The sequence below is a fragment of the Halobacillus salinarum genome, from assembly GCF_022919095.1.
GTDB lineage: Bacteria > Bacillota > Bacilli > Bacillales > Halobacillaceae > Halobacillus_B > Halobacillus_B salinarum.
This window is the reverse complement of sequence record NZ_CP095073.1, coordinates 2,937,522-3,052,864: the sequence shown is the minus strand read 5'-3', so window position 1 is coordinate 3,052,864 and position 115,343 is coordinate 2,937,522. Positions and strand designations below refer to the sequence as shown.

105 protein-coding genes, 8 pseudogenes and 1 riboswitch (2 of these 114 cut by a window edge) are annotated in these 115,343 nt (G+C 41.0%); of the genes and pseudogenes, 69 read left to right on the top strand and 44 right to left on the bottom strand.

All coding sequences use genetic code 11. From position 1 onward, the window contains the following. The 5 genes from MUN89_RS15665 to MUN89_RS15645 form a co-directional block, all read left to right on the top strand. Positions 1-2,890, top strand: the 3' portion of a protein-coding gene (locus MUN89_RS15665) for a phage tail spike protein (protein ID WP_244708707.1). The gene continues 359 nt to the left of window position 1, outside the view; only the last 2,890 of its 3,249 coding nucleotides appear in the window; the start codon falls outside the window, past its left edge; its stop codon occupies positions 2,888-2,890. A gap of 15 nt (positions 2,891-2,905) precedes the next feature. Beyond that, complete coding sequence (locus tag MUN89_RS15660; RefSeq protein ID WP_244708706.1) at positions 2,906-3,160, top strand: hypothetical protein; 255 nt, start codon at positions 2,906-2,908, stop codon at positions 3,158-3,160. Positions 3,161-3,321: 161 nt separating this feature from the next. Beyond that, complete coding sequence (locus MUN89_RS15655) at positions 3,322-3,618, top strand: hypothetical protein (protein ID WP_244708705.1); 297 nt, start codon at positions 3,322-3,324, stop codon at positions 3,616-3,618. 12 nt (positions 3,619-3,630) lie between these two features. Beyond that, positions 3,631-3,900, top strand: a complete 270-nt coding sequence (locus MUN89_RS15650) for a holin (protein WP_244708704.1) — start codon at positions 3,631-3,633, stop codon at positions 3,898-3,900. A gap of 1 nt (position 3,901) precedes the next feature. After that, complete coding sequence (locus MUN89_RS15645) at positions 3,902-5,143, top strand: peptidoglycan-binding protein (RefSeq protein ID WP_244708703.1); 1,242 nt, start codon at positions 3,902-3,904, stop codon at positions 5,141-5,143. A 138-nt stretch (positions 5,144-5,281) separates the two neighbouring features. Here the strand turns inward: MUN89_RS15645 and MUN89_RS15640 are convergent, their stop codons facing one another. After that, positions 5,282-5,482 carry a helix-turn-helix transcriptional regulator gene (locus tag MUN89_RS15640; RefSeq protein ID WP_244708702.1) on the bottom strand — a complete coding sequence of 67 codons (201 nt, stop codon included), beginning with the start codon at positions 5,480-5,482 and terminating at the stop codon, positions 5,282-5,284. Positions 5,483-5,846: 364 nt separating this feature from the next. On the opposite strand from MUN89_RS15640, the gene MUN89_RS15635 reads away from it, so the two are divergent. After that, entirely contained in the window at positions 5,847-6,962 is a 1,116-nt protein-coding gene (locus MUN89_RS15635) for a Ger(x)C family spore germination protein (RefSeq protein ID WP_244708701.1), read from the top strand. A gap of 141 nt (positions 6,963-7,103) precedes the next feature. Here MUN89_RS15635 and MUN89_RS15630 read toward each other — a convergent pair whose 3' ends face one another. Further along, positions 7,104-8,510 (bottom strand): flagellin N-terminal helical domain-containing protein, encoded by a 1,407-nt coding sequence (locus tag MUN89_RS15630; protein ID WP_244708700.1) that lies wholly within the window; start codon positions 8,508-8,510, stop codon positions 7,104-7,106. 70 nt (positions 8,511-8,580) lie between these two features. Continuing rightward, on the bottom strand, positions 8,581-8,763 hold the full coding sequence (locus MUN89_RS15625) for a carbon storage regulator (protein ID WP_244708699.1): 183 nt from the start codon (positions 8,761-8,763) through the stop codon (positions 8,581-8,583). Between the two features lie 201 nt (positions 8,764-8,964). Between MUN89_RS15625 and MUN89_RS15620 the strand changes: the two genes are divergently transcribed. Continuing rightward, entirely contained in the window at positions 8,965-9,939 is a 975-nt protein-coding gene (locus MUN89_RS15620) for a hypothetical protein (RefSeq protein ID WP_244708698.1), read from the top strand. A gap of 496 nt (positions 9,940-10,435) precedes the next feature. Beyond that, on the top strand, positions 10,436-11,236 hold the full coding sequence (locus tag MUN89_RS15615) for an SPOR domain-containing protein (protein WP_244708697.1): 801 nt from the start codon (positions 10,436-10,438) through the stop codon (positions 11,234-11,236). Positions 11,237-11,525: 289 nt separating this feature from the next. On the opposite strand, the gene MUN89_RS15610 is transcribed toward MUN89_RS15615, so the two are convergent. After that, entirely contained in the window at positions 11,526-12,269 is a 744-nt protein-coding gene (locus tag MUN89_RS15610) for an exosporium glycoprotein BclB-related protein (RefSeq protein ID WP_244708696.1), read from the bottom strand. Between the two features lie 162 nt (positions 12,270-12,431). Further along, positions 12,432-13,490, bottom strand: a complete 1,059-nt coding sequence (locus tag MUN89_RS15605) for a tetratricopeptide repeat-containing glycosyltransferase family 2 protein (protein ID WP_244708695.1) — start codon at positions 13,488-13,490, stop codon at positions 12,432-12,434. A gap of 311 nt (positions 13,491-13,801) precedes the next feature. On the opposite strand from MUN89_RS15605, the gene MUN89_RS15600 reads away from it, so the two are divergent. The 10 genes from MUN89_RS15600 to MUN89_RS15555 all read left to right on the top strand — a co-directional run bounded on the left by MUN89_RS15600 (position 13,802) and on the right by MUN89_RS15555 (position 21,041). Beyond that, positions 13,802-14,644, top strand: a complete 843-nt coding sequence (locus MUN89_RS15600) for an N-acetylmuramoyl-L-alanine amidase family protein (RefSeq protein ID WP_244708694.1) — start codon at positions 13,802-13,804, stop codon at positions 14,642-14,644. Positions 14,645-14,773: 129 nt separating this feature from the next. Further along, positions 14,774-14,929 (top strand): aspartyl-phosphate phosphatase Spo0E family protein, encoded by a 156-nt coding sequence (locus MUN89_RS15595; RefSeq protein ID WP_244708693.1) that lies wholly within the window; start codon positions 14,774-14,776, stop codon positions 14,927-14,929. Between the two features lie 807 nt (positions 14,930-15,736). Continuing rightward, positions 15,737-16,522 carry a flagellar motor stator protein MotA gene (motA, locus tag MUN89_RS15590; protein WP_244708692.1) on the top strand — a complete coding sequence of 262 codons (786 nt, stop codon included), beginning with the start codon at positions 15,737-15,739 and terminating at the stop codon, positions 16,520-16,522. Then, positions 16,522-17,277, top strand: coding sequence for a flagellar motor protein MotB (gene motB, locus MUN89_RS15585; protein WP_244708691.1), 756 nt, complete (start codon positions 16,522-16,524; stop codon positions 17,275-17,277). Before motA ends, motB begins: the two co-directional genes overlap by 1 nt. A gap of 279 nt (positions 17,278-17,556) precedes the next feature. After that, positions 17,557-17,826: a hypothetical protein gene (locus MUN89_RS15580; protein WP_244708690.1), complete on the top strand. Its 270-nt coding sequence runs from the start codon at positions 17,557-17,559 to the stop codon at positions 17,824-17,826. A gap of 157 nt (positions 17,827-17,983) precedes the next feature. Next, positions 17,984-18,334 (top strand): DUF2200 domain-containing protein, encoded by a 351-nt coding sequence (locus MUN89_RS15575; RefSeq protein WP_244708689.1) that lies wholly within the window; start codon positions 17,984-17,986, stop codon positions 18,332-18,334. A gap of 97 nt (positions 18,335-18,431) precedes the next feature. Continuing rightward, the gene (locus MUN89_RS15570) at positions 18,432-18,893 is read left to right on the top strand and encodes a GNAT family N-acetyltransferase (RefSeq protein ID WP_396266036.1); all 462 of its coding nucleotides are present in this window, start codon (positions 18,432-18,434) and stop codon (positions 18,891-18,893) included. Between the two features lie 153 nt (positions 18,894-19,046). Beyond that, complete coding sequence (locus MUN89_RS15565) at positions 19,047-19,358, top strand: hypothetical protein (protein ID WP_244708687.1); 312 nt, start codon at positions 19,047-19,049, stop codon at positions 19,356-19,358. A gap of 611 nt (positions 19,359-19,969) precedes the next feature. Then, on the top strand, positions 19,970-20,506 hold the full coding sequence (locus MUN89_RS15560; RefSeq protein ID WP_244708686.1) for a DinB family protein: 537 nt from the start codon (positions 19,970-19,972) through the stop codon (positions 20,504-20,506). A 79-nt stretch (positions 20,507-20,585) separates the two neighbouring features. Next, positions 20,586-21,041 (top strand): hypothetical protein, encoded by a 456-nt coding sequence (locus MUN89_RS15555; protein WP_244708685.1) that lies wholly within the window; start codon positions 20,586-20,588, stop codon positions 21,039-21,041. Positions 21,042-21,289: 248 nt separating this feature from the next. Here the strand turns inward: MUN89_RS15555 and MUN89_RS15550 are convergent, their stop codons facing one another. Then, entirely contained in the window at positions 21,290-22,012 is a 723-nt protein-coding gene (locus MUN89_RS15550) for a hypothetical protein (protein WP_244708684.1), read from the bottom strand. A 727-nt stretch (positions 22,013-22,739) separates the two neighbouring features. Here MUN89_RS15550 and MUN89_RS15545 point away from each other — a divergent pair. Together MUN89_RS15545 and MUN89_RS15540 are read left to right on the top strand one after the other, a co-directional pair. Then, entirely contained in the window at positions 22,740-23,006 is a 267-nt protein-coding gene (locus tag MUN89_RS15545) for a hypothetical protein (RefSeq protein ID WP_244708683.1), read from the top strand. Positions 23,007-23,477: 471 nt separating this feature from the next. Then, the gene (locus MUN89_RS15540; protein ID WP_244708682.1) at positions 23,478-24,293 is read left to right on the top strand and encodes a CsxC family protein; all 816 of its coding nucleotides are present in this window, start codon (positions 23,478-23,480) and stop codon (positions 24,291-24,293) included. A gap of 82 nt (positions 24,294-24,375) precedes the next feature. Here the strand turns inward: MUN89_RS15540 and MUN89_RS15535 are convergent, their stop codons facing one another. After that, positions 24,376-24,570: a sporulation histidine kinase inhibitor Sda gene (locus MUN89_RS15535; RefSeq protein WP_244708681.1), complete on the bottom strand. Its 195-nt coding sequence runs from the start codon at positions 24,568-24,570 to the stop codon at positions 24,376-24,378. Between the two features lie 303 nt (positions 24,571-24,873). On the opposite strand from MUN89_RS15535, the gene MUN89_RS15530 reads away from it, so the two are divergent. Further along, the gene (locus MUN89_RS15530; RefSeq protein ID WP_244708680.1) at positions 24,874-25,665 is read left to right on the top strand and encodes an SDR family oxidoreductase; all 792 of its coding nucleotides are present in this window, start codon (positions 24,874-24,876) and stop codon (positions 25,663-25,665) included. 52 nt (positions 25,666-25,717) lie between these two features. Here the strand turns inward: MUN89_RS15530 and MUN89_RS15525 are convergent, their stop codons facing one another. Next, a complete protein-coding gene (locus tag MUN89_RS15525) occupies positions 25,718-27,208 on the bottom strand; it encodes a succinyl-CoA:acetate CoA-transferase ScpC (protein ID WP_396266119.1) in 1,491 nt (496 codons plus the stop codon). 151 nt (positions 27,209-27,359) lie between these two features. Continuing rightward, on the bottom strand, positions 27,360-28,010 hold the full coding sequence (locus tag MUN89_RS15520; protein ID WP_244708678.1) for a LytTR family DNA-binding domain-containing protein: 651 nt from the start codon (positions 28,008-28,010) through the stop codon (positions 27,360-27,362). 147 nt (positions 28,011-28,157) lie between these two features. Here MUN89_RS15520 and MUN89_RS15515 point away from each other — a divergent pair, with 147 nt between their 5' ends. Beyond that, a complete protein-coding gene (locus MUN89_RS15515; protein WP_244708677.1) occupies positions 28,158-28,364 on the top strand; it encodes a hypothetical protein in 207 nt (68 codons plus the stop codon). Position 28,365: 1 nt separating this feature from the next. On the opposite strand, the gene MUN89_RS15510 is transcribed toward MUN89_RS15515, so the two are convergent. Continuing rightward, on the bottom strand, positions 28,366-28,518 hold the full coding sequence (locus MUN89_RS15510; protein WP_244708676.1) for an aspartyl-phosphate phosphatase Spo0E family protein: 153 nt from the start codon (positions 28,516-28,518) through the stop codon (positions 28,366-28,368). Between the two features lie 343 nt (positions 28,519-28,861). Here MUN89_RS15510 and MUN89_RS15505 point away from each other — a divergent pair, with 343 nt between their 5' ends. From MUN89_RS15505 to MUN89_RS22110, 7 genes are all read left to right on the top strand, one after another. Continuing rightward, a complete protein-coding gene (locus MUN89_RS15505) occupies positions 28,862-31,183 on the top strand; it encodes a cell wall-binding repeat-containing protein (RefSeq protein ID WP_244708675.1) in 2,322 nt (773 codons plus the stop codon). An 84-nt stretch (positions 31,184-31,267) separates the two neighbouring features. Next, positions 31,268-31,780, top strand: a complete 513-nt coding sequence (locus MUN89_RS15500) for a DUF3189 family protein (RefSeq protein WP_244708674.1) — start codon at positions 31,268-31,270, stop codon at positions 31,778-31,780. Between the two features lie 126 nt (positions 31,781-31,906). Beyond that, a complete protein-coding gene (locus MUN89_RS15495; RefSeq protein ID WP_244708673.1) occupies positions 31,907-32,335 on the top strand; it encodes a MerR family transcriptional regulator in 429 nt (142 codons plus the stop codon). A gap of 15 nt (positions 32,336-32,350) precedes the next feature. Next, positions 32,351-33,559: an MFS transporter gene (locus MUN89_RS15490; RefSeq protein WP_396266118.1), complete on the top strand. Its 1,209-nt coding sequence runs from the start codon at positions 32,351-32,353 to the stop codon at positions 33,557-33,559. Between the two features lie 31 nt (positions 33,560-33,590). After that, a complete protein-coding gene (locus MUN89_RS15485) occupies positions 33,591-34,055 on the top strand; it encodes a CBS domain-containing protein (RefSeq protein WP_244708671.1) in 465 nt (154 codons plus the stop codon). Positions 34,056-34,371: 316 nt separating this feature from the next. After that, the gene (locus tag MUN89_RS15480; protein WP_244708670.1) at positions 34,372-34,806 is read left to right on the top strand and encodes a hypothetical protein; all 435 of its coding nucleotides are present in this window, start codon (positions 34,372-34,374) and stop codon (positions 34,804-34,806) included. A gap of 152 nt (positions 34,807-34,958) precedes the next feature. Continuing rightward, positions 34,959-35,282 carry a TIGR04104 family putative zinc finger protein gene (locus MUN89_RS22110; RefSeq protein ID WP_396266034.1) on the top strand — a complete coding sequence of 108 codons (324 nt, stop codon included), beginning with the start codon at positions 34,959-34,961 and terminating at the stop codon, positions 35,280-35,282. Between the two features lie 196 nt (positions 35,283-35,478). On the opposite strand, the gene MUN89_RS15475 is transcribed toward MUN89_RS22110, so the two are convergent. The 9 genes and pseudogenes from MUN89_RS15475 to MUN89_RS15435 form a co-directional block, all read right to left on the bottom strand. Next, positions 35,479-36,588 (bottom strand): 5-methyltetrahydropteroyltriglutamate--homocysteine S-methyltransferase, encoded by a 1,110-nt coding sequence (locus tag MUN89_RS15475; RefSeq protein WP_244708669.1) that lies wholly within the window; start codon positions 36,586-36,588, stop codon positions 35,479-35,481. A gap of 69 nt (positions 36,589-36,657) precedes the next feature. Beyond that, positions 36,658-36,759: riboswitch (SAM riboswitch) on the bottom strand. 69 nt (positions 36,760-36,828) lie between these two features. After that, a complete protein-coding gene (locus tag MUN89_RS15470) occupies positions 36,829-37,623 on the bottom strand; it encodes a DeoR/GlpR family DNA-binding transcription regulator (protein ID WP_244708668.1) in 795 nt (264 codons plus the stop codon). 72 nt (positions 37,624-37,695) lie between these two features. Beyond that, a pseudogene (locus MUN89_RS15465) lies at positions 37,696-38,867 on the bottom strand (saccharopine dehydrogenase family protein). Further along, entirely contained in the window at positions 38,864-39,997 is a 1,134-nt protein-coding gene (locus MUN89_RS15460) for a 2-aminoethylphosphonate--pyruvate transaminase (RefSeq protein ID WP_244708667.1), read from the bottom strand. Before MUN89_RS15460 ends, MUN89_RS15465 begins: the two are co-directional and overlap by 4 nt. Then, positions 39,987-41,366 (bottom strand): (R)-1-hydroxy-2-aminoethylphosphonate ammonia-lyase, encoded by a 1,380-nt coding sequence (pbfA, locus tag MUN89_RS15455; RefSeq protein WP_244708666.1) that lies wholly within the window; start codon positions 41,364-41,366, stop codon positions 39,987-39,989. The genes MUN89_RS15460 and pbfA overlap by 11 nt, the downstream gene beginning before the upstream one ends. Next, positions 41,347-42,159 (bottom strand): phosphonoacetaldehyde hydrolase, encoded by an 813-nt coding sequence (gene phnX, locus MUN89_RS15450; protein ID WP_244708665.1) that lies wholly within the window; start codon positions 42,157-42,159, stop codon positions 41,347-41,349. Before phnX ends, pbfA begins: the two co-directional genes overlap by 20 nt. Positions 42,160-42,166: 7 nt before the next feature. After that, the gene (locus MUN89_RS15445; protein WP_244708664.1) at positions 42,167-43,942 is read right to left on the bottom strand and encodes a putative 2-aminoethylphosphonate ABC transporter permease subunit; all 1,776 of its coding nucleotides are present in this window, start codon (positions 43,940-43,942) and stop codon (positions 42,167-42,169) included. Positions 43,943-43,955: 13 nt separating this feature from the next. Beyond that, the gene (locus tag MUN89_RS15440) at positions 43,956-44,981 is read right to left on the bottom strand and encodes an ATP-binding cassette domain-containing protein (protein ID WP_244708663.1); all 1,026 of its coding nucleotides are present in this window, start codon (positions 44,979-44,981) and stop codon (positions 43,956-43,958) included. Positions 44,982-45,041: 60 nt separating this feature from the next. Continuing rightward, positions 45,042-46,073, bottom strand: coding sequence for a putative 2-aminoethylphosphonate ABC transporter substrate-binding protein (locus tag MUN89_RS15435; protein ID WP_244708662.1), 1,032 nt, complete (start codon positions 46,071-46,073; stop codon positions 45,042-45,044). Between the two features lie 342 nt (positions 46,074-46,415). Here MUN89_RS15435 and MUN89_RS15430 point away from each other — a divergent pair, with 342 nt between their 5' ends. After that, positions 46,416-46,589, top strand: a complete 174-nt coding sequence (locus tag MUN89_RS15430) for a hypothetical protein (RefSeq protein WP_244708661.1) — start codon at positions 46,416-46,418, stop codon at positions 46,587-46,589. Between the two features lie 34 nt (positions 46,590-46,623). Here MUN89_RS15430 and MUN89_RS15425 read toward each other — a convergent pair whose 3' ends face one another. Next, complete coding sequence (locus MUN89_RS15425) at positions 46,624-47,469, bottom strand: polysaccharide deacetylase family protein (RefSeq protein ID WP_244708660.1); 846 nt, start codon at positions 47,467-47,469, stop codon at positions 46,624-46,626. 111 nt (positions 47,470-47,580) lie between these two features. Here MUN89_RS15425 and MUN89_RS15420 point away from each other — a divergent pair, with 111 nt between their 5' ends. Further along, positions 47,581-48,123, top strand: a complete 543-nt coding sequence (locus tag MUN89_RS15420; RefSeq protein ID WP_244708659.1) for a hypothetical protein — start codon at positions 47,581-47,583, stop codon at positions 48,121-48,123. Between the two features lie 330 nt (positions 48,124-48,453). On the opposite strand, the gene MUN89_RS15415 is transcribed toward MUN89_RS15420, so the two are convergent. Further along, complete coding sequence (locus tag MUN89_RS15415; protein WP_244713857.1) at positions 48,454-48,588, bottom strand: YjcZ family sporulation protein; 135 nt, start codon at positions 48,586-48,588, stop codon at positions 48,454-48,456. 510 nt (positions 48,589-49,098) lie between these two features. On the opposite strand from MUN89_RS15415, the gene ilvE reads away from it, so the two are divergent. The 13 genes and pseudogenes from ilvE (at position 49,099) to MUN89_RS15350 (ending at position 64,109) form a co-directional block, all read left to right on the top strand. Beyond that, positions 49,099-50,004: a branched-chain-amino-acid transaminase gene (ilvE, locus tag MUN89_RS15410; protein WP_244708658.1), complete on the top strand. Its 906-nt coding sequence runs from the start codon at positions 49,099-49,101 to the stop codon at positions 50,002-50,004. 365 nt (positions 50,005-50,369) lie between these two features. Next, positions 50,370-52,085 (top strand): acetolactate synthase large subunit, encoded by a 1,716-nt coding sequence (gene ilvB, locus MUN89_RS15405; protein WP_244708657.1) that lies wholly within the window; start codon positions 50,370-50,372, stop codon positions 52,083-52,085. Beyond that, positions 52,082-52,603, top strand: a complete 522-nt coding sequence (gene ilvN / locus MUN89_RS15400) for an acetolactate synthase small subunit (RefSeq protein ID WP_244708656.1) — start codon at positions 52,082-52,084, stop codon at positions 52,601-52,603. The genes ilvB and ilvN overlap by 4 nt, the downstream gene beginning before the upstream one ends. Before the next feature lie 23 nt (positions 52,604-52,626). Next, entirely contained in the window at positions 52,627-53,658 is a 1,032-nt protein-coding gene (ilvC, locus tag MUN89_RS15395; RefSeq protein WP_244708655.1) for a ketol-acid reductoisomerase, read from the top strand. Further along, complete coding sequence (locus MUN89_RS15390; protein ID WP_244708654.1) at positions 53,645-55,183, top strand: 2-isopropylmalate synthase; 1,539 nt, start codon at positions 53,645-53,647, stop codon at positions 55,181-55,183. Before ilvC ends, MUN89_RS15390 begins: the two co-directional genes overlap by 14 nt. 20 nt (positions 55,184-55,203) lie before the next feature. Then, positions 55,204-56,310, top strand: coding sequence for a 3-isopropylmalate dehydrogenase (leuB, locus tag MUN89_RS15385; protein ID WP_244708653.1), 1,107 nt, complete (start codon positions 55,204-55,206; stop codon positions 56,308-56,310). A 28-nt stretch (positions 56,311-56,338) separates the two neighbouring features. Continuing rightward, positions 56,339-57,757: a 3-isopropylmalate dehydratase large subunit gene (gene leuC / locus MUN89_RS15380; protein WP_244708652.1), complete on the top strand. Its 1,419-nt coding sequence runs from the start codon at positions 56,339-56,341 to the stop codon at positions 57,755-57,757. A 4-nt stretch (positions 57,758-57,761) separates the two neighbouring features. Next, on the top strand, positions 57,762-58,340 hold the full coding sequence (gene leuD, locus MUN89_RS15375; RefSeq protein ID WP_244708651.1) for a 3-isopropylmalate dehydratase small subunit: 579 nt from the start codon (positions 57,762-57,764) through the stop codon (positions 58,338-58,340). A 50-nt stretch (positions 58,341-58,390) separates the two neighbouring features. Then, positions 58,391-59,350: a threonine ammonia-lyase gene (gene ilvA / locus MUN89_RS15370; RefSeq protein ID WP_244708650.1), complete on the top strand. Its 960-nt coding sequence runs from the start codon at positions 58,391-58,393 to the stop codon at positions 59,348-59,350. 240 nt (positions 59,351-59,590) lie between these two features. Continuing rightward, positions 59,591-60,586, top strand: coding sequence for an ABC transporter substrate-binding protein (locus MUN89_RS15365; protein WP_244708649.1), 996 nt, complete (start codon positions 59,591-59,593; stop codon positions 60,584-60,586). A gap of 16 nt (positions 60,587-60,602) precedes the next feature. Next, a pseudogene (locus tag MUN89_RS15360) lies at positions 60,603-62,629 on the top strand (iron ABC transporter permease). A 100-nt stretch (positions 62,630-62,729) separates the two neighbouring features. Then, positions 62,730-63,695 (top strand): diaminopimelate epimerase, encoded by a 966-nt coding sequence (dapF, locus tag MUN89_RS15355; protein ID WP_244708648.1) that lies wholly within the window; start codon positions 62,730-62,732, stop codon positions 63,693-63,695. 15 nt (positions 63,696-63,710) lie between these two features. Further along, a complete protein-coding gene (locus MUN89_RS15350; protein WP_244708647.1) occupies positions 63,711-64,109 on the top strand; it encodes a secondary thiamine-phosphate synthase enzyme YjbQ in 399 nt (132 codons plus the stop codon). Between the two features lie 38 nt (positions 64,110-64,147). Here MUN89_RS15350 and MUN89_RS15345 read toward each other — a convergent pair. Further along, a pseudogene (locus tag MUN89_RS15345) lies at positions 64,148-65,403 on the bottom strand (YeeE/YedE family protein). A 503-nt stretch (positions 65,404-65,906) separates the two neighbouring features. Between MUN89_RS15345 and MUN89_RS15340 the strand changes: the two are divergent. Further along, entirely contained in the window at positions 65,907-66,146 is a 240-nt protein-coding gene (locus tag MUN89_RS15340; protein WP_244708646.1) for a hypothetical protein, read from the top strand. 37 nt (positions 66,147-66,183) lie between these two features. Here MUN89_RS15340 and MUN89_RS15335 read toward each other — a convergent pair whose 3' ends face one another. Then, positions 66,184-66,720 carry a 3D domain-containing protein gene (locus MUN89_RS15335; RefSeq protein WP_244708645.1) on the bottom strand — a complete coding sequence of 179 codons (537 nt, stop codon included), beginning with the start codon at positions 66,718-66,720 and terminating at the stop codon, positions 66,184-66,186. Positions 66,721-67,333: 613 nt separating this feature from the next. Here MUN89_RS15335 and MUN89_RS15330 point away from each other — a divergent pair. Together MUN89_RS15330 and MUN89_RS15325 are read left to right on the top strand one after the other, a co-directional pair. Beyond that, positions 67,334-68,482, top strand: coding sequence for a zinc ribbon domain-containing protein (locus MUN89_RS15330; protein WP_244708644.1), 1,149 nt, complete (start codon positions 67,334-67,336; stop codon positions 68,480-68,482). A gap of 11 nt (positions 68,483-68,493) precedes the next feature. Beyond that, positions 68,494-69,627 (top strand): S1C family serine protease, encoded by a 1,134-nt coding sequence (locus tag MUN89_RS15325; protein WP_244708643.1) that lies wholly within the window; start codon positions 68,494-68,496, stop codon positions 69,625-69,627. A gap of 148 nt (positions 69,628-69,775) precedes the next feature. Here the strand turns inward: MUN89_RS15325 and MUN89_RS15320 are convergent, their stop codons facing one another. The 3 genes from MUN89_RS15320 to MUN89_RS15310 all read right to left on the bottom strand — a co-directional run bounded on the left by MUN89_RS15320 (position 69,776) and on the right by MUN89_RS15310 (position 73,304). Then, positions 69,776-70,063 carry a phospholipase gene (locus tag MUN89_RS15320; protein WP_244708642.1) on the bottom strand — a complete coding sequence of 96 codons (288 nt, stop codon included), beginning with the start codon at positions 70,061-70,063 and terminating at the stop codon, positions 69,776-69,778. 409 nt (positions 70,064-70,472) lie between these two features. Next, positions 70,473-71,783, bottom strand: coding sequence for a type I glutamate--ammonia ligase (glnA, locus tag MUN89_RS15315; RefSeq protein ID WP_244708641.1), 1,311 nt, complete (start codon positions 71,781-71,783; stop codon positions 70,473-70,475). 315 nt (positions 71,784-72,098) lie between these two features. Further along, the gene (locus MUN89_RS15310; protein ID WP_244708640.1) at positions 72,099-73,304 is read right to left on the bottom strand and encodes a cytochrome P450 family protein; all 1,206 of its coding nucleotides are present in this window, start codon (positions 73,302-73,304) and stop codon (positions 72,099-72,101) included. A gap of 266 nt (positions 73,305-73,570) precedes the next feature. On the opposite strand from MUN89_RS15310, the gene MUN89_RS15305 reads away from it, so the two are divergent. Then, the gene (locus MUN89_RS15305; protein ID WP_396266031.1) at positions 73,571-74,878 is read left to right on the top strand and encodes an Nramp family divalent metal transporter; all 1,308 of its coding nucleotides are present in this window, start codon (positions 73,571-73,573) and stop codon (positions 74,876-74,878) included. A gap of 124 nt (positions 74,879-75,002) precedes the next feature. Here the strand turns inward: MUN89_RS15305 and MUN89_RS15300 are convergent, their stop codons facing one another. Both MUN89_RS15300 and yfkAB read right to left on the bottom strand, forming a co-directional pair. Beyond that, a complete protein-coding gene (locus tag MUN89_RS15300; protein WP_244708639.1) occupies positions 75,003-75,572 on the bottom strand; it encodes a YgjP-like metallopeptidase domain-containing protein in 570 nt (189 codons plus the stop codon). A gap of 68 nt (positions 75,573-75,640) precedes the next feature. Beyond that, a complete protein-coding gene (gene yfkAB, locus MUN89_RS15295; RefSeq protein WP_244708638.1) occupies positions 75,641-76,759 on the bottom strand; it encodes a radical SAM/CxCxxxxC motif protein YfkAB in 1,119 nt (372 codons plus the stop codon). 208 nt (positions 76,760-76,967) lie between these two features. Here yfkAB and MUN89_RS15290 point away from each other — a divergent pair, with 208 nt between their 5' ends. The 6 genes from MUN89_RS15290 (at position 76,968) to MUN89_RS15265 (ending at position 83,204) form a co-directional block, all read left to right on the top strand. After that, positions 76,968-77,711, top strand: coding sequence for an alpha/beta hydrolase (locus MUN89_RS15290; protein ID WP_244708637.1), 744 nt, complete (start codon positions 76,968-76,970; stop codon positions 77,709-77,711). 136 nt (positions 77,712-77,847) lie between these two features. Next, the gene (gene nagE / locus MUN89_RS15285; protein ID WP_244708636.1) at positions 77,848-79,773 is read left to right on the top strand and encodes an N-acetylglucosamine-specific PTS transporter subunit IIBC; all 1,926 of its coding nucleotides are present in this window, start codon (positions 77,848-77,850) and stop codon (positions 79,771-79,773) included. 50 nt (positions 79,774-79,823) lie between these two features. Next, a complete protein-coding gene (gene nagA / locus MUN89_RS15280; protein WP_244708635.1) occupies positions 79,824-81,005 on the top strand; it encodes an N-acetylglucosamine-6-phosphate deacetylase in 1,182 nt (393 codons plus the stop codon). After that, a complete protein-coding gene (nagB, locus tag MUN89_RS15275) occupies positions 81,002-81,727 on the top strand; it encodes a glucosamine-6-phosphate deaminase (RefSeq protein WP_244708634.1) in 726 nt (241 codons plus the stop codon). The genes nagA and nagB overlap by 4 nt, the downstream gene beginning before the upstream one ends. 13 nt (positions 81,728-81,740) lie before the next feature. Continuing rightward, positions 81,741-82,466 (top strand): GntR family transcriptional regulator, encoded by a 726-nt coding sequence (locus MUN89_RS15270; RefSeq protein ID WP_244708633.1) that lies wholly within the window; start codon positions 81,741-81,743, stop codon positions 82,464-82,466. 12 nt (positions 82,467-82,478) lie between these two features. Continuing rightward, a complete protein-coding gene (locus MUN89_RS15265; RefSeq protein ID WP_244708632.1) occupies positions 82,479-83,204 on the top strand; it encodes an SIS domain-containing protein in 726 nt (241 codons plus the stop codon). Between the two features lie 45 nt (positions 83,205-83,249). Here MUN89_RS15265 and rpsN read toward each other — a convergent pair. Continuing rightward, positions 83,250-83,460 (bottom strand): annotated as a pseudogene (gene rpsN / locus MUN89_RS15260) (30S ribosomal protein S14). Positions 83,461-83,776: 316 nt separating this feature from the next. On the opposite strand from rpsN, the gene thiT reads away from it, so the two are divergent. The 7 genes from thiT to MUN89_RS15225 all read left to right on the top strand — a co-directional run bounded on the left by thiT (position 83,777) and on the right by MUN89_RS15225 (position 91,817). Beyond that, on the top strand, positions 83,777-84,415 hold the full coding sequence (gene thiT, locus MUN89_RS15255) for an energy-coupled thiamine transporter ThiT (protein ID WP_318036090.1): 639 nt from the start codon (positions 83,777-83,779) through the stop codon (positions 84,413-84,415). A 115-nt stretch (positions 84,416-84,530) separates the two neighbouring features. Further along, on the top strand, positions 84,531-85,412 hold the full coding sequence (locus MUN89_RS15250; RefSeq protein WP_244708631.1) for a DUF1028 domain-containing protein: 882 nt from the start codon (positions 84,531-84,533) through the stop codon (positions 85,410-85,412). Positions 85,413-85,552: 140 nt separating this feature from the next. Continuing rightward, on the top strand, positions 85,553-86,143 hold the full coding sequence (locus MUN89_RS15245) for a DUF2087 domain-containing protein (protein WP_244708630.1): 591 nt from the start codon (positions 85,553-85,555) through the stop codon (positions 86,141-86,143). Between the two features lie 66 nt (positions 86,144-86,209). Continuing rightward, complete coding sequence (locus MUN89_RS15240) at positions 86,210-87,394, top strand: MFS transporter (RefSeq protein ID WP_244708629.1); 1,185 nt, start codon at positions 86,210-86,212, stop codon at positions 87,392-87,394. Positions 87,395-87,571: 177 nt separating this feature from the next. Continuing rightward, complete coding sequence (gene fdhD / locus MUN89_RS15235) at positions 87,572-88,384, top strand: formate dehydrogenase accessory sulfurtransferase FdhD (protein ID WP_244713849.1); 813 nt, start codon at positions 87,572-87,574, stop codon at positions 88,382-88,384. A 14-nt stretch (positions 88,385-88,398) separates the two neighbouring features. After that, positions 88,399-91,344: a formate dehydrogenase subunit alpha gene (gene fdhF / locus MUN89_RS15230; protein ID WP_244708628.1), complete on the top strand. Its 2,946-nt coding sequence runs from the start codon at positions 88,399-88,401 to the stop codon at positions 91,342-91,344. Continuing rightward, positions 91,344-91,817, top strand: a complete 474-nt coding sequence (locus MUN89_RS15225; protein WP_244708627.1) for a helical membrane plugin domain-containing protein — start codon at positions 91,344-91,346, stop codon at positions 91,815-91,817. The genes fdhF and MUN89_RS15225 overlap by 1 nt, the downstream gene beginning before the upstream one ends. Before the next feature lie 100 nt (positions 91,818-91,917). Here MUN89_RS15225 and MUN89_RS15220 read toward each other — a convergent pair. The 10 genes and pseudogenes from MUN89_RS15220 to MUN89_RS15180 form a co-directional block, all read right to left on the bottom strand. Further along, positions 91,918-92,375, bottom strand: a pseudogene (locus tag MUN89_RS15220) (DUF456 domain-containing protein). A gap of 151 nt (positions 92,376-92,526) precedes the next feature. Then, a complete protein-coding gene (locus MUN89_RS15215) occupies positions 92,527-94,758 on the bottom strand; it encodes an MMPL family transporter (protein ID WP_244708626.1) in 2,232 nt (743 codons plus the stop codon). Positions 94,759-94,855: 97 nt separating this feature from the next. Next, positions 94,856-95,461, bottom strand: a complete 606-nt coding sequence (locus MUN89_RS15210; protein ID WP_244708625.1) for a TetR/AcrR family transcriptional regulator — start codon at positions 95,459-95,461, stop codon at positions 94,856-94,858. A 153-nt stretch (positions 95,462-95,614) separates the two neighbouring features. Next, positions 95,615-97,134, bottom strand: a pseudogene (locus MUN89_RS15205) (AbgT family transporter). Between the two features lie 122 nt (positions 97,135-97,256). Continuing rightward, positions 97,257-98,558, bottom strand: a complete 1,302-nt coding sequence (locus MUN89_RS15200) for a hypothetical protein (protein ID WP_244708624.1) — start codon at positions 98,556-98,558, stop codon at positions 97,257-97,259. Then, the gene (locus MUN89_RS15195) at positions 98,515-99,810 is read right to left on the bottom strand and encodes a M20 family metallo-hydrolase (protein WP_244708623.1); all 1,296 of its coding nucleotides are present in this window, start codon (positions 99,808-99,810) and stop codon (positions 98,515-98,517) included. Before MUN89_RS15195 ends, MUN89_RS15200 begins: the two co-directional genes overlap by 44 nt. After that, positions 99,807-99,974: a hypothetical protein gene (locus MUN89_RS22005; protein WP_318036089.1), complete on the bottom strand. Its 168-nt coding sequence runs from the start codon at positions 99,972-99,974 to the stop codon at positions 99,807-99,809. The genes MUN89_RS15195 and MUN89_RS22005 overlap by 4 nt, the downstream gene beginning before the upstream one ends. Further along, positions 99,974-101,101, bottom strand: coding sequence for an amidohydrolase (locus MUN89_RS15190; protein ID WP_318036088.1), 1,128 nt, complete (start codon positions 101,099-101,101; stop codon positions 99,974-99,976). Before MUN89_RS15190 ends, MUN89_RS22005 begins: the two co-directional genes overlap by 1 nt. Before the next feature lies 1 nt (position 101,102). Then, positions 101,103-102,302 (bottom strand): M20 metallopeptidase family protein, encoded by a 1,200-nt coding sequence (locus MUN89_RS15185; protein WP_244708622.1) that lies wholly within the window; start codon positions 102,300-102,302, stop codon positions 101,103-101,105. A gap of 213 nt (positions 102,303-102,515) precedes the next feature. Continuing rightward, positions 102,516-103,517, bottom strand: coding sequence for an aldo/keto reductase (locus MUN89_RS15180; protein ID WP_244708621.1), 1,002 nt, complete (start codon positions 103,515-103,517; stop codon positions 102,516-102,518). Positions 103,518-103,676: 159 nt separating this feature from the next. Between MUN89_RS15180 and MUN89_RS15175 the strand changes: the two genes are divergently transcribed. Continuing rightward, positions 103,677-104,897 carry a cation:proton antiporter gene (locus tag MUN89_RS15175; RefSeq protein WP_244713846.1) on the top strand — a complete coding sequence of 407 codons (1,221 nt, stop codon included), beginning with the start codon at positions 103,677-103,679 and terminating at the stop codon, positions 104,895-104,897. 51 nt (positions 104,898-104,948) lie between these two features. Here MUN89_RS15175 and MUN89_RS15170 read toward each other — a convergent pair whose 3' ends face one another. Together MUN89_RS15170 and nfsA are read right to left on the bottom strand one after the other, a co-directional pair. Beyond that, positions 104,949-105,683 carry an NAD-dependent protein deacylase gene (locus MUN89_RS15170; protein WP_244708620.1) on the bottom strand — a complete coding sequence of 245 codons (735 nt, stop codon included), beginning with the start codon at positions 105,681-105,683 and terminating at the stop codon, positions 104,949-104,951. Positions 105,684-105,740: 57 nt separating this feature from the next. Continuing rightward, on the bottom strand, positions 105,741-106,478 hold the full coding sequence (gene nfsA, locus MUN89_RS15165) for an oxygen-insensitive NADPH nitroreductase (protein ID WP_244708619.1): 738 nt from the start codon (positions 106,476-106,478) through the stop codon (positions 105,741-105,743). 226 nt (positions 106,479-106,704) lie between these two features. On the opposite strand from nfsA, the gene MUN89_RS15160 reads away from it, so the two are divergent. The 6 genes and pseudogenes from MUN89_RS15160 (at position 106,705) to MUN89_RS15130 (ending at position 111,855) form a co-directional block, all read left to right on the top strand. Continuing rightward, positions 106,705-107,055: a hypothetical protein gene (locus tag MUN89_RS15160; RefSeq protein ID WP_244708618.1), complete on the top strand. Its 351-nt coding sequence runs from the start codon at positions 106,705-106,707 to the stop codon at positions 107,053-107,055. Positions 107,056-107,539: 484 nt separating this feature from the next. Beyond that, positions 107,540-108,298 (top strand): annotated as a pseudogene (locus tag MUN89_RS21835) (ABC transporter ATP-binding protein). A gap of 150 nt (positions 108,299-108,448) precedes the next feature. Then, positions 108,449-109,483: a ribosome small subunit-dependent GTPase A gene (rsgA, locus tag MUN89_RS15145; protein ID WP_244708617.1), complete on the top strand. Its 1,035-nt coding sequence runs from the start codon at positions 108,449-108,451 to the stop codon at positions 109,481-109,483. A gap of 133 nt (positions 109,484-109,616) precedes the next feature. After that, the gene (locus MUN89_RS15140) at positions 109,617-110,186 is read left to right on the top strand and encodes a class I SAM-dependent methyltransferase (protein WP_244708616.1); all 570 of its coding nucleotides are present in this window, start codon (positions 109,617-109,619) and stop codon (positions 110,184-110,186) included. A 167-nt stretch (positions 110,187-110,353) separates the two neighbouring features. Next, on the top strand, positions 110,354-110,779 hold the full coding sequence (locus MUN89_RS15135; RefSeq protein ID WP_244708615.1) for a VOC family protein: 426 nt from the start codon (positions 110,354-110,356) through the stop codon (positions 110,777-110,779). A 149-nt stretch (positions 110,780-110,928) separates the two neighbouring features. Beyond that, positions 110,929-111,855, top strand: coding sequence for a manganese-dependent inorganic pyrophosphatase (locus MUN89_RS15130; RefSeq protein WP_244708614.1), 927 nt, complete (start codon positions 110,929-110,931; stop codon positions 111,853-111,855). Between the two features lie 265 nt (positions 111,856-112,120). Here the strand turns inward: MUN89_RS15130 and MUN89_RS15125 are convergent, their stop codons facing one another. After that, complete coding sequence (locus MUN89_RS15125; protein ID WP_244708613.1) at positions 112,121-112,714, bottom strand: GNAT family N-acetyltransferase; 594 nt, start codon at positions 112,712-112,714, stop codon at positions 112,121-112,123. A 131-nt stretch (positions 112,715-112,845) separates the two neighbouring features. Here MUN89_RS15125 and corA point away from each other — a divergent pair. Continuing rightward, a pseudogene (corA, locus tag MUN89_RS15120) lies at positions 112,846-113,795 on the top strand (magnesium/cobalt transporter CorA). A 454-nt stretch (positions 113,796-114,249) separates the two neighbouring features. On the opposite strand, the gene MUN89_RS15115 reads toward corA, so the two are convergent. Together MUN89_RS15115 and MUN89_RS15110 are read right to left on the bottom strand one after the other, a co-directional pair. Continuing rightward, a complete protein-coding gene (locus MUN89_RS15115) occupies positions 114,250-114,819 on the bottom strand; it encodes an FAD-dependent oxidoreductase (protein WP_244708612.1) in 570 nt (189 codons plus the stop codon). 213 nt (positions 114,820-115,032) lie between these two features. Continuing rightward, positions 115,033-115,343, bottom strand: the 3' portion of a protein-coding gene (locus MUN89_RS15110; protein WP_244708611.1) for a hypothetical protein. 22 nt of this gene lie beyond the right edge of the window; the window shows 311 of its 333 coding nt (coding positions 23-333); its start codon lies off the right edge, out of view; it ends in the stop codon at positions 115,033-115,035.

Genomic DNA, 115,343 nt, shown 5'->3' with positions numbered 1-115,343 from the left:
TTTGTCGGGCTCTGAATGGAAACGAGGCAGGATCGAATCAAAAGAAGTTGATGATATCGTCATAGACGATTTCACCAATCCTTATGATTTGCTTCTTACTATAGCTCGTATATTCGATTTAGAAATTCGTTTCCGAGTTGTTGTCAACGACCATAGAGTGATAGGGCGTTACGTCGATTTAGTGAAAAGGATAGGAGAATGGCGAGGAAAAGAAATCGAGTTAGGCAAGGATTTAATCGGAGTGCGGCAGATAGAAAAGGGAGCAGAAATTGTCACCGCCTTACTGGTGATCGGACCCGAACCGAGCGACGGAGGCGATCCGATCACTGTCGAAGTGAAAGACGAGGAGGCCCGCCAACGGTGGTCGCGTACAGGTGATCATCTTTGGGATATCCACCGTCCTGAAACGGATAAGGAAGAATTGACTGAATCACGATTAAGAACGATTGGCCGGACAGAGCTAAACAAACGAATCAATGCGGCTGTTCAATATGAAGTTGATCATGTGTCCGTTGAGGACTCCCTTCGCTATGTATTTGAGGAAGTCTTGCGTGGAGATACGATCCGAGTTAAAGACACCTCCTATCGTCCTGCTTTGTATTTAGAAGCCAGAGTCTTAACCATCAAGCGTGACTTGAATAAGCCGAAGAAAAAGCATTCGAAGCTGGGCGATTATATGAAATACTCCAGAGAAGACTTTCAAGGCGTTTTAAAATCCATCCAGAAAAAGCTTTTAGGCAAAATTGGACAAGAACAGCTTTATAACTATGCAGAGAAAAAACGAATGGAATCTCCAACTGAGCCCGAGGATACAGACGTGATATGGATCGATACTTCTGTCGAGCCCAATGTCATTAAAACCTTTAATGGATCCCGATGGGTAAGAGCTACACCGATTCATGCGGGCGAAGTGGAAGCCGAGAAGGAAACACATAAAGGCAGTTCGGCACCTAGTGACAAGACAAAATTATGGATCGATACGAGCCAGGAGCCAAACATCCTTAAGCGGTTCGATTTCTCGTTGGATCGATGGGTGAAAGCGACACCAACAGGGGCTGATGAGATTCGTTATGCGGATTTGTCTACCCTGGAGAGCCTAAAACCTGCTGCTATTGGTGCTGACGTCACAGGCGATAACACCTCGAAAGATACCTCCAATGTAGCAGGAACAGGAGCAAGTATCGTCCGAGATAACGCTCATGCGGGGAAGCAAGCAGACACCGATTTATCCAATAACTCTAACTTTGATCGAGAACAAGGGGTTATTTCTTATATCTCAGGAAAGATGTTGGATGATCTAGAACCGGCTTCCAAAGGAGCGGATGTGACAGGCGAAAACACCTCGAAGGATACTTCAAAAGTTGGAGGCACGAATGCATCCACTGTACGTGATAATGCGAGCGCTGGGAAAAAAGCGGACGATGATTTAAATAGCAACAGCAATATTGATCGAGAAAATCATGTGGTGAAATATCTGTCAGGAAAAAGCGTGGATGACCTGGAACCAGCTTCCAAAGGTGCTGACGTTACGGGAGAAAATACGGCAAGTGATGTTCAGACAGGTTCAGGAAAAGCGGTTAGGCAGCATGGTGCCGATGTGACAGGCAGTAATACTGCTAATGACACAAACTATGTTGGAGGTACCAGCGCAGGCACGATTAAAAATCAAGCAAGTCGTGGAAGCTCTGCGAAAAGTACTGTCGATAGCAATAAGAGCAAATGGGATCGAGCAGGCTATATTAATTCTGACGGAACGATGAATACAAGCCGGCTCAAAGGCGAGATCGATGTTGCGACGAATACCATTAGAGCTAGCTCACACTTTTACTGGGTAGGCGGTACGCTTGTTGCCATTAATCCAAGTAACACGAATAAGGTCGTGCAAATTTCCAGTGGCGGAATCGGCGTTTCCAATAATGGAGGACAAAGCTATGTGACATCAATTACAGGGGATGGAGTAGTGGCTGAGTCGATCATGGCCGGAGAGATTCGAGGGGTAAGCATCGTCGGTGGTAAGATCACCTCTGAAACTGAAATCGATGTCTCTACCAATCTGAATGTCGGAAGTAATATTTATATGAGTGAGTATCAACCGGAAGCGGCTGAAAAGTCGATATTCTTCCATAAAGATTCTAGCGGTGATTATGTTGGAAAAATCACTTCAACGTATGCTCCAAGCGCTGGGGTTCAAGAAATGAATATCTATGCGAATAACGTGTTAAGACTTTACGCGCCAACGGTAGGCATTGAAGGGGGAGACATTATCGGGTTCTCAAACGGTACGAGAATCGATACTGCAGGAGGCACACCGAGAATGCAAGCAGATTCCCAAAATTACTACCAAGTGGGAAATGGATACCAAAACATCTATATAAGTGGAGAGCAAGCATTCCACTTATATGTAGCGGAAGACGATAATTATCACCGAGTGATTGACGCAGGAAATCGTACAGCTCTCAAATTGCTTGCTGGTTCAAGTTCTAAGACACCACAAGTTCAATCTAGAAATGGTTATGATTCCGCCTACGGTGTCTTTACAGCTGACGATTTCGTTGTTGGTTCTAGTGAGAAGATCAAAGAAAATATCGAGCCCATGGGATCGGTTCTCCAAAAGCTTCTGCAGTTGGAAGTGTTGAAGTATGATTATAAGAACAGCCCTAGTAAAGGAAAGATTGGAATCAGTTATGAGCGGACAAAAGAAACGTTCCCCGAAGTCGTGAAAGAAGCTGAATCGGATGGGTCCTTCTTAGGAGGCATCAATCAATCGAACCTGATTAATAGCTTGGTTAAAGGCAGCCAGGAGTTTTATGGAGAATATACTGAGGAGATCCAATCCATTAAGGATAAACTTAATCAAGTTGCCGATAAAGTAGGATTAATCTTTTCATAAAGGAGATCTAGCGAAGTGAAAGAATTAAAATATAGTTTCGAACAAGTGCAGGCAATTATGTCAGGAAAGATAGGAGCATTAGAGCAAGAAAATGCGGTTCTCACAGCAACCAAGCAAGCGTTGATTGATTATTGCGAGGAATTAGAAGAAAAAGTGGAAGGACTGCGTACGGAGTTAGGAAATTATAAATCGCAGGAAGAACAAAAAGAAAATAAAAATAGAGAAGTCAGGAAAGAAAAGCATAAGTCGAAGACAACCAGCGCCAAGTAAGGCGTATTTTTTATGCCTTTAAGGAGGTGAAGATGTTCGTTGTTTCTACGATAAATCTTCATAAAAATAAGGTGCCGAAGCACCCGGCCACCTGAAAGGGGTAGCAAAACAGGCAGCTTCTATACGATACGATTTTTAAGTTACACGTTAGGGGGTCCAGGATGTCTGATGATAAGGAGAAGGTGGAAGAGGTGAAAGAGTTTATGAATCTTTTACTTGATGTGAAACTTTCGATTGCGGAACTAAAAGGCGATTTAAAGCAAGTGACTGATAATAAGAAGACCGTTGAAAATACCAAGAACACAGCTGACGAAGCGAACAATCGCTCCATTGAAAATGAGAAGGATATCCAAAATATTATCGATAATAACAGACGAATCATTTATGCGCTCATTACAGTAGGGGGCGCTTTTGTTTTGCAAATTGTGTACTTTCTACTGACATTTGGGATTTCTTAAGGAGGAATTTAGATGAAAGATGTGATCTTATTTGCCACTGTGTTAGCTCCCATCATTACGGCTTTAGTTGAAGTGGGGAAAAGGACGATTACTTTTCCTAAGAATTATGTCCCTTTATTTAGTTTGGTGATTGGCTTAGTCGTAGGAGCAGCTGCAACACCTTTTACAGACTTCGGATTAATCCTTCGCCTGTGGGCTGGTGGACTAGCGGGATTGTCAGCAACCGGTTTATTCGAATTAGCTTTAAACAAACGTGAGGGAATCACTAAGGAGGATCTTTAGAATGAGTCGTGTCCGTTTACAGGAGTTAAAGAACCGGTCTATTCGGGCTATGGGAAAAGTCCATAAAGCTGTGAAAGAAAAAATTCTAGATGTTCAGCGGCAAGCGTATGATGAAGGCATCCAAATGCAAATTTCCAGTGGCTTTCGTAGTTTTGAAGAGCAGGCCCAATTATATGGAAAGGGACGGCCAAGTTATAAGTGGCATGGCAAACATTATGGTAGTAGTGGAAAAATCGTGACAAATGCTGAGCCTGGAGAGAGTGTCCATAATTATGGGTTTGCCGTAGATTTCTTTTTAACCAGTTATGATGGTCAGGACAGCATTTGGAACGTGAATGATGACTGGATGCGTGTAGTGGAATTAGCCAAGCATAAAGGATTTACGTGGGGAGGCGACTGGACCTCATTCCCGGATCGTCCTCACCTGCAGCTTACGGGTTCATTAACGTGGAAGGATCTCCAGAAGGGAAAGCGACCATCAAAAAGTCTATTAGAAGTGGATGTACCTGTGCCTGATGATGGCATTCTTGAAGAAGGGGAAACCGGCTATCAGATTAAGAAACTACAACAAATGCTCATAAAACTTGGTTACGCTCTTCCTAAATACGGAGCAGACGGAGATTTTGGAGAAAAGACTTTAAATGCTTTGAAGGCTTTTCAGAAAGATCATCACCTTGAAGTCGATGGGGTGGCTGGGCCAAAAACGAGAGATGCTTTAGAGGAAGCACTCTCCTTAAAACCACCTAAACCGGAAGACAAAAATTATTGGTATATCTATACAGGACCATTCGAAAACCACCAAGACGCACAAGCAGCAATTAAGAAGATAAAGAAATACAAAGGTTGGATTCTAGATATCAACCATGAGAACAGAGTGATGACCGGTCACTTTATTGGAAAGAACGTGGTCGAGTTTTATGCTGAGTGGCTAAGAAATGAATTTGGTTGGACTGTTTACGTTAGTGATCATAAACCAGTAAAGGAGGAAGATGAAATGCCGGAAGTGGCTGTAGTTATTAATAGTGCTGCGGATTATGGGGTGGGAGAAATGTTAGCTAATCGTTTAGAAACAGGAGTGTACACTCGTTATGTTGCAAAGAAAGTACAAGTTGCTGACCATCTTTATGTGGTGGGTGGAGACAAAGAAGGTTTGAAAGCAGGTAAAATTACCCTTCTCTCTGGTAAAAGTCGACTTAAAACTGCATCAGAAGTTGACGATTATTTAGAGAAACATTATAATTAGCGAGCTGGACCACAACTTCCAGTAACTACCCAAAGAGCCCCCGTTCATTAGAGCGGGGGTTTTTCTCTCCTATTTTTGCAATTTCATTTAATCTAGCCTACATAAAAAATACTATTTTGCGAATTAACTTCACATGCTTTATTTCACTAATTTATAAAGCTCATCAACTTTGCACTCTAATAATGATGCTATGTAAAATAATGTTTCAATCCTTGGTTTTGTCCTTCCATTAACCCAATTATTCATTTGCTGGGGAGATACATTAAGTTCTTTTCCTAATTCAGTCTGACTTATTCCTCTGGTAAGCAATACTTGCTTAAAATTGCTCTTTATGTACATTATTTCCTTTCTATCCTCCTCAAGTCATGTAGGAATATTATACAATAAATTAATGTAAATTTTATGTAATGGTGGAAAAAAGTATTTACAAAATTTGAATGAATGGTACATTAGACTCAAGCCATCAGAATTAGATAGAGAACGTAAGACACAGAGACGCAGAGTTTTAAGGTATAGGATGGTGAGGAGGCTCTAGTTAACACTAGAGTCTTTTTGACGTATTTGTTTACTTAAGGATTACAAAAAGTATAATTTCCCCAATTTACATTAAAATAATCAGTAAGAACTGTAAGGACGTTTTTTATCTTCACAAAATATTCTTTAATTTTTTATTGATCATCGGGATAGTAAAGGAGTAGTTCTTTTGGAAAAAATTTTAACGATGATCTTATCTTTAATTTTTTTAACGGGATGTTGGGATCAAAGACAATATAAAGATATAAACCTTGTCTTGGCGAAGGCTATAGATATTGGCGAGAATGACAACTTGGTTGAGACTGTTACGGTTCAAAGTGTTCAAAGAGGGGGAGATGGCGGAATGCAAGAGTCTAGTCAATTGATTTCTTCTCCCGGTACTAATGTGTTAGCAGCTCGAGATGAAATTAATTATAAAATTTCACGTGAATTTGATCCTTCAAAGGTTCAGGTTATGCTCTTTGGAGATCAATTAGCAAAAAAGGGGATTGCTCTAATATTAGATGAATTTTATCGGAATCCTAGGAATAACTTACAATGCAAGTTGGCCATAGTTGAAGGTAAGGCTAGTGAAGCGCTAGGGTTAAAAGAAACCTTAGAGCCTAGAATTAATAAATACATTGATGATCTTTTGGAGTCTGCCATTAAATCAACACATGCAACTGATATGAATATGCAAATGGTAGCGAGAGATGCTTTATCACCAGGGGTGGATTTTGCAATCCCTTATCTTACGGTATTGTCGGAGTCACAATTAATTAAATATAAAGGATTGGCTCTCTTCCATGGTGATTCGTACACAGGAGTCAATTTAACACCTGACCAAGCTCAGCTAATATTGCTACTGAGTGGTAAGCGTGGAGATCATGCAAGTATTACCACAAAAATTAATGAGAATGAAAAAATACGATTATTAAATTACATTTCCATCAACGTAATGAAATCAAATCAAAAATTAAAGATAGAAAATGAAGGAACTAAAATTAAGGTGAAATTAAAATTGAATTTAACAGCCCGTGTGTTAGAGTATCCAAAAAATTCACTATTTAATTATAAAAAAATTGAGAAAGTAAATAGAAAGCTTTCGAATAATATTACAAAGGATGCTGAAGAGGTAATAAAAGTGGTTCAGGACGCAAACAGTGATGTTTTTGGAATAGGTAGCAGAATAAGAGCTTATTACCCTGAAATATGGGAGCAAATTAATTGGGATAAGGAATTTTCTCATATTGAAATTGTTCCAGAGGTAAAGGTGCACCTCGTTGAAACCGGAATTATTAAGTAAAACAACATTTCACACTCCTTTTGGTAAAATGGATAAAATTCATTTTATATGAAAGGAGGGAATAGAACTGAAAATCACTTTATTCTCAATAAGTTGCAAACAAAGAAAAGCCCGTCCCAAATTGGACGGGCTTTAAATTTATTAACGTAGTAATTGAAGGACACCTTGTGGCTGTTGGTTAGCTTTTGCAAGCATTGCTTGAGAAGCTTGGGCCAAAATTGATTCTTTTGTTTGGTTCATCATTTCTTTAGCCATATCTACGTCACGGATACGAGATTCCGCAGCAGTTAGGTTTTCAGAAGATGTTCCAAGGTTATTAATTGTATGCTCTAGGCGGTTTTGGAAAGCACCTAGTTTAGAACGTTCAGAAGAAACATTCTCGATAGCATCATTGATTTGTGTAATAGCACTTTCAGCACCAGCTTGAGTAGTAACATCAATAGCAGCAACACCTAAAGATGAGGTATCCATGTTGTTAATGTCCACTTGCATAGTTTGACCTTCATTTGAGCCAATGTGCATGTTTAAAGCGTTATTTTCAGTTGTAATAGTAGAAGTATTACCAGCTGTAGCAAGAGCAGTATCTACTGTCATATTGAACTCAAACCCACCAGCTTCAAAGTTGTTATCAGTGATTTTAAGACTTCCACTGTTAGTGTAATCTGTACCACTAGTTGAAGTAACACTAAAGTCATTAGCAGCGTAAGTAGCGTTTAAATTAAACTCCATTTTACCTTCGGTTATAGCGCCATTTCCACCCAAAGTAAATTTAGTTGCAGTTCCGTCTGGAGTAGTACCTGTAAGTGCTCCACCAGTAGCTGTGTCAAGTCCAGCAGCACTTGCTACTTCTACACCATCTTCATTTTTCAAAGAAACATCAAATTTTCCAGAGGTAGCTGTTGCTTTTACCTCTAATGTGTAATCGCCAAGTTCTAAACCAGAAATCGTAGTGTTGTCAGTGGTATCAATATCTCCGGCAGCATAACCAGTAGTATTTGTTTTTACGTCAGCCCCAACTGAAGCGGGGTTAGTACCAGTTACTGTGAAGGTATCGGATTTAATGCTAGAATCTGAAATTTTTACGCTTCCCAGGTTCAAGTTGTCCGTGCCAACTGTAGCTGTATTTCCTACACTACCGTTAAGTAATTTCTTAGTGTTAAATTCAGTGTCATTTGAGATACGATCAATTTCGTCTTTCAACTGACTGATTTCTTTTTGCATTTCTTTACGGTCAGCGTCTGTAGCAGTGTCGTTGGAAGATTGAACAGAAAGTTCACGCATACGTTGAAGGATGCTGTGAGTTTCGTTTAATGCACCTTCTGCTGTTTGGATAAGAGAAATTCCATCTTGAGAGTTACGTTGAGCTTGGTCAAGACCTCTAATTTGGCCACGCATTTTTTCTGAAATTGCAAGACCTGCAGCGTCGTCTCCTGCTCTGTTGATTCTCATACCTGAAGACAACTTCTCCATTGACTTAGACTGCGCGTTGTTCGCTTGCCCTAATTGACGATAAGTGTTTAAGGCTGCGATGTTGTGATTAATTCTCATTTCTAACTACCTCCGTGTGATTTGAATTTTAACAAGACACGTCCATTTGCCTTGCCATCTATAACAACTCTTATGTAGAGCTATTACCTTCTTTTAGTTCTCCTCTAATGATGTTAAATTCTTTTGGTGCCTCAATGGATAACCGAAGATGACTTCCACTTTTTGCTTTTACAATTTCGATCTCCATTTCATTGCCTTGCTGATCTTGTATAAATATTTTTTCCCCAAGCTTTCTTCCTAGAATAAGAGCCATGGTCTTTCATCCTCCCTGATGTGCTTATTTAGTTTATCGGCCACTTTCCATGGACCTTTAGTAAAAATAAAAAAATAATGAAAAAAACCAGGAAGTAAAAGAATTTTTTGAAAAATACCTAATAAGGAAAAAATATCCTGCTTGTGTAGTAAAATGTTTTTGGGTGTTATCTAATGTTTTTAGTAAAATAGGAGGATGTAAATGAAAAGACGGATATTTGGTATTTTATTTTTATTTATTCTGTGCGGGTGCAATACCCAAGCATATAATGAAGGGATGGAAGACTTCGAGAAATTATTAGAGGATCAAAAGTTTGATAAAGCCAATGTGAAATTAAGTGAAGTTCTAGAGATAAAGGAAACGAAAGAAGCAAAAGAAATACAAAATAATTTAGAGTCGTTACTATACGCAATAGAAACTGAAGAAGAAGGTGACCTAGAGTCAGCTAAACTGTTATATGGAGATATCACTAAGACAGCTAATGAAAATAATCTAAAAGAAATTTCTGTGATTAAACGATATTCAAGTCAACAACAAGAAAAAATCATTGATTGGATTATGGAAGAAAGTTCTGTCCAAAAAACAATAGAGGACGCCAATTCTTATGCTGAAGAAAATAAATATACAAAAGGGATAGATTTACTTACAAACTTAAGTAATGAGAAAACGGACCATCCTAACAAAAATTCCTTACATAAAAAAATCACCGAAGCATTAACAAGATTGGAAGACAGTAAAGAAGCTTACGATAAAGAGCAAAAAGCAAAAGAGCAGAAAGAAGCTGAGGAGCAGCGTTTAGCAGCGGAAGCAGAAGCTAAAAGAAAAGCTGAGCAAGAAGCCGCAAAAAAAGCTAAGGAGAAAGAAGAGCAAAAGCAAGCTGACGAAAAGACCAATGGAAGTGAAGGAAAGGAAACTTCAGAAAATAAAACGGATAGCACAAAGTCAACTAAATTAACGAAAGAGCAAGCAAAGGCGAATGTAGTAGCATACGCTCAAGTTCCTATTGAGAACCCTAATGTAGTTGTCGAATATGAACTTAATAATGAAAACGGTGATTGGGTGTACCATGTGTATGAGATTGTTATTGATAATCCCGAAACGAAAGAAGGTCATACCGCAACATGGGGATGGTATGCTGTAGATCCTAATACCGGTTATATCTATAATAATATGTAATCATAGAAGTATTTTATGGTTTTGCTCTCCAGGCTCGGAAAAATCTAAGTTCTGTTATAAGCTGAAATGTGGACCATTTGTGGACCAAATGGACCGAAATTATTAATTTTTAACTAAATTACATCATAAAGATGCTGAACGGAAGTTGGTTTGATAGGCTTTCTTAAGGGAAGTTCATATAAGGTCATAAACAGTCATTCACCTTGACAGGGTGGAGGTCGTTGGTTCGAGCCCAATCGGAATCATCCATACAAAGTGCCGGAATGGCGCGGTTTCTCATCCACGGAGAGGCCGCGTCATTTCTTTTATTTTAGGCATTTGTTGACGAATTATTGACGAAATCCAATAAACTCCTTTTCGTTGTAAAAAACTTCGTCCAATCTTCGCAGGGCAACATTTCTATATCACTTCCAGATTGAATAATATTAAAAATGTGTCCATGCATTCCTACCTTAATAGCATAGGATAGAGTATATGGTTTAAGGAGAGAATGAAATTGTTATACAAAGTTATTGCAGGTTCCTTTAGGAACCGGGATAATGCAGAGAAGCGTGTTCATTTTCTATCAAGTAAAGGAATAGATTCATTTATTGTCCCGACTACAATTTCGAGTACCCGCTATTATAGAGTGCAGGCAGGTGCTTTTTCATCCAAAGAGAATGCAGAGTTACAAGTGGATAAGCTGAAGCGGAATGGAATTAGTGGTGGATTTATTGTAGAAGAAGGCGAACAAGCTCCTACACCAGTGCCCCCAAAAGAAGGGATATCCATCGTAGGTAATACGTCGTTACTTGCGCATCAGCTTGACGAGTTTGCAAAAACAGTGAATCCTCAATCACCTGAACTTGGGGAATATTACATCTTTTACGGGAGAGTTTATGGTGTAAGGGCAGATATTGCTTTTGCCCAAGCGATCCATGAAACGAATTACTTTCGGTTTACAGGTCTTGTACATGAAGACCAAAATAATTTTGCTGGTATAGGTGCAACCGGTCCTGGCAGCTCCGGTGCAAGCTTTAGCAGTCCGGAATTGGGTGTGCATGCACATATTCAACATTTATATGCGTATGCCTCAAAAGCTTCCATTCCTAAAGGTTATAGTAAGGTGGATCCTCGCTTTGCCCTTGTCTCTAGAGGAAGTGCTTTACATTGGACGCAGCTGAATGGGAAGTGGGCAGTGCCGGGGGCCGATTATGGAGAGAAAATCCTCTCGGTTTATAAGCGGAATGTAACTCATGCGATAAGACAGATGAAAGATATAATTAAATCTCTGGAAAATGTTCTACACGATTTATAGGCCAGTATTGAATAAAAAGCAGGCGAAATTTTCGGACCTGCTTTTTTTTAATTAGAATGTATTGGCTTTACTAACAGTAACACATTGAACTTCCTTGATGAATCGTCTCATTTGAAAGTAGGGGAGTATTGTTGACCAAGCACGTCAATAACTATTGTTTCTTTCAATTTCTATCCTAGTCCGTTCATGTTAAGTTCCAATAATATAGAATATTAGAAGTTAAAGTGATCTTTTGCGATAAAAAAGCCGTCATTTTTAGACGGCCCATTATTTAAGAGGTGAATTAATTTTAATTAATTGAAACTCCTGCGCTGGCATAACCAAGAACAGTACCAGCTAAAACTTCTCCTTCAACCGTCGCAGAAAATACCATAAGCAGACGGTCTCCTTGAGCTACGTCCACGGAGAGCCCAGTGAGCGAACCACTTGCGATATCGCCAAGTGTTACTGGTGCGGTTAAATCTGGAGATAAAGTTACTAAAGTTTCTGGAATTGGATCAAAGATATTCGTAGACGGGTCAGGTGATCGGTATAACTGTGCTTGAATAGTTGTATCCCCAAGTAAGGTCACCGAAGCCGTGGCACTAAAAAATGCCTCCATAGATGCAATTACTCCATCTCGAGGGACTGAAAAAGCAAAGTTGAGGAGTGTGCCACCTGCACCTGTCAAATCAATTTGTCCACTTCCTAATAGTGTTACCCCTGTAACACTACTTCCGAATCCAACTAGGCTGGTCGTTCCTACAGTTCCATCTAATACAGTAGTCAAAGCCACTGGTAATCCTGAAGCGTAAGGGATAATAGACCCTGCTCCTGGTAAACCGGTTGGTCCCGTAGGTCCGGTTGGTCCAGTTGCTCCAGTAGCCCCGGTAGCCCCAGTTGCGCCAGTCGGTCCCGTAGGCCCTGTTGTACCGGTAGGAGTTACAGCTGAAATCCCGGGACCGCAGCAATTACTGGGTCTAAAATTAGCTCTGCTCCCGACAGCTTGAATATCAACCGGAACTTGGTTGATATTATATTTTTTCTTTTTCATCTATTCTTTCCTTTCTAAATTTCTTCTTAACAAGAGTAGTTTATTAAGAAGGGAAAGAAATAGTTTGGACTAAAATCATAGATATTAGGATATCTTGGCTTTTTTTGTCAATTAATTAAATGAACTACATAATTGTTGGAAAGCAGCAGATCTCTTTTCCTGCTAGTTCAAAAGAGTATTTAAATATTTTTCATTGTGCAGAATAGACAATTCGTTAGGGTTGTATTTTTTAGCCAAACTATTGTGATAATAGGCTTTTTTATGATCGTTAAGCAGGTCATAACAAACACATAACTGTAAATGGGGCAGCCAAGTATAACAGTTCGCATTGATGAAACCGCCTTTTTGCTTATCTCTTTCATAGTCTGATGCAGCGGCTTGTTTATACCAATAAATGGCTTGTTCAATTGCTCCTCTGTTTAGAAAGATATAACCCAGCCTGCAGCATTGCTCTGCACGGGGGATATCAATTTTAAAGGACTCAAGAATGTGGTCAATTGCTGATTCATAGTCATTTAAATGAATGTAGCAATCCGCAATTTTCCCATATGAAGCAATAACATCCTCTTCCCACCCTCTGTTCGTATCTAAAAATTTATTATAGTAATCAATTGCGGTAGATAAATTGTTGTGGTCATAACATTCATTTGCGTAATAATACATATCTCTTGGTGTAAATTCTTTCCCCTCTGATAGCATTTTTTCATAAATTTTAATATTTCTATTGCTTAGCCCTGACACCTCTTTACAATGCTTAATACGAATGTCGCTTGCTTTAATATTTCCTCCTACCTCCAAATATTCGTGTACGGCTCCATGCCACTTAAAATGATTGCTTCTCTTAACTACTCTGTTTCTTCTAACACTGTGCGAGACAGTGTTATTTTCATCAGCAGCTAATAAATAAGGCATGGATACAGCATCAATTTCGTCTTGTAGTTCATTTTTTAAGAGGGCGAATTTATCGTGGTCTTCTTCTAATAGGATATCGTCAGCATCAAGCCAGAATATATAGTCTTTAGAGGCTTTATTGAAAGAAAAATTACGGGCTTTTGAGAAGTCATCCACCCATATAAAATCAAATATTTTTGATGTGAATTTCTCAGCTGTTTCTTTAGTTTTATCCGTCGATCCTGTATCCACTATAATAATTTCATCCACTAAATGATGGATGGATTCAAGACATCGAGTAAGATTCTCCTCTTCATCTTTTACAATCATGCATACGCTTATAGTGGCCATCACAGTTCCCTCCTCAGGAAGATCTTACTTCAAATGTATGAACATGCTGCTAGTCCCTATACGTTGTTATAAAAACAGTACTGTAAATAACTTCTAAATTTGAAAACAACGAAACATAGGAGATCAAAATCCTGCCTAGTTCGGGATGTTATTTAAGTAAAATGAATTTATCTTTAATTCAGACCATTTTTAATGGGTCTAGTAAGAACACACACTCCTTTACTAACGGATAGCATTTAATAAAGAAGGAGATTAAATATCTTCTAAATAAAGAGAAAGAGGCGAATATCTTGCCTAAACTTATTGCTTTAGACGATGGGCATGGTAAAAATACTCCTGGCAAGAGAACCCCTTATATTCCTGAGATAGGTCGGTCAATTCAGGAGAATGAATTCAATAAGGAAGTTGTAAAGTACCTCAAAACAGAGCTGGAACGTTGCGGGTTTAATACATTATTGGTTGCCCCAACTGATGAGGATACTCCATTAAAGACAAGGACAAACTTAGCTAATAGCAGAAAAGCAGATGCATATATTGCTATCCATTACAACGCTTATGATGGTTCATTCAGTGGCTCAAATCCTAGTGGTATTGAAGTTTATGTGTATCCAGGTCATAAAAATAAGGAAGCAGGTAAGTTAGCAGCATCTGTAGCAAAATATTTAAGACGAGGAACCCCGCAAAATTTTAGAGGAATATTTGAAGAAGATTTTCATGTCCTTCGCGAGACGAATATGATAGCGATCTTAACTGAAAACGGCTTTATGGATAATAAATTGGAAGCACTTCTCATGATAGATAAAGATTTTCAAAAAGAAGTAGCTATTGAACACGCGAAAGGAATTTGTGATTATTTTGGAGTGGAATATGTCCCTGAGGAGGGAGAAGAATTGCTTAAAGCTGCGGTAGTGATTAATTCTTTCGTTGATTTCCCTGTGGCGGAAATTTTGGCAGATCGTATTGACTTGCCGATATACACCCGTGCAGTAGCTTCGAAAACCCAAGTAGCAAGTGAGTTGATTGTTGTAGGAGGAAATTCAGATGGGTTGAAAGCAGACAAGTACACTGTGCTGTCAGGCCCAGATCGATTTGAAACAGCTAACAAAGTGAAAATGTATATGGATCAACTCTAAATTTGGGTGAGGGGTCATACAACTTATGGCCCGTTTATTTTTTTTCCTTAATTTAAGTCATAAGTAAGTTTATCAAATCGAAACCAGGGAAGAGCTAACTGTTCACAATAGTAAATAGAAGGAGACGTTATGGTTAACAAATGTTCTCTCCATCGACAAATAGAGGATTTAAGGGAGAAAATGTACGAAGTTTATGAGACTTCAGCGGATTATGAGGACTTATTGAAAATTTCTCAAGAACTAGACCGTTTATTAAATGAATTAGAAAAGATGAAGAATAATTAATAACTAGACCTTACAGTATATTCCATGTGCTTCGAACGGTTGATGGATCGATAATTATTAGTTATACTGATAAAGCTTTGGGACTTGATCACTCTCCAGGCATTTATTTTACAAACGTGCAGGAGGATAATTATGTCTATTTATAAAGTAGGAGAGCATGTCCAGGATAGGTGCACCAACTGCTTTCATCATGAAGTAAAAATAGTAAGCATTGATTCAAAAGAATTCGAGGAAAGGGCCGCCTATGTTCTTTGGACACAATGTCTTGAATGTGGTCAAAAGGGAAATAAACTTTCTAACAAGTAATCGTTATTTCCACGATTGATTCGATCGTGGTATTTATATAATAAAAGCTGAATAAATGTTTGGTTTGCCATAGCTTATTACATTGGACTGCCCGTTAGAGCCCAATCAGAATCATCTATACAAAATGTTGAAATGACGCGGTTTCTCTCTTACATAGAGGCTGCGTCATTTCTTTTTTATTAGACAGTTATTAAAAAATTTTGTTCCTTGTACTAGTTGATTATCGGTCTTTTGAACATAGGTCTGAGGCTTATATTATCCTGGTAAAATTTAAATCATAAAGCCAGAAGCTTTCCGGCTTATTTTACGCGGCAGTCTTCCTTTATTAGAGAAGTAGCGGGGGGTGTGTCTTTATAAGGCTCGGGAAGAAGCTCCTTTGGAATTCCATTGACTCGTAGGTTGATAGTCCTTATTCAATGCAAAACCCTTTTAACATCAGCTGTTCGCACCGATATAACTACTGAATATCTAAATAAATAGAGAGAAAGTTGTGGTTTTTTTATGGATAAATCATCGATTATCGGTGTGATACTAGGGGTTATTGCTGTTTTTGCGGGGATGATATTGAAAGGAGTTAGTTTATCAGCACTCATTAATCCTGCAGCGATCTTGATCATTATTTTAGGAACTATCGCTGCAGTGACCATTGCATTTCCTGCTAGTGAATTGAAACGAATTCCTAAACTTTTTAGAATCCTGTTCACCGAAAATAAATCATATACGATCCAAGAGTTAATTCCTTTATTTTCTGAATGGGCATCCACAGCAAGGAGGGAAGGACTGCTTGCTTTAGAAAGGGAGTTAAATGAGACAGAAGATCCTTTTTTAAAAAATGGGATGAAAATGACGATTGACGGTATGGAGGCGGAATTTGTCCGTGATGTAATGCTAGAGGAAATTGAAGCGATGGAAGACCGTCATCAAGCTGGAGCTTCTATTTTTACTCAGGCCGGAACCTATGCGCCAACTTTAGGTGTATTAGGTGCTGTTGTAGGTCTTATAGCTGCTTTAAGCCACATGGATAATACAGATGAATTAGGAATTGCGATCTCTGCAGCTTTTGTAGCTACATTCTTAGGGATTTTTACAGGATACGTTCTTTGGCATCCCTTTGCAAATAAGTTAAGAAGAAAATCTCAATTAGAAGTAAAAGTAAAGGAAGTCATGATTGAAGGAGTTCTATCCATTCTTGAAGGTCAGTCGCCAAGAACCATTGAACAAAAATTATCAACCTATCTTACGGTTGTAGAGCGCAGCGAATTTTTAGATAAGGAAGAGGAGATTTAATGGCAAGGAAAAAGAAAAGAAAGTCCCGCCTCCATGAAGACAACCATACGGACGAATCCTGGTTAGTTCCTTATGCTGATATTTTAACACTGCTTCTCGCTTTATTTATCGTCTTATTTGCTTCAAGTACCATTGACAAAGAGAAATTCCAAGCTATTGCTAATTCTTTTAATAGTGTGCTTAATGGTGGAGAGTCGATCATTGAAAACAATAGTCTTAGTAAGACCACAAATGTAGAAGAAATCGTCCAGAAAGAACATGAAAGTCAAACCCAACAAGCAGCCGAGCATGAAAAGCTGGAAAAACTTCAGGAGACAATAAATGAATACATAACGGAAAATGAACTAACAGATTTGCTGCAGACGAAATTAACTAAAGATGGTTTATTAGTTACATTACAAGACAATGCTTTATTTGATTCTGGAAGTGCTCAAGTCCGATCAGAGGACAAGCATGTGGCGAGAGAATTATCCAAAATGCTTGTATTTAATCCTCCAAGGAAAATTGTAATCAGTGGTCATACGGATAATCAGCCTATAAAGAATGCTGCATTTGATAACAATTGGCATTTAAGTGTTATGCGATCTATTAACTTTATGAAGGTATTATTAGAAAATAAGGACCTTGATCCAAGTTATTTAAGTGCAAGAGGGTTAGGAGAGTTTGAACCAATTGCTTCCAATGAAACGAAAGAGGGAAGGGCCAAAAATAGAAGAGTCGAAGTATTAATTCTTCCCAATCTTAAAGAAGGCTGAGTTTATGGTTTCGTAGAAGTGGGCACGCTCTATTACTGCGAGTGCTCAGTGTGTTTACAGGTCTTTTCCTGCTTTGACAGCTTTTTTATTGTTCCTCAGGATTATTTTTTGATTTTATTTCATAAACGATGTTCACTTACTGACAGTGTATTAGAGATGAAATTTTGCAAATCTAAATTGAACATAGGGAACCGTATCTTAAATTTACGTTTGTTAAAAAGAATTTAGGGAATGAGTAAGGAGATCGTCGAACCAGGTCGAAAATAAGGAGGAAAATCAGTGGATGGAAAACTCCAGACGCTAGATCAGTTGTTGACCACGACATTTCTTCAAACACATACCAAGTGGATTGATTTTCAAGAGTTTAGAGAGGGCCTCCCCATTAAGTTAGAAAAATGCGATAAAGAACTGCAATTTATAAAAGATGCTGAACTGGACAATTATATACAAATGAATTGTGGCTTTTCTAATTGGAATCATTTTATTGCTTACTTAAAAGAGGAATATCAGGTGAGACAGCTGGGGCTGTCATTAAAAGATTATGATTAACACTCCTAAAAAGGAGTGTTTTTTTTGGTCATACGAGTGCCGGCAATGAACTAAGGCATCACTACACTTAACGGAAGCAGAAGTTTTATGAGTAAAGCCTAGAACAATGATATATTAGTAACAACTAATCAATTCACTATGAAAGGGATGTTGTCTCATGGCCAAACATAAGATCTATTCAATGAGTTTCGCAAGTGTCTATCCTCATTATGTTACGAAAGCTGAAAAAAAAGGCCGTACGAAAACAGAAGTCGATGAAATCATTCGTTGGTTGACCGGTTACAGCCAGAAAGAGTTGGAAGCGCAGCTGGAAAATCAGACAGCTTTTGAAAACTTTTTTGCAGAAGCACCTCTGTTGAATCCTTCACGAAACATGATCAAAGGTGTGGTCTGCGGTGTACGAGTGGAAAACATCGAAGAACCAACGATGAGGGAAATCCGCTATTTAGATAAGCTGATTGATGAGTTAGCAAAAGGCAAAACGATGGAGAAGATCTTGCGTGCCTGACCATTATTCGTTTTAGAATAAGAGGTTCAAAACTTCAAATTGTGCTTTGCTTTATAAAGCAATTACAATGAGGAATTGAGGGATTTTGATGAGAGTAGTGGAAACGGAAGATTATGAATTGATTGCGGTATTAAATAAGCCTGTCCATGATTTACATCATTCTTTATATCCGGATTTTTTTCAGGAATATAACCTGGAAGCTGTAAAGGAACTATTTAGAAAGCAAATGGATAAGGTAAATGCTGAATTTCTTATTTTGGAAGATGAGGAAGAAACGGTTGGTTTTGCTTGGGTTGAGACAAGAAAATATGACCGTTACCCTTACAAAAAATCTTTCCAATCATTATATATACATCAAATTAGTATTGATCAGGAAAAAAGGGGCAGGGGCTATGGAACGTACTTGTTAAACCACATTTATCAGTTGGCAGAAGATAAAGGGGTTAACGAAGTAGAATTGGATTATTGGGAAAAAAATAATCAAGCAGAGCAATTTTACAACAAACATGGTTTTGCAAAATCACGACAAACCGTATTTAAAAACCTTAAGAATTCATAGCAATCCATTTTCTAAAACCTATAAAGATAAACAATCAACTGATGAAGAACGAAAATGGTTGTGTTCAATTCCTGAAGATTTGGAAAACAGTAATAAATAAATAGCGACAGGGAATACCTTCTATAACCGCACTAAATAATGAGGAGGGAATAAATGAAGAATGTCAGATTAGCAAAAGTCCTCCATTTAAAAAGTGAGAGCGAGACAACATTTTCGCAAGGCTTTATACTTATTGATGAGGCCAATCCGGAACAGAACTGGAATGTGAGTCTGGTGGGTGTGAACAACATAGAATTATATAAAAAAGATAAACAAGAAGGCAATGACACGCCTTTAAGACTGTTTGATCAACAAGGAAATACTTATGATGGTTTAGGAACCGTCGATTTTATACCTAATGGGAATAATGTTTTACTAGTGGCAAAAGGCCGATTGAACAAGAATGTACTGCAAGAAGAGTCTTGAATAAAAGCGGCCGCTGAATAATTGCTGACTTATTGAGTTATGCCTAACATAGAAGCCGGATTGAACGATAAAATCGTCTAATTCGGCTTTTTTATACTATGAGACAGCCGTTTCGACTCTTCCCCTTTCATGAGCTCTAGTATGCGTATGATATTGACCATGATTATCGTCCTTCTCCCTTGGAAGCTCATTGATTTTATATTAGAAGGTGATCCTTAGGGAAACCCTATCTTAAAGCCTTCTCGTATTGACTCAAATTCATGGATATTCGAAGTTCTAACTTCGCCTCCCTGACTTTTAGTATTCCTTACATTGTACAAGAAAAGCACTCATTTTAGGTTGGGCTCTGTTGATTCCACCATGTGTGCCCGGTGGTGACGCCTGCGGCAAACATCCAGCGATTCGTGAGTATTAACGAAGACTTTAACAGCATTTCTAAATTAACAAGCATTTTTTCAGTGGATTTCAAATGATGGGGCACTCTTTTTTATATTCTGTCGTTCAGATAAGAAAATCATGACCAATAAAGTCACGGCTGCCACAATTGCACGTTAAGGATAATTTTGGAATAATTAATCATGAACGATTACATTCATTTGAGGAGGAGAATGATGAATAAATTCAGTCGTGATGCAGGGGAGCATGTCCGGGATCAATATGACTATCATTTGTGGGCTGAAAGACAGGTATTTAACCATATTAGGTCCCTTCCTGACAAAATAGTACATATGGAAATTCAAAGCGTTTTCCCGACCGTCTCTGCTGCTTTAGTTCATACTTATATTACAGAAACCATTTGGTTAAAGGTGATCGCGGGAGAAAAATTAGAATCGATTGAGGAATATGTGAATCGAACTCAGCTTAGTAGACAATATTCTGAAAACAACCTTGAAGAAATTGAAAAATTATTTCGTCATCTGGAAGTCCAGTACACTCAGATTTTTAATGAATTACCTGACCTCTCTAAAGAGTTGCGGATTGAGCACCCGAAGTTTGGGGAGTTCAACGCACCTGTTTATGAAGTGTTTCAACATCTCTTTAACCACGCATCCTATCATAGAGGAAATATTACAGCAATGCTTAGGCAGCTGGGGTACAAAGGGACACCAACAGATTATATCCTGTTTCTTTTACAAAGGTCGGATTAATCAAGTTCAGTTTTTCCCTATCTTCATATAGATCTGCCAAAGAGTAATTAATGCGAGCGAGGAGTTAAAGGAAGTTATTATGTCCATCACGTACAGCAATACTTACTTTTGGAAGAAAAAAGCGCGCGAGGCTGCACTAAATGCTTTAATGAGTATGGGGATCCTTCTTTTTTCCATATTCATAAACAATCGGGTATCAGAATCGATTGTTTATATGACTGGCTTGGCGGTCTTAATTAGTGTTTGGCGAATGCTGCATTATTGGAAAATGCCGGAACGAGAATACATTTCGTTCAAGGAACATAGCATAGTTGTCCGTCTTGGGATTTTAGACCCTAAGCTTCAGTTATCTAATGAAGAAATTAAAAACATTCAGCAAGTTGATGATGTATGTAAGATTCGAACAGAGAAAGGAGAAATAGAAGACATTTTTCTCGATTACGTCTCTGAACAAGATGCTGAAATCATCATCAATGAATTTAACAAACGGTATAGCAATCGAATGGAAAAAAGAAGGGAAGATCTTAGTGGTTAAATCATCCCTCTTAATTAGTTAATGCTATATGTAAAGAGAGCAATGCAGCATAGACTGAATTGTTCTCTTAATAAAGGTGTGATGACATCTAAACGCGAGAAAAGATAGTGAACGATTCATTACACCTTTACTCCATAGTATGAATTAGCACGCATAACGTGATTAAATTAAAGGGAAAGATCTTTTTATATTGGTTCATAGAAATAGAACAAAAGCACTCGTCCCCGTACGAGTGCTTTTGTTAATAATTATAGATCTTTTCCAGCTTTAACTGCTTCTTTGATGGTTTCCATAGGGTTATTCTCGGACGACTTGATTTCATAGATGACATTATCCACCTGCCATCTAATTAGAGTTTGTGGAGAATCTTTAAAACCGCGTATTTTAATGACCCCTTTATCTTTCGGAGCTGGTAAGTAATGGGTATCTAAGTATTCAACGATTTTCTTTGCCAGTTCTTTGTTGTCAGCGTTTTTTTTCGGAGCATATTTAGGATCGGTGGGGTAGTCTAATTCAATCAGCCAGTTTCCTTCGTTCCAGGAAATATACTGGTGCCCGGCTCCGGCATCACTGGAACCTTTAATGTCGTGTCCTAAATCAATATTTGTCTGCGTTACTTGACGGTAGTTTTTCATCTCATTTGCAGCTTGTTGTGTTGTTTCAAAAGTATGCTTTTTTACGTCATTTATTGGTTGGTCATCTTTGTTTTTTTGATCACTAGAACTGGAACCAGTTTCATTGCCATTTGATTGGTCGCTTGAGGCAGAGTCTGCTGCATCCTTTGACTCATCGGTATGAGAGTCTGAACTGGTTTCATTTTCTTCATCAGCTTGTTCATGATTTGCCGAACTGTTTGAATCCTGTTCCTCTGTATTCGTATCATCAGATGCATCGGCATTTGAGCTTGCCTTACAGCCAGACACGAGAATGCTCGTTAAAAACAGTGCAATGACTAATTTCCGCATATTCATTGATGAATCCCCTTTCGTTTGAAGTTTTTCCCTCTGCAACCATATCGTGCTCCTTTTGATTAGAATTTGCAAATGTTCTACTCATGATTGTTTTCTATCAAATTTTAGGAAAATTTCTAATAAGCTTCAGTATTTGGATACTACATTGAAAAAATTTTTGAAAAAGCCTAAACTTTGGTTTTTATTGTCACTGATAGTGGCAAGAGTCGATAAACAGGTCTTTATCAGCATTTACTAAATGAAAAAAATCTTTAAAATAAAAAGAATGCAGACTCTTAATGATTTGGTTTGCAGGTGGGGCAGCAATGAATTAAATGAAAAGTAAATGAAAAAGCAATTCAGTGAAGCACTGAATTGCTCTCTATATAAAAAGGTGTAATGATATATAGCCGTGATTAAGACTGTGATATTTCAATACACCTTATTCTAATAAAGTATGATAACGGAAATACAGTGTGCATAAAAAGGGTTTTAAAACATTTATGAGGGCTTGAAGATGAAGAGTAACCATCTGCAGGTTGCCACGCAGGTGCCTTGACATTCAGAGTTTCCTTGGCGAAAACTTGTGAAATTTGTAACAGAAAGCTGGCTCCAACAATGAGTAACAGGATAGACAAAAGAACGATTAAAGCACTGAAAATCAGCTTTTCATTCGAGAAGTTTAAATTCAAATGAAAAAGGAAATTGTTGAATAATGTCGAATTTTCAAGTAAGAGGTGGAAAATAGATGAACTATTTTTCAATGTTTGCGTTTGATTCGTTTAAATTTTTTATGAATGGCTCTTATAGAGTTGATGGAAATGAAACAATAATTTTACAGCCTCATAAAAAGCTTATGCATCATTCATTGCAGTCTTACGCTAATTATAATTTATCTGTCGAGATGGTAGAAATTCAAGATTCATCACTTAAAAATAAAAAGCAATTCATAGGGCCGTTCGAATTAGGTTTGCCGGAAGGTCAGGTAGTATTAACAAAAGTGAACAAGGAGTAGAGGAAAGAATTTAAAGATAGGGGTCAAAAAATGAAAAGAGTAAATTTAGAATTTTATCAACAGATCTATGATCGCGCGCAAGAGCACAAATGCTCGGACTGTGATAGTGTAATTATGAATCCTCGTCGACTATTATTTCCAAAAAAAGATATTGCTGATGTATTGCTTGAATGTGCCCGGTGCGGGGAAACATCCCAGATGAAAATTGTCCAGAAAGCCGATCGTTTGTTTAATTTTTAAAGTAACACATACGTCTTATTGAAAAAACGTGGACTCAGTAGATTGAAATTGCTCGTACTTCTGATTAACTTCCCTTAAAAATGTACGCTAATCCGTTAACAAGAGTACAAGCCAAATTGATAGAAAAGCATATACAATAGTAAGTCATTAAGCTAAGAAGAAGGCTGTATTGATCTAGCGCCATTTCTTGGCTCTTTTGATATTTAAAAATGGAAAGGGGGGGAAGTAAAGATGTATTACACGAAGGCCTGCCATAAAGGCGGAAGCTGTGATAAAGCTAAGGTTTCCCATTCTCACAGCGAGGCTAACGGTTATTACCCCTCTAGCAGCACAAATGTTCCAGTTATCCTTTCTCAAGTTAACTTTCAAACTGCCGTCGAAGCAGAGGTTCATCTGCCAACACCTGCAAAGGAAATTAAATCCATTAAAAAAAATGTTTCATTAAAACAATGTAATGTTCTTAAACATCCATTCCGCGAAGATCAAGTTAAATTGTTTATTACCGGAATTGTGCACAAAAATATTCAATATGTAGAAGCATGCAGCGGCACGGTTAAGGATTACAGTGTTGATATTCCATTTACCGGAAGTGATGATGTGAAAATTTATAAGCCGGTTTTTCAATCGCAAAGCCAAACGACTTCAACTACGGAATACAAAAACGCTTCTTGTAACCATCACGGTTCTAATTCTCATCAAACTAGTTCATTCACGTATGAATCCTTTAACGAACCTATTACGTGTAAGTTAAACTATAGCGATGTTATTGAATTAGATCTCTTTGAGGACTTTGATCGGTTTGGAAGATTTAACACCATTATTGAAAAGATGGAGGTCAACCTCTGGTTGTATTTACTTCAGAACCAGCCAACAGGTAATTGTTCGGATGACACGTCTCATAAACCTCATAAGCCTTGTCATAAACACAAACACAAGTGGATATGGGCAAAAAGAGGATCCAATCCGTGTGCAAGAAGGTTAACAGGAGTAGAACTAAGGCCATGCGTTGCACCTAATGAGACTAATCGTAACAAAAAATGTCGTTAACTATGTATGATCTTGAAGGTATTCCCCTTGTCGGGATACCTTTTTTTAATAAAGAGAGTAAAGAAGTAGAGATCACCTGCCTTTAAGGTGTGTCATTTCTACGATCAGGTATATATAAGAACAGCTTTCTATTCAGGGAGGAGTATTGATCATAAGGTACAGTGATTTCTCGGCGGACTATTTCTCTATTAAGCAGCTCTATAAAATCTTCGGAAAGTTTTAGTTGGTGAGCGGTTTTAAATGTTTCAATCAAGTCCTTATTCGTCAGTTCTTTCATTTTATGCTTACCTCCTTTCTAGAAGTACACCAAGTAGTAGTGAGGTGATGGTGGGGGTGAATAGAATAAGTGATGGATATGAGTCAATTAGGTCCTAATTACTATTATACTTATTTAATATCATACTTTTGAACGGAAGTAAATATTTATTTTAAAAGTACTTTTGACATAGTTAGATCATCTTCGATATCATTCTTAACTATTTTTCGCCGAAAACTCACATAATTCTCCATAAAGGATGCCTTTTCTTTTCTGGTAATCTTCTAGTAAGATGAGAGAAAACTTCATTAGAGGAGAGATAGTATGGATCTTCAATTGTCAGGAAAGACGGTTATAGTTACCGCCTCCAGTAAAGGATTGGGTAAAGCTGCTGCTCTTGAATTTGCCAAAGAAGGAGCACATGTGCTTATTTCAAGCAGGAATGAGCAGGAGCTGAAAAAAACAAGCGAAGAAATCGTGTCGCAATCCGGTAATGACAACGTCGTATATGAAGTGTGTGATGTAACGGATCCCACGCAAATAAAGAGGTTAGTTGAAAAGGCTGTAACTTGGAACGGATCAGTAGATGTACTGATTAACAATGCGGGCGGCCCTCCTGCTGGAACCTTTGATGACTTTGATGATGAAGAATGGAACCAGGCGTTTGAACTTAATTTATTGAGTTTTATTCGAACAATCCGTGAAGTACTGCCTTCTATGCGGAAGCAGCAGGAAGGAAGAATTATTAATATTGCCTCTTCATCCATTAAGCAGAGCCTGGATAACTTAATTCTATCGAATACATTCAGGGCAGGTGTTGTAGGGCTTTCCAAAAGTCTCTCCCAGGAGCTAGCACCTGACAACATTTTGATAAACACAGTTGGTCCGGGAAGAATTGCCACCGACCGCGTTGCACAGCTTGACGAAAAACGGGCAGGAGCCTATGGGATATCAGTGGAAGAAGTTAGAGAACAAGCAGAAGAGAATATTCCGCTGGGACGCTATGGAGATCCTGAAGAGTTTGCTAAGACATTGGTTTTTCTTGCTTCTGGGCAAAACACTTACTTGACAGGACAGTCACTTGTTATTGATGGGGGCTTAGTGAAGGCACTATAAAAAAAGAGAAAATCACCCACCTGAATCTTAGAGTGGGTGATTTTCTCTTTTTTTATGTTAGCTGTATATCTTTTTCCAACATCGTGCCCTTTTTTTGGAACCGGGTGTGCCAAAAAGCATTCTCAAGGATATGCGGGGTTTGACCTCCACGTTCACACGCATCGTTGTAATAGCTGTAAAGCTGTTTGCGGTACATAGGATGGGCGCAATTTTCGATGATCATAGGAACGCGTTCTCTAGGTGCCAGCCCTCTTAAATCTGCAAAACCTTGTTCTGTCACAATAATATCCACGTCATGTTCTGTATGATCAACGTGTGATACAAAAGGAACGACGCTTGATATGTCTCCATTTTTTGCAATTGATTTCGTGGCAAAGATAGAAATGCGTGCGTTGCGTGTGAAGTCTCCAGATCCACCTATGCCATTCATCATTTTTGTACCGTGGACGTGAGTAGAGTTCACATTTCCATAAATATCTACTTCTAAAGGTGTATTAATGGCAATCAGCCCCAGTCTCCTAATGATTTCAGGATGGTTTGAGATCTCTTGAGGACGCAGCAATAAACGTTCGCTGTATTTTTCAAGGTTTTGGTACACATGATCTAGTTTTGATTCAGATAGAGTGATCGAACATCCGGAAGCAAACCTGATTTTTCCGGCATCCATTAAGTCAAAAACTGCGTCCTGAAGGACTTCAGAGTAGACTTCTAAGTCCGTAAACTCTGACTCTAATAAACCGTGAAACACGGCATTAGCAATGGAACCAATTCCGGATTGCAAAGGCGCCAGGTTTCGCGGCAGTCTCCCTGAATCTTTTTCTTTTCGCAGAAAATCTACTAAATGTTCAGCCATTAAAGCAGTTTCCTTATCAGGTGGGACAATCGTTGAAGGGGAATCTACCTGGTTCGTTACGACCACTCCTTTTATTTTATTCACATCTACTTCGATTCCTTCTGTCCCGATTCGGTCATCAACGTTTCTTAATGGAATCGGCTCCCGGTTCCCCTGATCCTGCAACTGATAGATATCATGTAACCCTTCAAGGGATTCCGGCTGAGATAAGTTTAATTCGATGATTATGGCATCTGCTTTTTCAGCAAATATGGAAGAATTGCCCACAGATGTGGAAGGGATAATAGTTCCATCTTCAGTGATTGATACCGCTTCCACAATAGCGTAATCAATAGGAGCAAGTACGTCTTGGCGAATGGATTCAGCTGTATGGGATAAATGCTGATCGACAAATAACAGATCTCCATTATTAATCTCATTTCTCATGGTTTTATCAGCTTGAAAAGGCAAGCGTTTATGAACAATTCCAGCTTCAGCCATTAGACGGTCGATGTCAGACCCTAATGAGGCACCGGTATACACGTTTACTTTAAGCTCCTTCTGCCTGGCGATTTCTACTAACGCTGAAGGAACGGCCTTGGCGTCTCCTGCTCTTGTAAAACCGCTCAGTCCAAGAGTCATTCCATTCTCAATCCAGGAAGCAGCGGTTTCCTCTGAAACAATTTTGCTTTGTAATCGCTTATCACGCATTCGCTGTTGTATTCTTTGTTCCACAATTAAACCCCCACTCACAATTTTCTTATTATTCTAACGGTTATCTTTCATCATCTCATTGGTTTTCTCATGAAAGGGCTTAAAATTGGAACAAACCAGCAAATTGATGTACTAATGCAGCAGAAAATTAAAAGGATAAAATCTTCCGGAATTGACTGGCAAACGTCTGGCTTACCGGAACTTTAGATTTGTCTTTCATAATTAATAGAAAAGTAGAATGAGAATCGGGCTGGATTTCTGCAATATAATTAACATTTACTATATAGGAACGGTGACATCGGATAAATAAATGTTCGGGTAGGTAGAATTCCAGTTCACTTAAGCTGAATTTATGTGTGCCCATTCCTCGCTTTGACTGAATCCAAGTTTTTCTTTGTTTAGCTTCTAAAAACATTACATCTTCATAGGGAACAGGAAACCAGCGGTCCTCCAAATGAATGGTTAAAAAAGAGGCTAGAAATCTTAACTGTTTAGACGGCAGAATCGCTGTCAGGCAACCCTTTGCTTCTCCTTCATCAATGATAGGAACAGAAGTTCCGAAATATGGAGTGCCAAATACGTTGCTGTTAATATGCTCTGACATTTTATCCTGTTTGGCTAATGCTTTGAAAGTAACCGTATTCTCTCCGATACGATCTCCAGGCTTTATTTTTAAATCCACATATTTACTCGGTTTATAGTAGATAAACTGGCGCGAGTCAGATACTGCGATGGATGCTTCCTTAGGAAACAAATCCTTAAATGATTCGACCAGAGAAGAAATTGAAAAGTAATCCAATGCTATTCCTCCTTTTCCATTTATTATAACGATATTAGAGAAAGTAAGAAAAGAACTGTTCTATGGGAAATTCGATATTGAGAGAGGTAAAGTTTAGCTTTATATATGTTGAAAAATGTCGAAAAAAGAATAGAGGAGGCGATGAATTTGAAATCAGTCGAGCTTGAGTTTTATATAGATATCTACCGTACAGCAAATAAGCATAGCTGTAGTCAATGTCAGGAGAATAACATGCAGCCAAGGAGGTTGTTATTCCCCAATGAGGATCATGCGGATGTGTTGCTGGAGTGTGCCAAGTGCGGAGGTACGCTTCAAATAAAAATGGGGAATAACTACAAACAGCCGTCTGTTTGATTCAATCCCTGGACCGATTAAGTTCATTCAGTAATTTGTCGAGCTCCTGGGAGATCTTAACGATGTCTTCATATCTACTATAATTTCTATAGGCTTCGTACATTTGGGTTCTCAGTGTCTCGATTTGTTTTTCTAAATGTTTTCTGCTGCTCATAAATCCAACTCCAACCTCATTTGTCATATGAAGGAAATTCCCTGGTGAATGGGAGTTGAAACGACTTTGTGTCGAAAAATAGCAAATAATAAACACATCCTTTAGTTTAGTAAGGGAGAAAAATGGAAAAGGAATTTATACAATAAAAACCCCGTTTACTGGAACAAGAGCTCTAATTTGTTTTTGTGTTTAAAGGACTCGTAAAAATTGTTGAGCTGGTTTAAATTTTTTTATCTATTTCAGAAAGTTCTTCCTTTAGTGGAATAATTTTTCTTATACTAACAAAGGAAAATTCTTTAAAAAGGGGATATTTTTACTTTTGACCTACTTCAAAATACCTTTGATGTCTGCCTGGATTGTTTTTTGTACGCTGGCGTCTTACACTACGGTAAGTGCGGAAACGCTGGATGGAGGGGATGATGTGATTTGTCAAGATTCTTGTCGGGAATTCTCTTATGTGGATAATCAATCTTCTACTTTTATAAATGGTAAAAATGAGAGTGAATTCGTTCCGCTTTCTTCATTGATTGCTGAAACTTCAAGCGGCAATGTCTATGACCATTATCAAGTAAGAAAACGGACTGTTTCCCAGACCTCATCAAGTACACAGGGAAGTCAAAGTCCTTCTTTAACCGTACAACCGAAGTCGTTAATCAATATAAATGGCACAAACGGGGACAAACAGATTACTTACGTTCGCGGTGGAAATGAAAAACTAAGAAAATTAGTGAGTAAATATTTAGCTATGGAAGGTTTTCAAGTTCAGGAACAAGAGGAACTTCCTACGTCGCAGCAAGCTTCGAAGGAAGTTTCTGTAATCTTTACTAGAGCACAAGGGAACGATTTCATAAAAAACGGTGACATCACTTCTTTTGCATCTATAGAAAATGCTTCAAAAACCCAGCAGTTCACTGCCTATTCCAACGCTATCCAAGATGCTGTGAATGAGTACCATTCGGAGAAGAATGTGTGGATCTGGCGGAATGGTGCCGTAACAGAAGACCCTGAAGGAACGATTCATTACTTGAACAGCCAAAACATCAATAATATCTATTTGCATTTTGACTCAAGAGTCCGTGTTGAGGATTACCAGTATTTTAATGAACTTGCGAATGATTCAGGGATGACTGTTCATGCGTTAATGGGCCAGCCGAAGTGGGGTTTGAAAAATCACGCAAGGGAAGCAGAAGATCGAGTGGATCTTGTCTCTGCCTATAACCGTAAAGTTCCAAAGGAAGCGCAGTTTTCCGGCATTCATTTTGATATAGAACCGTATGTTCTAGATAATTGGGATTACGATCGTGCTGACGTTCTACACCAATGGGCAGACTCTGCGGAAGAATATATCAGTTATGCAAAAGAGAAAGGGTTTATTGTAGGGAGCGCGCTGCCTTTTTGGACAGACCAAAGTACCGTGACTTCCTACTATCCTGAATTTTTTCAAGAAATGGTCGATCGACAGGATTATGTTACTTTAATGGCTTACCGCAATCATGCACTCGGGAGTAATAGTATTACCTCACTTTCTAAAGGAGAGGTGATGTACGCACGTTCTCCAAAAGTGGAGGTCGGGGTAGAGCTTCTGCCTAATGAAATTGATTACTTAAGCTTTTATAACCGAACGAACCTGCAATTAGAAAAAGAATTAAGTGCTGTGCGACGCTTTTTTGCAGGCTTGAAGGTCCAAGGTTTTAAAGGAGTAACGATTCATGACTTTCACTCCTGGCAAGGGAAACCACCCCTTCATTTACCTATTCAAAAATCAGACTCCTTCGGAAGAATAGCAGGAAAGTCGAGATATGAAACTTCTGAAGCTTTTACTAATCAGCTTCCCGATCATTCTGTAGAGACAATCATATTAACGGATGGAGGAAACTATCCAGATGCGCTTGCAGGTGGAGTGTTAAATAAGACATTAAATGGAGCGATTATGCTCATCGACGACCGGCAGACGGTGATCGACAGTAAACTTTCTGAAGCAAGACGATTGCTTAAGCCCGGGGGCGAAGTCATTATTTTAGGAGGAGAAGGAGCTGTCTCGGCTAAGGTGTACAACCAGTTTGCTAAGCTGGATGTTCCGATCTCCCGCATAGCAGGAAAAAACAGAGTAGAGACTTCCATTGCAATTGCAGATAAAGTAGCACAAAATCCTCAGCATATTTACTTGGCAGATGGAAGGAACTTTGCCGATGCTTTAAGCATTGTTCCGTATGCAACGAAAAAGCAGCGACCTATTCTTTTAAATAGTACCAAAGACGATTTAAGTCAGGACATTAAAACTTATATAACTTATCATCCAAGTATAAAGACGGTTACGATTATTGGAGGACCTAATGCAGTGACAGGTAATGCTGAAACAATTCTTAAGAATAATGGTGTCCAAACAGTGGAAAGAATTGCAGGGCTGAATCGTGCTGAGACTGCTTTAAAAATAGCAAAAAAGTACTATCCTGATACGACAAAAGCTGCGATTTCCAATGGAAGTCGTTTCCCTGATGCGCTGTCAGGGAGCAGATATGCTTACGAGCATGATCTTCCCATTCTGTTAGCAAATAAAGGTTCGATCGATGATTCGGTCCGCGTGTTTTCGAAGCAGATCAATAGTTTTGTTTTTTACGGGGGAGAAGGTGTATTGTCTCCGGATTTAGCTGAAGAGCTGAAGTAAGGGGAGAACTTGTTATTGACGAATAATTTCCTGCAATATAGAGAACACTATTTTTCAGACCATCGATAAAAAAGCAGGGATGTTATGATATTTATCTACAATGATTACGGGGGAACTCATACGACTTCCATGGCTGCTGCCTTTCATCTGGAATTAGTAGCTCCGGAAAAAGAACTAACAAAAGAAGAGGTACTATCTATTCCTTACTTTAACCAATTGACAAAAAAGGATTTTGGCAGGTTAATCCATCATGGAAATGATTCAGAGGGAAACCCGGTTTATACCTTAGGAAGAAAATCCTCCAAGCTCGTCGTGCCCGCTTTGAAAGAGTTTGGTATGCTGTTGTTCGATTTGTTTAAAATGGATGAACAAATTGTTTTTTCTAACACTTCTCCAACAGTTCCATTTGTGATGACCATAGGGGGCGGCTTGTCCAGGGGGCTGGGGTTGGATTTCTTAGGAGTACCGCTGTTAGTTAAAGGGGCAAAGCGAAACGCTCCATTAATTTATGATTTAGTACAAAATACGAAACGAGAAGCAAAAGAGAACATGAAAGATAAAATCTTAGTATTGGATAACCAGCAGTATAAAATATAACGATCTTATAACCCTGGGGATCCCCGGGGTTTTTTATGAATAGAAGCGTAAAACATTAACGTTGACGTAAATGTTAAAGAAGCATATAATTTATGGATAGTTATTAATGAAGAAAGGGGATGTTTTATGGCTGAATATAAAATAGATGAGGTGGCTAGAAAGTCAGGTTTAACTAAAAGAACCATTCGGTATTACGAAGAAATCGGATTGCTGTTTCCAGCAGCACGAACGGATGGTGGATATCGGACGTATAATGCCCAGCATATTAACCGGCTGAATCAAATTGTGAACGCCCGCGAAGTGCTTGGAATTTCTTTGGAGGAAGTCCGTGATTTTGTGGAGATTAGGGAAGAGGTTTCCCTTAATCTGGAAGATATTAAGCAAACCCAAGACACAAAGGTGAAGCTGGAAAAGCTATACAACTTCAAGAAAATTCTTGAAAGAGAACGAGAAATGGTCCATGACAAATTGAAAAAAATTCAAGATATCAAAGACAATACCGATGATTATTATCATCGTGTTTGTAAGGCAATAGCGAACTATGAAAAGGAGTAATGAAATATGTCATCGATGACAAGCCATGCAGCTATGGAGGATGCCCAGCATAATAAACAGCCGAAAGCTGTCTGGGCTGTTTTTTTTGCTTGTATTATTGCTTTTATGGGGCTTGGTCTTGTAGATCCTATTCTGCCAGCCATTGCATCTCAACTGGATGCTACTCCAAGTGAAGTAACTTTGCTGTTTACAAGCTATAATGCCGTTATGGCGGTAGCGATGCTCGTAACCGGCGTTATATCATCTAAATTTGGTACAAAAATGACGTTAATTTCTGGAGTAGTGGTCATCGCTTTATTTTCTACATTAGGTGGTCTTTCAAATGATGTTTGGACAATTGTGGGGCTGCGAGGAGGCTGGGGTTTTGGAAATGCCCTCTTCGTAGCTACAGCGCTGACAGCAATTGTTACACTTTCAAATAATGGCACGGCAAAAGCAGTTATTTTATATGAAGCAGCGATTGGTTTAGGTATCTCTGTAGGCCCTCTTTTGGGAGGTTTTTTAGGAGGAATGACTTGGAGAGGTCCATTCATTGGAGTAGGAGTACTTATGGTCATCGGTTTTATTTTCCTAATTACGCTTATGCCGGCTGGTGATGCAAGCAGTCATTCAACCAAAGGAACCCGCACGTCGATTCTGGATCCTTTTCGAGCTATGAAGCACCGTTCGATTGTAGTATTTGGGTTGACAGCATGTCTGTATAACTTCGGTTTTTTTACATTATTAGCTTATGCCCCGTTTGTGATGGGTCTGGATGAACACGGGATTGGATTAGTCTTCATTGGTTGGGGAGTACTCCTGGCGGTCACGTCAGTCTTTATGGCACCAAAGCTGCAAAAGAAATACGGAACCATCTCCTCAATGTGTACGATGCTTACTTTGTTTGCCCTCGTGTTGATTGTAATGGGAATCTGGACGTCTACACAGTGGGTGATTATAGCTTGTGTGGTGTTTGCTGGGGCTTTGTTAGGGAATAATAATACTTTAATTACTACAGCCGTGATGAATGCTGCGCCGATTGAGCGGTCAACGGCATCAGCAGCTTACAGTTTTCTACGCTTTATCGGTGGAGCGATTGCGCCGTTTCTTGCTGGGAAACTAGCTGAATGGTATTCACCTAATCTCCCGTTTATTGTAGGGGGAGTGTTTGTATTGATTTCAGTTGTATTTGTTTTTGTAAACCAGCAGCATGTTCATCACGTAGACGATGTAGAAGTTCATTGAGGAACCAACATAAGAGGGGGAGGAAATAAACATGTTAGTGAAAGAATTTATGATTCATGATGTCATTCATGTTCACCCGCAAACTTCTTTAAAAGAGTTACTTCGCATACTTGTTAAGCACCGGATTGGAGGCGTACCTGTAGTCAATGAAAAAGAGGAACTTCTTGGAATGGTCAGTGATGGGGATGTGATTCGTTACCTTTCACCAAAAGAAGAAGCGGTCCACGATTTATTTTACACCGTATATGTGGAAGAAGGCCAGACGGAAAAAGAAGTGCTGGCAGAAAAAATCAACGACCAGGTAGAAGAAGCCATGCGAACGAAGCATCTTTATATCATTCGTGAAGACGAGGAGTTTGAGCAGGCTGTACGGTTATTTTCTCAACACCATTTTAAGAAACTGCCTGTGTTAAATGACTCAGGAGTAGTCACAGGAGTAATCAGCCGCGGGGATATCATTAGAAATCTATCAAAAATGATTATCGAACTCAACTAAGTGTGATCCATTAAACCAGCACTCTCTTAAACATAGAGAGTGCTGGTTTGTGACTTTTTCATGACAGTTGTCGTTTTTCCAAAAGATCCTGTTACGGTTATTAGTCAGGAATAGTATACTGATGGACATGATTATTTCTTTTTTTCATTGGAAGAATAATAAACCCCTGCAAAAATGGCTATAAAGACGGCGACCCAAACGGCGATATTCATTTGCTTCACTCCTTAGCCTTTACCTAACACTACGTAATAATCGGGGAAAAAGTTTCATCAACCAAGTTTAATGAGCTAAAAGTGCTGATGTGGAGGAGATCAATATGTATCAAGCCATTATATTTATTCATGTACTTAGTGCAGTATTATTAGGTAGTTTTCTAATCCTTCCTTTTTTAATGAAGCCCCTGTTCACTTGTCGCAGAGAGGAACTTCATGGGTTTCTTCGCGGTATCATTAGTTATTGCCGAACCGGTCATTACGCCCTTGTGCTGCTGCTTCTTTCAGGAAGCTGGCTGGTTTGGCATTATTCCCGGTCTCCTTCCTTATTATGGACGGTGTCAGCTCTCGCTCTTCTATTTCTATTAGGAGCAACGATAGGAATGATTCAAAGAAATTTCAAACGGATCCTTCGGGCAGAAGCTCCGGAAGATAGCTTAAAAGCAAATGCCCAAAAACTAAGCATTTTTAATTGGAGTACGTTTATCTTTATACTTGTCGCCTTGATTATTATGACAAACACGCGAATATTTGAGTAAAACCTCGAAAAGTAGATGAACATAGATAAATGAATAGGGTCGTGCATCCAGGTGCCTCTTCAATCGGAGAGGTACCTTTTTTGGTTTATTTTACAATAAGAGAGGGAATTTACAAATTAAGGTAATTATTATTGTGTGTTAGGAGTTTTTTTATGCCTATTTGTCAATGCTGTGGTAGAAAATGGCCTTACAAAGAAGTGATAAAGAGCTTTTTTATAATAAATAGACAAGGGCAGAAGTGTATCTATTGCGGGGCTGCTCAATTCCAGACCGTGGGTTCCTCTCAACGTTTTGTAACGTTAACATTACCTGTCTGGATTCTTATCCTGATCCTTGCGAACATTCTTCATTTATCTTTAATGAGAATAGTCATTTCCGCTTTCGCAGGCTCTTTTATAAGTGTGGTGCTGATTTATCCTTTTGCTTTAGAATTATCCAGCCACCGTTCAGGAAGCTTGGGGGGGAAAAAAGGATAAATGATACTTTCCATACAGCATAAAGGGAGCTTTTTCTTTTTCATGAAAGGAATTCTTTAGGGAAACGAGTTGATGTATGAGTCACCGAATGACTGAATAACAAATGTTGCTCCTATTCTTCTTGAGCAGGCCTGTATCAATAAGCGCAAAGAAAAATAAACAGCTGCCTAATCGTTAACTAGGCAGCTGCACACCATTATTTTCCCCAAACGTCTTCTGCAATTTCTACTACGTGACGGATTTTAGCCCATTGTTCTTCTTCCGTTAGAACATTTCCTTCTTCAGTGGAAGCAAATCCACATTGAGGGCTTAAGCAGAGTTGTTCATAAGGAACATAGCTGGCTGCTTCTTCGATGCGTTGTTTGATACGGTCTTTGTTCTCAAGTTCTCCGGTTTTTGAAGTGATAAGCCCGAGGACTATGAAAAGATCATCTCTATTTACATGCCGAAGAGGCTCGAATCCTCCTGAGCGTTCATCATCAAATTCAAGGAAAAGTCCATTGACATTTAACTGGCCGAAAATTGCGCTGGCTACAGCTTCGTAATCACCGGAAGTCATATACGTAGAGCGGAAATTCCCACGGCAGATATGCATCGTAATCACCATATCATCTGGACGCTTGGCTATGGAATCATTAACAGCCCGTACAAACAACTTTCTCATTTTGTCCGGATCCTGTCCACGGTCTTTCATTTTTTGAATTCCTTCGTCTGAGAAAAAACCTGCCCAGGATGTATCGTCCAGCTGTAAATAGCGGCAGCCTGCATCGTAAAAAGCTTGAATAGCTTTTTGGTAAGCTTTCGTTAAGTCTGCCAGCAGGTCTTCTTCCTGATTGTAAACATCTTTATTAATGTTCCCTCTGGCAAGCAGCATATTAGGGCTTGGAATTGTGAACTTAGGCACGTGTTGATCCCCTGCAATTGAGTGTAAAAACTTATAATGATCAATCATCGGGTGAGTAGTAAAATCTACAGTGTCCACGACCCTTATGGCACGAGCTTTTGTTTCTACTCCCTTAAATTGGATGCCTGAATCAGCCTTGTATTCCTCTACTCCGTCAAGACTTTCTAAAAAGTCAAAATGCCACCACTCACGACGAAGATCTCCGTCTGTCACTGATTTTAATCCTGCCTGTTTTTGTTTTTCGACGAGCTTAATAATTTCTTCATTTTCAATAGTTGTTAATTCATCCGAAGAAATTTGATTGTTGAAATATTTTTTTCTTGCTTCTTTAATGCTCTCTGGGCGCAGAAAGCTTCCAACGTGATCTCCTCGAAAAGGGGCTGTTACTGTACTAATCGACATGTCAATCCTCTCCTTCATAAATAAAAGCCTCTTCGAAATAAGAAGAGACTTAAGAGTAAGTATGGCCGCTTCTTATCTTTCAAGTTTACTCACTTGCGGGAATTAGCACCTTGTCATATACAGGTTGCTGAGGCGTCACCGGACCCTTTCCTCGGCCTCTCTTGATAAGAACTATTCAATTATTCAAAAATTTTGTATGGGTGTTATCTTAACAGGTCATTGATAAAAAAGGAAGTCGATTCATTCATTTTTCTTTTCATTGGACAGCCATTTCGTACTCATATGATTGAGGGAAGCGATCCATTCCTCGGGTGCGGGAAGGTCACTGACGACTGCAAAAACGTCTTCTAAGTCAGCCATTTTTACGTAAGTCCGGCACCCGATTTTAGAATGATCTGCTAAAATATAGGTTTCCTGGGACTGTTCGATTAATTTCCTGGTAAACAAAGCTTTATTAGGGTCATAACTTGTTACTCCGTGGTTTAGATCAACTCCGTCTGTAGCTATAAAGGCTTTATTTACAAAAAAGTCTTCCATCATCTTCTCTGCAATCGGACCGGAAATTCTTAAATGTTCCGTACTCACTTCTCCGCCTATGAAAATAATTTTTGCATCAAGTTCATGACGCTTTGTTGATTCTATTAACGAATACAGGGCGGGGATAGAGCAGGTCATAATCGTCAGACTGAGCTTATGTTTTAAATAGGGAATCATTTGCAATGGGGTGCTGCCTTCATCGATGACAATTACATCATAATCTTGGACGCAAGCTGCGGCAATTTTCCCAATGTAGTTCTTTTCTTCCGATCTAATGGCTGCACGCTCATAATGAGGAGGTTCGGTTTTATGAGGGACTGGGATTGCACCCCCATATACTTTTTTTAATTTATTTTCATTTTCAAGATCGTCTAAGTGACGCCGGATTGTTTCCGTTGAAACATCCAATTGAGCTGCCAAATCGCTTACCTTGACTTTTCCATTTTTATCCATCAAATCTAAAATTTCTTTTTTTCTTTCTTCCGCTACTAATGACAAAACGCCTTCCCTCCTCGATAACGTTTAAATCCATTGTATCGCCAAACGAGAGCAGTGAACAGCTCGCTGGACCTAATGGACCAAATCTAAAGACTCGATCGTTTCATGAATTTGAATCTTTCTTTTTTTTAATTCTTTAAAAATAATGCTCGGCTGAAAGGCGTATTCTGGAATGACGACGCCATTAGCGGCGACTTTTCCAGAAGCTATTTGATCCACGGCAATAGCCATTGGTATTCCTACATTTCTAGTATAGGCTCTCAATCCTTCCCAGCCACTGACAGACCCATCTGAGCTTGGATGAGTATGAGTGAGGGTATGCTTAATTTTTTTGCCGCTGACGCATCCGATTACTTCTACGTGAAGAGCGTAGCCAAATAAGGTGGTAGATTGACCAGCTTTTGAATTCTGTAAATAAAAGCTGATGCAATCCATGATCCCTGCTTTTTTTCCGTTCACCGTAATCTCAGGATTACTAGTTATCCCGTACTGATACAAAGCTTTCATCAAGTTCATGTTCTCCTCTGGCCAGGTTCCCCTTACCTCAATTAATTGAACATCTTTATCTTTAAGAGCTTCCGCAAGGGTGGTGGTTTCTGCGTGCGGGATGATATACTGAACGGTTTGACCATAAGGTTCAGGAAGAAGTACCTCTTTCGGACGTGAAAAAGGGGGACCTGAATAAATTCTCCATCTTCGAATACAACTCTGCTGGATAAAGAAGGATCGTATTCATAAGCAGTCGTTTCAGCAATTGATTTAGAAAATGCTATTGGACGAAAAGAACCGTGACTAACTCGTGCAGATTCTACTGTGTCCAGCTGGCTGGCTGCTTGCATAGCCATCATTTGGGTGACACCTGGTGTCATTCCAAACCCAGCCACAAAAGTTCTCTGTTTACTTTTGAAAGTGGAGTCAAAGGCATATTCTTCACCGAAGCCATTTAAATTGACACCATGGCATCCTGCATCCGCTATACAGTGGGTGGATAAACCATTTAAAGCAATGGTGGTGCCATCCATGACAATGTCATATTCTTGTAATTGTTCTATCGTTTTATCATAGTCTCTAACATTTACGAACTGAGCATCCACTCTACAATCCTTGAGCCATTCGGCCACTTTTTCAGCTTCTTTCAGATGATAATCGCCGATTGTTAGTTTCGTAAAGGTGCTGTAGCTGACTAAATCCAGCGCGGCTTCACGGGCAATTTTTCCTGCTCCGCCAAGGCAGAAAATTTTCATTGAGCTTCCCCCTTTGATCTTGAATGCTTCCAGTACATACTGTCTTCTACAGCTCTTAAAAGCTTATTAATATCGGAAGGGTAAACTTCGCCGATATTGCCGATTCTAAATGTATTTACTTTCGTAACTTTTCCTGGATAGATGACAAAACCTCTTGACTTTAATTTTTCATAGAACTGAGAAAAGGAAAAGTCTGGAGCTTCCGGATAATAAAAAGGCGTAATAATGGGGGATCGCCACCTTTTTTCAAGTAAAGGTGTAAATCCGAGCTTTTCCATCCCTGAGACTAATAGCTCCTGGTTCTGTTGATATCGTTTCTGGCGTTGATTCAATCCTTCTTCTTTTAATTCCTTTAACGCCTGCTGAAATGCCCGGACAGTATGAGTCGGGGAAGTAAACCGCCATTTTCCTTTTTCTGCTTCCATCGTTTCCCATTGATCGTATAAATCTAAAGCTAAGGATCGTGACTGGTCTTTGCATTTTTTCAAACATGACTGTTTCGCGATGACAAAACCAAAACCTGGGACTCCTTGGATGCACTTATTGGCGCTGCTGATCATATAGTCAATGCTCAAATCGCTGATGGAGAACTCGATACCCCCGAAGCTGCTCATCGCATCTACGATCAACGTTTTATTATATTTTTTCACTATATCAGCAATTTCTTCCAACGGATTTTTCATTCCTGTAGTCGTTTCACAATGCACGACTGCTACGTGGGTAATTCTTGAGTCCTGAGCTAAATATTGGTGAAGCAAGTGGAGATCAGGAGGCACGGTGTCACTAAACCGGATAGGTTCGACTTGAAGACCGAGCCGCCTGCTAATGGTAACCATGCGTTCACCATATGCTCCATTCACGATTACGAGCAGTTTCCCCTCCTGAGGCACCACTGTATTGATGACTGATTCGACACTAAAGGTCCCGCTTCCCTGCATCAGTACGCTAGTATATTCTTCTTTGTTTACTGCAGCTAGCTCTAATAATTCTCTTCTTATCGATTGGACAATTGATTTATAATCCTCATCCCACGTACACCAGTCAGTAAGCATTTTTTCACGGACCGAAAGGGAGGTCGTAAGTGGCCCTGGTGTTAGTAGTAGGTAGGGGTTTTCATCATTATGCTTCATTTCTACTTCGTCCTTCCTGTACAACGGTTAAGGCTTTATCAAGGATGGTTAATGCTTCCTCGAGCTGACTTTTAGTTATGATTAATGGGGGACAAAGCTGTATTACATTACCTTTAGAAACCTTAAAACTCAGTCCTCGTTCCAAACATGCATACATCACTTGTTCTGTCTCCTCGACAGCCTTTTCCTTCGTTGTTCGGTCTCGCACGAGTTCTATTGCAATAAGAAGACCGATCTGTCTTACGTCACCGATTAACGGATGATTTTCCATCATTCTCTGTAATCGCTCACTGGCTAATCTGCCCAGCTCCTTGGTATGAATTAATAATTTCTCCTCTTCTATTACATCTAGCACAGCAGAGGAAGCGGAAGCACCTAATGGACTTTTCTCATGGGTGTAGTGTCCGATGGAAGTGTAGGACATGGTGTCTAAAGCTTCATCAATCAGCAAGGCAGCCATAGGAAAAACCCCGCCGCCAAGTCCCTTACCAAGCACAACCATATCTGGGACGATGTCATAATGATTAAACGCAAACCACTTGCCGGTCCTGCCCAGTCCAGTTGCAGTTTCGTCAAAAATGAGTTTCACGTCATACGTGGTGCAGACTTGTCTAAGCTCCTTCATGAAGGGATAGGAAGGAATCTGGACATCGGTATTCCGAATTGGTTCCATGATAAAGGCGCCGATCTCACTTTCCTGCTCTAAAATGTATCCAATGTATTGAATGAGCTGTCGGCCATCAAGGCTCGCTCCTTCCCAGTTTGGACGATACGTTTGGATAGGGGGAACGTGTATAGTTCCGGGAAGGAGCGGGCCTAAATCCCGACGGAAGTGAGCTTCTCCTCCGACGGAAAGAGCGTCCATAGAAGCTCCGTGAAAGGCTTCCCACATCGAAAGAGTCTTGAATTTTCCGGTAGACAGCCGGGCAATCTTTAAAGCCATGCCAATCGCTGAAGTGGCGCCAGGAGCGAATAGTACCTTATTCAGTGGATCTGGAGTACGCTGCGCCAGCTTTTTTGCAAAATCTATAGCTGGCTGATTCGTGTAGCGCCTCGTTGAGAAACTAAGGTTGTCCAGCTGCTGCTTCATTGCTTCAATGATTTTTGGATGCTGAAAGCCTGCCTGATGGACCCCATTTCCGTGAAAATCATAAAGCTGCCTGCCATCTTCAGTGGTAATCTGTGCACCGCGTGCATTTTTGATCACATCAAGACAGGGTGTGGATAAGGACTGGTGGAAAAAATATGTGGAATCCTCGTTGAGGAGTTCCTTTGTTTTGTTATTTAAACGATCCGTCCAGCGGGTTCTTAATCTCGATTGGTTAACGTCCCCTTCGCCAAGCAGTAGATTATGCATAGGAAGTTTCATTCTCCTTTAGTCGTTGATTGATCTGCTTTATACATAGAGGGAGTTCACTGATCTCCTCAATTACGTAATTGGCTCCTGATTGCAGCAATACTTCTTCTGTCAGATTCTTTTTCGTTGTCCATTCCACGTCAGTCAGAGCGGCGACTTCTTCTTTAGTAAGGCCGAGTGTACTGCTTCCTTTAATCACTCCAATCGTCCACATCCCGGCGTTAATGCCTTCCTTCATGTCACTGACCGTGTCCCCAACTTTCACCATGTGTGCCATAGGGAAGAGGTTCAACCTCATCGCATTTACATAGCACATCCATGGAAAAGGACGTCCGGCAGGAACATCTGTAGACGAAACGATCGTATCGGGACAATACCCTTGTTCTGCAGCAGCATGTGCTACAATATCTATCATATCTGCCGTATAGCCAGTAGTGGATCCGACTGCTATTCCTTCTTTATTAAGATGATCGATCGTTTCAAGAACACCTGGAAGAGGGGTGGCGTATTGATCCAATATCCGAAGAAGCATCGGCTCAAAATCTTCATAAATTGCAAGTACGTCTCTCTCAGTGGGATTTTCCCCGTATAAGGAGTGCCATTCGGAAGCCACGCGCTCCATCTGGCAGATCGCTCTTATATGATCTATTTTTAGCAAACCCATGGGTTCTCTAGCCTCTTGATCGGTGATTACTATCCCTCGTTTATTAAATACTTCCTTAAATACTTGAACAGGAGCAAGGCATCCATAATCCACCGTCGTTCCTGCCCAGTCAAAGATAACTCCTACTATTTTTGATTCCATAAATTTTTCATCCTTTCTCTACGTGTTTCCACGCATTCGACTTTTTAGCAAATTGTTTTGTTGCCATTCCATAAACCACCCGAACCACGATGTTCGTTATGACAATGAGAATGGCCATCGCAGCAGCGGGAGCAATGTCCCCTGCATCATCCATATTCACAATGGCGATGGAAGCTAACTTCCATTCAGGTGAATAGAGAAAGACGACTGCGCTAATTGTAGTCATGGAGTTGACGAACAAGTACATGGCTATTTCTAAAATCGCCGGCATCGATAGCGGCACTGTAATCTTTGCGAATGTCCTATAAAAAGGAACATTCATAGCTTCCGATACAGCTTCATATTGGCGATCTTGTTTCTTTAATGAAGTCGTTGCCGTAATGAATGAGACTGAATAGAAGTGGATGATATTCGCTAATACGAGAATGGCCAATGATCCGTACAGCCATTGGAATGGGTTCGCAATCTCAAGTCCTGTAAATGGAACAGCTAAGACTTGTTTGTTAAAAAAGAAAATAAACGCGAGTCCTATGACCAGTCCTGGCAGCGCAATCGGAAAAATCGACAGAAAATAAGAAAGTCTGCGCAGCAGCGGAGCAAAACGGGATTTTTCAATGAGATAGGCTCCGGAAAATACCATGACAGTGCCAAGTACAGCGGTGAAGAAAGAGACAAGCAGACTGTTCCAATACGGCCTTAGTCCATCACCAGCAACACTGTTAAATCCAAAATGGTTAAAGGTGAGTGAAAAATCATAAGGCCAGACTTTGACAAATGCGGCCGCAGTAATGGTTCCGAATAAAAGGAGAAGACCAGCCGCTATAATTGAACAATAAATGGTAAACCACTGATCCCGTTTTTTGTTAGTTGGAATTCTGTAAGGAATCGACAGTCCGCTCTCCTGGTTTTTTTTCCTTTGAAGTACTTGGTCAATGAAAAAAGCAATCACTGCTGGAATGGTTAATATAATCCCAACTGTTGCGCCCATGGAAAAATTCTGCTGTCCGATCACTTGTTTATATACATCAGTGGCAAGAACATTGTATTGCCCACCAATAACTTTAGGGGCACCAAAGTCGGTAAAACTTAACGTGAAACAGACAAATAATGCGCTGACTAGTCCGTATTTAGTACTAGGAAGAGTTACCGTAAAGAATTGTCTCAGCTTACCAGCCCCCATTGAATCTGCTGCTTCATATAAACGTTGATCTGCTGCGGAAAGGGCAACTTTTAATATGAGAAACGCTTGCGGAAAGGTGAAAATAACCTCTGAAATCACGATTCCTTTGAATCCGTAAATCTCAAATCCGTTAGCCTGCATCCATTTAAAGGCACCGAAGAAGCCGGTTGTTATTAGTCCATTGTTGCCAAAAAGATAGAGCAGGGCAATTCCGTACATCATCGTTGGTGCAAACAAAGGGAGTAAGCCGATATAAGTAAAAAAGGACTTTCCTTTTACCTTTGTTCTTTCAATTCCATAAGCAAATAAAAATGCTGCGACTACTGAAATTCCCATGGTTAAGGTTGAAATCATGATCGTGTGTACAGCTGAGATAAATAGGCTTGGAGAAGTAAAGTAGTCAGCAAAATTTAAAAGACCTGCGAATTCTCCTTGCTTATTTTGCAAAGCTCTTATTAATAGTTCACTAAATGGGAGTACGATGGCTATTAATAATCCTGACAACATTAGGATTATTAATAGCCGTTGAATAAACTGGTCTTTACCCTCTTTCTGAGAGATAACAGGGTTCCAATGAAACATGGTCTTAATCGCGGTTCTCATTACAAGGGTACTCCTAACTATGGACCGGTGGTTGGCTACCGGGCACTGCCTCGAAATAGATTAATTTTGATTTGGGAAGTTCTGCGTAAAGAACTTCTCCGATATCTAAAGGGTGGGCTTTAAAAGCTTCTGCTGTAACATCTGCCCATAAGGATCCACTTTCCTTAGTTTGTTTAAGCAGGACTCGATAACTTCCTCCTCTAAATTCCACATGCTCCACAGATACAGGAAAAGCGGAAGGAGAAGAGGTAAACAGGAGCTTCACGTGTTCAGGTCGAATGGAAGCATGTCTGTTTTGGCTGGCTCCGAAGGTTTTCCCGACAAAATTCATTGTTCCGATAAAATCTGCTACAAAAGGGGTTTCAGGATGGTCATAAATATCCTGGGGCAGACCTGATTGCTCAAGCGCTCCATTATTCATTACTACAATTCTGTCTGCCATTGATAAAGCCTCTTCCTGGTCATGAGTAACCATAATGGTCGTAATTCCTAACCGTTTTTGCAGCTGTTTAATTTCGTTACGCAATTGGACGCGTACTTTAGCATCAAGTGCCGAAAGTGGTTCATCAAGCAGTAAGAAATCTGGAGACATAGCGATTGCACGTGCAAGGGCGATCCGCTGCTGCTGCCCTCCGGATAGTTGGGAAGGGTACTGCTTTGCAATATGGCCAAGATTTACCAGCTCCAGCGTTTGATGAACTTTTTCGTGTTTTTCCTTTCGAGTGATCTTTTTAGTCTGTAATCCGTAAGCCACATTTTCTTCAGCTGTAAGATTAGGAAAAAGAGCGTAGGATTGAAAAACAATGCCGAAATTCCGTCTTGCTGGGGGGTGGTTTGTAATATCCTTAAGATTTAAATAGACGCTTCCGTTATTTGGCTGTTCCAGACCGGCAATGATTCTGAGGAGTGTCGTTTTTCCGCACCCGCTCGGACCTAACAAACAAACAAATTCCCCTTGTTCTATGGAGAAGGAAAACTTTTTTAAAACATGTGTTCGGCCAAAGAATTTTTCAATTTCGTTGATCTTTAAGTGTTCCATTGTTGATCTCTCCTTTATGAGCAGAAGGAAGAGGGGGGAAGGGTCTCCCCATACCTGCTGTTATTCCTTTGGTTCACTTTTGCCCTCATACTTTTTGGACCATTTATCAAGTATCTCTTCACGATGTTTAGCTGCCCATTCAAAGTCATTATCGATTAACTGGGCAGCAGTGTCGTCAGGAAAACCTTCAGGTACGGGTTTGTCCGTAGGAACAGAAGTAATTGCAAAATTCTTGCTGTATTCTTTCATTGCTTCATCTGAAATGGCCCAGTCTAAAAACTTTTTGGCACTGTCTTTTATATTTTCTTTTTTCACAAGAGCATTTGCTTCTAAATCCCAACCAGATCCTTCTTTAGGGAAGATCGTTTTGATTGGTTCGCCTTTATCGGCTTGAGTAATTCCACGGTAACCAAAGGAAATCCCAATGGGGTATTCACCTTGTCCGGCAAGTTTCGCAGGTTTCGAACCTGAATGAGTGTACAATCCGATATTATGGTGAAGCTTATCCATGTAATTCCATGCCTTGTCTTCTCCCATCAATTGAAGAAAAGCGGATACAGTTAAAAAACCAGTACCCGATGAGGCGGGGTTAGGCATTACAATGGCATCCTTATATTGAGGGTCCAAAAGGTCCTCGTACGATTTCGGCATATCAAGCCCCTGCTTTTTTAATTCCACCGTATTCACCGTAATTCCAGTCATCCACGCATCAATTCCCACCCAGTGAGGCTTTTCTCTATCATCCTTGTATGCTTTTTCTACCCGATCAGCATCTTTTGGAGCATATCCTTGCAGCATACCTTGCTGGTCGGCTACGAGAAGGCTTGTAGCTGCCAATCCCCAAACGACATCTGCTTTTGGGTTATCCTTTTCTGCAAGCAGCTTTGCCGTTATGACCCCGGTAGAGTCACGTACAATGTTAACCTTAATATCAGGATATTTTTCTTTAAAGGAACTTAAGTATGGGTCAAGCATGTCATCTTCCAAGGCGGTATAAACCGTGATTTCATCTTTAGATTGGGCGTTACCTCCGGAGCAAGCTGCCAAAAAAATCAACAAAAGCGACATAAAAATCAACATCCATTTTTTCATTGGTAATATCCTCCTTTAATTCTTCGAAATGGTTTTAAAACATTATAATTACAATGATTCCACGGATTTATTATCGAATCCCTCCTCTTTTCTTCTGCACTTAAACTATAAATCTCATTTGTAAATCTCATATTAAACCCACGTTAATTGTGTGTTTTTTTATGGTTTTATGTGTTTTGTTGTTGTTTTAAGTCCGTCAACAATTGCTGTTGATTCATGGGAAGACAAAAGGCTTTTAATGCTTTTAAACAATCCGGGTAGTTGTCTAATTCCGTTATTCTCATAAACGAAATACTGCAGTTATTAATATGATGTAGGAAGAGTATTAAATGAGGTGGAGAAATGCTGTTCTTAATTCTTTATTTAGGAGCGGGAATTGTTATTGGTTTTCTTCAAAAAGAACCGGATAGCACCAATCCAGAAGAGGAAGTTATCTATATTCTAAGAACCCTGTTAATCATTATGGCCTGGCCATTATGGATGATCTATTGGAGCAAATCGCGTCCTAATCATTAATAACAGATAGAAAAATTCGTAAAAAACCGTTGGTTCATTTCAAGAACCAACGGTTTTTTTCATTCAACTGCATGCCCAGGCTCTCTATAGCCTTGATTTGTATAGGGGGAAGTTCAAGTGAGTATTTGAATGTCCTTAAAAGGTTTAAATATCTATAATCAGGGTTCATAGTCGTTAGCTGTGAAACGGTTACAAATTCATACCCTTCTTTTTTCAAGCGAGGAAGGATCTTTTTTAGTGCATTGACCGTCTGCATGCGATTGCCCCCATAATCATGAAACAAAATGATATCGCCATTTCTTACATTGTTCACTACATTTCGTACAATCGTACTGGTTCCTGGCTGTTTCCAATCCAAGGTGTCCTGGTGCCATGACCAAAGTACAACAGTAAACCCGGCTTCATTTGCCGTATAGATAATGGATTCGTTATATGCGCCGCCGGGTGGCCTGAAAAGCTTAGGAGTATATCCTGTTAGTCCATGAATAATCGCATTGGTATGAAGTATTTCATCGGTAAGAGCTTTTTTGCTCATCGTTCTAATGTTTGGGTGAGAGTAAGTATGGTTAGCAACTTCATGTCCAGCTTTTACCTGACGTTTAATAATTTGTGGGGAACTTTCAGCTCGTTCTCCTACAACAAAGAAGGTTGCTTTTGCCTGGTATTTCTTCAAGACGTCCAACACGAGTGGGGTATAAGTCTCACTCGGGCCGTCATCAAAGGTGAGGGCTACTATTTTTTTATTGGTGGGAATATCCCATATAGCGCGGCCTTGCTTTTCAAAGAAAAAACGGTCCGCCTTGGCATCAGCATAGCTTGTCCCAAAAACCGCTTGAACCAGCAAAATGCTCAATATTATGGATATACAGCTTTTCCTCATGGCCGGCGCCTCCTTTTTCTTCTTATTTTTAACAAAATAATCTTTTTTATTGATGAGAATTATTAACATGAATGTATGCAAAGGAGGAATAAAATAAACACGGGGGATAAAATGGTATCTGCTTGCTTTTGGAAGTGTATTTCACCGGATGCCTGGCTGCAAACGGTAGGAGGTTTAAGTGGAGCATTCTTGGGAACATTACTCGCCGGGTTAGTTTCCTTATTTTTATATAAGAGAGAATTAAAGGAACAAAAAATTGAGAAATTCAGTGGTTTTAAACGAAATTACATCGTATATTTTCGTTCAAATCTTTGCCACTTACTTCAACTAATGGAAGATAGAGGGATGGAAACGGAGGGGAACGAGCTTCCCGTTTATGTCCTGCAAATTGTGAAAGAGAAAAACAATGAGATAAAAAGGTTTTATCTTAGAGAACTTGAACCTGAAACTCCGATTCTTTTGTATAAGAACTTTGAACTGATTTATGAGCAGTTGATCAATATTACGAACGCCTGTCAGTTATTGTTGCTGCAGAAGGAACAGGAAGAAGTACCAGCGGTGTTTAACGTTAAAGAGATTTTAAGGGAATCCCTGACAGTAATCAGGGAAACTCTTGAGGAAATCGACAAAGAAGTTCAGGAGGAGCTTGAATGAAAAATAACCAGGGGGACAGCTGCCTGTCGAAGAAGACTCTCCTCCATCTAGCTAGGTGAAGGAGAGTCTTTTTCTGTCTTTAAAGAAACCAAAGAGTGAGGTCCCTTCCACTCCTGCGGAAGATCGAGTGAGCCGGGATCGCCGATCGTGGGTTTCTAGAGGAAGCTCGGGTGCTTGTCCCCGGAAAGGGAAGGAGTCATCCCTTCTGGCGGTAAGAAAAAAAGCTTGAAGAAAAACACAAGGTTTCTCTTCAAGCTGAAAAAATAACCAGGGGAATCCTGGTTATTTTTTTCATTTCTTTTTTAGTATGCCGTGTTTCTGCATCTAATTTTAATAATAGAAAGATGCACCGACAATGATCAAAAGAATGAACAATACGACGATTAGAGCGAATCCGCCGCCGTAGCCACATCCGCCGCAGCCGCCGCCGTAGCCGAAACCGCCAAAGCCACCATAAAAGCCCATGATTCCACCACCTTTATCGTTTATATAACAGAATATGTTGAGCGTCCAAGGTACGGAAGGGCGTCTATCCACAACAGCTTTCCATACGTAATGAAAAAAATAAAAAAGAAAAAAACTCCTTATACCGGTCTTTCAATTTATCCTTGCTAAGCAGTGAACAGGCAAGCTCATGAAGGATAAAAAAAGAGGATAAAGAAAGATAAAAAAGAAAAAAAGAAGCTCGTGTTGCAGGTGGTAAAAGCAACAATGACGCGAATGAAAACGCTTTATTAAATAACCGAATAATCAAAGTGTTCAGAAAACTTTCTAAAAACCTGTTGACCAACTCGAGAATACGGTTTAAAGTAGTCCTCAATCAACTACACCGAAACCCGGTGAGCTGGTTCATGTGAAATGACCATTGGGACCCTGGAAAAAAGTAAGAGTGCATGCTTACATCAGGGTCCACACTATCACTTTAACTCTTTAGTCATTTTAACCATTACTATATAAAAGAAAGGAGTGCTGAGAATGAGCAGCCAATGGATTTATTTAAGTGGCGAATATGTCAATAAAAATGAAGCCGTCGTGTCTGTATATGATCATGGTTTCTTATATGGAGACGGGGTGTTTGAAGGCATTCGCGTCTACGAAGGCAACATATTCAAGCTTGAAGAACATTTAAACCGGCTTTATGATTCTGCAAAATCTATCATGCTCAATATCCCATATGAAAAGGAGGAGCTGGAAGAGATTATTGCAGAAACAGTCCGTAAGAATCAATTGGAAACAGCTTATATTCGTGTTGTTGTTTCCAGAGGCTCAGGTAATTTAGGACTTGATCCTACAAGCTGCGCTAATCCAAGAGTGGTTGTCATCGCTGAAGCACTCGCTTTATTTCCTAAAGAACTTTATGAAAGAGGGGTACGGCTTGCTTCTGTCTCAAGCCGCCGGAACCGGCCGGATGTTCTGCCGCCTCAAGTGAAATCATTAAATTATTTAAATAATATTTTAGTAAAAATGGAAGCAAATCAAGCTGGAGTGGATGAGGCTTTGATGCTGAATGACCAGGGATATGTCACGGAAGGATCGGCTGATAATATATTTATTGTTAAAAACGGTACGATCTTTACACCTCCTACTTATTTAGGAGCTTTAGAAGGAATAACACGAAATGCCATCATCGACCTGGCCAAGGAAAAAGGATATGACGTAAAAGAGCAGCCGTTTACCCGTCATGATGTGTATGTAGCAGATGAAGTGTTCTTAACCGGTACAGCTGCTGAAGTCATAGCGGTTGTTGAAGTAGACCAAAGACAGGTAGGAGACGGAAAACCAGGAGCTGTAACAAGCCATTTATTGTCTGAATTTAGAAAAATCACCACTACCGATGGTGTGAAAGTATATTCCACTGAAGATAAGGTACAGGTAAGCTGAATTTTTAAACGACAACTTTATTTGAAAACTCGTTGACAGGAATAAAGGAATAAGATATAGCGTTCCCAGAGAGCCGGGGTTGCTGGAAGCCCGGAAGCGCTGCTTATTCTGACATCATCCTTGAGTGTCACTGCTGAACGGTAACCAGTAGGCGTGACCAGGTGTTCACAGCACCTGTTATCAAAAGGAAACAGGAGTAATCCGGTTTCCATGAGGTGAAGCGGACGCTTCACGAACGAGGGTGGTACCGTGAAAACCATAGACCTTTTCACCCCTCTCTTTCCTTTTACGCAAGTATGCGCACCAAGGGGAGTGGAGGATGAAAAGGTCTTTTTTATATTCTCAATACTAGGAGGGATTTAAAAATGAAGGTAGAGACAAAGCCGATGGAACAAACCACTACAAGGACTGGAGCAGATTTACTTGTAGAAGCTTTAGTAGATCAGGGAGTAGAGACCTTATTTGGTTACCCGGGAGGAGCGGTATTACCTATCTACGATGCTTTATACCGTGCAAAAGGGAGCTTTGAACATATCCTGCCACGGCATGAGCAAGGAGCTGTCCATGCGGCTGAAGGTTATGCAAGAGTCTCAGGTCGTGCCGGCGTTGTAATTGGAACTTCGGGTCCCGGGGCTACCAACCTGATTACAGGAATAGCGGATGCCATGATGGACTCCATTCCACTGGTTATCTTTACAGGGCAGGTAGCAAAAGGGGTAATTGGTACGGATGCTTTTCAGGAGTCAGATGTAATGGGAATTACGACCCCGATTACGAAACACAATTATCAAGTTCAGCATATTGAAGAATTGCCAAGAATAGTAAAAGAAGCCTTTCATATTGCAACTACCGGCCGACCAGGACCTGTCGTTGTGGATATTCCGAAAGATATATGCGCAACGGTAACGGAAGAAAAAGTGGAATCAAAGTTTCACTTGCCTGGTTATCAACCTACGGTAAAACCGAATCCGCTTCAAATCAACAAATTGTATGAAGCTCTAAAAACAGCGAAGAAACCTGTAGTTCTAGCAGGGGCTGGAGTTATTCATTCCGGCGGTTCTGAAGAGCTGAAGGAATTCGTTAGAAATTATCAGCTTCCTGTTGCCAACACCCTTCTTGGCTTAGGAAGCTACCCTGGAAGTGATGATCTTTCTCTTGGCATGGCAGGGATGCACGGGACTTATGCTGCGAATATGGCACTGTATGAATGTGATCTGCTTATTAATATCGGCGCAAGGTTTGATGACCGGTTGACCGGCAATCTTAAACATTTTGCACCGCAAGCAAAAGTAGCCCATATCGATATCGACCCAGCAGAGATTGGCAAGAATGTTCCCACTCACCTTCCAATTGTGTCCGATGCAAAAGCTGCTCTCAAATCCTTAAACCAAAAGCAAATCGAGCCGCTGGATCATCAGGAGTGGATGGAACAGCAGGAAAAGAACAAAAGGGATTTCCCACTGTGGCATGATGAATCAGGCGATGGTGTGGTTCCTCAATGGCTGATGAAAAAAGTTTATGACTATACAAAAGGGAATGCCATTGTGACCACTGATGTTGGCCAGCATCAAATGTGGGCTGCGCAGTATTACCATTTCGAACGTCCGAATCGCTGGGTTACTTCTGGTGGCCTAGGGACGATGGGCTTTGGTTTCCCAGCTGCGATCGGTGCCCAATTGGGAGATATGGATTCGACAGTCGTTGCCGTTGTAGGCGATGGCGGTTTTCAAATGACCCTTCAAGAGTTATCCGTGCTTCAAGAAAGAAAGCTCCCAGTCAAAGTGCTGATTGTTAATAACCAGGCGCTTGGAATGGTCCGTCAGTGGCAGGAAAAATTTTATGAACAGCGCTATTCCGAATCCATCATTGATGTACAGCCGGATTTTGTAAAGCTAGCTGAAAGCTATCAAATCCCAGGGTATAAATTGGAAACACCAGAAGAAGTTGAAGAGCATCTTCCTAAAATTCTTAAAGATTCACATCCTGCGTTAATTGATTGCAGGGTGCTCCAAAAAGAAAATGTTTATCCGATGATTGCCCCAGGAAAAGGGCTGCACGAAATGATTGGGGTGAAACCATGAAACGAATCGTAACCGCGATGGTCCATAATCGCAGTGGAGTCTTAAACAGAGTCACTGGTTTGTTAGCGAAGCGTCAATTTAACATTGAGAGCATTTCTGTTGGCCGTACTGAAAAAGAAGGGGTCTCTAAAATGACCTTTGTCGTAGAAGTCGAAGATGAGAGAAAACTCGAGCAGCTGACAAAGCAGCTGAATAAACAAATCGATGTCCTGAAAGTATCTGATATTACAGATAAGGCCATTGTGGCAAGGGAGCTGGCGATGATCAAAGTCATCAGCGGCCCGCAAGTTCGAAGTGAGATTCAGGGCATTATTGAACCTTTCCGAGCTACTGTGATTGACGTCAGCAAGGAAAGCATGACCGTTCAAGTCACAGGGGCTTCCGACAAAGTGGATGCCATTATTGAATTGCTCAGACCATACGGCATCAAGGAATTAGCAAGAACAGGTTTGACAGCTTTTACCCGCGGCCAGCAGCCGCAAATGACAGAGATAAAATCTTACTCTTTACTAAAATAACAATTTCGAAAGGATGATGAACAATGGCTAAAGTATTTTATCACAATGACATTCAAGAAGAGGTTCTCCAAAATAAGAAGGTAGCTGTAGTCGGTTATGGATCCCAAGGCCATGCCCACGCACAAAATCTAAAGGAAAGCGGATTTGACGTAGTCGTTGGCTTGAGAAAAGGAAAGTCCTGGAATAAAGCTGAAGAAGACGGTATGGAAGTGAAAGAGGTAGCTGAGGCTGTAGCTGCTTCAGACGTTGTAATGGTTCTTCTGCCAGATGAACATCAACCTGCTGTATTTGAAGAACATATTAAGCCAAATTTAAAAGCTGGAGCTGCCCTGGCTTTTGCTCATGGGTTTAATGTTCACTTTAAACAAGTTGTACCTCCGTCAGACGTGGACGTATTTTTAGTAGCTCCTAAGGGACCTGGACATCTTGTACGAAGGACTTTCGAAGATGGTGCCGGAGTACCGTCATTAATCGGCGTCGAGCAAGACGTCACAGGGGAAGCAAAAAATATTGCTTTAGCCTATGCAAAAGGAATTGGTTCAGGACGCGCTGGAGTTCTAGAAACGAGCTTCCAGGAAGAAACAGAAACGGATCTATTTGGTGAGCAGGCAGTCCTTTGCGGAGGTCTTTCCAGCCTTGTAAAAGCTGGGTTTGAAACCTTGACCGAAGCGGGTTATCAGCCTGAAGTTGCTTACTTTGAGTGCATGCATGAGTTAAAACTAATCGTTGACCTGATGTATGAAGGAGGACTGGAATACATGCGTTATTCCATCTCTGACACTGCTCAATGGGGTGACTTCGTATCTGGACCACGAGTCATTGACGAAGATACAAAAGCACGCATGAAAGATGTTCTTTCTGATATCCAAACAGGGAAATTTGCTAAAGGATGGATCCTTGAAAACAAAGTAAACCGTCCAGAATTTAATGCCATTAATGACATGGAAAATAAACATCAGATCGAAAAGGTGGGTAGAGAGCTGCGAGAATTAATGCCATTCGTTAAGAAACCTCAATCTAAAGAAAAGGATGTGGTTACACATGGCTCACGTTAAAGTTTTCGACACCACCCTGCGAGATGGAGAACAGTCAGCAGGTGTCAATTTGAACCGTCTGGAAAAAATCGAAATTGCTAAACAATTGGAACGCCTTGGTGTAGACATCATGGAAGCAGGTTTTCCTGCTTCCTCCCAAGGAGACTTCGAAGCCGTTAAAGAAATTGCTGATACCGTTAGAGGATGTTCGGTTACTGGTTTAGCCAGAGCAAATAAAAAAGATATCGATATGGCCTGGGAGGCTTTAAAAGGCGGGGCAGAGCCGAGACTTCACATCTTTTTGGCCACTTCTCCCGTCCACATGACTCATAAACTAAAGAAGACTCCTGAAGAAGTGGTGGAAACCGCAGTTGAAGCTGTTTCCTACGCCAAGGAAAAGTTTCCCTATGTACAGTGGTCAGCCGAAGATGCCTGCCGCACAGATTTAGATTTTCTTGTTCATATTGTTGAAAAGGTCATTGATGCAGGTGCGACGGTTATTAATCTGCCGGATACGGTTGGTTATACGACACCGGATGAATATGGAAAATTGTTTGACTATGTGAAGAATAATGTTCCGAATATTCATAAAGCTGCGTTGTCTGCTCACTGTCACGATGATTTGGGAATGGCTGTCAGCAATTCACTTGCGGCCATCGAACACGGAGCCACACAGATTGAAGGAACGATCAATGGCATTGGGGAACGTGCAGGAAATGCTGCTCTTGAAGAAATCGCAGTGGCTTTGCAGATTCGCCAGGACCGATTTGACTTCCAAACCAACCTGGTCCTGAAGGAAATTAAGCGGACGAGTGATTTGGTCAGTAAGCTGACAGGTATGATGGTTCCTGGAAACAAGGCAGTTGTAGGTAGAAACGCGTTTGCTCATGAATCAGGGATTCACCAGGATGGAGTTCTTAAGGAATCGACGACCTATGAAATCATTACACCAGCCATGGTAGGCATTGACTCCAACCGAATGGTGCTTGGGAAACACTCTGGCAGACATGCGTTTAAGCAAAAAGCGGAATCGTTCGGTTTTGAACTGACGGAAGAAAAGTTAAAAGAAGCCTTTACTTCATTTAAAAATCTGACGGGCAAGAAAAAAGAAGTTACGGATGATGATGTATTTGCTATTTTAACAGATACCCAAACCGCATATGAAGATCAGCCTAAATATGAACTTAAAGCCTTCCAAGTTCAATATGGAAGCATTAATAAACCAACAGCTACTATTCTTCTTACCCGTCCTGACGGCGAAGAAGTGGAACGCGCGAATACGGGAGAAGGTAGCGTAGAAGCTATCTACAATACACTGGACGATCTCATTGATGAAGATGTCCATTTGCAGGACTATCAGCTGAATTCTATCGGAAGAGGAAGAGACGCACTTGCTGAAGTGCATGTCCAGCTTACTGTTAATGGAAGAAAAACGGCTGGGAGAGGCTCTGCTCAAGATGTGCTCGAAGCTTCAGCACAAGCTTTTCTTAATGCTGTAAACCGTACTTTAATCAATTACCAGACATCTGCCGTACAGCAAGCTTAATCAAAAAGGAGGAGACCTAAATGAAGAAGCATATCGTTATGCTGCCTGGTGATGGGATCGGGCAAGAAGTTACAAAAGCAGCAAAAAAAGTACTGGAAGCTGTTGCTGAGCGTTACCATCATACGTTTACATTTGAGTCACACGAAATAGGAGGGGCAGCCATAGACAGCCAGGGTACCCCGCTGCCGGAAGATACAGTGGCGGCATGCAAAAAAGCAGATGCCATTCTTTTAGGAGCGGTGGGTGGCCCGCAATGGGACCACCTGCCTGGTCATATGCGTCCAGAAAAAGGTCTCTTAGGCATCCGTAAAAAAATGGAGCTGTTCGCAAACCTTAGACCGATTAAAGGATTTAAGCAGCTGCTCCATGCCTCACCATTAAAAGAAGAAGTCGTTTCAGGCAGTGATTTGTTAATTGTAAGAGAATTGACCGGAGGGTTGTATTTTGGAGAGCCGAGCGAACGACGCAACGGTGGGAAAGAAGTGGTTGACACCCTTGCTTACTCACACAGTGAAATCGTTCGGATTGTTGATCAAGCTTTCCAAAGTGCCCGTGTGAGACGCAAGCACCTCACTTCTGTAGATAAAGCAAATGTTCTAGAATCGAGCCGAATGTGGCGTGAAGTTGTGGAAGAAAAGAGCAAAGAATATCCAGACGTCACAGTTGAGCATATGTTAGTCGATGCTGCTGCGATGAAGCTGATCACAAGCCCTTCTTCCTTTGACGTCATTGTGACAGAAAACATGTTCGGTGACATTCTCAGCGATGAAGCTTCCGTTTTGACTGGCTCCTTGGGTATGCTGCCATCAGCAAGTATCAGAAGTGACGGAGTAGGGCTGTATGAACCGGTTCACGGGTCAGCGCCGGATATTGCGGGGCAGAATAAAGCCAATCCGCTCGCGGCTATCCTCTCCGCTGCCATGATGCTTAAGTATTCTTTTCAATTAGAAGAAGAAGCCGAACAAGTGGAAAACGCAGTAAAAGAGGTACTGGATGCCCGTTTCCACACGGCTGACCTAGCTGTACACGATGGAGTGGAAGTAAGCGGAAGTGAAATGGCGGCAAAAGTGATTGAACAGATCAGTTCTAACGATACTACGGAAAACATTATGAGGTGTTATGCCTAATCTGGAAAAGGAAAGGAGAGGGTGAAACTTGAGTCAAGCGAAAACGATTGTAGAAAAAATATGGGATAAGCACGTTGTCCATAGAGAGGAGAGCAAGCCTGACCTCATTTATATTGACCTGCATTTGATCCATGAAGTAACTTCTCCTCAAGCGTTTGAAGGACTGCGGATGAGTGGTAGAAAAGTAAGAAGACCGGAAAATACTTTTGCTACAATGGATCATAATGTACCAACCATTCACCGCCACATTATTAAAGATATGGTGTCCAAAAAACAAATGGAAACTTTGGAACAAAACTGTAAGGAGTTCGGGGTTAGACTTGCTGATATAGACCATCCTGACCAGGGCATTGTGCACGTTATTGGTCCAGAGCTAGGACTTACTCAGCCGGGTAAGACGATTGTTTGTGGGGATAGTCATACCTCGACACACGGCGCTTTTGGCGCCTTGGCGTTTGGGATTGGTACAAGTGAAGTCGAGCACGTTCTCGCTACGCAGACGTTATGGCAGACTCCTCCAAAGACTTTGCAAGTGAAAGTGGATGGCGAACTTGGAACAGGAGTAACAGCTAAAGACCTTATTCTTGCGGTTATCGGAAAATATGGCGTTCGGTTCGGGACAGGTTATGTCATTGAATATACCGGCGAAGCTGTTCACAACTTAACGATGGAAGAGCGCATGACGGTCTGTAATATGTCGATTGAAGCAGGAGCACGGGCAGGATTGATCAGTCCAGACGAAACTACAGTGGAATATTTGCGAGGAAAACGTCACGTACCCAAAGAAGAAGCCTTTGAACAGGCAGCTGAAGAATGGCTTGCCCTTGCCTCAGATGAAGGGTGTGTCTATGATGAAACAGTTGAAATTCATGCTAATGAAATCGAACCTCAAGTTACGTGGGGAACTAATCCTTCACAATGCGTACCTGTAAGTGGACAAGTACCAGACCCATCTGCTTTTAGGAAGGAAGAAGACCAGGATGGTGTGCAAAGAGCTATCGATTACATGGGGCTGGAAGCGAATCAAGATATTCAATCCATTCCTGTGGAACACGTGTTCATTGGTTCCTGCACGAATTCACGATTGGGAGACTTAAGAAAAGCTGCTGAAATAGTGCGGGGCGGCAGAGTTCACGAAAATGTGAAGGCCATTGTAGTGCCAGGTTCAAGATCCGTAAAGGAAGCAGCGGAAGCGGAAGGACTTGATACGGTCTTTTTAACTGCTGGATTTGAATGGCGGGACGCAGGCTGCAGCATGTGTCTTGCCATGAATGACGATGTCGTTCCGCCAGGTGAACGCTGCGCATCCACTTCGAACAGGAATTTTGAAGGTCGCCAGGGAAATGGAGCAAGAACGCATTTAGTCAGTCCAGAAATGGCAGCAGCAGCAGCGCTTGAAGGGCACTTTGTGGATGTAAGAAAATACGCAAGTGCAGTAGGAGGTTAAGGCAATGGAACCGTTGAAACAGCACAAAGGTTTAGTTTATCCATTAAATCGTGCCAATATTGATACGGATCAAATTATTCCTAAGCAGTTTCTTAAACGTATTGAACGACAGGGATTTGGTCAATTTCTCTTTTACAATTGGCGTTTTAACGAAGATGGAGCACTGCGTGACGACTTTTCCTTGAATGATCTTAAGTACAAAGATGCCTCTATTATGGTAGCAGGGGAAAACTTTGGCTGCGGCTCATCTCGTGAACACGCACCGTGGGCCATACAGGATTACGGGTTTAAAGTGGTGATCGCGTCAAGCTTTGCAGACATTTTTTATAACAATTGTTTTAAAAATGGTATTCTGCCAATCCAATTATCACAAACGGAAACGAAAGAAATAATTGAAAAGGCTGAACAGCAGTCTCTATCACTGTTTGTAGATCTTAAATCTCAGGTAGTGCAGGATGACGAAGGATTCAGTGCCACCTTTGACATCCAGCCTTACCAGAAGGAAATGCTTCTAAATGGTTGGGATGAAATATCAGTTACCTTAACCTATGAAGATAAAATTGACCAATTCGAAAAAGCATAACTAATAAAGGGAGTGAAGACGTTGGGGATTTCTTAACGCTAGCTAAAGTAATGGATGCACATGAAAAGTTGCAGGAGGTTGTACACCGCACTCCTCTTGAAACTTCTTCTACGCTTAATCAGCAAACAGATCAAAACGTTTATTTTAAAATGGAAAACCAGCAGAAAACAGGCGCCTTCAAGGTCAGAGGAGCTTCATACAAAGTCGCTAGTCTGGCTAAGGAGGAAGCGGACTGTGGAGTGATCGCTGCTTCTGCAGGAAACCATGCACAGGGAGTAGCCATGGCAGCTTCAAAAAGAGGGATAAAAGCTACGATCTTTATGCCGGAAGCGACTCCTAAAGCAAAAATACAAGCCACAGAAGGCTATGGAGCGAGCATTGTTCTTACTGGCGAGTCTTTTCAAGAGGCATACAAGGCTGCACTGGAAGAACAGAAACGGAGCGGCGCTACCTTTGTTCACCCGTTTGATGATTTTGACGTCATGGCGGGACAAGGGACGATTGCTGTCGAAATGCTTCAGCAGCAGCCAGAGCTAGAGAGACTGATTGTACCGATCGGTGGTGGAGGTCTAATTAGTGGAGTGGCATTTGCCGCTAAACAATTAAAGCCTGAGATTGAAATCATCGGTGTTCAATCGGCGAAGGCGCCAGCCACTTATAATGCTTTCTATAAAACAGGTCCACAAAAGCTGACTTCGTGCTCCACTATAGCTGATGGGATTGCTGTGAAAGAAAGAGGAAGACTAACCTTTCAGTGTATTCAAAAATACGTGGATCGGGTAGTTAAAGTCGATGAACATTATATTGCTAAGGCTATGCTGCAGCTGCTCGAAAGGGAGAAAACCTTAGTAGAAGGGGCTGGAGCAACTGCTCTTGCAGCGCTTCTGGATGAAGATGCTAATTGGAAGAAAAAGCACACGGGAGTAATACTGAGTGGAGGTAACATGGACATCGCTAAACTGCCAACGATCCACAAGCTAGCAGCTCCTAAAAAAATAGTGATCGCGTAAATGACAGCGCCCTGGCCTAAAAGCCGGGCGCTGATTTACTGAGGAGAAATGCAGTGAGTAAAAACGGAAAGGGACCTTGCTTACTTTTAAAAACTAATTGATAAAGATTATCATTGACAAAAAAGTAAGACTTAGGTAACATATCGAATATAAATGATAATGAGAATCCTTTTCAACTGAAAGCATTTAGCAGAACAGGGTTTTTCTTACTCTAATACATAATGAAAGGTTGATAAACAGATGAAGAAATCGTTCTTGTGGCTTACAATTATCGTTCTAACTGTTCTTGCGGCTTGCAGCAGTTCGAATAATGAGGAAAGTTCGGAGAATAACAATGAAGGAGACAATTCTGAGCGCTCCGTAAAAATTGAGGATGCTCTTGGGGAGCAAACGATTAAAGGTACGCCGAAGAAGGTTGTTGTTTTAGAATGGACCTATGCCGAGGATCTGCAGGCGCTGGGCATGGAACCAGTTGGCGTTGCAGGGTTGGATTCTTATGGAGATTGGGTAGATGTCGGCATTCCTTTCAGTGATAAAGTTGAGGATGTTGGAACACGTGCGGAACCCAACCTTGAAGCAATTTCCCGCATGGATCCAGATTTGATCATCGGGGTAAAATTCAGGCACGAAGGAATTGCGGATCAGTTGAAAGAAATTGCTCCGACTATTATGTTTGAGCCTTACTCTGAAGAAAGCGCCAAAGACCAGTATAAGAATATGCTGGATGAATTTAATACAGTGGCAAAAGCTGTAGATAAGGAAGATAAAGCAAAAGAAGTCGTCTCTCATATGGAAAAAACCTTCGAGGATCAGAAGCAAAGGTTGGCGGACGCTGGGCATAAGGATGTCAATTATGTGATTACCCAGGCCTTTACTTCCCAAAATACGCCGACACTTCGATTGTTTACTGATAATTCGATTGTATCTCATGTTATGAATAAGATGGGGATGCAGAATGCTTATGAGTCTGATAAACTGGAAACCTACGGATATACTTCTACTACCGTAGAAACTTTGCAAAACTATCAGGATTCTTCATTTTTCTATATCGTGCAGGATAATGACAATATATTCAATAATCAGTTAAAAGGAAATCCAGTTTGGGAAGACTTGGATTTTGTTAAAGAAGGACGCACCTATAAAATGCCTGGCGATACATGGACATTTGGCGGGCCGCTGTCTGCAGAAGTGTTATCCAAGCAGGTTGCAGATGCCATGCTGAAAGAAGATCAATAAAGCGAGTGTATTCTTTATGAAATCGTCACTTAAAAGCACAATGGTCGCGGTTTTCACCTTTGGTGGTGGAGCCGCACTATTGTGCATTTTATCATTTATTCACATCAATCAGGGAAACGTTCAACTATCCTTTCCAACGGTGTTGGAAGCGATTTTTGCCCCTAAAGACACCCTTGCACATCATACCGTGAGAATTCTTCGGATGCCGAGAGCAATTATGGGGATCTTAGCGGGGGAGCTTTGGCGGTATCCGGGGCTGTATTACAAACGGTCACAAAAAACCCGCTTTCATCAGCGAGTACGCTTGGTATCCACTCCGGTACTTATTTCGCAGTAGTCCTGACGACTATTTTCTTTCCGTTTCTAAACGTGGCTAATGGAATTGGGACAGCTTTCGTAGGTGGTGTACTTACGTTTATGGTCGTTTACCTGCTCTCAGGAGCCAGCAGTGCTACTCCAGTAAGAATGGTACTGGCAGGGATGATTGTTACTTTCTTATTTTCTTCATTAACCTCTGTTCTGCAAATCTTTTACGAAAACGAAACACAGGGATTGTTTTTATGGGGATCAGGTACCCTTGTCCAGAATAATTGGAGCGGTGTACAATTTTCTTTTCCGCTTATCCTCGGAGGAATGGTGGTCATTCTCTTCTTATCTGGAAAACTGAATACGCTCACTTTAGGGGATGACGTGGCAACTGCTTTAGGCCAGAACGTCCAAATCGTCAAATTGATCAGTATTCTTGCTGCTGTATTGTTAACTTCAATCACTGTAAGTATAGTCGGGCCGATCGGGTTTGTCGGTTTAGTAGCTCCCCATATTATAAAGCTGCTAGGTTTTCGCAGCCACATACCGCTTTTGTTAGGGTCTTTTCTTTGGGGAGGAAATGTGCTCTTAATGGCTGATATCTTTGCCAGAATCATTGACCCATCTTTTTCTGAGCTTCCTGTTGGCGCAGTAACGGCGCTCATCGGAGCTCCCTGGCTGATTTGGCTGGTTTTAAGGATGAAGAAAGATGCTTCAAAAGAAGAGCCTGGAACAATTATGGCGGGTCATGTGTATAATAAGCTTTCTTTTAAAGCCATTATTCCACTGACTTCTTTAGCTATACTGCTCGTTATTTTTGTCAGTATTTCAAGCGGGAACTATGGCTTTGAACCTTTACTGACATTTGATGCTATAGCTGGGAATACAAATGAATTTACGCGTAACTTTATTTTTAGTCTCAGATTGCCGCGCTCGTTGGTAGCGTTATTCAGTGGCGCCATTCTAGCGGTCAGTGGTCTGGTCTTTCAAGGGGTTCTTAGAAACCCGCTTGCAGACCCTTCCGTTATTGGTATCACTTCCGGTGCAGGGGTTGGAGCTTTGACTATGATGTATGTTTTTCATGTCTCTGCTTTGTTCGTTCCAATTGGAGCAATGATCGGAGCCTTTGTCTTTTTTCTCTTAGTCATGGCGCTTGGAGCAAAAGCTGAATTTAATCCTACGATTCTTGCTTTGCTAGGGATTGGCATTTCAGCCTTTGGTTCCGCATTTATTCAGATCATGGTCGTGCAGTCGGATTTAGGGGTGGCATCTGCCCTTACTTGGCTTTCTGGGACGACTTATGCGAAAGGATGGGAGCAGCTGCTCCAATTCTTAATTTGGCCGGTAGTGATTCTGATTCCATTTCTGGCCTTTTATATAAAAACACTGGATGTGTTGTCGTTAGGTGATGAAACCGCCAAAGGTCTTGGCATGAACGTAAGGTCCATTCGATTCCAAATGGCATTATTTGCTACACTACTTGCTGCCTGCAGTGTAGCAGCTGTTGGATCGATCGGGTTTGTTGGTCTAATCGCTCCTCACCTGGCAAGGCTGTTAGTTGGGAATCTACATCAAAAGCTTCTGCCGGTTACGATGTTGATTGGGGGACTGCTTCTTGTAGTCGCAGATTTATTCAGCCGAACCTTGCTTGCTCCTAATGAAATTCCCTCAGGGATACTTGTCGCACTCATAGGGGCTCCTTATTTCCTTTGGCTTATGAAAAGGCGGGCTGCTTAAACACCACCATTCAAAACGAATGGTGGTGTTTCTTTAGCCTGAAAAAGAAGAGGTGTGCTATGATGAAAAATAGACAGGGAGCGAAGGAGAGAATGTATGAATGAATATTGAAATTATTAAATGCCACGGTTCCGGCAATGATTTTATACTTATTGATGAGATGAAACATCATTATTCCTTTACAGAAGAAGAGAGGAAGAAACTTTCATTAGTTCTGCCCAACAGAATGAACGGGATTGGATCTGATGGAATTTTATTTGTACTTCCCAGTGACAAAGCTGCTGCACGTATGAGAATGTTCAACTCTGATGGCACGGAGGCAGAAATGTGCGGAAATGGTCTCCGTTGTGTAGCGCGCCATATCATTGAAAAGACGGGGAGCTCACCTGTCAAAATTGAAACCGATAAAGCGGTACTTCAAGTTGCACAAGTAGAGGAGATTTATCCAGGTATCGATACGTTTTCAGTAGCCATTGAGCCAGTCTCCTTCAACGTAGATACTTTGCCAATGGATTTTGAAAATTCTACCGCTGTAGACGTAAGCATTCCTGAGCTATCGGAAGAAATGACATTTACAGCACTAAGCGTACCTAATCCTCACATTGTGGCCATGTTGGATAGTTATGATGAAAAAGAACTTTATGCAATCGGACAAAAAGCGAATAACCTGCCTCAAGTATTTCCGAACGGAGTAAACGTAAGCTTTGTTAAAAGCCTGGCAAAGAACAAAATATTTGTCCAGACTTATGAACGGGGAGTAGGTTTAACTAATGCTTGTGGTACAGCTATGTCTGCTTCTTCCTTAGTTTCTACGATTCTTACTTCTAATGATCTTCATACACCGATTGTAGTGATGAATAAAGGTGGCTTAGTCAACTGCCTGGTGGAAAAGGAACGTGATGAATACTCCATTCAATTAAGAGGGAATGGTACGTATGTTTATCAAGCAGCGATTGAGGTAAATATTCATGAAGGAACTTGGAAATTTACGAGGGATCCAGTGTATTTTCAAAAAGAAATCGATACCTACGAAACGCTCAAAGATTATGCAGCTTCACAAAGCTAAAGGAGTTATGTTCCAATGATGAAAACTTTTGAATTAAGAACCGATCATCATGACCAAATGGTAGATGTAACCTCTGAAGTCGAAGGGTGGATTAAAGAACAAGGGGTGAAGGATGGTATTGTCGTTGTGACTTCTATGCATACCACAGCCGGTCTTACCGTAAATGAAAATGCTGATCCGGATGTTAAAACAGATATGCTGCGCAGGTTTTCAGAGATCTATCCGTGGGCAGATCAGAAAGACTTACACGGGGAAGGCAATACAGCTGCCCATATGAAGACGAGTACAGTCGGTCATGCTCAGACACTCATTATTGAAAAGGGCAGTTTAGTCCTTGGTACGTGGCAGGGACTGTATTTTTGTGAATTTGATGGACCGAGAAATCGTAAGTATAAAGCGAAAATTATTCAATAAAAAGAAGCGGATGCCTACAAGGCATCCGCTTTTTAAATCTAGCATATGGAGTCTCTAGGATCCGGATTATTAAGACCAAATAATGGACGAATGAACAGAGCGAGAAATGAACCAAGCAATGCCATTATCATCCATACCCAGCCGTGAAGGCTGAAGGAAGCAATTCCACCGAAATATGCGCCGATGTTACATCCAAAGGCTAGACGGGCACCGTACCCCATTAAGCCTCCGCCGATAATAGCAGCAATTCCTATTCCTGGTTTGATTTTTCCGGGCTTAAAATCTCCCTGGAAGGACGCGGCAATAAATGCCCCAAGAATGATCCCGAAGTTCATTACACTTGTAGAATCTGCAAGGACAGAGGTATTTAGAGCTTCAGTATTGCCCTGCCAATATTGCCAGCTGGCGACGTCTACACCAAATAAATCAAGAAATTGGGAACCCCATAAGGCAAAAGCTGAGGTAATTCCCCACGGTTTGCCGCGTACGGTGAGTGTAACAGCGTTTAATATGCCGAGAACAACTGCAGCCACAAGAAGGGGCCATGCCCCGCGCCATAGCTTTTTAAAACCAGATGTAGTTGCCAGAGGTTTCATCCTCGGCGGATTGGTTTTCCGGGCAACTTTAACTGTAATGGCATAAATGCCGATGAAAATCAACATTTGTAAAACCCAGCCCCGAAATAGCCAAGTCCTGTCGTTTCCGCTAAAGAAATGGCAGGAAGAGTTGGGAGGTCACGCCAAAATCCAATTTGATAGGCTCCTAAAACAGAACCGCCGATAAACCCTAGCAGAGTAAGCAGCATAGAACTCTTTCCGCCGCCTACCGTATAAAGTGTTCCAGAAGCACATCCAGAGCCCATTTGCATTCCGATTCCAAACATAAAAGAGCCGGCAACAACGCTTAATCCTACAGGAAAAACATAACCAGACGGCGTTTGACCTGTAAAGCTGAAACCGGTAGAAAGAATGATGGCAAATAAAGTGGAAGCAACGGCCAGCATTACCATGTGAGATTGCAATCCTTGAACATTCCCTACAGAAAGCAGTCGTCTAAATGCAGAGGTGAAACCAAAACGTGCGTGCAGCAAAGCCAGCCCAAAAGCAAGTCCAATAAGAAAAAGAACGCCTTGAGTCATTGAGGCTGTGGAAGTAATAATCAAAAACAGGAGAATTGCTGCAGCAATTCCAGCTATAACTAAAGGCTTTTGTACAGGTTTTAATGATTCTCTATTAGTAAAGGCTTGTTCTTCAGGTGCTTCTTTATGCAAATTCTTAACAGCTGATTGAGCCATCTATTTATACCTCCTCATTCCGATTAGTTTACTCAGATTTATAACGTATCTTATCGTAAACCATCATTGGTTAGTTGTAAACTCTTTTGTTTGAACGAGAGTTGGTGCGGTAGGATCTGGAGCTTTTCATTCATAAAAACGGGTTAATGGCATAAATTAGAATAAGCCTTTCACTATTTACAGAGATTTAACACTATTTCTTCGGACAAGTTGGTAAACTTTAAGTGTAGACAGGATGATTTAATAATTAATTGGAGGGATGTCTTATACCTGTCGTTTGCCTTATCTTCACTCGTTGGTTTTTCAATTTATGTATAAAATCAGATCGAAGAACAGCTTGGCGAACATCTGGCGCACCTCCCCCTACATAATAATGAAGAGAAGAGCTGACCGCATTACCTTTGCGGTTAGTTCTTTTTATTTGGGCATAATAAATGAGGATTAAATGTTATTTTTCACGGGTACATTCAACTAAAATGCTTGAAGGATGGTGAACGAATCGTATGAGTGAAATGAGAAAAAGCTGGAAGGTCGTCTTTTTGGTCCACAGTACACGAGTAGTTAGTCATGAGATGGAATTAAGTGAAGAAATGAGTGCCAGGGAAGCGTCTGAATTTATTGTGAAGCAGTTAGATAAAGGAGAATGGTGGTTCCTTGAAGACGGAGTCGGTCTTCATACCGATAGTGTCGAAAGCTTTTATTTAGATGGCTGCGCGAAACAAACACGTTTCTCTAGGGAGTAATAGACAGGCCCGGCTCTTTAAGAGCCGGGCCTGTCTATTAAGATTCTAAAATTTCTACTTTTACTTGTCTTCGTCCAAATTTCATGGCATTGCCGTGCTTCGGAATGAAGCAGTCGATGCGGTGACCTTGAATATCTGATCCAATATCTCCTGCTATCGCCACTCCGTAACCAGGAACGCGCACCTTAGAGCCGAGAGGGATCACATCTGGGTCCACAGCAATAACCTTCTGCTTTGGATTTTTCCGTAGATTAATTCCTGTATAAGTTGTCCCGCTGCATCCTTCACAAAAAGCGGTATAAGCAGTAGCCTCTACATTTACCGTGCGTTTGACTTCGTTGTTATTCTCAGTTTTCTTAGCTGCTTTTTTCTTCTTTTCTTCAAACCGCTTGTGTTCTTCTTTTCTTTTAGCAAGTTTCAAAGATTTGACGTCCATTTTTTGTATGGCAATAGGCGTCTGGTCGCTTTCTGCCAGTTCAACAGCTGATACTGTAGAGTTTTGCTGAGAACCATGACCGAAGACGCCGGCTATATAAAATAGGAGAGTGAAAAATAAAATAGATGATTTCTTCATAACCGTTTTTGCCTCCTTCAAAAGTAGTACTGGAAGGAGTATAACAAGCATTCATATAGACACTCAAATACATAACAGCTACATTTCAGTTACAAGATTATTACATTAGACTCATTTATACAATTATGTATTTAGATGGACAAAATGTGACAAAGATGAATCAAAAAAACTATTTGGAAAAATAGGATAATTTTGTTTAATAAGTAAAAAACAGCAGGATAAAAAGCTGACAGGGATAAAATTCCGCTGAAAAAGCCGCTTAATTGAGGCGGCTTTTTTAATAGTATGGACTTACTTTGAGGTTCCCTTTCTTTTTGAACCACAACAGGTGCGTCGAGCAGGTTTTTGCTGCCCGTTATTAGACTGTGTGCGTCCAGGACGACTCTTCATCACGACACTCCTCTCAATCTATATAAGACTATTGTATGTTTTTATCGATTAGATGGTCGTGCGAATGACATGGTTACAAGAAAAATGAAGGGAAAAATAATTTATTGTCGGATTTCTGAAAACCCCTGTCGATTGAATGATAAATCATGCTATAATAATGATTGAAAAAAAGGAAAAGAAACCCATCTTTTTCCATTCGATGTGTAAAAAGGAGGACGGTCCCGTGAACAATTGTAACAACTGCGGGAACCCGGTGGAAGATACTTCTCGTTTTTGCTCCAACTGTGGTGCCAGTTTAGTAGATGAACCGTTGGATTACATAAATAAACCAAAAAAAATTTGGACCTATCTGCTTCCCTTCTTAGCTCTTCTCCTCTCCATTGCGGCAGTATCTTATACCTATTATCATGAACTTCATGTCAATGAAAAAGTACTTGCATCTAAGCAGCAGGCTGATGAACTTGCCCTTAATGGCAAATATGAGCAATCTGAAGCGCTGATGGCTGAAGTTGTTGAAAAACGCCCGGAACATGAAGCTTTGCAGCAGGAACTCAGCAGCATACGTTCAGCGATGGCTATGAATAACGATCTTGACCTAGTTAAAGGGTATATTAAAGATAATCGTCTGCAGGATGCAAAAGAGAGCCTGGCAACTATTCAGAATCAAGTAGTCAATCAAAAAAGCCGGTTGTTAGGTACATTGAGTCCTAGAATCAATGATTTGGATTCTAGAATTACTGTAAAAGAAATAAGTAATGAATTAAACCAGTTACATACAATAGATGAATTAGCTGCAAAATTAGATAAACTTTCGGGATTAAACCTGGAAGAAGCAGGGAAAGTCCGTCAGAAAATTTCAACAAAGATAGTCGCGATTGCGACAGACAAAGCTGAAAAGGCGATCGATGACAAGCAGTTTACTGAAGCTGTGAATGTAGTGGATCGGAGTCTGCAATACGTGGCTAATCATGAAAAGCTTGTAAAGCTGAAGGAAAGAGTAATAAAAGAAAAGAGTGCCTTCGAGCAGGCCCAGGAAGAACGTATAGAGCGTGCGATGCAGCAGGCAGCAGAGGAAGACTTGAAAAATAAAAATGACGCCATAAAAATTCTAAATGTAAAGCTTTCCAAGAACAAAGACCACCAAGTAAAGCTTAACGGTGAAGTGGAAAGCGTTGCTACGAAAATCGTAAGCTCGGTGAAAATCAGTTACGATCTCTTGAATAAGAAGGAAAAAGTCGTAAAGTCAGGGTCCACTCAAATCTATCCTATGTATTTAAATCCTAGAGATAAAGGGGAGTTTGAAAAGGACATCTATGGTGTAGATGGCGACTTATCTGTGAAAATTACCAATGTAGAATGGTATGTAGAATAGGAGGATGTCCTGTGAACCGTTCGTGGATCGTCAGCCTTGTTCTGACTATTTTCATTCTAGGGGCAGGTGTTGCAGGCAGTTTATATTTCATGCACACTGTTCCAGATAAACTGGCTGCCGAAGCGGTTTTAGATGAACCAACGGAAGACGGAAAGGGCGAGGAAAAGGTTCCCAAAACAAAGGATATTATTTTTCAGTCCCAAAAGAAGGTTGTGCAGATCAAATTAGATGATGGAACGATAGGTTCTGGTTTTCTGTATAACAAAAAAGGTGACATCATTACGAATGCCCATGTGGTGGCCAATCATAAAAAAGTGACGGTCATTACAGTAGATTCCAAGAAACTAACCGGAAATGTCATTGGAACCAGCCCTGACACAGATGTGGCTGTTGTTCGAGTGCCAGGGTTGAAGGGAAAGGATCCTCTTCCGTTGCAAACGGAGGAAAAGGCTGAACTTCTCGACCAAGTATTGGCGCTTGGAAGCCCTTTAGGCTTACAGAATACAGTCACTAGCGGAGAGGTCAGTGGATTAAACCGCAGCTTTAATTTGAAGCCGTTCAAGTATGAGAATGTCTATCAGATTTCTGCTCCAATTTCGCCAGGAAACAGTGGCGGGCCGCTTATTGAAGAAAAAACAGGGGAAGTCATCGGTATAAACTCAGCTAAATTAGGCAAAGAGAATATTGGTTTCAGTATTCCCATTGTGGAAGTGTTATCGTTAGTCAAAAACTGGTCAGAAACTCCGATGAAATCACTGCCGCAGTTTCCTGAGCTGGCTTCAGGAACATCGGATCAGCCGGAAGCCTCTTCCCCCGCAGAAGAAGCTACTTATCTTGTGCAATACTTTTATACGAGTATAAACCAGGGAGATTTTGTCACCGCCTACTCCTTAATTGGAAGTGAATGGCAGAGTACGAAGAGTTATGAAGAATTCAGGGCTGGTTATAACAATACATTGTCCGTGAGTATTGATAACATCATTGCGGACCCTAAAGACGACCATGTCGAAGTCACTGCATTTATTACGGCTGAGGAAACGAAACAAGGGGAAGTCAATACAAAAAAATATAAAGTTAAGTATCCTGTCGGTAATGAAAATAATCAAATGAAAATTCTTTTAGGTAAAGGGGAAGCACTTAACTAACGAGAGAACAGCAGCCAGCCGTGCTGCTTTTTCTTTTTTGTGGAGTATTGTTTTTTGCTTTCTTTCCAAAAGGAAAAGAGGGAAGAATGAAGGGGAAGAGGCAGGCGAAGGGAGAAGCTGTAGGGGAAGCTTCCTTAATAAATATGGTTTAAAAACCGCAAGTAAAAAACGATTGCAGTCTCATATATCTATAAATGATTTGGGCATGCCTGCCTTCTTCCGTGTATGGATTGCGCAACAAATCCAGTTGTCTTAAGAATTGCTGATCGCAATAACAGGATGGGCCGTATTGGCGGTAACACTCATCATGTTCTTTACAGGCAGCATCTACGGCATTGACTGGTTCTCCCGGACCGCTGCACCCAGGTCCACAATACTTATATCCTGGAAAGACACAGAATCCCGGGAATAAACCTCGTCGGCTTTCGTCGTTCACTTTATTGACCTCCAAACAAATCTTTTATTACAAGTATATGATTAGAAAGTAAACGAGGTATGGGTAGCTGAATATAAAGAAATGAGCAAAGAGGAGATTCATTTAAACCATATATTCAACGAAGGGAAGAGGATTTACCGAAAAGAAGACTCTCTTGGGTGAACTAGGTGAAGGAGAGTCTTTTTTTGTCTTTAAAGCATACCAAGGAGCGAGGTCCCTTCCACTCCTGCGGAGGAACGAGTGAACCGAGATTGCCGAATGTGGGTTTCGAGAGGAAACTCGGGTGCTCGTCCCCGGAAAGGGAAGGGGTCATAGCTCTTTTCGGTAAGAATAAAATTTGTAGAATAACAAGGAGTTTCTCTACAAGCTTAGAGCACCCTGTATAGAACAGGGTGCTCTCTTAGTACTTTTACTTATTCATATATTGGTCGATTTCCCATGAGCTGACTTGAAGAGAATATTGCGTCCATTCTTCTTCTTTATGTTCAATATAAGCCTGGGAAGTATGATCACCGAGTGCATTCATAAGAACGGTATCCTTCTTCAAAGCTTTGACTGCTTCTTTTAAGTTCGTTGGCAGGGTAGGTACGCTGTCATCGGTAACCTCGTATAAATTACGAGTTTCATCTTTCCCTGCATCGAGTTCATTGCGGATACCTTCAAGTCCAGCCTGAATTAATACAGCAAGTGTAAGGTATGGGTTAGCGGTTGGGTCAGGATTGCGGACCTCAAAGCGTGTTCCCTTCCCGCGGGTGGTTGGTACGCGGACCATACAGCTGCGGTTTGAGTGGGACCATGCCACACTTACTGGTGCTTCATAACCAGGTACAAGACGCTTATAAGAATTAACGTTAGGGTTAGTAATAGCTGCAATACCACTAGCGTGGTGAAGAATTCCAGCGATGAACTGCTTCATGGTTATCGATACGCCATCTTCTGCATCTTCATCATAAAAGGCGCTGTCTCCGTCTTTAAAAAGAGATAAGTGGCAGTGCATTCCAGAACCGTTCTCTCCGGAAAATGGTTTTGGCATAAAAGTGGCATGATACTCATGATTAGTTGCAATGTCTTTAACGACGTTTTTAAACGTTTGAATGTTATCAGCGGTTTTTAACATATTGTCAAAACGGAAATTAATTTCATGCTGCCCTTTGGCAACTTCGTGGTGTGAAGCTTCCATTTCAAAGCCGTACTTCTTCAGGGTGCGAACGATATCCCGGCGCACTTTATCTCCTTTATCCATTGGAGAAGAATCAAAATATCCCCCGTGGTCGTTCATTTGCCGCGCAGGATAGCCGTCTGCATTTAACTTAAACAAGAAAAATTCTGGTTCTGGACCAACGTTTACAGTGTAACCCATATCAGAAGCTTCTTGCATCGCTCTTTTCAATATATAACGAGGGTCCCCTTCAAAAGGAGTTCCGTCCGGTTTATAAATATCACAAATAAAGCGAGCTGCTTGATCTTCATCTACAATTGCAGGAAGGACTAAAAATGTATCCAAGTCTGGTACTAAATACATGTCACTTTCCTGAATGGCTGTGAATCCTGATATAGAAGAGCTGTCAAACATTGCTTCGTTATTGAGTACCATATCTAATTCATCGATAGGTAGTTCCACGTTTTTTGTGTCCCCAAGCATATCTGTGAATTCTAGTAAAATGAATTCTACATTTCTTTCTTGAACCTCTTGTTTGATTTGCTCCTTCGAATAGCCCATTAAGTTACCTCACCTTTTCCTTTTTTTAGTAATTTACCCAACAAGTATGTGGATCGGGAATCTGTTCTTCCCTTATGTTAGGAATTCTAACACACAATGTAGGTAAAACTCAAAAAAATTCTGCGATTTTAGTAAATTAATTTGAAAATAGCTAGTCTGCTTGATTAACAGATCCCACTTTTAATAGTTACAGACAGCCTTATGTACAGGAGTCACTATTTTCAGGGAGGTGGAGGACATAGTCAAAGCCATTTATTCATCTTTGTCTCATAATGGACATTTGTTTAATTCTGTACCTTAACCTTAGCAATTGAGTTAGTTAGTAACACTTTCGGTGTTAAGTTTGATTAAGAGTTGTTTCAGTCCTCTTAACAGGAACATATTTCTCCATTCAGGCCGCTTTTCAGCTAATTTAATATGGGGAAAAGCGGTAAGCAGTTTTTGGAAAGCAATCTTACCTTCCAGACGAGCGAGCGGAGCTCCCAGGCAAAAATGAATACCATAACCAAAGGCAATGTGAGAATTAGGCTTTCTCGTAATATCAAATTCATCAGGATTATCAAATTTCTTCTCGTCTCGATTCGCCGATGAAAGAGAGGCTAAGACAAGGTCGCCGCGTTTAATAGTTCGGCCCCGTAAAGTTAACTCTTCTTCCGCCCAGCGGGCCGTAGAGAAGTCAACGGGGCTGTAGTAACGAAGGCATTCTTCAACAGCCGTTTCTGTCAGTGATAAGTCATTAATTAATTTATCCAGTTCCTCCGGATGTTCAAACAAAGCAAGCATTCCGTTGCCAATAAGATTAACTGTCGTTTCATGACCGGCGATAATTAAAAGTACGATCATGGAATAAAGCTCGTCATTACTTAACAAATCACCTTCTTCTCGAGTTTGTAATAATTTAGAGATAAGGTCCTCTCTCGGATCGGCTTGTCTCTCTTCAAATAATATGTCTAAATAATGAATGAAATCGTTGATATCTGCTGCGAAATCCTCCTGTGTATTGTCAGCGGCGGAAACAATCGTATTTGACCATTGCCTGAACTTATCTCTATCCTCAACAGGAACTCCAAGTAATTCACTAATGACAATGATAGGCAGAGGAAAGGCAAAATCATCAATTAAATCCACCGGGCCATCTTTTTTTCTCATTTCATTAATTAAATCATCTGCAATATCGAGGATTCGTGGTTCTAACTTGCGGATGGTTTTCGGATTAAAATGAGGCTGCACAAGTTTCCTTAGTCTTCGATGGTCTGGCGGATCAACGTCAAGCATCATATTTTGAAACACTTTCACTTCCAGCGGGGTTTCATCTTCCTCCTGCTGGGAGAATAACTTGGACTGATCTTTAATAAAGCTCGGTTTTTTCAACAGGGACAGAACATCTTCATACTGGGTAACAATCCAAGTCGTATTTCCGTCTTCCTTAGATAAAGGATAGACAGGTTCAGTTTTACGGAGGTCTTTAAAAAATGGGTAAGCACCAACTTTAAAATTCGATTCTTGGACTTCTTGAGACATAAATGCATCCTCCTCTGTATGTAAGTGACAGATATTAACAATAGTATAAAGGAGAGAATTTAAGGCCTCAAATAATATTGATTCAGGAAATGAAAAAGAGGAGTTATTAACTAATTCATGTAGGTTAAAGAACTAAGCTCACATCGCTTAACAATGATCAATCATAAAAGTTGACGTTTGTAAAAAATTGTCCTACATTGGGCACAGTAATGTATTTTTCTCTAGGGCAAAAATTTCGACAAGAGGAAAATGCAGGGGGGTTATTCGTGGATAAATCAATGACAACTACTCAGACGGGAAACGAACTATTAGGTAATGAAAAAACCCTTCATTCGAAGAGTTTTGAACAAGCCTTAGGAAAGAAAAAAGGTCTTAAACGATTGCTTCCATTCCTTGGCCCTGCATTTATAGCAGCGGTGGCCTATATAGATCCGGGAAACTTTGCGACAAATATTCAAGCAGGATCCAAATTTGGCTATATGCTGCTCTGGGTCATTTTTGCCTCGAATCTAATGGCCATACTCATTCAATCACTGTCGGCAAAGCTTGGAATTGCAACTGGACAGAATCTTCCTGAAGTAGCAAGGGACCATTTTCCTAAATGGGCGTCCATCGGTTTGTGGATTCAGGGAGAATTAATTGTTATGGCCACAGATTTAGCAGAATTTATCGGTGCTGCATTAGGTTTATATTTAATTTTTGGAATTCCTATGCTCCCGTCAGCACTGATTACTGCTGCTGCTTCTTTCTTAATATTGGAATTACAGCGTAAAGGTGTCCGTCCTTTGGAAGCAGTGATTACCGGAATGGTATTTATTGTAGTGATCGCCTTCGGAGTTCAAGTGTTTTTTTCACAGCCAGAAGCAGCTCCTTTAATGAAAGGACTGTTTGTTCCTAAGTTCGACGGAGTAAGCAGTGTCCTTTTAGCGGCAGGGATTTTGGGGGCGACTGTTATGCCTCACGCGATCTACTTGCATTCGGCACTAACACAGAGAAGAATCGTCGGAGAAACAGAACAGGAAAAGGTGAAAATCTTTAAGTTTGAGTTTGTGGACATTCTTATTGCTATGATTATTGCAGGCTTGATTAACGCAAGCATGCTGGTAGTTGCCAGTGCACTGTTTAATACGAATGGGATCGTAATTGCTGATTTAGATGTGGCCTTTCACAATTTCGAGGTCCTATTAAGCCCAGGGGCAGCCATTCTTTTTGGCGTAGGTCTATTATCAGCGGGCTTATCCAGTTCTTCGGTGGGGACGATGTCTGGTGATGTGATCATGCAAGGGTATATAAGAAGAAGGATTCCTATTTATTTACGGAGGTTCATTACGATGCTGCCTCCACTAGCAATTATTATTTCAGGAGTGAACCCCACCTATGCTCTCGTAATGAGTCAGGTGATTCTTTCCTTTGGCATTGCTTTTGCCCTGATTCCCTTGATTATGTTTACAAGCAGGAAAAAATTAATGGGGCAGTTAGTCAATCGAAAGGGGACGACGGTAATCTCCTGGTTAATTGCCATCTTGATCATTATTTTAAATCTATTCTTACTTTATCAAACATTTTTCGGATGATCGTAATAGGAAGACTGTCAGCATTGGCTTGACAGTCTTTTTTATGAATAAAAAGAGAGTAAAGGCTGGATGCCCACTCTCTCAAAATTAGTCAGTCGATTTTATTAGGAACTCGTTGATCTCATTAACAAACTTTTTCTTTCTTTAAGTCTTCAATAATTGAAGCGATCGAAGATTTATTTCTTTGAACGACTCTCCAATTGAGATGAATACTGTCTTCTTCTTTTTTACCTAAACGTGTTTGATCCTGTTCAACCTCCGCCGGAAGCTTTTCTTCAGCTTTTTCGAACAGCCACTTGTGGAGAAGCCTTTTTAATTCATAAGTCCGCTCATCCCTGCTCATAGTTTTCGGATACAGGAAGAGAAACTTTCCTTTCTGAAACTGAAAGCTCAGCTCAAGAGCATTTTCTTTCTTTACCAACTGGTAATGACGGCCTAAATAGGCAATTTTTCTGTTCTCATCCTCCGTTATCGTGTCAATCTCATAGAGATCAGGATGAGTCTCCCTCCACTTCTCCTGGATCCAGGAAGCTTTTTTTCGTAAGAAGGCTTCTACCTTAACTTGATCCTTATTTGCAGCAGCTGTTACGTGAACGCCGTTTAAATCATCTACATAAATCTTTGTAAAATTAATGTTGGTTCTTCTGGAGAGTTGATAATTAATAATTGTGTCGTCCTGCTCAATGATTGGCATTCGTTTACTCCTTTCAAGATGTATGTGCCTGCCTTAGTACTAGTTTCCGACTTACCCATTCCAAAACCTTAAAGCCGGCTTGATCTTTCTTTAAAGTTAACCTCTGGGTAATACGTATTTTTCACGAGGATATTTGGCCCGAGACATTGTACTGCAGGACAATGGCAGTTAAGACTTTTCGCCGTCTTTGTATCCATCCATTTTTCATAGGCCTCAGGAAGACCAGTGGTTTGAATATTTCCCAGTGAAGGTTCGTCTGCAAAATCCGTGACGATGATATCTCCAGTGAAAATGTTAACGTTTAGTCTTGAACGGCCGTCTGGATCATTACGTACGGTGACATTATCTGAATGATAAAGACGGCGGAGCATTTGCAAATCGGATTCAGACGAACTGCATGGGTAGAAAGGAAGTGTGCCAAAAAGCATCCACAAATCTTCATGTTTGTGATCGAGCAGACGTGTGATTCCTTCCCGCATCTCTTCCAAACGTAACGTCTCTAAACTGCTTGCAAAATCGACAGGATACATTGGGTGAATTTCGTGCCGGGCACATTTCATTTCCTTCACGTGATCGTGAATCTTCTCCAGGTAAGGGAATGTCCGTTTGTTAAGCATTGTTTCTGCAGATACCATTACACCTTCCTCGGAAAGCCGCTGTGAATTTTCTACCATTTTATCAAAAAACATTCTCCTGCTGTCTTCTGTAGGTTTCTTCTCCATACGTGCAAAACCAGTGTGGACAAATTCTTCCACAGTTCCCCAGTTATGTGAAATATGTAAAACATCTAAATAAGGGATGATTTCCGTGTATCGGTTGTAGGGTAATGTAAGGTTCGAATTAATCTGTGTTCGTACACCACGGTGGTGCGCATATTTCAATAGTGGAAGAACATAATTCTGCACAGATTTCTTAGACATCATTGGTTCCCCGCCTGTTATACTCAATGTCCGCAAATGAGGGATTTCATCGAGACGCTTTAAAATCAAATCCATCGGGAGTGCCTCCGGATCTTTAGATTGTAAAGTGTATCCAACTGCACAGTGCTCACAACGCATATTACAAAGGGTAGTAGTAGTGAATTCAATATTTGAAAGCGTCATGTTTCCGAATTTTTCAACATCCATATAAGCTTCCCATGGATCATAGGAAGGAGAAATTTTTTGAAGCTTTTCTTTCGTATTCATCGGAACTTCCTTTCAATGCGATCTATTATTTATTCGTGAAATTTTTAACACATATGTCTTTTAAGTGGCTTGTATCGTCCTGATAAACAAAAGGCAATAGTTTCATCTTAACATTTTCACAACAAATAAGAACGGTAATTTCACGGATTAATTCTATGAAATAAGGGTACACACGTTAACGACAAGCGTTTAAAGGAGGAAGACTTAGATGGCGGAAGTTATGAAAGACGCAGAAACGCTCCAATATGAGGGGAACGAGGTCGGGATTCTGATCTCTCATGGATTCACAGGTACGACTCAAAGCATAAAACCATTAGCAGATGCCTTTAGCAGGGAGGGGTACACGGTGATCTCTCCAAGACTTGCTGGTCACGGCACGTCGCCGGAAGATATGGAAGAAACGAGTGAAAAGGATTGGATTCTTTCAGTGGAAAATGCCTATCATTGGCTTCAGGAAAGATGCGAGATGGTATTTGTCGCAGGTTTGTCGATGGGAGGAACACTTGCCCTTTACATAGCAGAAACGTTTAAGGAAGTAAAAGGAGTCATATCCATCAATGGAGCCATTGATATGCCGAAATTAGAGCAGTCTGCCGAGGAATCGACCGAGCATTTTCTGGCTGCGATTGGGTCGGACATTCATAAAGAGGGGGCATTTGAGCTTGCTTATCAAGAAACACCTGTAGGATCAGTGGCGGCTTTCGTCCGCTTGATGACGAATGTAAGGAAACGGCTGAATGGGATTCATTGTCCTATTCTCTTATTTGTTTCTGATGAAGACCACGTTGTACCACCTGGAAACTCTGAAGAAATATTTGAAACCGTCTTTTCCGAGCATAAAGAATTGGTTCACTTGGAAAACAGTTACCATGTGGCAACGCTCGATCATGATCAGGATCTGATTCTTGAAAGGAGCCTCGAATTTTTTGAAACCTACATTAACACGAAGTAAGTAAGGAACTTGCTCATTAAGGTTAAGGAACCTGTATGAGCTTTTAAAAATGAATTGGTATAGACAACTATATGTTAAGATGATAAGATGACCATGAAGCGTTTTCATTAATCATTACTTCTTAAGGAGGATACACATGTTAAATTTCTTGCAGAGAATTGGGAAGTCACTCATGTTTCCCATTGCAACTTTACCCGCTGCTGCCCTGCTTGTAAGGCTGGGCATGGAAGACTTATTGGACATTCCATTTATTACAGCAGCAGGGAATGGCATATTAACGAATTTGGGACTCATATTTGCGATAGGTATAGCCATGGGATTTGCAAAAGACGGTAATGGGGCTGCAGCATTAGCTGGTGCTGTCGGTTATTTAGTGCTAGATAACGGAATTGCATCGATTAACGAAGATGTAAATATGGGGGTATTTTCTGGAATTATCGCAGGGATCGTAGCCGGGATGCTTTACAACCGGTACCACGATGTGAAATTCCCTGACTTTCTTTCCTTCTTTGGAGGCAAGCGATTTGTTCCGATCATTACTTCCGGATCAATGGTCGTCCTGGCCTTTATCTTTGGATACTTATGGGTTTACCCTCAGTTTGTCATCGATTCAGCTGCGCATTGGATCTTAAATTCCGGTTCGCTCGGAGTAGGGGTATATGGCGTACTTAACAGACTATTGATTCCTGTCGGTCTGCATCACGTAATCAATACGTTAATCTGGTTTGATTTTGGCTCTTATACTACTGCTGCTGGTGATGTTGTTCATGGTGAAATCAACCGTTTCTTGAATGGAGATCCTGAAGCAGGACATTTCCTGGCAGGCTTTTTCCCGGTAATGATGTTCGGACTTCCAGCTGCTTGTTTAGCGATGTATGCGGCTGCTAAGAAGCATCGTAAATCTGCAGTCGGAGGTATGTTCATCAGTATAGCCCTGACTTCATTCCTTACTGGTGTCACCGAACCTATTGAGTTTTCATTTATGTTCTTATCTCCATTGCTTTATGGAGTTCATGCTTTACTAACGGGGGCATCTATGGTTGTGGCTCAGTTGTTAGGCATTCGCGATGGGTTTGGATTCTCAGCAGGGTTGATTGACTTTGTCCTCAACTACAACATTGCTGAGAAACCGTTTCTACTCATTATTCTAGGCTTGATTTTCGGAGCAATCTATTTTGTTGTCTTTTACTTCTTAATTACTAAACTGGATTTAAAAACTCCTGGACGTGAAGATGAGGATGAAGATTTTGTTGAAGAAACACAGCAAGTTGGTTCTCAGGATTCAAGCAAAGACGATTTTGATGAAAAATCCTACTATTATTTAGAAGCTCTTGGGGGATCGGAAAATATTAAATCCCTTGATTATTGTACGACCCGCCTGCGTTTGCAGATGAATGACAGAGAAAAAGTACAGGAGAATAAGCTGAAACAATATGGAGCCCGTGGGGTAATGAAAGTCGGAAAAACCAATCTTCAAGTTATTGTAGGGACATCTGTAGAATTTCTAGCTGAAGCAATGAGAAAGCGAATGCAAGGAGGCAATCAACAACCCCCTCAATCGACTCATTCGTCAACTGGAAGCAAAACGAAGCAAGCTTCATGCTCTCTTTCAGAACAGGCATTCAGCATGCCGGTAACCGGAAAAGTGTTAAAACTTGAAGAGGTGCCGGATCAAGTTTTTGCCGAGGGAATGATGGGACCGGGGTTTGCCATTAAGCCTGAACAAGAGACGTTTACTTCACCTGTTAATGGAAAAGTAATTCAAGTATTTCCAACGAAACATGCCATCGGCCTTGTCTTGGAAAATGGGTTGGAAATATTGATTCATATCGGCCTTGATACGGTGAAATTAAAAGGAGAGGGCTTTGAAACGTTAGTCGAAGAAGGACAAAGTGTGAAACAAGGCGAGCCTCTTATCCGGGCGGATTTAAAAGAAATAGAGCGTAAAGTTCCTTCAGTTATTACGCCTGTGATTTTTACAAACTTAGAAAATGAAAATATAACTCTTCATAAAACAGGTCATGTCACACAAGGACAGACTGGCATCCTATCAATAAAATAACAAAGGGGGGGAATTCCCCCTTTTTACATTTTCACAAGGAGGAGGTAACCGTGACGGCTATAGAATTTACTAACATTAGAATTGTCTCCGAAAAAAGTGTAATCGAAAAAGGGGCATTATTAGTTGAAAACGGAAAAATTACAAAAATTGCTCGGCATTCTATAGGGGGAGCAGAAGTCATAATCGATGGGGGAAGACATGACTTGTCCCTTTTGCCTGGTTTTATTGATGTTCATATTCACGGGGCAGCCGGCCACGATGTTATGGATGCTTCCTTCCAATCTTTAAAGGGAATGGCTGGGCAGCTTCCTAAGGAAGGAACGACTAGTTTTCTTCCGACGACGATGACTCAGTCTGAAAATGCAATTATGAATGCTTTATCCAATATTGCATCCTATACGAGTGAAGGACAGGCAGAAGCAGCTGCAGAAATTTTGGGCGTTCATCTCGAGGGTCCATTTATTTCGAGAAATAAGGTCGGGGCTCAGCCGCTTGAGCATGTACAGGCGCCGGACGTGTCTCAATTTGACCGCTATAATGAAGCCAGCCGCAGTTTGATTAAGCTCGTGACTCTAGCTCCTGAAGTAGAGGGGGCTATGGAACTCATTCAGCATCTTCATAAAAGAGGGATCATTGCATCTATTGGTCATAGTGAAGCCGGTATAGAGACTGTAAATCAAGCCGTAGCGCATGGAGCGCGGCATGTTACTCATCTTTATAACCAAATGAGCGGATTACATCATAGAGAACCAGGGATAGTCGGGGCTGCTTTTGTAAACCCGCTGTTGAAAGTAGAAATGATCGTGGATTATATTCATTCTCGTAAAGAAGCTATAGAAATTGCGTATCGTCACACAGGCACTGATCGAACCATCCTCATTACGGATGCTATGCGTGCGAAATGTCTGCCAGATGGGGAATATGATCTAGGTGGACAAAACGTGTGGGTGAATAATGGTGAAGCAAGGTTAGCTGATGGCACACTAGCTGGAAGTATACTGACTTTGTCTGAAGCTATGAAAAAGATGAAACGTGATCTTGATTTAAGCTATTCGGATTTAGCCGAGATTACTTCTGGTAACGCTGCGAAGCAGCTGAATGTATATGACCGTAAAGGAAGTATCAAAGAGGGAAAAGATGCGGATCTCGTGTTAGTGAATGAGGAAGGAAACGTGGTCATGACGATTTGCAGAGGGGCGATTGCTTATGACCGAAGGGAGGAAATGTTATGAATGTTATTGTAGCTGCAGACTATGAAGATTTAAGCGCGATTACAGCAAAAATCATCGCAGAAAAAGTGCGGAAAAACCCTCGCATTGTGCTTGGTCTTGCTACAGGGAGTACTCCGCTCGGAACATATAACGAGCTTGTAGAAGCTTATCAACAAAAGCAGCTGGATTTTTCTCAAGTTTCTTCACTGAATTTAGATGAATATATTGGGTTAGATCCCGATCATCCTCAGAGCTATCATGTGTTTATGAAAAAACATTTGTTCAATCACATTAATATAGACGAAAAGAATACCTTTATCCCTGATGGGCTGGCAGCAAATCTTCATGAGGAATGCAGGCGGTACGAGGAAATTATTTCGCAAATCGGCCCTCCAGACTTACAATTACTAGGCATCGGAGAGAACGGCCACATAGGTTTTAATGAACCAGGGACACCTTTTAACAGCTTTACCCATATTGTTGACTTAGCAGCTTCTACAAGAGAAGCCAATGCTCGTTTTTTCCATTCTTTTGAAGAAGTTCCCAACCAAGCGATTACAATGGGAATCGGGTCAATTTTGCGGAGCAGCGAAATCCTGCTTTTAGCTTCGGGAAAACGTAAAGCAGCAGCAATTAAACGTCTATTGAAAGGTGAAACGGATGAACAGTTCCCTGCATCTGTACTGAGCGAACATCCGAATGTTACTCTCATCGTAGATGAAGATGCTTATCAGGAAACTTAAGGGGGATTCATGGATGGTAAATAAAAATTCTCCACTGCCGATGTATTTTCAAATCGAAGAAGATCTAAAACAAAGGATGGAAAACAAAGAGTTCAAGCCTGGGGATATGATTCCTTCGGAAAGAGAACTTTCCGAGCATTATGACGTTAGTCGTATGACGGTCAGGCAGGCCATAACCAATATGGTTAGTGAGGGGTTTCTTTATCGCGCAAAAGGAAAAGGAACATTTGTGGCCGAAAGCAAAATAGAACAACCTTTGCAGGGAATGACTAGTTTCACAGAAGATATGAATCAAAGAGGAATGGAAGCCAGCAGTGAACTTTTAGAATTCGATGTCATTCCTGTGTCAAAAGAGATGGCTAGAAAATTGCAAATGGATCCCAATCAAAAGGTTTACAAAATTACGAGAATCCGTTTTGCTGATCAAAAGCCAATGGCTGTAGAGCATACATTTATTCCTGTTACTTTAATTCCTGATTTAAGCGAAAAGGATGTACAAGGGTCATTGTACCAGTATATTGAAAAAACAGAGAAGCTTACGATTGCAAAAGCAACGCAAATGATTGAAGCAACGACCGCGGATACCTATCAAGCAGAGCTGCTGGACGTTCCTCAATCGTCTGCCATTCTTCTTATTGAGCGTAACAGTTATTTACAGGATGGAACTCCGTTTGAAATTGTAAAATCTGCTTACCGTGCTGATCGGTATAAATTTATCAGCGATATATATCGCTCATGAGGTGGTGCTCCTATGCAGTATTTAAGTAAAGCTGCACAAACTTTAAATGATTTAGCAAAGAGAACAGAGAGGTCCGTGGACGTAATAAGCGAACAGTTAGCGGAGTCCATTATGAATGATGGAATTATTCATTTGTTTGGATGTGGTCATTCCGCTCTTCTTGCTCAGGATTCATACTACCGGGCAGGTGGCCTTGCTCCAGTTCACCCGATAATGATTGACTCTCTCATGCTGCACAAAGGAGGAGCCAAGGCAAGTCGGAATGAAAAAAAACATGGCGTTGTTAATGATCATTTAAAGTCTGTAGATTTCCAGCCGCAGGATTGTCTCATTGTCATTTCGAATTCTGGTAGAAATCCTGCTCCCATTGAAGCAGCTTTATATGGAAAGGAGACAGCAAAGGTGCTTGTTATTGGCTTATTGTCCCGTCAATATGAAAGTTCTCAACCTTCCCGCCATTCGTCTGGCAGACGCTTAGAGGATATCGTTGACTTGACGTTAGATTCTAATGTACCCGTTGGGGACGCACTTCTCTGCCATGAGGAAATCTCGCAATCGTATGCTTCTTTGTCAACGGTTGTTGGAGCTGCCCTGCTTCAACAGCTATTTGCCAGCACCATTGAGAAGTTACTCAGTAAAGGAGAAAATCCGCCGATTTTTCTAAGTGGAAATGTGGACGGAGCAGGGCAACATAATCAGCTGCTTATGGATAAGTATCGATCCAGAATAACTTTTTAGAAAATGTAAAAAACCCATCAGTCTTAAAGGCTAATGGTTTTTTTATTACCAGCTCGCTTTTTTTACGCCGGGGAGTTGTCCTTTATGGGCTAATTCTCTAAATTGAACACGTGAAACTCCGAATTTACGCATATATCCGTGCGGACGGCCGGTTAAGGAACAGCGGTTGTGCGAACGGGTTGGGGATGAATCCCTCGGGAGTCTGCGTAATGCTTCGTAATAGCTGGTTACGCTTTTCGCCGTACTTTTCCACCATCGCTTGTCTTTATTGTTCTTTAACAATTTTAGACTTTTTAGCCATTTCTGCACCTCATAATTAGTAATTATTACTAATTAAACCATAAAGTGAAAGGCTGACCCTGTCAATCGATGGATTTTCAGATTAAGGCTGGTTCTTTATGGGAATACGTAAAATAATCAAATGAACATAAGATCCTTCCAGCTGGACTCAAACAAAATAGTGAAAAAAACTTCAGGGGGAGCGTCTGGCTGAGAGTGGACACATTTATTTGTTCAGACCCTTAGAACCTGACAGTTAATACTGGTGCAGGAATGAAATGGGAGAATAGGCAATGCAGCAACCCTGTTGGTATACCGGTTATGCATTGCTTTTTTATGCATGGGGAAGGAGTGGAATGATGAGGAGCAGAAGAGTCTTGTTTTTAGTTGAAATGGCAATATTTTCAGCGATTGCTGTTTTACTAGATATTATTCCTTTTTTATCTTTTAAATTATGGGCACAAGGCGGTTCGGTTTCGTTTTCGATGGTGCCTGTACTGATCATGGCTTTCCGCTGGGGATTAAAAGGAGGATTAACCTCAGGGTTTTTATTAGGCTTGTATCAAATATTGCTGGGAAACGCATTTCTAGTAACCCCGGTGCAAACTTTTCTTGATTATATAGTGGCTTTTACGTTGATTGGACTTGCCGGCTTAACTTCTGCTCAAGTAGCAGCTGCAGCCCATAAAAATCGAGTGAAACGGATGGTAACAGGAATCATTATCGGCTGTTTTATCGGTAGTTTATTTAGATTTCTCAGCCACTTTACTGCAGGTATTGTATTCTATGGGAATTTCGCACCGCCGGGCCAGCCGGTATGGCTTTATTCCTTAATTTATAATGGAGGATACATGCTTCCTGATTTTATTTTGAGTGCTGTCCTTGTAGGGCTGTTATTTGTAAACCGCCCCATGCTTGTACAGAGAAAATAATCCTCGGCCGCTTTTTCCGGAAAAGGGGCTCGTTTTTATCGAGTAGATAAGCAGGAACTGCATGGATTTAACAAGAATGATAAATTAAGAAGTGAAGACCACAAGGAGTGAAGAGATGGGAGAACCTTCCAATATTATCGCGACGTTTTCCATTGTAGGTTTTGATCCTCACACGGAGGAACTCGGCGTTGCTGTTCAGTCGAAGTTTCTTGGCGTGGGTTCAGTTGTACCGTGGGCAAAAGCAGGTGTAGGAGCTATAGCAACGCAAGCTTTTGCAAATCCGGCTTTCGGCCCTGAAGGACTTACTTTATTAGAAAAGGGACTTAGTGCAGAAGATACGTTAAATGAATTATTAAAAAAAGATGACCAATCAGAGCATAGGCAAGTAGGAATAATGGATGCTCAAGGGAATGGAGCCACTTACACGGGAAAAGAATGCTTCGAGTGGGCTGGTGGTGTGACTGGACAAAATTACGTGGCACAAGGCAATATTCTCGTTAACCAAGCTACAGTAACAGAGATGGGAACAGCCTTTGAAAAAAATCACGGTTCTCTGGCAGAACGACTGCTCGCTAGTTTGAAAGCGGCTCAGAAAGCTGGCGGGGACAGCAGAGGAAAGCAGTCCGCTGCTTTATATGTAGTGAAAGAAGCAGGAGGCTACGGGGGCTTAAGTGATGTGATGGTAGATCTGCGTGTCGATGATCATCCAGAACCTATTGAAGAGCTGGAACGGCTTTACCGGCTGCACCAAATGTATTTTGGGGCTGTTAAAAGTGAAAATATTAAGCAAATTGAAGGAAATCTTAAATCTGACACTGCCTCGCATTTATTTCGACTGGGTTATTTGCAATCGGAACTAGCGTCCCTGGAAGATATTCTTGACGCTTTTCAAAATTATATCTATACGGAAAACTTTGAGGATCGGGAACAGAAACGGGGTTATTTGGATCTTGAAGTTTTTGATTTTCTAAAACAACAAGCGTCCAGTGAAAAGTAACTAGAATGATGTTCTGGCTTGTAGAGAAATGAAGTCTTCTCTACAGGCTTTTTTTATGCCAAAGGTGAGAATAAACGATTGACTTGTCCATCTAATTAAACTAATATCTAATTAGATAAACATTGAAAGAGGTGAAGAAGTTGCAATTAGACAAAATGGTAGCCTTTCATAAAGCTGCTGGTGATCCCACAAGAATACGAATTATAGCTTTATTGCGAAAAGGGCCTTTACATGGACAGGCTCTGGCAGGGAAACTGGGGCTGCGGCCGCCAACCATTACGCATCATATAAAAAAATTGAAAGACAGTGGAATGGTTTATTCCAGAAGAGATAAAAACACCATTTATTTCTATTTAGATGAAAAAAAACTGGAATTTATGACGACAGCAATATTAAGAATAGGAGATGATGAAACAGTGAAAGCTCAGGAACTACAAGTAACAGAACAGGAGCAGCGGAAGGTGATCAATAGCTTCATAACCAAGGACGGAGCATTGAAACAACTTCCAAGTCAGCTCAAAAAGAAGCTTGTGATTTTGTCTTACTTTGTTCAAAGCTTTGAACAAGGACACGTGTATGATGAAAAAGAAGTGAATGAATATATTAAAACCTTCTTTCATGATTTTGCTACTATTCGAAGAGAATGGATTATGCACCAATTCATGTACCGTGAAAATAACCAATATGAATTAAATCCTCAGGAAATGTGGCCGGTAGTGGTAAAGAGGTAACTATGTGTTGCTTCTTTTTTTTGTAATCTAATTAGATGTATATCTAATTAAAAGGGTAGTGGGTTTATGCTTTTGAAACATCCGTATAAGCATTTGTTTTTCTCAGGCATCGTTAATGGAGTAGGAGACCGCTTCAGCCAGGTGGCTGTACTCACTTTGCTTCTAGATCTCACCGGTTCCGGACTCGCGGTCGGTACTGCAATGGGAATCAGGATTCTTCCTTATCTATTGCTTTCGCCGGCAGTCGGGCGGCTTTCGGATGCTGTCAATCCAAGATTTCTGCTAATCGGGACGGATTTGGTGAGGGTGCCTTTTGCATTCATCTTCTTACTCGTCCATTCAAAGGAGGATTTGTGGATTGTATATGCAGGACTCATTGTCCTATCCTGCGGAGAAGCCTTTTATCAGCCGGTCCGTAAAAGCAGTATTGCAAAGATCACGGAAAAAAATAGACTGATGAAAGTAAACGGCCTGGAACAGGTAGTGCTGGGAATTGTCCTTATTGCTGGTTCTATCACTGGCGGTTTAGTAACTTACTGGATTGGGATAGATATGGCGTTTCTATTAAATGGCTTCAGCTTTATTGCTGCTGGATGGCTTATCAAGGGACTTCCTAATTTCATGTCCGAATCTAAAGGAGCTTCTAATGACCACTCTCCAAAAACACGAGTACATTTGAAGCGTCTTCCTCCTGTGGTTCTTCTCGTGATTATCGTAGAATTGGTTACATCAGCTCAAGATGGAGTATTTAATACACTAATTAGTTATTATGGTTCGCAATCGTTTAATTTAGGGGGACTCGGGATTGGTCTCCTTTACGGCGCGCTTGGCTTTGGACTAGTGGGAAGTTTTTTTGTGACTCGAGTACTCGCCCGCAATTACTTGATGATTGGTCTCACAGCGATGACATTGGAAGGTCTTTTGCAAATAGGGGCAAGTCAAGCAGATACCATTTTGGGGGCAGCCTTGCTTTTTTCAAGTATTTCGTTTGTCGGCGGTATCGGAGCAAGCAGTTTTCATGCCATACTAATGACTCACATTAAAGAAGGCTGGCAGGGACGAGTGTACGGGTGGATAGAGTCATGGACAAACGTAATCTTAGGTCTTGTGATGCTAGTCAGTGGTATTGCTGTAGATCTATATTCAGCAAACAAAGTAGGATTTGCCGGCGGGAGTCTGGGAGCTGTCACAGGATTAATTATTAGTGCTCTGTTAGCAGTAATTACATTTCAAAGTAAACGAAGGAATTAACCTGCTCTTTATGAATAGAAAGGGAGAAGATAGGAATCTTATGAAAAGCAGGCTTACAGACATCATGCTTGTAAGCCTATTTATTTTTGCAAAATACTTTGTTTTCAGCATATTTATGTTTTATCCCTCGTCGAAAAGGTAAAATAGTTACTACAACCGAGGAAGTGAGGAATGAGTATGGGTAAAGGGACCTACACATGGAAAATATCCAAATTTCAAAAGGATCAGTTGATGGAAACAGAGGATGTAGTGGCCGTTGAGTATCCTATTACCATACATATTAACGGGGAAGAATTTGCAACTATGGTGTGTACCCCTCTGCATTTAGAGGAATTAGTGGTAGGTTTTCTAGCCTCAGAAGGAGCGATTCTCAAGCGGACCGATATAGCCTCGCTTGAGATTGATGAAGATGCCGGCTTTGCCCATGTGGAACTGAATCGCTCCTTACCTGATTTAACCCAGGGAAATAAAAGATGGATTGGCTCCTGCTGTGGGAAAAGCCGTGCGTTCTATTTTCAAAATGATGCTAAAACAGCCCGTACAGTTATGAATCACTTCCAAATTAAGCCTGGGCAGTGCTTTAACCTTATGGAAGCCTTTCATACACAAGCGGAAATGTTTCAAAAAACAGGAGGAGTTCATCAGGCTGCCCTTGCGACTGAAGAAGGACTTGAGCTCGTTTTTTCAGACATTGGAAGGCATAATGCACTGGATAAATTATATGGGTACATGTTGCTGCACCAACTAACAAAGCGGAATAAATTAATTATTTTCAGTGGCAGAATTTCTTCTGAAGTATTGCTGAAAATTTCAAAGATGGGGATTGGATTGCTTTTGTCAAAATCGGCACCTACGAATCTTGCTTTGGAGCTTGCTGAAGATTTGAACATTACGGCAGTTGGTTTTGTCCGCAAGGAAAGGATGAATGTGTATACACATCCGGAACGGCTGAATATGGAAGGCCAGGCAAACAATCGCGAGGTTTTATAAGGGAGGAATTCAAATTGTTGGAACGAGAGCATACAGTCGTAACTATAAATGGAAAAGAATACTTAGCTGATCCCGGGCAGAATTTACTTGAATTAATTAATTCAGCCAGTGAATCTGTTCCACAGATCTGCTATAACGAATCTCTAGGCCCGATTGAAACGTGTGATTCCTGTATCGTCCAAGTGAATGGGGAACTTAGAAGAGCTTGCGGACTCGTAGTTGAACCTGGCATGCGTGTTCAGACAGAGCTTCCACATGTTAAGAAGGCTCAAAAGGAATCCCTTGATCGCATCCTTGAAAACCACGAATTATACTGCACGGTTTGCGATTACAATAATGGGAATTGTGAAATTCATAATACAATGGCTGAGTTCGGTCTTGAACACCAGTCCAGACCATTTGAACCCAAGCCTTATAATAAAGATGATTCCGGCCCCTTTTACCGTTACGATCCTGATCAATGCATCCTTTGCGGACGTTGTGTGGAAGTATGCCAGGATGTGGAAGTAAACGAAACCCTCACTATTGATTGGGAGCGTGAACAGCCCCGGGTTATTTGGGATAATGATGTGCCCATTGATCAGTCTTCCTGTGTGAATTGCGGCCAGTGTTCTACGGTCTGCCCTTGTAATGCCATGATGGAGAAAGGGATGGAAGGAGAAGCTGGATTTTTGACAGATCAAGAACCGGGAATCCTTAAATCGATGATCGATCTTACAAAAAAAGTAGAAACCGGTTACGGTCCTTTATTTGCTGTATCTGATTCCGAGGCAGCGATGAGGGAAGAACGGATTAAGAAAACGAAAACCGTCTGTACATATTGTGGAGTCGGCTGTTCTTTCGACGTATGGACAAAAGATAGAAAAATTTTAAAAGTAGAACCAAATGCCGAATCTCCTGCTAATGGAATCTCCACCTGCATAAAAGGAAAATTCGGCTGGGACTACGTGAACAGCGATGAGCGGCTGACAAAGCCTTTGATTCGTGAAGGAGACAGCTTTAAAGAGGTGGAATGGGAAGAAGCTATTGCTTATGTCGCTAAACGTTTTAAAGAAATAAAGGAAGAAAAAGGAGCGGATCATTTAGGTTTTATCGCCTCTTCCAAAGCTACGAATGAAGAATCCTATTTAATGCAAAAATTATCGCGGCAGGTGATCGGGACTAATAATGTGGACAATTGTTCCCGTTACTGTCAGGCCCCGGCGACTAAAGGATTGTTTCGTACCGTCGGCTACGGGGGAGACTCCGGCTCTATTTCGGATATTGCCAAAGCTGAGCTCGTGATTACGATTGGTTCTAATACAGCTGAATCCCACCCCGTGCTTGCCTCAAGAATTAAGCGCGCCCATAAATTGTTTGGACAAAAGCTGTTCGTTTTTGATTTAAGGAAGCACGAGATGGCTGGACGTGCGGACCGGTTTTATCAGCCTGAATCAGGGACGGATCTTGTGTGGCTTTCAGCTGTTACCAAATATATTCTCGATCAAGGATGGGAAGATCAAGCGTTCTTAGATGAATGGGTGAATCAGCTTGACGAATATAAAGAAAGTCTGAAAGGCTTCACGATGGACTATGCAGAAAAGATGACAGGTATTCCTCAGCAGGATTTAAAAGAAGTAGCTGAAGAAATTGCTAACAGCGGAAAAGTCGCCATCTGTTGGGCTATGGGTGTCACCCAGCATATGCGTGGAAGTGACACGAGTACGGCGATTTCTAATCTCCTGCTTGTTACCGGGAATTATGGAAAACCAGGCGTCGGAGCGTACCCGCTTCGCGGCCACAATAACGTACAGGGCTGCAGTGATTTTGGCAGCATGCCTAATTTCTTTCCTGGATATGAAAATACAACGGATGATGAAGTAAGAGAGCGTTATGAACAAGCATGGGGAGTCGATTTACCAGCTGAGCCTGGAATGGATAACCATGAGATGATTGAAGCTGTTCATTCAGGCGATTTATCTTGTATTTACGTGTATGGGGAAGATACCGGTGTAGTAGATTCCAACGTCAATTATGTTCGTGATGCTTTTGAAAAACTTGATTTCTTTGTCGTTCAGGATTTATTTTTAACGAAGACTACGGAATACGCTGATGTTGTCCTTCCTGCAGTACCAAGTCTCGAAAAAGAAGGGACGTTTACAAACACGGAACGCAGAATTCAAAGACTTTATAAAGTCATGGATCCATTACCTGGTCCGAAGGCTGATTGGGAGATTATGACTTTGCTGGCGAAAGAATTAGGGTTTGACTGGGGATACAGCCACCCATCCGAAATTATGGAAGAAGCAGCCAAGCTTGCTCCATTATTTGCCGGTGTAACTTATGAGCGTCTCGAAGGCTATAAATCTCTGCAGTGGCCGGTGGAAGAGGATGGGACAGATACCCCATTATTATTTCTTGATGGATTCCCGTTTGAAGATAAAAAAGCGAGGCTTTATCCGCTGGAATTTGAACTTGAGTACAGAACAACAGAAAAATATGACTTGCACGTTAATAATGGAAGATTGCTTGAACACTTCCACGAAGGAAATATGACATATAAATCCGAAGGCATCTCCAGGAAAACGCCTGACTCCTTTGTAGAAATATCACCGGAACTTGCAAAAGAGCGCGGAATAAAAGAAGGTGGAGAAGTCAGGCTCATCTCTGACGCAGGTGAAGCTGTCGGAACAGTCACCGTGACCGACCGGGTGCGCGGCAAAGAGCTGTATCTTCCATTAAACGGACGGGGGAAATCTGCCGTAAATTTATTAACGGACAACCGTGTAGACAAGGATAGTAATACGCCGGCATACAAAGAGATTGCTGTCAAAATGGAAATTGTAAAGAAAGAGGGCCAATCCCCGCTTCCTTCCAATAATCACCGGAACGGAAACCCTGTACCGCAAATCAGTGTGGAAGTAGAACGAAAATGGCAGCGGGATGATTACCAATTCCCAGGGAATGAGGTGAGAAAATAATGGCTAAACCAATCACTTCTATTAAACGATATCAAGTGCCGCGTGAGGAACAGGTAGAGAACGATGTAAATGAAGTTAAACAAGCGGTGGCTGACAATAAAGAAGCGATTCTAAAAGGAATTCAATTGCTTTCTTCATTGGAAGAGGAAGGGACATTAGACGCTGCTTATTCCTTTTCGAAGAAAAAGGAGCAAATCCTGGCAAATGTAGTGAAAGAATTAAATCGAGAGCAGTACACTCCTATGCTTGAGAATATACCTGAATTGGTATTCCTGCTTGGTGAAATTGATGGAAAAGCGCTTAGGGAAACAATGGCCAGATTTAATCGTGGACTTGAGGAAATGGAGTCTACGGATGAGGATAAAAAGACTTCTGTGTTTGAACTCGCCAAATCATTAAAAGATCCTGAGATTAATCGAAGTATTACGATGCTTATGCAGTTCCTGAAAGGGATGGGAAAAAGTCAAGGCTAAGAGAACAGTTGCTTGCAGAGAACCTGGGGTTTTCTGCAAGCATTTTTTTATGAATTTGTCTGCTCAAAAAATCTGAACTATTTTGAGAAAAGATTCCGACCTATAATTCCAAGAAAAACCAAACGACCATCACTAGTTGAACGACAATCTTTGCAACTGCACCGCTCAAAAAACCCAGTAATGAACCTAAAGCGGCTTTCCAAGCTTCGTTTGCTGTACGTTTTTGAACGAGCTCCACGATTATGACTAAGACAAACGGTACAAGGAGGATCCCAAAAGGGGGAAGATGAATGAACCGACAATGACTCCGATTGCTGCCGAACGCTCGCCCCATTTACTTCCGCCGTACCTTTTCACGAAGTAGCTGTTAGCAATGATATCCGAGACGATTAATAGAATGGTTAACAAGGCGGCTCCAATCCAAAAATAAATAGAAAGAGCACCATTATTAATAAAAAAGAAATAGCCAAGGAAGCCGATCCACAGCATCAGCGGGCCGGGGATAATAGGGTAGATCAGGCTGACAAAGCTCGCAATAAAGCAAATAATAATGACCATCCATACAATATAATCCAAGTAATCACCTCCCACTCTACTTACGATCCAGTATGACTGATTGCTTCACTTTTACACAAAAAAATCGCACCAGCAATGGAAGGGTGCGATTTTTTGTGTAACGATCTTTCCCTTTTCTTTTTGAATGAGAGGATTAGGCTCGTTCAGAGGAGCTTTTCTGCTTAGCGCTATTTATTTTTCCCGGCCAAAACGCCCGTTGCCCTAATATTCCTGTCAGTGAAGGGACGAGGAACGGCCGAACGACAAAAGTATCAAGCAGCACACCGATAGCAGTTACCGTTCCGAATTGCACAAGTACTTGAATGGGGAGCGTGATTAATACAGCAAATGTGCCCGCTAAAATTAAACCTGCCGATGTAATAACAGAACCAGTTTCTGACACACCTTCACTAATCGCTTTAGATATACCCATCACCCGGCTCTTTTTCCAAATGCTTGAGATCATAAAGATATTGTAATCTTCTCCCAGAGCTACGATGAACACAAAAGAATAAAGCGGGATAAATCCTTGAAGTTCTGCGACACCAAAGCCGTAATGAAGGATAATCCATCCAATTCCAAGTGCACTGAAATAAGAGAGAAGAACAGTGGCCATTAAATAGACCATGGCTGTCAAGGATCTTAAATATAAGACAAGCAGTAAAGCAATCATCCCTATAATGACCGGGATAATCACTTTTGAATCGCGATTCGTAATTTGGAGCGTGTCATATTGCTCAGCCGTTTGTCCCGCAATCCATACGTTGTCTTCAGGTTGGTCGATAGTAGCATTCGAAAGGGATTGTTCAGCAATGCTTCTTAACTCTTTTATTTTATTTACTGCTTCTCGAGAATAAGGATTAATAGCAAACTCAGCATTGTAATTCAGAAGATTACTATTTTTTTCTCCTTCTTGTGGTTCTTCGACTTTAGCAATATAAGAAAGAGATTCAAGTTGATCTTTTAAATTTGTATCCTTACCATCTGTTTCGACAATGATCTGCAGGGGTGCAAGCTGGCCTCGGTCAAAATGGTCTCTTATTAAGGCATACCCTTCTCTCGAAGGTGTGTCCTCAGGGAAAGTGGAAAGAGTATCAAACGTATATTTGGCTTGAGCAGCAAATAGAGCCATAGCTCCTAAAATAAGAGTGGTAACTATAGCAAGTGTCCATTTCTTATGCACGACCATTCTGCCTAACCGGTCCCATGTGGAAGGTTTGTTCTTTTTCTTGGGCACTGGTTTGCCTTTCTTTTTAGCCCGATTTTCTTCCATTTCCTGTGTCCTTGGTATGAATGGAAAGAAGGAACCACGGCCAAAGATTCCCAATAGAGAAGGAACCAGAGTCAGGCTGGCAATCATCATGATAAAGATGGCTAAACTGAAGGGAATTGCAAACCTTTGAATCGTTCCATATTCAGCAAGCAGCAACACAAGTAAAGCAATCATCACTGTAAGACCGCTCATAGCGATCGCTCCTGCGGAACTACTGAAGGCAAGCTTCATGGCTTGAACTCGACTCTGTTCAACCTTGAGAAAACTCCGGTATCTTTGGATTAGAAATAAACAGTAGTCGGTTCCAGCCCCAAATAGTAGAACTGTCATAATAGATAACCCTTGAGCATCAAAAGTAATCCAGCCTTCTTGAGCCATCCAGCCTAATATTGGACTGATCGCGCCATAAGCAAATCCTACTCCAATAAGCGGGATCACTGCTAAAATAGGGGAACGGTAAATGACGAGTAAAAAAATTAATACAAGGGCAATCGTTGAGAGAAGGAGGGAAATATCAGCGTTTGAAAATAATCCTTCCGCATCTATAGAGATTCCAGCGGGACCTGTAACTCTGCTGATCAGCTGGCCAGAAGAAAGATCAGCTGAGAAAGGCTCCTCGCCAAACTCTTTTTCAGCCAGTGTTTTAAATGATTTAAGATCTTCTTTATATGCCTCTGTTTCAGCACTCTCCTCTAAAAAGATCGGCTGAATAAACGTCGTCCCGTCTTCTGATACTTGCTGTTTTAATGCCTGAGGAGGAAGCTGAAAGAAAGGGACGGTACCCTCCTGGTGAACCAGCGGTTCTTCCGTTATTTGTTTTGAAATCGCTTGAATGTGAGCTAAGTCGTCGTTTGTTAATCCGCTTTCTCTGTACCAGGTAATTAACGCAGGAACTCCAGAACGCGAAGGAAATTGATCTTTGGCTAATGCTGAGGCTTCCACAGAAGGTACCTCTTCATCAAAGTTAGGAGCTGCGTTATCTTCTTGCGAGTTCGCCTGAGGCAGTAACCCATTAAGCAAACCGATAATAACGATCCAAATGGCCAATGTGATCCATTTGCCTTTCTTTCCACTCACTCTTTGTGAAAATGTTTCGAAACGGTTGTTTTCCATAATGTAGACCTCCTGGATTATGATTTAACTTATCAGTTGATAAGGAGAAGGTAAAAAAAGAGGCAGGCAGTTAGTAGACCATACACTCTCTAAGCGATTACATGTGTTCTGATGCAAAACCGTATAAGAAGAAACTAACCAGCTTTTTAGCTGTACTTTCAGCATTTCCGACGTCGTCTTGTGAGCTTTTGTACTTTTCTGTAGAAAGAGAATCATTAATTAGAGTCATAAACAATCTGGCGCTGACTGCAGGGGAAAACCCGCTTTGTAATGGATCCCGTAAAAAACCTTTCTCAAATCCTGAAGTGAAAATTTCAATCATTGGATGGAGGTAGGCTTCATGCCACCATTGTTCAATGAGATCGCGAGATTCTGACGGCAGCTCGTGATGAATGTCGTGAAACATTTGGGTAAGGTCTTCGGGATGGTTATCAATCATATAAACCACAATTTTGTAAAGGCAGTCATCTATAGCAAGATTTTCGTCTAAAATCTTTTGCATAGCCGCTTTTGTGCGATTAGCCACACTGCGAATCACTTCCACATAGAGCTCTTCTTTCCCTGAAAAGTGATGGTAAAGCGCAGGCTGTGTAATTCCGCAAGTATCAGCAATCTGTCTTGTTGATACTGCTCTGTAACCATATTCCATAAATAGATCGCGGGCAACCCGAATAATTATGTGCCTCGTTTGTAACTTTTTCATAGCATCGATCCTTTAAGTGAATGCATCTTATCAAATGATAAGTTCTTTTAAATGAATAGTAATCCATTTTTAATAGGGTGTCAAAATTAAAGCGGCTCCATTTTTTCAAAAAAAAGAACCACCGGATGTTTTCCGGTGGAATAGTTTTAACAATTACAAATACATCCCTACACCAGGGCCGAACGGAATACCCAACAGAGCAAATGTGAGAAGCAGGATAATCCATACGCTAAGGAAGCAAATACTGTAAGGAAGCATTAGGGCAATTAAGGTGCCAAGCCCGGCTTTTTTGTCATATTCCTTCATGAAAGCCAGGACGATGATAATATAAGGGTTCATTGGAGTAATAATATTTGTAGATGAATCTGCAATTCTATAAGCAGCTTGAATAAAAGCAGGGTTGTAATCTAAAAAGTAAAACATCTTAATGAAGATAGGTGCTTCTAATGCCCATTGAGCTGAACCACTGAAGATGAGAAGGTTCATAACTGCGGTAAGCAGAACAAAGCCTAGAATAACGCCTATACCTGTCAGCCCCATGGACTCAAGGAAATTTGCACCGCTTACTGCGATCCATGTTCCAAGGTTCGTCCAGTCAAAATATGAAATAAACTGGGCGGCAGCAAAGATGAGTACAATAAATCCGGACATATCCTTCATCGCTTCGCCCATGTACTTTGATATATCTTTCGTTGAACTGATCTTTTTAACCGTCACTCCATAAGAAAGGCCGAGAATGATAAACAAGAATAAAATGATTGGAACGATCCCATCAAGAAACGGGGAAGGGATCATACCCCCATCATCATTTCGCAGTGGAGAACCAGGGAAGGCGATGACGGCAGCGAGCAGGACGATAAATCCAATTCCCGCAAAAGCCGCGTTCCTTAGTCCCCGTTTTTCAAGAGAGGTGGAAGCTTCCATTTCCTCTCCGCCTTTCCCTTCATATTTTCCGAGACGAGGTTCTACGATTTTCTCAGTGACAAGGGCACCTGTAATAGATAGAACAACGACGGAAGCCATCATGAAGTACCAGTTATCTACCGGTGTTACAACGATATTTGAGTCAAGGCTTTCCATTACTTCTGTGGAGATTCCAGACAAAAGTGCATCAGTACCAGCTATGATAATGTTCGCTGTGAATCCGGCTCCTACTCCGGCAAATCCGGCAGCAAGTCCCGCTAGAGGGTGACGGCCAATCGTGTAAAAGACCATGGCAGCGAGGGGCGGGACAATTACAAATGCTGCATCTGAAGCTAAGTTACCTAAAATACCTACAAAGATGACTGCATAAGTGACAAGAGCAGGTGGAGCTTTTAGAATTGTGCTTTTAATCGCTGTTTCTAACAAGCCGACTTTATCTGCAAGACCAATTCCGAGCATCATGGCTAATACAAGACCAAGCGGTTTAAATCCAACGAAATTTTCAAGCATAGACGTTAAAATAAATTTCAAACCTTCAGAAGAGACAAGGCTTTTTATGGCGATCTCTTCTTCTCCCCGGGCTTAATAAAAGAGACGTCAAACAGTGAGATCACCCAGGAGAGAATGATGACAAAAAAAGCAAGATAAACAAACAGCATAAACGGGTCAGGCAGTTTATTACCTGCTCGTTCTACAACATTTAAGAAACGCGACAATCCTTTATTTTTACTCGTGGTTGTTGTCAACATGATCTTCCTTTCTAATAATTAATGGAAAATTTCCTTTAATATACCGTAAATAGGAATAATTTAGAAATATCAGAATTTTAACCTGAAAAAATTTTCTTATAAATCTAAGAGCTATATGCTTTTTATTTTTTAAAGGTGTACACTTTTCTAGGACGGCCTCTTTCGCCGGATTGCGCTTCACCACATTGTTCAACGAGTCCGGATTTCTCCATTTCTGTCAATATCCTTCTTCCATTTCTTTCTGTGCTGTTAAGCCAGCGGGAGAGATCCTGAGAGGTAAATTCGAGACGGTGGTATTGCTTCGCGTAGGCAAGAATTTTGGAAACAACACCCGGGCTGATCGCCGCATGTTTAATTTTTTCTTTCCAAGCATCCCCGGTTTCCACTGTCTGATAGGAAATTTGACTGCTCTCGTCATGTAAGGTAATCGATTGATCTTCATCTACTTGGATGATTGTAGTGTCCTGCTTATTTGGACGATTTTGAAAACCTAATTGAACATTCTGTTCAGCCTGGGAGACAGTTTCACCGAAACCAATAGAGATTATGGCATCGACGTTAGCTTGAAGCTTCACTTCTTCGATTAATGAAAATAAATCGAGGTAGGCTTCTTCACTAAGTTCTCCGCGGGTAGTAAAAATAAAAAACAGTCCATCTCCAAGCTGCATGAGAGACCCTCTTGATTTTTCAGAGATTTGCAGAAGGGCTCTTCGTAAATCAAGCTCCTGGTATTTCATCTTAAACGAATAATAAAGTTCGTCCAGTTTCACTAAATCGAATTGGACGCGGCATCCAATTATGGCTACTTGTGAATTGCGGTAGCGTTTGGATTGGGCACGCTCTTCCAAATATTGGATTACCATTCGGATGGATAGATAAGAAGGAGTAACCCGATAGACAGGTACACCATATTCTTTAAGATTATAATAGACAGACTTAATGGACGTAATGACGACTTCAGTCTTGTCCTGTTCGAATAATCGTTTGTGCGATTCTGCAAGCTTATCTGGATCCCTGAAATCTTCAAAAGGGTGATTGTAATAGACAAGCTTATTCAAACGGTTAAAGGAAAGTACTTTTTCAAACTCTTCTGTGGAAACCGTATCAATACTAACTTTAGTAAACACCTTTTCTGAAACAAGCTGGGCTTCTAAAAGTACTCCAAAGAAGCTTGAGCCGTGTAAAGGAGGGAAGCTTGCTTCCTCTTTTGTTACGAGTTGATTGTCTATGGCGAACGAATAGTTCAACACTCCAGAAAAAAACCATTGGTCAACTTCTGTTCTGTGATCGAGCAGGATGGATCTTATTTCTTCTAAGTCCTCATAAACATAAGGGATAAATTGAATGTCCTTAAATTCTTCGGCCACATACATAATGCGCTTAACTGAGTCTTCCGGTCCGATCACTCCAATTGTTGCTTTCATTTTCATCACCTGTTTCCATGCGTAAATAGTCTGCAATGATTTTTGTGCCTTTGTATAAATCAGCTATACTCGCATATTCTGTGGGATGGTGACTAATTCCTTCTTTACATGGAATGAAAATTAATCCGGACGGCCATCGTTTGGCCAAATTCATAACGTCATGTCCGGCGCCGCTATCAAGGGGGATAGAGCGATATCCCAGATTATCGACTACGTGCTCAAGCTTATTCTTGACGTCTTTATTCAAAAAGACTGAAGCATTATCGACGAGAGTTTCCACCTTGATCTCCATACCAGAGGAAATTTCGAGCTCTTTACAGTAATCAATGATTTCCTTTGCGAGTTCACGTTTTAATGCGTCGTCTACACTTCTGATATCCACCCCGACTTCAACTTCTCCCGGGATCACATTCATATAGTTCGGCTGTAAATTCATAGTACTTACAGTGGCCACTAATTTATGGTTACTGGATTCATTGAACAGCTTTGCTTTTTCATTAACAAAAGTAATGAACGGAGCAATGGCGACCAGTGCATCCTTTCTTTTATCCATCGGGGTAGTTCCGGTATGATTAGCCATTCCATGTACTGTTACCTTGAGTCGGACGGGACATGCTACTCCACGGACGATACCTATTTCGGCTCCATGATCTTCAATTTCAGTTCCTTGTTCAATGTGAAGCTCAACAAAACTTTCCAATTCACCAGGCTGTTTTTCAGCCTGTTGTATGGTGGACCAGTCAAGGCCAAAGCTTTCAACTGCCTTTCGAATAGTTGTTCCCTCGTTATCCTTGATACGCTCTAATTGGTCTTTGTCAAGCAAACCACTAACGGCTTTACTTCCGATCGTGGATACTCCAAAGCGTGCGGATTCTTCGGAAGCGAAACAGACCACCGCAATATTTTTTTTTGGCTGGAATCCATTCTCTTTCAAAATCTTAACGGCGCCTAAACTGCATAAGACACCTGCCGTACCATCATAGCCACCTCCTTTAAAGACAGTATCTAAATGGGAACCGGTAGCAACTGCAGGATTGTTTTCGGGACCTGCCTGCCACATGGCCCAAATATTTCCTGCTTCATCCTGATGAGTATCCAATCCCAGCTCTTCGGATATGGTGATAAATGCCTGCTGTGCTTCTGCTTCTTCAGCTGTATAACTAAGTCTTGTAAACCCTTCATTCGTAGCCATTGTATCTGTTACATTTAATTGCTTTAATTTTTGGCTGAGCCAAGAGGTTGTTTCGTTCATGACATATTGGACCTCCTCCTGATAATCTGGATCAACGTATCTAAGGCTGTGACTAAGGCATCTTCCTCAAAATCAAAGGAAGGGTGGTGATGGCCGTAGGGGAGAGAGGAGCCAAACAGCATGTACGTCGCCTTTCCACCATTTTTTTGAACCTCATTTGTCATCAGACTTGCATCTTCCGAGCCTGACACTTGAGCCTCGGGATAAAATGATTAACATGAGAGCTTTGCTGGACCGTGGTTTCTATAAACTCAATGAGATCTTTATCGCAGTGCAGCTCTTCTGTTTCCCCGGCGAATTCAATAACTTCCTCAACATTATGCATAGCTGCTGCAGCTTGAATGATACGTAGAGCCTCTTTTTTTACATATTGATTGAGCTCATTTGTTTCTCCACGTGTTTCAACTTCGATATAACCATGATCACTTATTATGTTTCTGCCGCTTCCTGCCTCCAGCCTGCCTACATTTACCCTCGTCTGCCCCAAACTATTTCTAGGAATGGCATAGAGGTGGACGGATGCAGTTGCTGCTGCTAAAAGAGCATTTTTTCCGGCTTCGGGTTTCATCCCAGCGTGAGAAGCAGTTCCGCGAAAGGCAGCATTGATTTTTGAAGAGGCTAGAAATCCTCTCGTGGAAGCAGCAATTGTCCCGGCTTGCAAGGGCTGAATACCTAGATGCCCGCTATACCATTCATCAACAGTTGCCAACCACCCTTGATCTATCATAGGTTTAGCTCCTCGGCCGCCTTCTTCGGCTGGCTGAAAAAAGAGAGTGAATTTTCCATTGAGATGTTCATGGTCAGCGGCAATGAAATGAGCCACTCCCATACCAATCGCTGCGTGGCCGTCATGTCCGCAAGCGTGCATCACCCCATCGCTTCTCGAACGGAAGCCTTCTACTTTAGGGAGATGGGCATCGTCAGTCGTTTCAAGAATGGGAAGCGCATCGATATCAAAACGAAAACCTAAGTGTTTGCCGCTTTTTTTAGTGTCCCAAACAGCAATCAGCCCAGTGTGTCCACCCTGCATTTTTTTAAGGTAATTTTCAGAGACACCCCATTGTAATGCTCGTTGTTCGTTTTCCTGGATTATCTGTTTAGAAGGAAGACCAAGCCTCGAGCTGCTTTTCAGTACATCTTTTCCGAGGTAAATAGTAAATCCCAGTCTGCTTAGCTCTGTAGCAATTTGATAAGTAGTATAGTATTCTAAAAAGCCAAGCTCCGGCCACTCATGGAATCGGCGTCTCCAATTAATCAGGTTTTTTGCGAAGGATTGGGCAAAATCTTCCATGCTATTCCTCCTCCGCCAGTTGAACTAATGTATCCAAAGCAGTTTTTGTTAAAAGTGCTGCACCTTTAGGCAATGCCTTTTCATCTAACTTAAATTGGGGATCATGGAGCGGTTTTTGCTCATCTGCATTTTGGATTTGCGTCCCCAGCCAAATAAATGCACCAGGGTATTTTTCCAGGAATCTGGAGAAATCTTCTCCCGCTAATACTGGTTGTACTTCAGGGACAGCTTCCTCTCCAAACAACTCTGAAGCAGTAAGACGAACTTGTCCTGCCCACTTCGGGGTATTGATTGTTGCCGGATAGCCATCTAAATATTCAATTTCAGTTTCACCATCATACGCAGCCGCTGTTTGGTTAATAATTTGGTACAGACGTTCTTTTACACGTTCTTTCACTTGACTTGAATAAGTACGGACAGTGCCTTCAAATGTAACTTGATCGGCGATCACATTATAACGATAGCCGCCTTCAATTTTTCCGATGGTCAGGACGGCGGCTTCAAGTGGATTGATGTTCCGACTGACAATGGTCTGCAGGCTTGCGATCATTTGGTTGGAAATAATAATGGCATCGGTTGTGTCTTGAGGCATGCTCGCATGACCACCTTTGCCTTTTACTACGACTCGGAAGCGGTCTGACGCTCCCATCATTTCATAATCACGAACCCCAACTTGTCCTGAAGGGAGGCTTGGCCACACATGCTGCCCATAGATTACATCTGGAGTGTATTCGGCAAAAAGCCCATCTTCAAGCATTTGTTTTGCACCTCCAACAGGAGCGTTCTCCTCAGAGGGCTGGAATACGAGCAAAACAGTGCCTTGAATGTCTTCTTTAAGCTTGTTTAACGTATAGCCGGCTGCCAATAGCATGGCTGTATGCGCATCATGCCCACAAGCATGCATTTTGCCGGATTTTGTTGAGCAATACGAATGTTGATTCATTTCTGTAATTGGCAGAGCATCCATGTCAGCTCTTAAAGCCACAGTTTTTCCGGAATGGTTTCCTTTAATAATTCCTAAAACCCCAGTACCGGCAAATCCGGTTTGAAACGGGATGTCATAATTTTTAAGTTTGTCTTGAATTAACTTAGAAGTGTGAACTTCTTCGCCGCTAAGCTCCGGATACTGATGAAGCTGTCTGCGAATTGAAATCATTTCTGGTTCTATTTCTTGAATGATTTTTGTAAGCTGCTCTTTCATATATTTCCTCCTTTCTTTAATTAAGGAAATATTCCTTAAACATTCCGTTAATGGGTAGTATAACATAAGCAGTTTATTTGTCACGGATTTTTTTATTTTTTCTGAATTTTCGGCTGTGAAAGAAGACGCTGCAGATGAAAGGCATTGTAAAAAGCCTGAAGACTTGTTCTTCAGGCTTTTTCATTAACAAATTACGATTATTAAATTGTTGATTTACAGTTCCAAGTGCTGGCGGTCCGGGGGAGCCATAAATTCCGGTCCCACGGGGTCATCAATATGTTTACGAAGAATTTCGTCAATATCGTGCATGGTTTTTTCATCGATTTGGAAGTCGTCAATTTCAGTAACTGGTTGAAGCTGATCAGGACGTCGTCCTCCCATTAATGCAATTCCGGAGGCGGGCTGTTCAAGAACCCATCTCAAAGCAAGATGTAGCACATTTTTATTAAACCTTTCTTGAGCAAGTTCATCTAATTCCTGAACAGCGTTCAAGTATTGATTAAATCGCGGCTGCTGAAATTTAGGATCATTGTTACGTAAATCATCCCCTTTAAACTCACGGTCTTGAGACATTTTTCCTGATAATAAACCTCGGCACAGGGAACCGTAAGTAAGTGAAGTCATTTGATGGTCCTTTACGTAAGGGAGAATATCATCTTCAATTTCCCGTTCAAACAAATTGTAAGGGGGCTGAAGCGTATGAATAGGAGCTGCCTCACGGAAGACATCCATTTGCTCCCTTGAGAAATTACTTACTCCTATCGCCCTGATTTTGCCCTGTTTATGCAAATAGTGAAGCGCTTCTGCAGTTTCATGGAGAGGAGTTAATGGATCCGGCCAATGCACTTGGTAAATATCTATATAATCGGTGCCGAGCCTTTTTAAGGAATCCTCTACTTCTTGGTGAATCCTTTCTTTACTCGCATTGCGGAAGACTTTTTCTCCTTTCCAGTCCATGCCTACTTTCGTAGCCAAAAGCAGATCTTCCCGGTTTCCGGTCTGCGCAATCGCTTTTCCAATGATTTGTTCCGACTCTCCGAATCCGTAGACAGGAGCTGTATCAATTAAGTTTATTCCTTTATCTAAAGCAGAGTGGATGGTTTTAATGGATTGTTGCTCGTCCGTACCACCCCACATCCATCCCCCGATTGCCCAAGTGCCTAGACCAATACGGGAAGCATTCATCTCTGTGTTTGGAATCGTTATTTTTTGCATTCCGTGCACCTCCTTAACAAACTTCCGTAATTGTGTACCCGTTAATAACATTCATTAACCTTTTCGATTCAAGGGGAAAATTGTAGGAAGCAGATAGAATTTGCTTGTAAATTATGACACAATAAGAGGTATATTATGCCAATGGAGGTAAGAGTAAGCATGCATGGATTTCACGAAGCTTTCATTCAAATACTCATTTTACTTGCGATCTCTGTCAGTGTGATCGCTATAGCGAAATTATTAAAAGAGCCTTACTCGATTGCGCTTGTAGTCGTAGGACTTCTGCTTGGGCTCACCCAAATCCCTTATCTGGAAGAAGCGGAGTTTTATATTACCCAATCCGAGGTCTTTGAGGCAACGATTATTTCCCTGTTTCTTCCTATATTACTAGGAGACGCTACATTGAAGCTGCCGTTTCACCACTTATATAATCAAAAAAAACCAGTGATCAGCCTGGCCTTTTTAGGAACTTTTCTCTCTTTTATATGTATAGGCGGAGGCGCTTATTTTCTACTTGATCTTCCGTTAGCGGTTTCTTTTACCTTTGCAGCTCTTATGAGTGCTACGGATCCAATTAGTGTATTATCGATTTTCAAAACTCTCGGCGTCTCTCAGAAGCTTTCTACAGTGATGGAGGGAGAGTCGTTATTTAATGACGGAATTGCCGTCGTTCTCTTTAAGATCTCGAGTATTTATTTGCTTACCTATATTGAGATGGGATGGTCTGGACTAGGCAGCGGTATTCTATTGTTTTTGCAGTTTGCTGTCGGAGGTGCTCTCATTGGCAGTGTTTTGGGTTACATATTCTCGCAAATCATCAGACTTTACGACGATTACCCTTTGGAGATTGCTTTTAGTGCTTTATTGTTCTTTGGTAGTTATTTTATCGCAGAGCATTTTCACACGTCCGGTGTCATTGCTGTCGTTGTAGCCGGTTTGATATTTGGAGAATATGGAGCGAGGATAGGAATGTCTAAACAGACGAGGACCAATATTAATACGTTCTGGGACGTCATTACTTTGCTCGCTAACTCTTTAATTTTTTTAATGATCGGACTTGAAATACGCAATGTCGACTTTAGCGCAAACTGGATGTTCATTCCACTGGCGATTCTCATTGTGTTAGCTGGACGTACGATTGCTCTTTATATTAGCACGAGCAGAATCAATGGGATAACGAGAAAAGAGCGTATTCTCTTAAATTGGGGCGGCTTGCGTGGAAGTCTATCCGTAGCCTTGGCATTAAGTCTGCCTGAAGACTTCGGTGGAAGGGATGAAGTGCTTCTCTTCACCTTTTCAGTAGTCCTGTTTTCACTACTTGTTCAAGGCTTGTCCATTAAACCGTTGATTAGAAAACTCGGGCTGAGTGGAAATTCATAGAAAAAAGCTGTCCTGGAAAGTCTCTCGCTGAGACTTTTGGACAGCTTTTTTTTATGATACTAGTTCTCTTAATGTGTCAACGGCTGCAGAAAGGTCCTGGTGGACGACATAATCAAATAAATGGTCTTTCCCAGTGGGTTCATTATTTATGATTGCTGTAGAAAGAGCTGGATGTCTACATGCCTGCTCAGCCAGTAAACTAAAGGGGGTAACCAACAAAGAAGTTCCTAGTACTAATAGAAAGTCTGCCTGAGTGATCATCTTTTCTGCTTCTTCATGAGCGGTAATAAGATCTCCGAAAAGGACGACATCTGGTTTTAACACGCAATGGCAATGGCTGCAGGAGGGGACTGGTTGATTCATAACATAATCTAAAGAGAATTTTTTCCCGCATTTAGGACAACTTGCATGGTTGAGAGTTCCGTGATATTCCACTATCTGCGAGCTTCCAGCTTTTTCATGCAGACCATCCACATTTTGAGTGATGATTGACACGTCCCGTTCATCTGATTCAAGCTCTTGTAAGAAATGGTGCACTTTGTTGGGATGATAGTTTTTTAATAGCTTGATTCTAAATATGGCTTTGTATTTTTTCCAGAAATCTTCGGGGTTATAGGAAAAATAATGGGAGGACATATAATATTCTCTTGTCTGGTCCTCACTCCAAAGACCTTCACTCGATCTAAAATCCGGAATTCCGCTGGCAGTCGATACTCCTGCACCGGTTAGAACGGCAATGGATGATGCACTTCTCAAATTCAATGCGATCGTTTCTAACAAATTCATCACACTCCAATGTACCTGCCAAAAGGATAACCTTTTCTGAATCATGTTATACGTAGTTTACCGCTTATTAAATCCTTTTTGCTGGACGGTATCCGTAACGTCCATTCTAATAGGCTTCAGGAACCTTCTGCGCATTTGATCACTCCACGTGTCTTTTCTTTGATTTGACGAACGGGATTGATAATAGGCTGAAATTTTTTCATCAAAAGCATCAATCTCATTTTGGGGGTGACGGTATTCATTTTCAAAATAAACGGCTTCTTTCGGCAGTCTGGGTTTTATTTCAGGCTGGTGGTCAGGGACGCCAATCGCCATTCCAAATAGAGGAATGACGTGTTTTGGTAGGTGGAGTAGTTCATCGACTCTACCCATATTGTTTCTCAGGCTTCCAAGAAAGCAGATGCCGAGTCCTAACGATTCAGCAGCCAATGCAGCGTTTTGAGCGGCCAATGCAGCATCTATAGAAGAAACTAGAAAATGCTCGCTGTTCTCTAAATTCGGGAGCATTTTTACGTACTCCTCCTCACTTGCTTTACTAATAGGTTTATAAAGATCAGCACAAAAGACGAGGAGATGGCCGTTTTGTTTAACATAAGGTTGAGTAGATATCCTGGAGAGTTCTTCTTTTTTAGCTGGATCTGTAATGCCGATAATGGTATAGGCCATCATATAGCTGGAAGTGGAAGCGTGCTGTGCAGCATCAATAATCGTATCAATTTGTTCAGAAGTTAAAGGTGTATTTTTGAATTTTCTAATGGAGCGGTGATTTAGTATCGTCTCCAGGGTAGATTGCATTGGATTGTCCTCCTAATTGAAATAATCTATAACTAAAGTTAACAAAATCCTATTGAAATATGTATTAAAACGTATTGTAGTTTTATGATCAAGAAATAATCCAGCTGCTAATTACCAATTTACACCATCAAAAGACTAAAAATTTAGAATGTTTAATTACTATAAAGGATTTTGTAAAACAATAGCGAATGTAATTACTAAACTTAGTTAAGGTAAGGTGAGCTCTATGGGGAAACTATATGATTTCGAGAGCTATAAAATAAGAAAAGATGTAAAGAGCCTCACTCAAAATAAAGGATTGGTTTATGAGGTTTATTTAAGTACTGTAAAATATATACACAAATATATTGATATAACCTATGAAAATCCAAAAGAGAATTTAACAACTGATGTCGAACTAGAAGAGATTTTTCAAGGAGACCGGGATCTATTCCTGCAGACATTTGCGGATCTGATTCAATACTGGGGAATCGAGCCTATGCCTAATCATGATATTCCTTATGGGAAGGAGTTTGTAAAGTTTAAGACAATTGGAGATTTATGCAGCTATATAGAAGAAAGGGTGAATCTACTATAAGACTACTATTCTAGTCTCATAGGTTTCACCCTTTTTAAATGAAGCAGACTTACATACAAGAGTACGATGCCTGCTCCCAATAATAACGGTCCAATCGTGAAGGGAAACGACAGGCTGAATAAGATGTGGAATAAACCTGAAATAAAAGTGAATGAATAATGGTGTGTTCTAAGACTCCACAATGCCCAAAGGGAGTTTAGGAAAATAATGATCAAAAGAATAATGAAAAAAAACATACAGCTGTCTCCTTTCTGATTTTTCTATTCTTTTATTAGTTTCTAAATACTACCACCCAAGGCGTATTCCGCTCAATAGCGAACAACGTCTTTTTTTGACACCAATTGTTAAGGTTTTCTTGATCTAATAGTCATGGTAAATCTATTTGCAATAACCTGGATGTGTTTGACAAAGTGAAATAGCCATAGAATGGGGAATAGTATGGAAAAAAGGTCACACTAGATCATATTAAAAGAGGTGTACCCATATGGATGGCAGAATTGTAGTGAAGCAGTTATCCAAAACATATAAAAAAGGGAATGTACAAGCTGTCAAAGACGTCTCCTTTGAAGTGGATGAAGGAGAATTTTTTGCCTTTTTAGGCCCTAATGGGGCCGGGAAGTCAACGACTGTGCAAATACTTACAACTCTCATTAATGCAACCGGTGGAAGTGCTGTAGTAGCAGGACATGATGTGATTAAAGAACCAGAAAAAGTCAGGAAGCATATTGGAGTTGCTCTTCAAGAAACGGGTGTAGATCCTGATTTAACAGGGAGAGAAATGATCGAGCTTCAAGCAAGTATCTTTGGTTTTTCAAAACAAGGTGCGAAAGAGAGAGCAAATGAATGATTGGAAATCGTCCAATTAACTGAATCAGCAGCTAGAAGAATCGGTAATTATTCCGGGGGCATGCGCAGGAGACTGGACTTAGCCTTAACTTTAGTAAATGAACCAAATATTTTGTTTCTTGATGAACCTACTACTGGTTTGGATCATTCTAATCGTATGGCGATTTGGCAAGAACTCCGCCGTTTAAACAAGGAAAAGGGGACGACCATTTTTCTTACGACTCAATACTTAGAGGAAGCAGATACATTGGCTAACCAAATAAGTATCATTAATCGTGGTGAAATTGTGGCATCAGGGACTCCAAAAGAGCTGAAAGCCCAAATCGGTAATGATTTAATTTCAATGGCTTTTCATTCGGAGAAAGACCCTGCTCGGGCTGGAGAACTCTTAGAGTAATGAAAGGCTTTTCATGATATAATAGTGTCACTATTAAAAAGGAGTTGATGTGTTATGGCAACTAAACAATATTTTTATTACCCGACTCAATCAAATATACTTGGAGGACACATCAACTGATAAATGTCCTCCCAAATCAGGAGGAATTGAATGAACAACGGGAAAGAAATGAAGGATTTCCGCCCTTATTTTCAAAAGCAGACAAACCATGAAGAAGTAGTAGGGAGAATCTACTGGTCTTCAAGAGAACAATATGGGGTAAGAATTAGTGAAAAACTCTATCAAGCGACAATTACCGGCCGTTTCCGCCACAATAACCTTGAAAGAAGCGCATACCCGGCGATTGGTGACTGGGTAGTCGTTGACCTGTATGACCAAGACGAGAAAGCACGTATCAGTAAAGTTCTGGAAAGGGAAACGGTGCTGTCTAGAAATAAAGCTGGAGAGAGTAATGATGAACAATTGATAGCTGCGAACGTGAATACAGTGTTTATTGTGACTGCTTTAACGATGGAATTTAACCTTCGCAGAATCGAGCGATATGTTTTGCAAGTTTATGAAAGCGGAGCGAAACCAGTCATTGTTTGTACGAAACGTGATCTATGTACGGATACTAAAGAAAAAACAGCGCTTGTTGAAGGAGTAGCTCCCGGTGTTCCGGTCTATTCTGTAAACAGTCTTACTGGTGACGGAATCGATGAACTTACACTGGAACTGAAGTGTGGAGAGACAGTGGCCATGATCGGTTCTTCCGGGGTAGGGAAATCCACCTTAATTAACCGTTTAATAGGGAAAGAAGAAATGGAGACCGGCCCTGTTAGACAAGAAGATGACCGGGGAAGGCATACGACTACTCACAGGGAATTATTTGCGCTAGATAACGGAGCATTCATCATAGATACTCCTGGAATGCGTGAACTTCAACTTTGGGGTCAGGAAGTAGGGGTGGATAAGGCTTTCGAAGATATCGAGTCATTAAGCTTGCAATGTAAGTTCAGGGACTGCAGCCACGATCAAGAACCAGGATGTGCTATTCAAGCGGCAATTCAGAATGGGGAACTTGAGGCAGATCGTTTAAAAAGCTATTTCAAATTAAAACGGGAGCTCAAGCGGTTGGATTTAAAGGAGAAGTATGGAACACACCGTACAAATAGAATCCTTCACTCCCCGAAGAAAAATAAGTAGGTACCAAGCACTGGAATATTCCAGTGCTTTTTCATTCAGAAGTTAAAAATTTAATAAAGAAGGAATAACTTTATAAATGAGAGGGAAATACCAACAGGGAAGACAAAGTTTTGATAAAGAAAGGATCGTTACTATGTCTGATCGATTATTCTCTCCGAAAAAAGCAGAAAAACTTCTTCGTGAAGAACGCCGGAAAACCGTTCCGGTAGACAAAGTGGTTTCCTTACTTGAGTTGAATGGAAACGAAAAAGTTATCGATTTGGGTGCTGGAAACGGCTATTTAACTTTACCTATTGCCAATAGTACAAAAGAAAGGGTAACGGCTGTAGATGTACAGATGGAAATGCTTGACATGCTTGCTTCCCGCGCAGAAGGGGAAGGGTTGCAAAATATTGAACGGCTTGAAAGCAGAGTCGAACGATTAAATCTTCCTGATGGTTCTTTTGAACGGGCGGTTGCTGCATTTGTGCTGCATGAAGTCACTGATTTACAAGAAACGCTAAGGGAAATTAGACGAGTATTAAATGAAAATGGCCTTCTTTTAATCTTAGACTGGGAAAAAGTTGAATCTGAAGAAGGACCGCCATTGGATCACCGTATTTCCTCAGAAGAAATGAAGCAAGCAGTGGAAGGTCAGGGATTTACTGTCGAGACCGGCCGCTTAAACCAAGCCGTTTATTATCTCATAGCTAGAGAAAATTAAAGCCGGAGGTTTCTCCGGCTTTGGTTTTCTTCCAGTTTGAGAGTAACCCCGTGGTTTTTTATAAACATGTTTTGCCCCGAAGGGAGATCAATTTCTTTCCCGCCCCCTTCCCTTCAATAATACAAGAAGTGACTTTTTCGAGAGCCTGAAAGAAAGGATTTGATTATTTGCACCTTTTAGGAATCAGCCACATCACTTATGCTGTTCGAGATCTAGATGATTCTGTTAGATTTTACGAAAGAGCATTAAAGGCAAAACGATTAATGAAAGGGAAAACAAGCGCGTATTTTGAAGTGGCGGGACAGTGGCTGGCTTTAAATCAAGAAACGATTTCAGAAGAAACAAAAGCTCCGCTGACTTATACCCATCTTGCTTTTTACGTGTCTGAAAAGGACTTTTCATCCTGGCAGCTTCACCTGGAAAGAGAAGGAGTGGCAATTGAAGAAGGAAGGAAGAGAGAGCCAGACGGAGAAGGGCATTCTATTTATTTTAGAGACCCTGATAATCATCTTCTGGAACTGCACACGGGTACTCTGGAAAAGAGGATCGATTTTTATAAAAGAACTTCTGTTGAGAAAAAGTTCTACCTATAACCTCTCCTCGCTCATTTAAGAGAATGGTTAAGTATGCTAAGATGTCTGGGAAGAAGTGAATCTACAGTACCGTTCGACTTCCAGGATGTTTTATTTTATAATAAAGGCTGTTCTAGACTATACATAGCGCATGGAAAGGAAGGATGACGATGAGTAAAACTTTAATTTTTGGTCATAAAAACCCTGATACTGATACGATCTGTTCTGCGATCGTTTATTCAGAACTAAAGAATGCTTTAGGATATGACACAGAGCCTGTACGCCTTGGAGAAGTAAATGGCGAAACGCAGTTTGCTTTAGAGCATTTTAATGTTGAAGCTCCAAGAATGATTGAAAAAGCCGGCGGAGAAGTCGAGCAGGTTATTCTTGTAGATCATAATGAGAGGCAGCAAAGTGTCGAAGATATTGATCAGCTTCAAGTACTCGAAGTAATTGACCACCACAGGATTGCCAATTTTGAAACAAAGGATCCTCTTTACTATCGTGCAGAACCTGTAGGCTGTACAGCTACGATTCTTAACAAAATGTATAAGGAAAATGGCAAAGAAGTTTCAAAATCAATGGCAGGATTGATGCTTTCTGCTATAATCTCTGACTCCTTATTGTTCAAATCTCCAACGTGTACAGAAGAAGATAAGCAGGCTGCTGAAGAATTGTCGGAGATTGCTGGAGTAAATGCTGAGGATTATGGGTTAAAGCTTTTGAAGGCTGGCGCTGATATTAGTGACAAAACAGCTGAGCAGTTGATCTCCCTGGATGCAAAAGAATTCCAAATGGGTGATAAAAAAGTGGAGATTGCTCAAGTGAATACCGTAGACACAGAGGAAGTACTTGAACGAAAGAGTGAATTAGAAGCAGCAATGGAGCAGACGGTTTCCCAGAAAAACTTAGATTTGTTCCTGCTTGTTGTGACTGACATTCTTTCAAATGACTCTACTGTGGTAGCTGTAGGTGAGGAAGCGGATGCTGCCGGGCAGGCGTTCAATGTGGAACTTGATGGCAATCAGGCAGTTCTTCAAGGAGTCGTATCAAGAAAGAAACAAATTGTGCCTCCTTTAAACAAACACTTTGCTTAATTCCACACCAATATTTCATAAAAAAGCAGCCGGCTTTGTTAGCCGCTGAAAAAGTTCTTTCTAAAGAGGTTAATCTAAAAAGAGTGATTTTCTTTGATTTCATAGAAAATCACTCTTTTTTATCCATAACTCAAAAAGTCAGCAGTTCTTCAGTAGCTACCTGCTTTGTCTGCTCTTATTGTTCCTCAACTATGATCTTGATTGATAGTGGCGTTTCTAAGTGTCACTCTATTAGTTTCAGTTGCAGATAAAAATCCACTTTTCATCACTGAATATAGAGTTTTTTATAGTCGCGCCATTCCTCGCGGAGAATCCCCATCCTGATCGAGTCATAAAATTCTCCTTCAAAGAAGCGGCATTTGCGCATGCGGCCCTCAAGTTTCATTCCAAGCTTCCTTCCAACCTGCATCATTCTGTCATTTTTTGACCATGTGGTAAGCCCTACTCGTGCGACAGGGAGAGTATCAAATAAAAAATCGATCCACAATTTTAAGGCCTCTGTGCCATAGCCTTTACTCCAATATTCAGACTGATAAATACCAATTCCGACTTCGAGCCACAAGGAAGGTTTATGCTCCCAATAGTAAGTGACTGTTCCAATAATTTCACCATAAACTTCAATGAGCAGCCTTGAGTCAGGCTCGTCATCTTTCAATCGTTCCATTCGAGCGTTTTCATGGCTTCGATAGCTCTCTAAAGTGTGGGGCTCTAGAGGATAGTAAGGAGCATCCCAATTTTTCCAGGCAGGCTCTTGTTCCCCATAGATTAACTTCCATAGAATAGGCATATCTTCTTCTCTTAGACTCCGAAGAATCACTCGATTGCCATTAAGTGTCACTCGTTTCAAGGCTTTGTTCATAGCCATTCTCCTTTTACTGGACTCTATCTTATCGTATCATATCATAGTGGAATGAGTAGAAATTAGGTTTTTAAAAGTAAGAATTGAGGTATAGACTAAAGTACAATCGCAGAAGATTAAAGGATGATCCTATGATAGAAATTACAGCTTATTCAAGGCAGGATGGACTGAAAGAAGGACTAAATTTAGATGAATTGAAGAAAATGGACACAGATTGGTATTGGGTGGATTTTAATAATCCGACTGAGGAAGAAGTGAAACTTCTCGATACATATTTTCATTTTCACCCTCTTGCCATAGAAGACTGTCTTCAGGAACTGCAGCGTCCTAAGCTGGACTACTATGATGACCATACGTTTTTTGTCATCCATTCTGTTGATCCAAACGCATTAGAAAAACAGGAAATAGACGTATTTTTAGGTGAGTGTTCAGTCGTTACATTTCACCGAAAAGAATCTCCTGCTCTTCAGACAGCAAGGAGTCTGTTGAAAAGAAGTACGAAACCAGAGACGCTTGATGAATACTTTGTGCTGTATCAGCTGTTAGACAAAGTGGTAGATAACTATTTCCCGATTGTGTATCAAATTGAAGATCATATTAATGAAATAGAGGATAATACAAGAAACTTATCTATGGAAGATCTTCTGGAGGAATTGTTTGACCGCAGGGGGAGCTTCTTACCTTGAGGCAGACGGTACATCCAATGCGGGATCTTTTGTACCGGGTGTTAAACACGCATCATTTAGAAGGAGTTAGAGAGAGAAGGGAATATTTTGCCGATATTCATGACCACTTAATTAAAGTTGCAGAGATGATCGCATCAAACCGGGAGATGACTCAGGATATCCGGGATAGTTATTTATCACTAAACTCCCATCAAACTAACCGGACGATGCAGATTCTTACTGTTATCTCCGTCATATTTATGCCGCTTACATTTATCGTTGGAATATATGGGATGAATTTTTCTTACATGCCTGAACTGGACGCTAAGTATGGATATTTTATCGTCTGGATAGTAATGATTGCCATTGCGTTTGCGATGTTTTTATGGTTCAGGAACAAGGGTTGGTTTGATTAATCAATGTCACTAGTATTAGTAAGGCTATTTGGCTGTTGGGATCCCCCGACAGCCTTTTTTGTTTGGAAAAAACGGGTAAACGAGTTTGGTTTACCATTTCCTACCGCCAGGTTACCGAAAGAGAAACCTGAAGGGCTTTTTTACGAAGTGCAGCTAATTTCAGTCTTTAGAAGGAGAAGAGTTCCATCCGGGGATGGTTATACATAAAAAGGGTTCTGTCTATACTGAAATTACGATGAATAAGGGAGGAATGCCGGATGTTAAACGAATTTGAAATTTTGATTGATATCGAGTCCCGTCGTCCAAAAAAAACTCCTTAAAGAGACTATTTTTATTTTTTAGACCGCTTCTATTTTATCGGGGGCTCGATTCTACCTCATACGGGGCTCGGCTTTCTTTTTTATTAAAAATAAAAAGCTGGTAGATCAGCCTGACGGCTCTCTACCAGCTCTCTTTATTTATTTGATTTCAAAATGTCATGATCGACATATCGTTCTCCGTTTAATTCACTGATTACATTTACAGCCACTTTTGCTCCATCTCCGGCAGTTATTATCGTGTGGACACTCACCCCTGCAACAGTACCAGCGGCCCAAACCTTAGCTTTTTTCGTATGCCCATGCTTATCTGTCTCAATAACTTTTGCTACACGCGGTTCTGATCCTTCAGTAATTTCAAGCCCGAATTGTTCAGCAAGCTTTGTAGACATTCCTGTTGCAAAAATGATATGGTCGACATGATACGATTGACTACTCGTTTTTATAGTATAGAGTTCTCCGTCCGCTTCTATTTCTTCCACCTCTTCAGTAACAATTTCTGCGCCGAATTTCTTTGCTTGCTGCTGCCCGTTCTCAAGAAGGTTTGGTCCCTCAATCTCACTTACTCCATAATGATTTTCAACCCAGGCTTTGGCTGTAATGCTCTTGCCACTGTCAAATAACACAGTTTTTTTACCAGCTTTAGCTGTGAATACCCCTGCGCTTCCTCCAGCAGGACCTGCTCCAATGATTGCTACGTCATACATTTTAGCCACTCCTTATCTTTTTAACATCTAGTATTTCGCATTTTTAGATTCCCATCAAAATCTGACATCATTCAGAATACGATAGGCGAAAGAACCCACCTCATTCTAGAAGTGGGTCCTCAAAGGAATAGGTGCTTTATGTTAAACTCCTCTAGTGAAGCATAGACACTGAGGATCTCCCTACGGTATTTAACGATGGAGGTCAATAATCCATCACACGGTAATAGAAGTCTGGGTGTTCATAATTTGACCTGTGTACTTCGTTCTACGGGTGATATGATCAATACAATCACCACACTGACTCTGAAGCTGTTTGTAAGCTGACTCAATGTCTTCTCCATCTATGATTAATAATACAGGTTGATCAATCTTTACAAATAAAAAGAAAGATAGCAGTTTAGTCAAATGTCCAGCGTCGGCAATTAAGTGATCTTGATGAAGATAAATATTGAAGTTGTTCTTAGAAGAAAGCTTATAAAGACTGATAATCTGCTGGGTAGTCAAGGGCTGATGAAAGGTTACGT

What these genes read in the sequence shown, in the direction of transcription:
- MUN89_RS15125 (WP_244708613.1), bottom strand. Translation starts at nt 112,714, where the DNA reads ATGAACAAAGCCTTGAAACGAGTGACACTTAATGGCAATCGAGTGATT.
- MUN89_RS22110 (WP_396266034.1), top strand. Translation starts at nt 34,959, where the DNA reads ATGCCTATTTGTCAATGCTGTGGTAGAAAATGGCCTTACAAAGAAGTG.
- MUN89_RS15460 (WP_244708667.1), bottom strand. Translation starts at nt 39,997, where the DNA reads ATGAAGCATAATGATGAAAACCCCTACCTACTACTAACACCAGGGCCA.
- ilvC (WP_244708655.1), top strand. Translation starts at nt 52,627, where the DNA reads ATGGCTAAAGTATTTTATCACAATGACATTCAAGAAGAGGTTCTCCAA.
- phnX (WP_244708665.1), bottom strand. Translation starts at nt 42,159, where the DNA reads ATGGAATCAAAAATAGTAGGAGTTATCTTTGACTGGGCAGGAACGACG.
- MUN89_RS15475 (WP_244708669.1), bottom strand. Translation starts at nt 36,588, where the DNA reads ATGTCGATTAGTACAGTAACAGCCCCTTTTCGAGGAGATCACGTTGGA.
- pbfA (WP_244708666.1), bottom strand. Translation starts at nt 41,366, where the DNA reads ATGAAACTTCCTATGCATAATCTACTGCTTGGCGAAGGGGACGTTAAC.
- MUN89_RS15595 (WP_244708693.1), top strand. Translation starts at nt 14,774, where the DNA reads ATGGTTAACAAATGTTCTCTCCATCGACAAATAGAGGATTTAAGGGAG.
- MUN89_RS15190 (WP_318036088.1), bottom strand. Translation starts at nt 101,101, where the DNA reads ATGGAAGATTTTGCCCAATCCTTCGCAAAAAACCTGATTAATTGGAGA.
- MUN89_RS15180 (WP_244708621.1), bottom strand. Translation starts at nt 103,517, where the DNA reads ATGCAAAAAATAACGATTCCAAACACAGAGATGAATGCTTCCCGTATT.
- MUN89_RS15420 (WP_244708659.1), top strand. Translation starts at nt 47,581, where the DNA reads ATGGTATCTGCTTGCTTTTGGAAGTGTATTTCACCGGATGCCTGGCTG.
- motB (WP_244708691.1), top strand. Translation starts at nt 16,522, where the DNA reads ATGGCAAGGAAAAAGAAAAGAAAGTCCCGCCTCCATGAAGACAACCAT.
- MUN89_RS15130 (WP_244708614.1), top strand. Translation starts at nt 110,929, where the DNA reads ATGAGTAAAACTTTAATTTTTGGTCATAAAAACCCTGATACTGATACG.
- MUN89_RS15645 (WP_244708703.1), top strand. Translation starts at nt 3,902, where the DNA reads ATGAGTCGTGTCCGTTTACAGGAGTTAAAGAACCGGTCTATTCGGGCT.
- MUN89_RS15435 (WP_244708662.1), bottom strand. Translation starts at nt 46,073, where the DNA reads ATGAAAAAATGGATGTTGATTTTTATGTCGCTTTTGTTGATTTTTTTG.
- MUN89_RS15440 (WP_244708663.1), bottom strand. Translation starts at nt 44,981, where the DNA reads ATGGAACACTTAAAGATCAACGAAATTGAAAAATTCTTTGGCCGAACA.
- MUN89_RS15210 (WP_244708625.1), bottom strand. Translation starts at nt 95,461, where the DNA reads ATGAAAAAGTTACAAACGAGGCACATAATTATTCGGGTTGCCCGCGAT.
- fdhD (WP_244713849.1), top strand. Translation starts at nt 87,572, where the DNA reads ATGGGTAAAGGGACCTACACATGGAAAATATCCAAATTTCAAAAGGAT.
- MUN89_RS15550 (WP_244708684.1), bottom strand. Translation starts at nt 22,012, where the DNA reads ATGAATATGCGGAAATTAGTCATTGCACTGTTTTTAACGAGCATTCTC.
- MUN89_RS15565 (WP_244708687.1), top strand. Translation starts at nt 19,047, where the DNA reads ATGAAGAATGTCAGATTAGCAAAAGTCCTCCATTTAAAAAGTGAGAGC.
- rsgA (WP_244708617.1), top strand. Translation starts at nt 108,449, where the DNA reads ATGAACAACGGGAAAGAAATGAAGGATTTCCGCCCTTATTTTCAAAAG.
- MUN89_RS15650 (WP_244708704.1), top strand. Translation starts at nt 3,631, where the DNA reads ATGAAAGATGTGATCTTATTTGCCACTGTGTTAGCTCCCATCATTACG.
- MUN89_RS15310 (WP_244708640.1), bottom strand. Translation starts at nt 73,304, where the DNA reads ATGTCTCAAGAAGTCCAAGAATCGAATTTTAAAGTTGGTGCTTACCCA.
- MUN89_RS15500 (WP_244708674.1), top strand. Translation starts at nt 31,268, where the DNA reads ATGATATTTATCTACAATGATTACGGGGGAACTCATACGACTTCCATG.
- MUN89_RS15545 (WP_244708683.1), top strand. Translation starts at nt 22,740, where the DNA reads ATGAACTATTTTTCAATGTTTGCGTTTGATTCGTTTAAATTTTTTATG.
- MUN89_RS15640 (WP_244708702.1), bottom strand. Translation starts at nt 5,482, where the DNA reads ATGTACATAAAGAGCAATTTTAAGCAAGTATTGCTTACCAGAGGAATA.
- MUN89_RS15340 (WP_244708646.1), top strand. Translation starts at nt 65,907, where the DNA reads ATGAGTGAAATGAGAAAAAGCTGGAAGGTCGTCTTTTTGGTCCACAGT.
- MUN89_RS15430 (WP_244708661.1), top strand. Translation starts at nt 46,416, where the DNA reads ATGCTGTTCTTAATTCTTTATTTAGGAGCGGGAATTGTTATTGGTTTT.
- MUN89_RS15115 (WP_244708612.1), bottom strand. Translation starts at nt 114,819, where the DNA reads ATGTATGACGTAGCAATCATTGGAGCAGGTCCTGCTGGAGGAAGCGCA.
- MUN89_RS15215 (WP_244708626.1), bottom strand. Translation starts at nt 94,758, where the DNA reads ATGGAAAACAACCGTTTCGAAACATTTTCACAAAGAGTGAGTGGAAAG.
- ilvB (WP_244708657.1), top strand. Translation starts at nt 50,370, where the DNA reads ATGAAGGTAGAGACAAAGCCGATGGAACAAACCACTACAAGGACTGGA.
- MUN89_RS15485 (WP_244708671.1), top strand. Translation starts at nt 33,591, where the DNA reads ATGTTAGTGAAAGAATTTATGATTCATGATGTCATTCATGTTCACCCG.
- dapF (WP_244708648.1), top strand. Translation starts at nt 62,730, where the DNA reads ATGAATATTGAAATTATTAAATGCCACGGTTCCGGCAATGATTTTATA.
- MUN89_RS15555 (WP_244708685.1), top strand. Translation starts at nt 20,586, where the DNA reads ATGTCCATCACGTACAGCAATACTTACTTTTGGAAGAAAAAAGCGCGC.
- motA (WP_244708692.1), top strand. Translation starts at nt 15,737, where the DNA reads ATGGATAAATCATCGATTATCGGTGTGATACTAGGGGTTATTGCTGTT.
- MUN89_RS15140 (WP_244708616.1), top strand. Translation starts at nt 109,617, where the DNA reads ATGTCTGATCGATTATTCTCTCCGAAAAAAGCAGAAAAACTTCTTCGT.
- leuD (WP_244708651.1), top strand. Translation starts at nt 57,762, where the DNA reads ATGGAACCGTTGAAACAGCACAAAGGTTTAGTTTATCCATTAAATCGT.
- MUN89_RS15415 (WP_244713857.1), bottom strand. Translation starts at nt 48,588, where the DNA reads ATGGGCTTTTATGGTGGCTTTGGCGGTTTCGGCTACGGCGGCGGCTGC.
- MUN89_RS15625 (WP_244708699.1), bottom strand. Translation starts at nt 8,763, where the DNA reads ATGGCTCTTATTCTAGGAAGAAAGCTTGGGGAAAAAATATTTATACAA.
- MUN89_RS15240 (WP_244708629.1), top strand. Translation starts at nt 86,210, where the DNA reads ATGCTTTTGAAACATCCGTATAAGCATTTGTTTTTCTCAGGCATCGTT.
- MUN89_RS15365 (WP_244708649.1), top strand. Translation starts at nt 59,591, where the DNA reads ATGAAGAAATCGTTCTTGTGGCTTACAATTATCGTTCTAACTGTTCTT.
- MUN89_RS15495 (WP_244708673.1), top strand. Translation starts at nt 31,907, where the DNA reads ATGGCTGAATATAAAATAGATGAGGTGGCTAGAAAGTCAGGTTTAACT.
- MUN89_RS15170 (WP_244708620.1), bottom strand. Translation starts at nt 105,683, where the DNA reads ATGAATTTGTTAGAAACGATCGCATTGAATTTGAGAAGTGCATCATCC.
- MUN89_RS15265 (WP_244708632.1), top strand. Translation starts at nt 82,479, where the DNA reads ATGCAGTATTTAAGTAAAGCTGCACAAACTTTAAATGATTTAGCAAAG.
- MUN89_RS15480 (WP_244708670.1), top strand. Translation starts at nt 34,372, where the DNA reads ATGTATCAAGCCATTATATTTATTCATGTACTTAGTGCAGTATTATTA.
- MUN89_RS15510 (WP_244708676.1), bottom strand. Translation starts at nt 28,518, where the DNA reads ATGAGCAGCAGAAAACATTTAGAAAAACAAATCGAGACACTGAGAACC.
- MUN89_RS15195 (WP_244708623.1), bottom strand. Translation starts at nt 99,810, where the DNA reads ATGAACGAAACAACCTCTTGGCTCAGCCAAAAATTAAAGCAATTAAAT.
- MUN89_RS15185 (WP_244708622.1), bottom strand. Translation starts at nt 102,302, where the DNA reads ATGAAAGAGCAGCTTACAAAAATCATTCAAGAAATAGAACCAGAAATG.
- MUN89_RS15535 (WP_244708681.1), bottom strand. Translation starts at nt 24,570, where the DNA reads ATGAAAGAACTGACGAATAAGGACTTGATTGAAACATTTAAAACCGCT.
- MUN89_RS15290 (WP_244708637.1), top strand. Translation starts at nt 76,968, where the DNA reads ATGGCGGAAGTTATGAAAGACGCAGAAACGCTCCAATATGAGGGGAAC.
- nagB (WP_244708634.1), top strand. Translation starts at nt 81,002, where the DNA reads ATGAATGTTATTGTAGCTGCAGACTATGAAGATTTAAGCGCGATTACA.
- MUN89_RS15575 (WP_244708689.1), top strand. Translation starts at nt 17,984, where the DNA reads ATGGCCAAACATAAGATCTATTCAATGAGTTTCGCAAGTGTCTATCCT.
- ilvN (WP_244708656.1), top strand. Translation starts at nt 52,082, where the DNA reads ATGAAACGAATCGTAACCGCGATGGTCCATAATCGCAGTGGAGTCTTA.
- thiT (WP_318036090.1), top strand. Translation starts at nt 83,777, where the DNA reads ATGCAGCAACCCTGTTGGTATACCGGTTATGCATTGCTTTTTTATGCA.
- MUN89_RS15300 (WP_244708639.1), bottom strand. Translation starts at nt 75,572, where the DNA reads ATGCCAATCATTGAGCAGGACGACACAATTATTAATTATCAACTCTCC.
- MUN89_RS15270 (WP_244708633.1), top strand. Translation starts at nt 81,741, where the DNA reads ATGGTAAATAAAAATTCTCCACTGCCGATGTATTTTCAAATCGAAGAA.
- MUN89_RS15425 (WP_244708660.1), bottom strand. Translation starts at nt 47,469, where the DNA reads ATGAGGAAAAGCTGTATATCCATAATATTGAGCATTTTGCTGGTTCAA.
- MUN89_RS15655 (WP_244708705.1), top strand. Translation starts at nt 3,322, where the DNA reads ATGTCTGATGATAAGGAGAAGGTGGAAGAGGTGAAAGAGTTTATGAAT.
- MUN89_RS15620 (WP_244708698.1), top strand. Translation starts at nt 8,965, where the DNA reads ATGAAAAGACGGATATTTGGTATTTTATTTTTATTTATTCTGTGCGGG.
- MUN89_RS15490 (WP_396266118.1), top strand. Translation starts at nt 32,351, where the DNA reads ATGACAAGCCATGCAGCTATGGAGGATGCCCAGCATAATAAACAGCCG.
- MUN89_RS15540 (WP_244708682.1), top strand. Translation starts at nt 23,478, where the DNA reads ATGTATTACACGAAGGCCTGCCATAAAGGCGGAAGCTGTGATAAAGCT.
- nagE (WP_244708636.1), top strand. Translation starts at nt 77,848, where the DNA reads ATGTTAAATTTCTTGCAGAGAATTGGGAAGTCACTCATGTTTCCCATT.
- MUN89_RS15175 (WP_244713846.1), top strand. Translation starts at nt 103,677, where the DNA reads ATGCATGGATTTCACGAAGCTTTCATTCAAATACTCATTTTACTTGCG.
- MUN89_RS15445 (WP_244708664.1), bottom strand. Translation starts at nt 43,942, where the DNA reads ATGAGAACCGCGATTAAGACCATGTTTCATTGGAACCCTGTTATCTCT.
- MUN89_RS15160 (WP_244708618.1), top strand. Translation starts at nt 106,705, where the DNA reads ATGGGGAAACTATATGATTTCGAGAGCTATAAAATAAGAAAAGATGTA.
- MUN89_RS15225 (WP_244708627.1), top strand. Translation starts at nt 91,344, where the DNA reads ATGGCTAAACCAATCACTTCTATTAAACGATATCAAGTGCCGCGTGAG.
- MUN89_RS15525 (WP_396266119.1), bottom strand. Translation starts at nt 27,208, where the DNA reads ATGCGTGATAAGCGATTACAAAGCAAAATTGTTTCAGAGGAAACCGCT.
- yfkAB (WP_244708638.1), bottom strand. Translation starts at nt 76,759, where the DNA reads ATGAATACGAAAGAAAAGCTTCAAAAAATTTCTCCTTCCTATGATCCA.
- MUN89_RS15560 (WP_244708686.1), top strand. Translation starts at nt 19,970, where the DNA reads ATGAATAAATTCAGTCGTGATGCAGGGGAGCATGTCCGGGATCAATAT.
- glnA (WP_244708641.1), bottom strand. Translation starts at nt 71,783, where the DNA reads ATGGGCTATTCGAAGGAGCAAATCAAACAAGAGGTTCAAGAAAGAAAT.
- ilvE (WP_244708658.1), top strand. Translation starts at nt 49,099, where the DNA reads ATGAGCAGCCAATGGATTTATTTAAGTGGCGAATATGTCAATAAAAAT.
- MUN89_RS15390 (WP_244708654.1), top strand. Translation starts at nt 53,645, where the DNA reads ATGGCTCACGTTAAAGTTTTCGACACCACCCTGCGAGATGGAGAACAG.
- MUN89_RS15350 (WP_244708647.1), top strand. Translation starts at nt 63,711, where the DNA reads ATGATGAAAACTTTTGAATTAAGAACCGATCATCATGACCAAATGGTA.
- ilvA (WP_244708650.1), top strand. Translation starts at nt 58,391, where the DNA reads ATGGATGCACATGAAAAGTTGCAGGAGGTTGTACACCGCACTCCTCTT.
- MUN89_RS15605 (WP_244708695.1), bottom strand. Translation starts at nt 13,490, where the DNA reads ATGATTGTAAAAGATGAAGAGGAGAATCTTACTCGATGTCTTGAATCC.
- MUN89_RS15630 (WP_244708700.1), bottom strand. Translation starts at nt 8,510, where the DNA reads ATGAGAATTAATCACAACATCGCAGCCTTAAACACTTATCGTCAATTA.
- MUN89_RS15530 (WP_244708680.1), top strand. Translation starts at nt 24,874, where the DNA reads ATGGATCTTCAATTGTCAGGAAAGACGGTTATAGTTACCGCCTCCAGT.
- MUN89_RS15505 (WP_244708675.1), top strand. Translation starts at nt 28,862, where the DNA reads ATGTCTGCCTGGATTGTTTTTTGTACGCTGGCGTCTTACACTACGGTA.
- MUN89_RS15610 (WP_244708696.1), bottom strand. Translation starts at nt 12,269, where the DNA reads ATGAAAAAGAAAAAATATAATATCAACCAAGTTCCGGTTGATATTCAA.
- MUN89_RS22005 (WP_318036089.1), bottom strand. Translation starts at nt 99,974, where the DNA reads ATGACAAATGAGGTTCAAAAAAATGGTGGAAAGGCGACGTACATGCTG.
- MUN89_RS15200 (WP_244708624.1), bottom strand. Translation starts at nt 98,558, where the DNA reads ATGAAAGCAACAATTGGAGTGATCGGACCGGAAGACTCAGTTAAGCGC.
- MUN89_RS15335 (WP_244708645.1), bottom strand. Translation starts at nt 66,720, where the DNA reads ATGAAGAAATCATCTATTTTATTTTTCACTCTCCTATTTTATATAGCC.
- MUN89_RS15250 (WP_244708631.1), top strand. Translation starts at nt 84,531, where the DNA reads ATGGGAGAACCTTCCAATATTATCGCGACGTTTTCCATTGTAGGTTTT.
- nfsA (WP_244708619.1), bottom strand. Translation starts at nt 106,478, where the DNA reads ATGCAATCTACCCTGGAGACGATACTAAATCACCGCTCCATTAGAAAA.
- leuB (WP_244708653.1), top strand. Translation starts at nt 55,204, where the DNA reads ATGAAGAAGCATATCGTTATGCTGCCTGGTGATGGGATCGGGCAAGAA.